Annotated in this window: 100 protein-coding genes (1 of these 100 running past the window's edge); 42 read left to right on the top strand and 58 right to left on the bottom strand. The window is 45.4% G+C overall.

Translation table 11 applies throughout. The features are described from left to right. From H7F15_RS05970 to H7F15_RS05955, 4 genes are all read left to right on the top strand, one after another. Positions 1 to 189, top strand: partial view of an ABC transporter ATP-binding protein gene (locus H7F15_RS05970; protein WP_221627006.1) — the final stretch only. Its footprint begins 735 nt before the window's first position; only the last 189 of its 924 coding nucleotides appear in the window; the start codon falls outside the window, past its left edge; it ends in the stop codon at positions 187 to 189. Beyond that, positions 186 to 3,776: a M1 family aminopeptidase gene (locus H7F15_RS05965; RefSeq protein ID WP_185196054.1), complete on the top strand. Its 3,591-nt coding sequence runs from the start codon at positions 186 to 188 to the stop codon at positions 3,774 to 3,776. Before H7F15_RS05970 ends, H7F15_RS05965 begins: the two co-directional genes overlap by 4 nt. A gap of 283 nt (positions 3,777 to 4,059) precedes the next feature. Further along, the gene (locus H7F15_RS05960) at positions 4,060 to 4,935 is read left to right on the top strand and encodes an ROK family protein (protein ID WP_185196053.1); all 876 of its coding nucleotides are present in this window, start codon (positions 4,060 to 4,062) and stop codon (positions 4,933 to 4,935) included. 74 nt (positions 4,936 to 5,009) lie between these two features. Then, positions 5,010 to 7,325: a GH92 family glycosyl hydrolase gene (locus H7F15_RS05955; protein WP_185196052.1), complete on the top strand. Its 2,316-nt coding sequence runs from the start codon at positions 5,010 to 5,012 to the stop codon at positions 7,323 to 7,325. A gap of 367 nt (positions 7,326 to 7,692) precedes the next feature. Here the strand turns inward: H7F15_RS05955 and H7F15_RS05950 are convergent, their stop codons facing one another. Genes H7F15_RS05950 through H7F15_RS05940 form a run of 3 tightly spaced genes read right to left on the bottom strand, consistent with a single transcriptional unit; the run spans position 7,693 to position 11,891 of the window. Further along, complete coding sequence (locus tag H7F15_RS05950) at positions 7,693 to 9,111, bottom strand: sugar MFS transporter (RefSeq protein ID WP_185196051.1); 1,419 nt, start codon at positions 9,109 to 9,111, stop codon at positions 7,693 to 7,695. Positions 9,112 to 9,115: 4 nt separating this feature from the next. Beyond that, positions 9,116 to 11,458, bottom strand: a complete 2,343-nt coding sequence (locus H7F15_RS05945; protein ID WP_185196050.1) for a GH92 family glycosyl hydrolase — start codon at positions 11,456 to 11,458, stop codon at positions 9,116 to 9,118. Between the two features lie 43 nt (positions 11,459 to 11,501). Next, positions 11,502 to 11,891 carry a VOC family protein gene (locus H7F15_RS05940; protein ID WP_185196049.1) on the bottom strand — a complete coding sequence of 130 codons (390 nt, stop codon included), beginning with the start codon at positions 11,889 to 11,891 and terminating at the stop codon, positions 11,502 to 11,504. Positions 11,892 to 12,330: 439 nt separating this feature from the next. On the opposite strand from H7F15_RS05940, the gene ggt reads away from it, so the two are divergent. Together ggt and H7F15_RS05930 are read left to right on the top strand one after the other, a co-directional pair. Further along, positions 12,331 to 14,052: a gamma-glutamyltransferase gene (gene ggt, locus H7F15_RS05935; protein WP_185196048.1), complete on the top strand. Its 1,722-nt coding sequence runs from the start codon at positions 12,331 to 12,333 to the stop codon at positions 14,050 to 14,052. Between the two features lie 407 nt (positions 14,053 to 14,459). After that, entirely contained in the window at positions 14,460 to 17,087 is a 2,628-nt protein-coding gene (locus tag H7F15_RS05930; RefSeq protein ID WP_185196047.1) for a PAS domain-containing protein, read from the top strand. A gap of 36 nt (positions 17,088 to 17,123) precedes the next feature. Here the strand turns inward: H7F15_RS05930 and H7F15_RS05925 are convergent, their stop codons facing one another. The 8 genes from H7F15_RS05925 to H7F15_RS05890 form a co-directional block, all read right to left on the bottom strand. Continuing rightward, positions 17,124 to 17,567 (bottom strand): response regulator, encoded by a 444-nt coding sequence (locus tag H7F15_RS05925; protein ID WP_185196046.1) that lies wholly within the window; start codon positions 17,565 to 17,567, stop codon positions 17,124 to 17,126. A gap of 95 nt (positions 17,568 to 17,662) precedes the next feature. Beyond that, positions 17,663 to 17,860 carry a hypothetical protein gene (locus H7F15_RS05920; RefSeq protein ID WP_185196045.1) on the bottom strand — a complete coding sequence of 66 codons (198 nt, stop codon included), beginning with the start codon at positions 17,858 to 17,860 and terminating at the stop codon, positions 17,663 to 17,665. A 526-nt stretch (positions 17,861 to 18,386) separates the two neighbouring features. Then, entirely contained in the window at positions 18,387 to 19,019 is a 633-nt protein-coding gene (locus tag H7F15_RS05915) for a response regulator transcription factor (RefSeq protein WP_185196044.1), read from the bottom strand. A 1,343-nt stretch (positions 19,020 to 20,362) separates the two neighbouring features. Next, the gene (locus H7F15_RS05910) at positions 20,363 to 21,442 is read right to left on the bottom strand and encodes an ATP-binding protein (protein ID WP_185196043.1); all 1,080 of its coding nucleotides are present in this window, start codon (positions 21,440 to 21,442) and stop codon (positions 20,363 to 20,365) included. Positions 21,443 to 21,817: 375 nt separating this feature from the next. Beyond that, positions 21,818 to 22,003, bottom strand: coding sequence for a hypothetical protein (locus tag H7F15_RS05905; RefSeq protein WP_185196042.1), 186 nt, complete (start codon positions 22,001 to 22,003; stop codon positions 21,818 to 21,820). 10 nt (positions 22,004 to 22,013) lie between these two features. After that, the gene (locus H7F15_RS05900) at positions 22,014 to 22,385 is read right to left on the bottom strand and encodes a hypothetical protein (protein WP_185196041.1); all 372 of its coding nucleotides are present in this window, start codon (positions 22,383 to 22,385) and stop codon (positions 22,014 to 22,016) included. Between the two features lie 217 nt (positions 22,386 to 22,602). Continuing rightward, positions 22,603 to 22,863 (bottom strand): hypothetical protein, encoded by a 261-nt coding sequence (locus tag H7F15_RS05895; protein ID WP_255481112.1) that lies wholly within the window; start codon positions 22,861 to 22,863, stop codon positions 22,603 to 22,605. A gap of 114 nt (positions 22,864 to 22,977) precedes the next feature. Further along, positions 22,978 to 23,169 (bottom strand): cold-shock protein, encoded by a 192-nt coding sequence (locus H7F15_RS05890; RefSeq protein ID WP_185196040.1) that lies wholly within the window; start codon positions 23,167 to 23,169, stop codon positions 22,978 to 22,980. 172 nt (positions 23,170 to 23,341) lie between these two features. Between H7F15_RS05890 and H7F15_RS05885 the strand changes: the two genes are divergently transcribed. Next, complete coding sequence (locus H7F15_RS05885; protein ID WP_185196039.1) at positions 23,342 to 24,904, top strand: radical SAM protein; 1,563 nt, start codon at positions 23,342 to 23,344, stop codon at positions 24,902 to 24,904. Between the two features lie 47 nt (positions 24,905 to 24,951). Here H7F15_RS05885 and H7F15_RS05880 read toward each other — a convergent pair whose 3' ends face one another. Then, on the bottom strand, positions 24,952 to 25,188 hold the full coding sequence (locus tag H7F15_RS05880) for a hypothetical protein (RefSeq protein ID WP_185196038.1): 237 nt from the start codon (positions 25,186 to 25,188) through the stop codon (positions 24,952 to 24,954). A gap of 731 nt (positions 25,189 to 25,919) precedes the next feature. On the opposite strand from H7F15_RS05880, the gene H7F15_RS05875 reads away from it, so the two are divergent. Both H7F15_RS05875 and H7F15_RS05870 read left to right on the top strand, forming a co-directional pair. Beyond that, a complete protein-coding gene (locus H7F15_RS05875) occupies positions 25,920 to 26,348 on the top strand; it encodes a hypothetical protein (RefSeq protein ID WP_185196037.1) in 429 nt (142 codons plus the stop codon). Between the two features lie 16 nt (positions 26,349 to 26,364). Beyond that, positions 26,365 to 26,730: a hypothetical protein gene (locus H7F15_RS05870; protein WP_185196036.1), complete on the top strand. Its 366-nt coding sequence runs from the start codon at positions 26,365 to 26,367 to the stop codon at positions 26,728 to 26,730. A 154-nt stretch (positions 26,731 to 26,884) separates the two neighbouring features. Here H7F15_RS05870 and H7F15_RS05865 read toward each other — a convergent pair whose 3' ends face one another. Both H7F15_RS05865 and H7F15_RS05860 read right to left on the bottom strand, forming a co-directional pair. Beyond that, positions 26,885 to 27,085: a hypothetical protein gene (locus H7F15_RS05865; RefSeq protein WP_185196035.1), complete on the bottom strand. Its 201-nt coding sequence runs from the start codon at positions 27,083 to 27,085 to the stop codon at positions 26,885 to 26,887. A 95-nt stretch (positions 27,086 to 27,180) separates the two neighbouring features. Next, the gene (locus H7F15_RS05860) at positions 27,181 to 27,417 is read right to left on the bottom strand and encodes a hypothetical protein (RefSeq protein ID WP_185196034.1); all 237 of its coding nucleotides are present in this window, start codon (positions 27,415 to 27,417) and stop codon (positions 27,181 to 27,183) included. Positions 27,418 to 27,982: 565 nt separating this feature from the next. On the opposite strand from H7F15_RS05860, the gene H7F15_RS05855 reads away from it, so the two are divergent. Together H7F15_RS05855 and H7F15_RS05850 are read left to right on the top strand one after the other, a co-directional pair. Further along, positions 27,983 to 28,324, top strand: coding sequence for a hypothetical protein (locus tag H7F15_RS05855; RefSeq protein WP_185196033.1), 342 nt, complete (start codon positions 27,983 to 27,985; stop codon positions 28,322 to 28,324). Between the two features lie 351 nt (positions 28,325 to 28,675). Beyond that, a complete protein-coding gene (locus H7F15_RS05850; protein WP_185196032.1) occupies positions 28,676 to 28,825 on the top strand; it encodes a hypothetical protein in 150 nt (49 codons plus the stop codon). A gap of 309 nt (positions 28,826 to 29,134) precedes the next feature. Here H7F15_RS05850 and H7F15_RS05845 read toward each other — a convergent pair whose 3' ends face one another. From H7F15_RS05845 to H7F15_RS05815, 7 genes are all read right to left on the bottom strand, one after another. Then, the gene (locus H7F15_RS05845) at positions 29,135 to 29,335 is read right to left on the bottom strand and encodes a hypothetical protein (RefSeq protein WP_185196031.1); all 201 of its coding nucleotides are present in this window, start codon (positions 29,333 to 29,335) and stop codon (positions 29,135 to 29,137) included. A gap of 94 nt (positions 29,336 to 29,429) precedes the next feature. Then, positions 29,430 to 29,840, bottom strand: a complete 411-nt coding sequence (locus tag H7F15_RS05840) for a hypothetical protein (protein WP_185196030.1) — start codon at positions 29,838 to 29,840, stop codon at positions 29,430 to 29,432. Between the two features lie 238 nt (positions 29,841 to 30,078). After that, positions 30,079 to 30,498 carry a hypothetical protein gene (locus tag H7F15_RS05835; RefSeq protein WP_185196029.1) on the bottom strand — a complete coding sequence of 140 codons (420 nt, stop codon included), beginning with the start codon at positions 30,496 to 30,498 and terminating at the stop codon, positions 30,079 to 30,081. Positions 30,499 to 31,335: 837 nt separating this feature from the next. Next, positions 31,336 to 32,043: a hypothetical protein gene (locus H7F15_RS05830; protein ID WP_185196028.1), complete on the bottom strand. Its 708-nt coding sequence runs from the start codon at positions 32,041 to 32,043 to the stop codon at positions 31,336 to 31,338. A 3-nt stretch (positions 32,044 to 32,046) separates the two neighbouring features. After that, entirely contained in the window at positions 32,047 to 33,840 is a 1,794-nt protein-coding gene (locus tag H7F15_RS05825) for a hypothetical protein (RefSeq protein WP_185196027.1), read from the bottom strand. Positions 33,841 to 34,481: 641 nt separating this feature from the next. Beyond that, positions 34,482 to 35,168, bottom strand: coding sequence for a DUF305 domain-containing protein (locus H7F15_RS05820; RefSeq protein ID WP_185196026.1), 687 nt, complete (start codon positions 35,166 to 35,168; stop codon positions 34,482 to 34,484). Positions 35,169 to 35,264: 96 nt separating this feature from the next. After that, positions 35,265 to 37,364, bottom strand: a complete 2,100-nt coding sequence (locus tag H7F15_RS05815; RefSeq protein ID WP_185196295.1) for a copper-translocating P-type ATPase — start codon at positions 37,362 to 37,364, stop codon at positions 35,265 to 35,267. A gap of 246 nt (positions 37,365 to 37,610) precedes the next feature. On the opposite strand from H7F15_RS05815, the gene H7F15_RS05810 reads away from it, so the two are divergent. Both H7F15_RS05810 and H7F15_RS05805 read left to right on the top strand, forming a co-directional pair. Then, on the top strand, positions 37,611 to 39,182 hold the full coding sequence (locus H7F15_RS05810) for a vitamin K epoxide reductase family protein (protein WP_185196025.1): 1,572 nt from the start codon (positions 37,611 to 37,613) through the stop codon (positions 39,180 to 39,182). Beyond that, positions 39,166 to 40,521 (top strand): amylo-alpha-1,6-glucosidase, encoded by a 1,356-nt coding sequence (locus H7F15_RS05805; RefSeq protein ID WP_255481109.1) that lies wholly within the window; start codon positions 39,166 to 39,168, stop codon positions 40,519 to 40,521. The genes H7F15_RS05810 and H7F15_RS05805 overlap by 17 nt, the downstream gene beginning before the upstream one ends. Here the strand turns inward: H7F15_RS05805 and H7F15_RS05800 are convergent. Then, on the bottom strand, positions 40,518 to 41,120 hold the full coding sequence (locus H7F15_RS05800) for an AraC family transcriptional regulator (RefSeq protein ID WP_185196024.1): 603 nt from the start codon (positions 41,118 to 41,120) through the stop codon (positions 40,518 to 40,520). The genes H7F15_RS05805 and H7F15_RS05800 overlap by 4 nt on opposite strands. Before the next feature lie 191 nt (positions 41,121 to 41,311). Here H7F15_RS05800 and H7F15_RS05795 point away from each other — a divergent pair, with 191 nt between their 5' ends. Together H7F15_RS05795 and H7F15_RS05790 are read left to right on the top strand one after the other, a co-directional pair. Beyond that, entirely contained in the window at positions 41,312 to 41,635 is a 324-nt protein-coding gene (locus H7F15_RS05795; protein ID WP_185196023.1) for a four-helix bundle copper-binding protein, read from the top strand. 189 nt (positions 41,636 to 41,824) lie between these two features. After that, complete coding sequence (locus tag H7F15_RS05790) at positions 41,825 to 42,454, top strand: DUF2911 domain-containing protein (protein WP_185196022.1); 630 nt, start codon at positions 41,825 to 41,827, stop codon at positions 42,452 to 42,454. A 430-nt stretch (positions 42,455 to 42,884) separates the two neighbouring features. Here the strand turns inward: H7F15_RS05790 and H7F15_RS05785 are convergent, their stop codons facing one another. The 3 genes from H7F15_RS05785 to H7F15_RS05775 form a co-directional block, all read right to left on the bottom strand. Then, positions 42,885 to 43,943 (bottom strand): c-type cytochrome, encoded by a 1,059-nt coding sequence (locus H7F15_RS05785; RefSeq protein ID WP_185196021.1) that lies wholly within the window; start codon positions 43,941 to 43,943, stop codon positions 42,885 to 42,887. Positions 43,944 to 44,104: 161 nt separating this feature from the next. Then, positions 44,105 to 45,757: a bifunctional UDP-sugar hydrolase/5'-nucleotidase gene (locus H7F15_RS05780; protein WP_185196020.1), complete on the bottom strand. Its 1,653-nt coding sequence runs from the start codon at positions 45,755 to 45,757 to the stop codon at positions 44,105 to 44,107. A 205-nt stretch (positions 45,758 to 45,962) separates the two neighbouring features. Continuing rightward, positions 45,963 to 46,349 (bottom strand): hypothetical protein, encoded by a 387-nt coding sequence (locus H7F15_RS05775; RefSeq protein ID WP_185196019.1) that lies wholly within the window; start codon positions 46,347 to 46,349, stop codon positions 45,963 to 45,965. Between the two features lie 154 nt (positions 46,350 to 46,503). On the opposite strand from H7F15_RS05775, the gene H7F15_RS05770 reads away from it, so the two are divergent. The 3 genes from H7F15_RS05770 to H7F15_RS05760 all read left to right on the top strand — a co-directional run bounded on the left by H7F15_RS05770 (position 46,504) and on the right by H7F15_RS05760 (position 49,629). Continuing rightward, a complete protein-coding gene (locus tag H7F15_RS05770) occupies positions 46,504 to 46,902 on the top strand; it encodes a rhodanese-like domain-containing protein (RefSeq protein ID WP_221627005.1) in 399 nt (132 codons plus the stop codon). 3 nt (positions 46,903 to 46,905) lie between these two features. Next, positions 46,906 to 47,844, top strand: coding sequence for a putative sulfate exporter family transporter (locus H7F15_RS05765; RefSeq protein WP_185196018.1), 939 nt, complete (start codon positions 46,906 to 46,908; stop codon positions 47,842 to 47,844). A 162-nt stretch (positions 47,845 to 48,006) separates the two neighbouring features. Beyond that, positions 48,007 to 49,629 carry a bifunctional UDP-sugar hydrolase/5'-nucleotidase gene (locus tag H7F15_RS05760; RefSeq protein WP_185196017.1) on the top strand — a complete coding sequence of 541 codons (1,623 nt, stop codon included), beginning with the start codon at positions 48,007 to 48,009 and terminating at the stop codon, positions 49,627 to 49,629. Between the two features lie 80 nt (positions 49,630 to 49,709). Here the strand turns inward: H7F15_RS05760 and H7F15_RS05755 are convergent, their stop codons facing one another. From H7F15_RS05755 to H7F15_RS05655, 21 genes are all read right to left on the bottom strand, one after another. Then, complete coding sequence (locus tag H7F15_RS05755; protein WP_185196016.1) at positions 49,710 to 50,633, bottom strand: sterol desaturase family protein; 924 nt, start codon at positions 50,631 to 50,633, stop codon at positions 49,710 to 49,712. 20 nt (positions 50,634 to 50,653) lie between these two features. Next, positions 50,654 to 51,100, bottom strand: coding sequence for a DsrE family protein (locus H7F15_RS05750; protein WP_185196015.1), 447 nt, complete (start codon positions 51,098 to 51,100; stop codon positions 50,654 to 50,656). Positions 51,101 to 51,224: 124 nt separating this feature from the next. Continuing rightward, positions 51,225 to 51,860 (bottom strand): TlpA disulfide reductase family protein, encoded by a 636-nt coding sequence (locus H7F15_RS05745; protein WP_185196014.1) that lies wholly within the window; start codon positions 51,858 to 51,860, stop codon positions 51,225 to 51,227. A 55-nt stretch (positions 51,861 to 51,915) separates the two neighbouring features. Beyond that, entirely contained in the window at positions 51,916 to 52,800 is an 885-nt protein-coding gene (locus H7F15_RS05740) for a DoxX family membrane protein (RefSeq protein WP_185196013.1), read from the bottom strand. 144 nt (positions 52,801 to 52,944) lie between these two features. After that, positions 52,945 to 53,307 carry a hypothetical protein gene (locus H7F15_RS05735; RefSeq protein WP_185196012.1) on the bottom strand — a complete coding sequence of 121 codons (363 nt, stop codon included), beginning with the start codon at positions 53,305 to 53,307 and terminating at the stop codon, positions 52,945 to 52,947. A gap of 82 nt (positions 53,308 to 53,389) precedes the next feature. Further along, entirely contained in the window at positions 53,390 to 54,655 is a 1,266-nt protein-coding gene (locus tag H7F15_RS05730; RefSeq protein WP_185196011.1) for an MFS transporter, read from the bottom strand. 75 nt (positions 54,656 to 54,730) lie between these two features. Beyond that, positions 54,731 to 55,144, bottom strand: coding sequence for a DUF6691 family protein (locus H7F15_RS05725; RefSeq protein WP_185196010.1), 414 nt, complete (start codon positions 55,142 to 55,144; stop codon positions 54,731 to 54,733). Between the two features lie 46 nt (positions 55,145 to 55,190). Beyond that, positions 55,191 to 55,748: a YeeE/YedE family protein gene (locus H7F15_RS05720; RefSeq protein ID WP_185196009.1), complete on the bottom strand. Its 558-nt coding sequence runs from the start codon at positions 55,746 to 55,748 to the stop codon at positions 55,191 to 55,193. 79 nt (positions 55,749 to 55,827) lie between these two features. Continuing rightward, positions 55,828 to 56,154 carry a rhodanese-like domain-containing protein gene (locus tag H7F15_RS05715; RefSeq protein WP_185196008.1) on the bottom strand — a complete coding sequence of 109 codons (327 nt, stop codon included), beginning with the start codon at positions 56,152 to 56,154 and terminating at the stop codon, positions 55,828 to 55,830. A 170-nt stretch (positions 56,155 to 56,324) separates the two neighbouring features. Next, positions 56,325 to 57,737, bottom strand: coding sequence for a rhodanese-like domain-containing protein (locus H7F15_RS05710; RefSeq protein WP_185196007.1), 1,413 nt, complete (start codon positions 57,735 to 57,737; stop codon positions 56,325 to 56,327). 125 nt (positions 57,738 to 57,862) lie between these two features. Further along, positions 57,863 to 58,726: a sulfite exporter TauE/SafE family protein gene (locus H7F15_RS05705; RefSeq protein WP_185196006.1), complete on the bottom strand. Its 864-nt coding sequence runs from the start codon at positions 58,724 to 58,726 to the stop codon at positions 57,863 to 57,865. Positions 58,727 to 58,881: 155 nt separating this feature from the next. Next, positions 58,882 to 59,529, bottom strand: a complete 648-nt coding sequence (locus H7F15_RS05700; RefSeq protein WP_185196005.1) for a Crp/Fnr family transcriptional regulator — start codon at positions 59,527 to 59,529, stop codon at positions 58,882 to 58,884. A gap of 21 nt (positions 59,530 to 59,550) precedes the next feature. Next, positions 59,551 to 59,790 carry a hypothetical protein gene (locus H7F15_RS05695; protein WP_185196004.1) on the bottom strand — a complete coding sequence of 80 codons (240 nt, stop codon included), beginning with the start codon at positions 59,788 to 59,790 and terminating at the stop codon, positions 59,551 to 59,553. Further along, positions 59,787 to 60,776, bottom strand: a complete 990-nt coding sequence (gene trxB, locus H7F15_RS05690; protein WP_185196003.1) for a thioredoxin-disulfide reductase — start codon at positions 60,774 to 60,776, stop codon at positions 59,787 to 59,789. The genes H7F15_RS05695 and trxB overlap by 4 nt, the downstream gene beginning before the upstream one ends. Positions 60,777 to 61,207: 431 nt before the next feature. Beyond that, the gene (locus tag H7F15_RS05685; RefSeq protein WP_185196002.1) at positions 61,208 to 61,519 is read right to left on the bottom strand and encodes a rhodanese-like domain-containing protein; all 312 of its coding nucleotides are present in this window, start codon (positions 61,517 to 61,519) and stop codon (positions 61,208 to 61,210) included. 56 nt (positions 61,520 to 61,575) lie between these two features. Continuing rightward, complete coding sequence (locus tag H7F15_RS05680) at positions 61,576 to 62,919, bottom strand: rhodanese-like domain-containing protein (protein ID WP_185196001.1); 1,344 nt, start codon at positions 62,917 to 62,919, stop codon at positions 61,576 to 61,578. A 143-nt stretch (positions 62,920 to 63,062) separates the two neighbouring features. Next, positions 63,063 to 64,460 (bottom strand): porin, encoded by a 1,398-nt coding sequence (locus tag H7F15_RS05675; RefSeq protein ID WP_185196000.1) that lies wholly within the window; start codon positions 64,458 to 64,460, stop codon positions 63,063 to 63,065. Positions 64,461 to 64,516: 56 nt separating this feature from the next. After that, positions 64,517 to 65,359: a universal stress protein gene (locus H7F15_RS05670; protein ID WP_185195999.1), complete on the bottom strand. Its 843-nt coding sequence runs from the start codon at positions 65,357 to 65,359 to the stop codon at positions 64,517 to 64,519. Between the two features lie 44 nt (positions 65,360 to 65,403). Then, positions 65,404 to 66,009 carry a class I SAM-dependent methyltransferase gene (locus H7F15_RS05665; protein ID WP_255481107.1) on the bottom strand — a complete coding sequence of 202 codons (606 nt, stop codon included), beginning with the start codon at positions 66,007 to 66,009 and terminating at the stop codon, positions 65,404 to 65,406. Between the two features lie 164 nt (positions 66,010 to 66,173). Then, positions 66,174 to 66,560, bottom strand: coding sequence for a DUF302 domain-containing protein (locus H7F15_RS05660; protein WP_185195997.1), 387 nt, complete (start codon positions 66,558 to 66,560; stop codon positions 66,174 to 66,176). A 41-nt stretch (positions 66,561 to 66,601) separates the two neighbouring features. Then, positions 66,602 to 66,796 carry a DUF2892 domain-containing protein gene (locus H7F15_RS05655; protein ID WP_185195996.1) on the bottom strand — a complete coding sequence of 65 codons (195 nt, stop codon included), beginning with the start codon at positions 66,794 to 66,796 and terminating at the stop codon, positions 66,602 to 66,604. A 215-nt stretch (positions 66,797 to 67,011) separates the two neighbouring features. Here H7F15_RS05655 and H7F15_RS05650 point away from each other — a divergent pair, with 215 nt between their 5' ends. Next, positions 67,012 to 67,482: a DUF2243 domain-containing protein gene (locus tag H7F15_RS05650; RefSeq protein WP_185195995.1), complete on the top strand. Its 471-nt coding sequence runs from the start codon at positions 67,012 to 67,014 to the stop codon at positions 67,480 to 67,482. Further along, positions 67,469 to 68,302: a cytochrome c oxidase assembly protein gene (locus H7F15_RS05645; protein WP_185195994.1), complete on the top strand. Its 834-nt coding sequence runs from the start codon at positions 67,469 to 67,471 to the stop codon at positions 68,300 to 68,302. The genes H7F15_RS05650 and H7F15_RS05645 overlap by 14 nt, the downstream gene beginning before the upstream one ends. A 53-nt stretch (positions 68,303 to 68,355) precedes the next feature. Here H7F15_RS05645 and H7F15_RS05640 read toward each other — a convergent pair whose 3' ends face one another. From H7F15_RS05640 to H7F15_RS05625, 4 genes are read right to left on the bottom strand one after another with little or no spacing between them, the layout of a single operon-like run. Then, positions 68,356 to 71,604: a type I restriction endonuclease subunit R gene (locus H7F15_RS05640; RefSeq protein WP_185195993.1), complete on the bottom strand. Its 3,249-nt coding sequence runs from the start codon at positions 71,602 to 71,604 to the stop codon at positions 68,356 to 68,358. Then, complete coding sequence (locus tag H7F15_RS05635) at positions 71,585 to 72,823, bottom strand: restriction endonuclease subunit S (protein WP_185195992.1); 1,239 nt, start codon at positions 72,821 to 72,823, stop codon at positions 71,585 to 71,587. Before H7F15_RS05635 ends, H7F15_RS05640 begins: the two co-directional genes overlap by 20 nt. A 5-nt stretch (positions 72,824 to 72,828) precedes the next feature. Continuing rightward, positions 72,829 to 75,453, bottom strand: a complete 2,625-nt coding sequence (locus H7F15_RS05630; protein ID WP_185195991.1) for a P-loop NTPase fold protein — start codon at positions 75,451 to 75,453, stop codon at positions 72,829 to 72,831. Between the two features lie 41 nt (positions 75,454 to 75,494). Then, positions 75,495 to 77,111: a class I SAM-dependent DNA methyltransferase gene (locus H7F15_RS05625; protein WP_185195990.1), complete on the bottom strand. Its 1,617-nt coding sequence runs from the start codon at positions 77,109 to 77,111 to the stop codon at positions 75,495 to 75,497. A 453-nt stretch (positions 77,112 to 77,564) separates the two neighbouring features. Here H7F15_RS05625 and H7F15_RS05620 point away from each other — a divergent pair, with 453 nt between their 5' ends. From H7F15_RS05620 to H7F15_RS05600, 5 genes are all read left to right on the top strand, one after another. Next, complete coding sequence (locus tag H7F15_RS05620; protein ID WP_185195989.1) at positions 77,565 to 78,137, top strand: helix-turn-helix transcriptional regulator; 573 nt, start codon at positions 77,565 to 77,567, stop codon at positions 78,135 to 78,137. An 83-nt stretch (positions 78,138 to 78,220) separates the two neighbouring features. Continuing rightward, positions 78,221 to 78,790: a hypothetical protein gene (locus H7F15_RS05615; protein ID WP_185195988.1), complete on the top strand. Its 570-nt coding sequence runs from the start codon at positions 78,221 to 78,223 to the stop codon at positions 78,788 to 78,790. Between the two features lie 186 nt (positions 78,791 to 78,976). Beyond that, complete coding sequence (locus H7F15_RS05610) at positions 78,977 to 79,954, top strand: hypothetical protein (protein WP_185195987.1); 978 nt, start codon at positions 78,977 to 78,979, stop codon at positions 79,952 to 79,954. A 126-nt stretch (positions 79,955 to 80,080) separates the two neighbouring features. Continuing rightward, positions 80,081 to 80,512, top strand: coding sequence for a hypothetical protein (locus tag H7F15_RS05605; RefSeq protein ID WP_185195986.1), 432 nt, complete (start codon positions 80,081 to 80,083; stop codon positions 80,510 to 80,512). Between the two features lie 12 nt (positions 80,513 to 80,524). Then, a complete protein-coding gene (locus H7F15_RS05600) occupies positions 80,525 to 82,339 on the top strand; it encodes a recombinase family protein (protein ID WP_185195985.1) in 1,815 nt (604 codons plus the stop codon). Positions 82,340 to 82,807: 468 nt separating this feature from the next. Here the strand turns inward: H7F15_RS05600 and H7F15_RS05595 are convergent, their stop codons facing one another. The 4 genes from H7F15_RS05595 to H7F15_RS05580 all read right to left on the bottom strand — a co-directional run bounded on the left by H7F15_RS05595 (position 82,808) and on the right by H7F15_RS05580 (position 87,419). Further along, positions 82,808 to 84,745 carry a DUF262 domain-containing protein gene (locus H7F15_RS05595; protein ID WP_185195984.1) on the bottom strand — a complete coding sequence of 646 codons (1,938 nt, stop codon included), beginning with the start codon at positions 84,743 to 84,745 and terminating at the stop codon, positions 82,808 to 82,810. After that, complete coding sequence (locus H7F15_RS05590) at positions 84,723 to 86,198, bottom strand: DUF262 domain-containing protein (RefSeq protein ID WP_185195983.1); 1,476 nt, start codon at positions 86,196 to 86,198, stop codon at positions 84,723 to 84,725. The genes H7F15_RS05595 and H7F15_RS05590 overlap by 23 nt, the downstream gene beginning before the upstream one ends. A gap of 54 nt (positions 86,199 to 86,252) precedes the next feature. Then, a complete protein-coding gene (locus tag H7F15_RS05585; RefSeq protein WP_185195982.1) occupies positions 86,253 to 86,831 on the bottom strand; it encodes a hypothetical protein in 579 nt (192 codons plus the stop codon). A 63-nt stretch (positions 86,832 to 86,894) separates the two neighbouring features. Further along, the gene (locus tag H7F15_RS05580) at positions 86,895 to 87,419 is read right to left on the bottom strand and encodes a hypothetical protein (RefSeq protein ID WP_185195981.1); all 525 of its coding nucleotides are present in this window, start codon (positions 87,417 to 87,419) and stop codon (positions 86,895 to 86,897) included. 256 nt (positions 87,420 to 87,675) lie between these two features. On the opposite strand from H7F15_RS05580, the gene H7F15_RS05575 reads away from it, so the two are divergent. The 7 genes from H7F15_RS05575 to brxL are packed head-to-tail and all read left to right on the top strand — an operon-like array spanning position 87,676 to position 100,937. Next, the gene (locus tag H7F15_RS05575) at positions 87,676 to 87,861 is read left to right on the top strand and encodes a helix-turn-helix domain-containing protein (RefSeq protein ID WP_185195980.1); all 186 of its coding nucleotides are present in this window, start codon (positions 87,676 to 87,678) and stop codon (positions 87,859 to 87,861) included. Then, positions 87,854 to 88,462 carry a DUF1819 family protein gene (locus H7F15_RS05570; RefSeq protein ID WP_185195979.1) on the top strand — a complete coding sequence of 203 codons (609 nt, stop codon included), beginning with the start codon at positions 87,854 to 87,856 and terminating at the stop codon, positions 88,460 to 88,462. The genes H7F15_RS05575 and H7F15_RS05570 overlap by 8 nt, the downstream gene beginning before the upstream one ends. A 1-nt stretch (position 88,463) precedes the next feature. Next, positions 88,464 to 89,048, top strand: coding sequence for a DUF1788 domain-containing protein (locus tag H7F15_RS05565; protein WP_185195978.1), 585 nt, complete (start codon positions 88,464 to 88,466; stop codon positions 89,046 to 89,048). Beyond that, positions 89,045 to 92,584, top strand: a complete 3,540-nt coding sequence (brxC, locus tag H7F15_RS05560) for a BREX system P-loop protein BrxC (RefSeq protein ID WP_185195977.1) — start codon at positions 89,045 to 89,047, stop codon at positions 92,582 to 92,584. Before H7F15_RS05565 ends, brxC begins: the two co-directional genes overlap by 4 nt. 3 nt (positions 92,585 to 92,587) lie before the next feature. After that, complete coding sequence (gene pglX, locus H7F15_RS05555; protein ID WP_185195976.1) at positions 92,588 to 96,415, top strand: BREX-1 system adenine-specific DNA-methyltransferase PglX; 3,828 nt, start codon at positions 92,588 to 92,590, stop codon at positions 96,413 to 96,415. Continuing rightward, the gene (gene pglZ, locus H7F15_RS05550) at positions 96,412 to 98,907 is read left to right on the top strand and encodes a BREX-1 system phosphatase PglZ type A (protein ID WP_185195975.1); all 2,496 of its coding nucleotides are present in this window, start codon (positions 96,412 to 96,414) and stop codon (positions 98,905 to 98,907) included. Before pglX ends, pglZ begins: the two co-directional genes overlap by 4 nt. A 2-nt stretch (positions 98,908 to 98,909) precedes the next feature. Further along, on the top strand, positions 98,910 to 100,937 hold the full coding sequence (gene brxL, locus H7F15_RS05545; RefSeq protein WP_185195974.1) for a BREX system Lon protease-like protein BrxL: 2,028 nt from the start codon (positions 98,910 to 98,912) through the stop codon (positions 100,935 to 100,937). A 73-nt stretch (positions 100,938 to 101,010) separates the two neighbouring features. Here brxL and H7F15_RS05540 read toward each other — a convergent pair whose 3' ends face one another. Then, positions 101,011 to 101,985, bottom strand: a complete 975-nt coding sequence (locus tag H7F15_RS05540) for a nucleotidyl transferase AbiEii/AbiGii toxin family protein (protein ID WP_185195973.1) — start codon at positions 101,983 to 101,985, stop codon at positions 101,011 to 101,013. Then, positions 101,982 to 102,707: a DUF6088 family protein gene (locus tag H7F15_RS05535; protein ID WP_185195972.1), complete on the bottom strand. Its 726-nt coding sequence runs from the start codon at positions 102,705 to 102,707 to the stop codon at positions 101,982 to 101,984. Before H7F15_RS05535 ends, H7F15_RS05540 begins: the two co-directional genes overlap by 4 nt. 306 nt (positions 102,708 to 103,013) lie before the next feature. Here H7F15_RS05535 and H7F15_RS05530 point away from each other — a divergent pair, with 306 nt between their 5' ends. The 7 genes from H7F15_RS05530 (at position 103,014) to H7F15_RS05500 (ending at position 109,870) form a co-directional block, all read left to right on the top strand. Then, entirely contained in the window at positions 103,014 to 103,652 is a 639-nt protein-coding gene (locus tag H7F15_RS05530; protein WP_185195971.1) for a hypothetical protein, read from the top strand. A gap of 30 nt (positions 103,653 to 103,682) precedes the next feature. Beyond that, positions 103,683 to 104,738: an XRE family transcriptional regulator gene (locus H7F15_RS05525; protein WP_185195970.1), complete on the top strand. Its 1,056-nt coding sequence runs from the start codon at positions 103,683 to 103,685 to the stop codon at positions 104,736 to 104,738. 697 nt (positions 104,739 to 105,435) lie between these two features. Further along, entirely contained in the window at positions 105,436 to 105,609 is a 174-nt protein-coding gene (locus tag H7F15_RS05520) for a hypothetical protein (protein WP_185195969.1), read from the top strand. A 93-nt stretch (positions 105,610 to 105,702) separates the two neighbouring features. After that, the gene (locus tag H7F15_RS05515) at positions 105,703 to 106,275 is read left to right on the top strand and encodes a toll/interleukin-1 receptor domain-containing protein (protein ID WP_185195968.1); all 573 of its coding nucleotides are present in this window, start codon (positions 105,703 to 105,705) and stop codon (positions 106,273 to 106,275) included. Between the two features lie 7 nt (positions 106,276 to 106,282). Beyond that, a complete protein-coding gene (locus tag H7F15_RS05510) occupies positions 106,283 to 107,716 on the top strand; it encodes an SIR2 family protein (protein ID WP_185195967.1) in 1,434 nt (477 codons plus the stop codon). Positions 107,717 to 107,719: 3 nt separating this feature from the next. Further along, a complete protein-coding gene (locus H7F15_RS05505; protein ID WP_185195966.1) occupies positions 107,720 to 108,211 on the top strand; it encodes a TIR domain-containing protein in 492 nt (163 codons plus the stop codon). A gap of 435 nt (positions 108,212 to 108,646) precedes the next feature. Continuing rightward, on the top strand, positions 108,647 to 109,870 hold the full coding sequence (locus tag H7F15_RS05500; protein WP_185195965.1) for an IS256 family transposase: 1,224 nt from the start codon (positions 108,647 to 108,649) through the stop codon (positions 109,868 to 109,870). 153 nt (positions 109,871 to 110,023) lie between these two features. Here H7F15_RS05500 and H7F15_RS05495 read toward each other — a convergent pair whose 3' ends face one another. Beyond that, positions 110,024 to 110,419: a helix-turn-helix domain-containing protein gene (locus tag H7F15_RS05495; RefSeq protein ID WP_255481105.1), complete on the bottom strand. Its 396-nt coding sequence runs from the start codon at positions 110,417 to 110,419 to the stop codon at positions 110,024 to 110,026. Positions 110,420 to 110,474: 55 nt separating this feature from the next. Here H7F15_RS05495 and H7F15_RS05490 point away from each other — a divergent pair, with 55 nt between their 5' ends. Genes H7F15_RS05490 through H7F15_RS05480 form a run of 3 tightly spaced genes read left to right on the top strand, consistent with a single transcriptional unit; the run spans position 110,475 to position 113,060 of the window. After that, complete coding sequence (locus H7F15_RS05490) at positions 110,475 to 111,488, top strand: hypothetical protein (protein ID WP_185195963.1); 1,014 nt, start codon at positions 110,475 to 110,477, stop codon at positions 111,486 to 111,488. A gap of 18 nt (positions 111,489 to 111,506) precedes the next feature. Further along, on the top strand, positions 111,507 to 112,403 hold the full coding sequence (locus H7F15_RS05485; protein WP_185195962.1) for a HEPN domain-containing protein: 897 nt from the start codon (positions 111,507 to 111,509) through the stop codon (positions 112,401 to 112,403). A 48-nt stretch (positions 112,404 to 112,451) separates the two neighbouring features. After that, complete coding sequence (locus tag H7F15_RS05480; protein ID WP_185195961.1) at positions 112,452 to 113,060, top strand: hypothetical protein; 609 nt, start codon at positions 112,452 to 112,454, stop codon at positions 113,058 to 113,060. A gap of 467 nt (positions 113,061 to 113,527) precedes the next feature. Here H7F15_RS05480 and H7F15_RS05475 read toward each other — a convergent pair whose 3' ends face one another. Beyond that, positions 113,528 to 114,529, bottom strand: coding sequence for a transposase (locus H7F15_RS05475; protein ID WP_221627004.1), 1,002 nt, complete (start codon positions 114,527 to 114,529; stop codon positions 113,528 to 113,530). Between the last annotated feature and the right edge of the window lie 814 nt (positions 114,530 to 115,343).

Raw genomic sequence — 115,343 nt, 5'->3', positions numbered from 1 at the left:
ATAGAGCAGGAACATCGGGTTATTTCTGCCAAACAGCTTAGCGGGCGCAGCCTTGTGCATATTTATAGTTCGGAAGATCCGGGTAACGGATTTGAGCTGGTGGCACCTGATCTGGAAGATGTGTACTTCAGTACCATGACCGGAAATTATGTACAACCGCAGCAAGTAGAGGAGGCGATACAACTATGAAGTTCCGGAAGATTTTTCAATTGGAGTTCAATTACCAGTTTCGCAGCGTTCCTGCCTGGCTATACTTCATAGTGCAATCAGCACTTGCCTTTCTCTGGATGGTAGGTAATTACGTTCATGATGCGCGGGATGGTTATTTTTTGTTCAATGCGCCTATTGTGATTGGAGCCGTTACAGTTTTAGGCTGCGTGGCGTGGCTATTGATAGGAGCATCGGTGGCAGGCAGTGCTGCGGCGCGCGATACAGAGACAAGGATGTTCTCCCTTACTTATACAACCTCAGCCAGTAAAGCTGAATACCTGGGAGGCAGGTTCCTGGCAGCTTTTCTGATCAATTCTATCATCCTGTTTGGCATTCCGCTGGGTATTCTGATCAGTTTGTACTGTACGGGCGTTGAACCGGATATCATGGGTCCGTTTAGGTTATCTGCCTATCTGACCACTTTTTTCTATCTTATTCTGCCCAACACGCTTATTGTAACGGCCATCCAGTTCTCGCTGGCTGCGCTCACCAGGCGGGCAATGGCAAGTTACCTGGGTGGAGCTTTGCTCTTTGTAGCCGCGTTTATTCTGGGGCAGTTGTTGCAGGACAAAGGAGAATGGGGAAACTTAATAGATCCCGTAGGTTTCACACCTATCCAGAGCCAGCTGTCGAATGAGTGGAGCCCGCAGGAAAAGAACACGCGCCTGCTCGCACTGGAAGGCACGCTGCTTCTAAACCGCCTTTTGTGGCTTAGCGTCGCAACAGGTATGCTGATACTAACCTACTTTCGATTTCGGTTCACGTTACCGCAAGCAGGCCAGAAACAGAAGCAGTCTGTTCAACCAGAAACAACAGATGCAGGGCTGAAGTGGGGAGCTGAAGGAGCAGGAAATGCTTTGCCGCAGATCAAAGGGATATTTTGCTTTACTACACACTTACGCCAGTTGCGTTTCCTCACCTGGAAAAGCTTTTTACAAGCTGGCAAAAGTTTTACGGGCCTTCCGCTTTTGGCAGCCCTGGCCTTTGCTGCCTCCCTGACCCTGGAAGGAAATCTGAAGGCAAAGGGCGTTCCCGTACTTCCAAGAACCGACTTTATCCTCAATCTGCTGACGGCGCCCCTGACAGAAATTCATTTTTTCTACCTTATCATCACCTTGCTGACGATTTATTATGCCGGGGAGCTGGTGTGGCGGGAAAGGGAAACCGGCCTGAGTGAAATTACGCACACAACCCCGGTGCCGGAATGGGTACTTTTCCTGAGTAAGTTTTTGGCACTTAGCCTGCTGTTATTGGGATGGATGGCCTTCCTGATGCTGGCCGCAATATTTGCGCAGACAGGCAGAGGCGGCAGTCCTGAAATAGGTCTTTACCTCCAAGGATTCTTCGGGTTGCAGCTGATTGATTGCGTCCTGTTTGCGCTGCTGGCTCTTTTTGTGCACGTGCTTGTCAATCAGAAATTTGTGGCTCACTTAGTAGCGCTTCTGGTATATGGGTTCATCGTTTTTGCTCCCCATTTAGGCGTAGAGCACAAACTGCTAATTTATGGGGCCAGCCCACAATGGACGTATACTGACATGGCAGGTTACGGCGTTTCCCTGGCACCATGGGTATGGTTTAAACTATACTGGGTAGCCTGGGCGCTACTGGTAGCTGTGGCTGCAAAACTGCTCTGGGTACGAAGCCGGGAAGGAAGTATAAGAGCGCGATTCCAGCTGGCCCGTGGACGTTTTAGCCGTTCTACAGCCCTGGTAACCATGGCGTCGGCAGGTCTTGTTCTTACTTTGGGCAGTTTCATTTTCTATAATACCAATGTGCTCAATACCTATACCTCTTCCTCTGAAACTATAGAGCAACGTGCCGACTATGAAAAGCTATACCGACAGTATAAGAACCGGCCACAACCACTATTGACCAGTACCAAACTATATGTCGAGATTTATCCGGCGCAACGGAAGGTAGATATTAGCGGCACTTACTATCTGGTAAACAATACAGAATCAACTATAGACTCTATTCATCTGGGTACTGCCCCGGGCGTTCAGACCAGAAGGATTACGTTTGACAGGCCGGCAAAAAGGGTTTTAACCGATGAGAAATTAAGACATCATGTTTATACCCTGCACACACCGCTTCAGCCCGGAGACTCACTGCGACTCAGTTTTGAAGTACATTCTGAAGCGAAAGGTTTTACGAATGCCGGAGCAGAGGCCGCTGTGATGGCAAATAGTACCAACTTCCGGAATTACGAATGGCTGCCCGCCATTGGCTATCAGGATTACCGTGAGCTGGATGATGCTGGTTCCAGAGCGGAGTATGGTCTTTCGCCCCGACCTGTAACTTCTTCGCTCCATGATGAGAAGGCACGGCTAACTGCCCCTTTCGCGGAGCGGATCTCTTTTGAAGCTGTGGTAGGCACTGCTGCTGGCCAGACCGTGGTAGCGCCCGGAACTTTGCGCCGCACCTGGACCAAAGGCAACCGGAAATACTTCCATTATGTGACAGATGCTCCTATCCGGAATGAGTATAATTTATTCTCAGCTAACTATGCCGTGCATGAAGACCAATGGAAAGATGTAACTATACAAATTTACTATGACCCGGGGCAAACCCAGAACCTGGAACGGATGGCGCGCAGTGTAAAGGCATCCCTTGCCTATTATACACAGCAGTTTGGTCCGTACCCGCACCGGCAGATCAGGTTTGTGTCGTATCCCGGCTATGATTTTGGAAACCATGCGGCTCCTGTTAACATTACTGCTCAGGAAGGATTTTTCCTGTTAAACCCGATGAAGGACGAACGGGGCTTTGACCTGGTAACGGCAGTAGTAGCTCATGAAGTAGCACACCAGTGGTGGGGCAATCAGGTTGATCCGGCTTTAGTGGAAGGAGCAGGACTACTATCTGAAAGCCTGGCCTGGTATTCGGCGATGGGGGTATTGGAAGAAAGTTATGGTTCAGAACACCTTCAGAAATTGCTTCATTTTTTACGGGAAGAGTATGAAACCCCACGCACCTGGGCGTCGGTCCCTCTGCTTCAGGCCACTGACTGGTACCATATCTACCGGAAGGGCCCTTTTGCATTGTATGCTCTGAGCAATTACATAGGCAAGGAGCGTGTGAATGGAGCGCTTCGAAACTTACTTCAGAAGCATGCAGCAGGTAAGCCACCGTTCCCTACATCACTTGACCTGTACCAGGAGCTGAACGTAGCAACACCAGACTCACTCAAACCACTGTTGCACGACCTTTTTGCAGTTAACACGTTTTGGGAACTTAAGACAATGCAAACTATGGCTAAGCAGACCAAAACAGGAGACTGGCAGGTTACCCTAAATGTGCGGACCCGCAAGTTTAAAGTAGACAGTATTGGGGTTGAGACTGAGTTACCTTTAAATGATTGGATAGAAATTGGTGTATTCAGCGCTGCGAAAGAAGGGGAGGAATTAGGGAAACCTCTCTACCTGCAAAAGCATAAGATTCGCTCTACCGAACAAACTATAACATTACTGGTTCCTGAGAAACCTGTCAGTGCTGGCATTGATCCACGCTACCTCTTAGTAGATTGGGATGTAAAAGATAATGTGAAGGAAGTTATACATAAATAGTTTACAGCCTCCATTTAAACACCTAAGTATTAATATTTTGCTTTTCTGTTAGAATGCAGAAAAGACAATCGGAGGAGATAGATTATAAGAGCCGTTCCATCAGTTATGGAACGGCTTTTTAATAGTAGCAGGTCCAAGGACAGAAGTAATAAATCGCTCGCACAAAAAGCAGGTTGCTTTAAATACCTTCCTGTATCAAGCTGGTTAATTTAACCTGTATAAATTTTATTGCCAATGGTATAGAGGATGCCTATACTTACACTCCTATTTATGAATGACACTTATGAATCAATTTGTTCTCGGAGTTGACATTGGCGGCACACACATCACAGCTGCTATAGTTGATCTCGCCACCCGTAAAATCCTGCACGAAACGATGACCCGCCAGAAGGTGGATGCGAGTGGAACTATAGGAGATATTATGACCAGTTGGAGCAGTGCCATGCTCACTGCTATAGGGAAGCATAAGACTGAGATCACAAATATTGGTATTGCTATGCCGGGACCATTCGATTATGAAAATGGCATAGCCCTGATGCAGAACCAGGACAAGTACGACGCCCTTTATGGTATAAACGTGAAGGAACTGCTGGCAGAAGCTTTGCGGTTGGATAATGACAACATCAGATTTCAGAACGATGCGCCCTGCTTTCTTAAAGGGGAAGCCTTTGCCGGAGCTGCACAAGGATATAACAGGGCTGTAGGGTTAACACTGGGTACAGGTTTGGGATCAGCAGTTATAGTTAATGGCAAAGCCTGGGACGCGAACTTGTGGGATACACCTTTCCGTGATGGAATAGCCGAAGAACACTTAAGCTCCCGCTGGTTTGTGAAACGCTTTTATGAGCTGAGTGGTCGGAAAGCAGATAATGTGAAAACTATAGTTGAGCTACTACCAACAGAGCCAAAGGTACAGGAGTTGTTTACTGAATATGCCGATAACCTGGCTACTTTTTTAGGCGATTTTGTGAGGCAGGAACAGCCAGAGGTAATCATACTGGGTGGCAACATCGCAAAGGGTTTTAACTTATTTGGCGGTGGTTTACAGGAGGAATTACAAGCGCAACGAATAACCATCCCTATAAAAACAGCACAGTTAGGGGAAGAAGCTGCTTTGCTGGGTGCCGCCAGTTTGTGGCAGGAACCTACCGATCTATAGTTTATACTTTCCGGAAATAAGCCTACCTTTAAACATCACCTTAAACCATATTACCCGACCAAACAGTTAACCGAATGAAGAAACTTGTACTGTCTGTTCTGCTGCTTTCGCCGCTGCTAACTTTTGCCCAAACCAAACAGTCAACCAACCTGGTAAAGTATGTGAACCCGATGATCGGTACAGCCAAAATGGGGCACACGTACCCGGGAGCTACCGTACCCTTCGGCATGGTGCAACTCAGCCCCGACACCGATACGATTCCCTATGAAGTTAACGGCAAGTATAACAAGGACGTGTACAAGTACTGCGCCGGCTACCAGTATGATGATAAAACTATAGTTGGTTTCAGCCATACGCACTTCAGCGGAACCGGACACTCTGATCTTGGTGATTTTTTGATTGCGCCAACTACTGGCAAGCTGCAACTCAACCCTGGTACGGAAGACAAACCAGAAAGTGGATACCGTTCGGCTTTCTCGCATGCCAATGAAGTAGCAGAGCCTGCCTACTATAAAGTAAAACTCGACGATCATAACATCCTAGCAGAACTCACGGCCAGCAACCGTGTGGGCATGCACCAGTATACTTTCCCGAAATCCGACGAGGCGCACATTATCCTGGACCTGATGTCGGGCATTTATAACTATGATGGCAAGACCACCTGGACCTTTGTGCGCGTGGAGAACGATACCCTGATTACCGGCTACCGCCAGACCAATGGCTGGGCCCGCACCCGCACGGTATACTTTGCCATGGCCTTCAGCAAACCGTTTCACCAGTATGGCAACAAAGATTACTCGGAGGCACAGGTATACAAAGGCTTCTGGCGCAAGTTCGACCAGACCAAAAACTTCCCCGAGTTTGCCGGTAAAAAGCTGAGAGCCTATTTCGATTTTAAGACTGAAGAAGGAGAAAAGATCAAGATCAAATTTGCCTTGTCGCCGGTGAGTACCGAAGGAGCCCTGGCCAACATGCGCGCCGAAATTCCGCATTGGGATTTTGACAAAGTAAAGCGCGAAGGACAGGCCGCCTGGAACAAGGAGTTGAATAAAGTGGTTGTAGATGCCGGAAAAGATGACCTGGTGAACTTCTACACTGCCATGTACCATGCCTTTTTAGGACCGACTACCTACATGGATGTGGATGGTAAGTACAGAGGACTGGACATGAATGTGCACCAGGCCAAAGGCTTTACAAACTATAGCAGCTTTTCGCTTTGGGATACTTACCGCGCCCTGCACCCGTTGTTCACCATCCTTCAACCAGCCCGCAACAACGACATGGTAAAATCCATGCTGGCGCACTACGACCAGAGTGTACACAAAATGTTGCCGGTGTGGTCGCACCACGCCAACGAAAACTGGTGCATGATCGGTTACCATGCCGTGCCGGTAATTGCTGATATGGTGATGAAGGGAATGGCCAACTTTGATGCTAACCGCGCCCTGGATGCTTCTGTACAGACAGCCCGAACCCGCTACTATGATGGCCTTGGTTATTATATGGATATGGGCTATGTGCCTGAAGACAAGAATGGCTCATCGGTATCTAAAACGCTGGAGTATGCCTACGATGACTGGTGTATTGCGCAGATGGCGAAAAAACTGAATCGTCAGGATATTTATGAAGAGTTTAGCAAGCGTGCTTTGAACTATAAAAACGTGTACGATGCCAGATCCGGCTTTATGCGTCCGAAGTTGAGCGATGGTACCTGGAAGAAAGAATTCGACCCGTTGGATACGCACGGGCAGGGCTTTATTGAGGGCAACTCATGGAACTATAGTTTGTACGTACCACACGACCCAGCGCAGATGATCTCCATGATGGGTGGTAAGACGCGCTTTGCCCAGCACCTGGATTCACTCTTTACGATGGAGTTACCGGACAAATATTTCGAAAACACAGAAGACATTTCTCGTGAAGGTATTATCGGCAACTATGTGCATGGCAACGAACCATCGCACCACGTACCGTTCCTTTACAACTGGACCGATCAACCCTGGAAAACACAGGAGCGCACGCGCATGGTGCTCAAGGCGATGTATAAACCAACTGTAGACGGTTTGGGCGGCAACGACGACTTCGGGCAGATGAGCGCCTGGTACATCTTCAGCGCGTTGGGCTTTTACCCGGTTGCTCCCGGCTCCGACCAATACGCTATTACCAGCCCGGCTATAAAATCGGCAACTATAAACCTTGAGAACGGGAAGACCTTTACCATAGAAACCAAAAACCAGAAAGACAACAATGTGTATGTGCAGAAAATTGAGCTGAATGGCCAGCCAATCAACTGCACTTATTTAACCCACGGCGAGATTATGAAAGGCGGAAAGATCATTTTTCATATGGGCAGTAAACCCAATAAGAAGCTGTTTGCCTTAGCGCCGTAATAGCTGAAACTATAGTTTACAGTAAACAAGAAAGCCTTTCCATTTAGGAAAGGCTTTCTTGTTTTAGGAGTGTCATCGTCAAATGCGTTTTCTCTTCGAATTTTTACCCACCCTTAACCCCTCCAAGGAGGGGAATTTTATTTCTGCTAATTTAGGTGACTATGGCGCGAGCGTCTTCGCTCGTGTCGAGCTATAGTTGGGCGTCCCGCCCAGTGAATCACAGATCCATGAGTATAGTAAGTCACGGATTGCAGATCCGCGCCGGCAAATAAGTTAACTATAGAATTTTGGTTTAAACTATAACAGTAACATAAATTCCCCTCCCTGGAGAGGTTAGGGGTGGGTTGAACTATAGGACTAACTGTAATTAAGCCCCTCTCACCTTATACCCTGCAAAGCCATAGTAAACTATAAACGCATAGCAAAGCATTGGCACTATAAACGATAGCTGCAGATTGCCACTAAGGTCAGCAAATAAACCTTGCAATGGCGGTATAATGGCCCCGCCAACTATAGCCATCACCAACAGCGATGATCCCTGGCTAGTATTTCTTCCGAGGCCTTTAATTGCTAAATCAAAAATGGTTGGGAACATAACCGAATTGAACAGGCCAATGGCAATAATAGCCCACATCGCCAGGGAGCCTTCCGCAATTACTCCTACTAACAGAAGGCCTATAACGGCTATGGCAAAAAAGGCAACCGTTCTGTTCGGGATGAACCTTGCCAACAGCAACACAGTTAAGTTCAGCGCAATCAAACCGAGTATGATCAACGCCTGGTCTAGGTCATACAAGAAGTAAACTGTCAGGAAGGTAACAAGGGTGATGAAAGCAATAACAACAAACTTACCCAAACGCTTAAATGTACTCAGCGCAATTGCTCCAAAGAAACGACCGATCATGGCGCCTCCCCAGTAAAATGCCAGGTAATGCTTCGCTTCCGATTCAGTCAACCCCGTTATCTGTGGCAGTTTTATAAAATTGATGAGTGCACTGCCTATACTTACTTCGCCGCCGACATACATAAAAATACAAATGATGCCGAGCACTAAATGTGGGTGTTTAACGGCGCCTGCTCCAGTCTCTATCTTACCTGTACCTTCCAGGCGAGGTAGACGAGCTACTTTAATCAGGACAGCAATAAGCAGAAGCAGCGCAGCCAGCCCCAGGTACGGCATTTTTACAGAGTCTGCATTAACGATGTCGGCAGATGCCACCTGGTCAAAAATCAGGTAACCGCCGATGATGGGCGCAATGGTGGTGCCGAACGAGTTCACGGCCTGCGCCAGATTCATGCGGCTCGACGAGTTTTCAGGTGGACCAAGTATCGCTACATACGGGTTGGCTGTGATCTGCAGCACCGTAATGCCCGATGCCAGCACAAATAGCGCCATCAGGAAGAAACTATAACTGTGGAGTATGGCCGCCGGATAGAACAGTGTACAGCCCAGTGCTGCAATCAGCAAGCCAATGATGATACCGTTCTTATACCCAATCTTCAGGATAGGGTCTCCTTTGGTAGTAGACAGTAGAAAGTATAGAAACGAAACGATGAAGTATGCTCCGAAAAAGGCTGTCTGGATTAGCATTGCCTGCCACAGTTGCAGCGTAAATACCTGCTGCATTTTCGGGATCAGGATGTCGTTCATGCAGGTGATGAAGCCCCACATAAAAAACAGCAGGGTAACCACAATAAGCGGCGAAGTATAGTTTTTGAAATCCGGAGAAAGCGCTGCCGACTGTGAGGTAGTTTCTTCTGGAGCGGTTGGTGTTATAGTTGCCATCGGTTTAGTTTTGGGCGTTTACTACAGGTGTTGAGACAGCATTTTGATCATTGGAGAAAGAGTAAGGCACGGCATCTGCCTGTGTGCCACGGCTCATGTTGGGTTCAGCCCCCATCTTGATTTTAAGCTTGCCGCCCTTCATTATATCTTCATGAGAGATCCAGTTCTTCTCAAACTTCTTCCCGTTAAGGGTAGCTTTCTGTATGTACAGGTTTTCCTTGCTGTTGTCCGGCGCTTCGATCACAAACTCTTTCCCGTTCTCCAGTTTTATAGTTATTCTCTTAAACAGCGGAGCACCTATTACATATTGGTTTACGGCCGGAGTAACCGGATAGAAGCCCATGGCCGAGAAAATATACCAGGCTGAGGTCTGGCCGTTGTCTTCGTCGCCGCAGTAGCCATCCGGGGTAGGTAGGTACATACGGTTCATGGTTTCGCGTGCCCAGTACTGTGCTTTCCAGGGCTCTCCGGCATAGTTGTACAGGTAGATCATGTGCTGGATGGGCTGGTTGCCGTGCGCATACTGGCCCATGTTGGCGATCTGCATTTCTCGTATCTCATGGATCACACTGCCATAGTAACTCTCGTCATAGATAGGTGGTAGTGTGAACACTGAATCCAGCTTCGCTACGAAATTCTTTTTGCCACCCATCAGGTCAATCAGCCCCTGCACATCATGGAAAACCGACCAGCTATAATGCCAGCTGTTGCCCTCGGTAAAAGCATCGCCCCACTTAAACGGGTTGAAAGGTGATTGGAATGTACCATCCTGGTTCTTGCCCCGCATCAAGCCTGTGGCAGGGTCGAACAGATTTCTATAGTTCTGGCTGCGTTTGGCGTACAGATCAATTTCTGCCTGCGGCCGGTTCAGCGCTTTGGCCAGTTGGTAGATGGCAAAATCATCGTAGGCGTATTCCAACGTACGGGCAGCATTCTCGTTGATCTTAACATCGTAAGGCACATAGCCCAGCTTGTTATAGTATTCCACACCCGCACGACCAATGGCTGTAATAGGTCCTTCGTTGTTAGCGCCATGCAGCAAGGCCTCGTATAATATATTGATGTCGTAGCCACGTAGCCCTTTCATGTAAGCATCCGCTACCACAGAGGCAGAGTTATTACCAATCATAATATTCGCATAACCCGGGCTGGACCACTCAGGGAGCCAGCCACCTTCTTTGTAATCATTAACAAGGCCGGCCTGCATCTCTTTGTTTATGCTTGGGTAAGCCAGATTCAGGAAGGGATAAAGTGCCCGGAACGTATCCCAGAAGCCTGTACCGGCAAAGCGGTAGCCCGGGTATGTCTTACCGTCGTAAGGGCTGTAGTGTACAGGTTTATTATCAGCATCCAACTCATACATTTTGTGCGGGAAGAACAGCGTGCGGTACAGGCAACTATAGAAAGTACGCAGTTGCTCGTCGGTGCCGCCTTCTACGGTAATGCGGCTCATGGCCTGGTTCCAAAGCGCTTTGGCTTTCTGTTTGGTTGTTTCAAAATCGTCGTTGGCAAGCTCGCGTTTCAGGTTAAGTTCGGCCTGCTCCAGGCTGATAAAAGATGAGGCCACTCGCAGGTTCACTTTTTCGCCTCTGGCAGTTTTAAAACCAACTATAGCACCGGCATGGTTAGCCTTCATTTCATGTTTGCCTTTTACAAGTACTGAGTCCTGCCAGGCATAAGTTACCGTAAACGGCTTATCGCTGTAGATGACAAAGTGATTTTTGAAGTCTTTGGGGTTGCTGCGGGCATTTTTGGTAGTATAGCCTATAATCTTGTTTTCAGAAGGTATTACTTTGATGTAAGAGCCTTTGTCCAGTGCATCAATCACGATAAAAGAGCTATCCGATTTTGGATAGGTGAAGCGAAACTGTACAGCACGCTCGGTTGGAGTAAACTCAGTCGTTACGTCGTGGTCGGCCAGGTAAACACTATAGTAGTATGGCTTTGCAACTTCCGATTTATGGGAGAACCAACTGGCGCGGGCATCCTGGTCGAACCGTGCCTTACCGGTTACCGGCATAATTACAAACTGGCCGTAATCGTTCATCCAGGGCGATGGCTGGTGGGTTTGCTTAAAGCCCCTGATCTTGTCATCGTCGTAGGTGTAGGCCCAGCCGTTTCCCATCTTGCCGGTTTGGGCTGTCCACAGGTTCATGCCCCAAGGCACAGCCACAGCAGGGTAGGTGTTCCCATTCGACATGATTACCTTGGAATCAGTACCCATCAGCGGGTTTGCCAGTTCTTCGGGTTCAAATTTTGGCTTTTGCTTTTGTGCCAGTAGCGTTGTGGGCGCGGCAACTATAGCTGAAAGAATAAGGAAGGAAAAGGAGAGTATATGTTTCTTCATGCGGTGCTTGGTATTGTTTTAAGGCAGGTTTAAAGTATAGAGGTTAGCTTTCGTAAAATTCAATGGGCAGGTCGTCCGGGTCGCTGATAAAGGTGAAGCGCTTGCCGGTATGCTCATCTGTCCGGACAGGTTCAGGACTTATACCTTTAACCTGCAGTATTTCTATCGTTTCATCTAGGTCAGCAACTTCAAAAGCCAGGTGGCGCAGTCCGGTTGCTTCCGGTCTGGATGGCCTCTTGGGCGGATCAGGAAAGGAGAAAAGTTCCAGCAAATAACTTCCGTTCAAAGCCAGGTCCAGTTTGTAGGACTTTCTTTCCTTGCGATAAACTTCCTGCAACACCTCAAGCCCCAGCACATCGGTATAAAAAGCTTTTGACTTCTCGTAGTCTGAGCAGATCAGGGCAATGTGGTGTACGCGCTTCAGTTTGAGCATAAACTATAGTTAGCTAGGAGCCTGATTTCAGGTGAGTCAGCTACCAGAAAACTATAGCTACCCAATTGGCACCTAATATAGCAAAATCATAGTAAGTGTTCTCCGGTCTGTCTCATCATAATTTATTTTGAGTTTCATCACGTATAGTTGTTATCATTTTGAAATGACCTACTTTCAGAATAGGATTTATAATGGGAAGTTGTATAAACAAAACTTTACAGGCTACCTATAAAATGAGCGACCAGTAATAGCTTTCAGCCCAACTCACTTAGAGTAAACAAAAGACAACTACAGGTTATTTCTTGAAGATGTTAATGATACTGTTTTTGGAAGGTGGTGAACTAGTAACATTAACCCGGTATACTTTTGCTTGCGCGGTATATTTTATTCATTTTGTATATTAATTGCTTAAACCTCCTTTTCGTCATTCATGTATAGCATGCCATTTAAAACTACAGGTGTTAAATCCTGGCTGATCATCTCTGCTTTTGTAGCTATAGTTAGCAGTTGTGCCGTTCCAGCCAACACAACAGATCTATCTCAGAACCGGGGTACTATGGCCGATAAGGCGATGGTTGTGTCTGCGCATCCGGAAGCCTCTCGGATAGGATTGGAGATCATGAGAAAGGGAGGGAATGCCTTTGATGCAACTGTCGCCACGCAATTTGCCCTGGCTGTTGTTTACCCGGTGGCAGGTAATATTGGTGGAGGTGGTTTTACGGTGTATCGCACCTCAAATGGGGAGACCGGCACGTTAGATTACCGCGAAACAGCCCCTGCAGCAGCTTTTGCCACCATGTACCAGGATAGTGCTGCCAACGTAATTGCAGGGCTAAGTACCAACGGGCATTTAGCTGTAGGTATACCAGGCACTGTAGATGGCATGGTAAAGCTGCATCAGAAATTAGGGGTGCTGCCGTGGGCCGAGTTGGTGCAGCCGGCTATAGACCTTGCGCGAAATGGCGTTGTGTTAACCCAGAAAGAAGCAGAAGGCTTAAACAATGCACGGCAAGCTTTCCAGGAAATCAACAATCATACCCCTTACCTCACCCAAAAGCAAAACTGGCAGGCCGGAGACACAATTTTCCATGTAGAACTGGCGCTGACACTGGAGCGCATCCGGGATGAAGGCCGTGAGGGATTTTACGCTGGCAAAACAGCCGATCTGCTTGTTCAGGAAATGCAGCGGGGCAACGGCATCATCACAAAAGAGGATCTTGCCAACTATAGCTCTGTCTGGCGAAAGCCTTTGGAAGGCAACTATAGAGGCTATAAAGTCATTTCGATGGCGCCGCCCTCAAGCGGAGGTATTGCGCTCTTGCAACTACTGACCATGGTAGAACCCCACAATTTAAGTAAGTACAAATGGCAGAGTGCAGAAGCAGTACAACTTATAACAGAGGCTGAGCGCCGTGTATATGCTGATCGTGCTACCTACCTTGGAGACCCCGATTTTGTGACTGTGCCGGTACAGGAATTGCTCGATAAAGCTTACCTGGAAGAGAGACTGAGCACGTTTAGTATGGAGAAAGCTACGCCTTCTTCGGAAGTAAAAGCTGGCAACCTGACTTATATAGAATCTGAGCAGACAACACATTTCAGTATAATCGATCCTTCGGGAAACGCAGTTTCAACTACTACAACGTTGAATGGCAACTATGGCTCTAAAGTAGTTGTAAAAGGTGCCGGTTTCATACTGAACAATGAAATGGATGATTTCAGCGTGAAGCTAGGTGTGCCGAATATGTTCGGTTTAGTTGGTGGAGAGGCAAATGCCATTGCGCCTGGTAAGCGTATGTTAAGCTCTATGACACCAACTATCCTTGAGAAGGACGGAAAACTGTTCATGGTAGTGGGTACTCCGGGTGGTTCTACGATCATCACATCGGTTTTCCAGGCTATACTGAATGTGGTAGAGCACAACATGACCATGCAGCAGGCAGTTGCAGCTCCGCGCTTTCATCATCAGTGGTTGCCAGATGTAATACAGTACGAGCCAGATGCCATTAGCCCAACTATAAGAGCTATCCTGGAAAGCAAAGGCTACAAACTGGAGCAGCGCAAACCATACGGCAGAGTAGATGCTATTCTTGTATTACCAAACGGAAAACTGGAAGCAGGTGCCGACCCTCGCGGTGATGATGCGGCTGCAGGTTTTTAGAGCATATCGTATTTCAGTTCATCCTATTTAATGCTATTGGGTTTCAAACTATAGTTCTGTCCGTGTTGGATATTGAGGCGTAGTTACGGGGTGGTCTTTGCTGTAGGTAGCAGCACTGTGGTTTTCTCTGGAAAATGTCATGGTATAACTATCGCCAGACAAGTGGCAGCACTTCGTAAATCAATGACATTAATGAAGTACCAATCTTTGTGTTGATACCGTCATACCGGCTCATCTTAATCCGCTTCAGGCAATGATTGTAACAATAAACCAACAAAATTTGGTACATTTGATATTAGTTTATTGGTTTCGTACCCGATCTGAAGTAAGACTTGCATATTGAAAGCTTTCAAAAATGGTAGTTCCTAAAGACTTATTTAATATCATTTTTCTACCTGGCTTTCCATATGTTAAGAGAGAACTGCGCTTCAAATCCGATTAAAAGTAGTCCTGCTACCTCATTTTTTGCCAGGGTTTTTGAAGCCCAGACCAGCCTGTCGCTCCTGCTGGCTCCCGATCTCGAAGTTATAGGTGTGACCGACTCATTGCTACAGGAAACCTATACCAGACGGGAGAATGTAGTTGGGAAAAACGTTTTTGTCGCTTTCCCCGAGAACCCTGCCGCACCTGAAGCCTCGCCTATCAAGAACTTGAAAAAAGCCTTTGATATAGTATTTGAAACTGGTAAACCACATAAACTACCACAGCAGCGTTATGATATTCCTGATCCGGAATTGCCTGGGAGTTTTCTGGAAAGGTACTGGAGTACGCATACGGTTCCTATACTGGATGAGCAGGGAGTGATGATAAGTATACTGCACGAAACAACGAATATCACGGCAGAGGTTAAAGCTAAACATCAGTTAAACGAAAGTATAGAAAGAGAGCAGAAAGCGATAGCAGTAGCTGAACAGCAGCGTTTGCGCTTAAAACGGCTTTTCGATCATGCCCCGGCTGCCTTAGCAATTGTGGAGGGCCCCGATCTGGTTTACAAAGAAATTAATGAGACCTATCAGCAGTTATTTCCTGGACGCCAGCTGCTTGGGCTACCAATGTTTGAAGCATTACCTGAGTTAAGTACAAGACCCTCGGGTGAAGCGCTGAGAAATGTTTATAAAACCGGAGAGTCTTATAAAGGCAAAGAGTTTCTGCTGCCTTTTGCCCGGTATGCCGGCGCATCTGAAGAAGACATATACTGGAACTTTATAAACCAGGCTTTATACGATACAGAAGGAAATGTAAACGGCATTTTACTTTTTGCGCTGGATGTTACAGATTTTATATTAGCCCGCCAGAATGTAGAAGAAAAGAGCAGTGCCTTGCGAAAGCTGAACCTGGAGCTGGAAGAACGTGTAAATATCCGGTCGCGGGAACTGCAACAGGCAAAAGCGGAAGCCGACAAACACAGCCGAAGAATGTATGACCTGTTTATGCAGGCACCTGCTGCCATTTGCATTCTGAATGGACCGGACATGGTGTACGAATTGGTGAACCCCGTTTATGAGCAGCTTTTTACTGACCGGAAATTATTAGGTAAACCAATTTTAGAAGCCCTGCCCGAGATAAAAGAACATCGGGTTTACGAGACATTTAAAAGGGTTTATGAAACCGGAGAAACGCATAAAGAAGCCGAATTACTCATACCGTTTAAGCGTGCCGAAGACGGGGAGATGGAAGACAGGTATTTCAGGTTTATACAGCAAGCCCGTTACAATGAGCAGGAGCAGGTAGATGGCATTATAGTTTTTGCCCTGGAAGTAACTGAGCAGGTAAACGCACGCAAGGCGGTAGAGCTAAGCGAAGCGCAACTGCGTTTAGTAACAGATTCATTGCCCGTGCTTATCGGTTATTTAGATAAAGAAGAGAAATATCGTTTCACGAACAAGGCCTATGAGAGCTGGTTTCCCTTTAAGGCGGAGTCGTTATTGGGGCGCAAGGTTAGGGATGTAATAGGAGAGGATGCTTACCAGAATGTAAAAGTGTTTATAGAACAGGCGTTAGCTGGTGTGGCAGTGAGCTTTGAAGCACGCATGCCCTACCGTGACAACTTTGTTAAATACATCCAGACCAATTATGTGCCGGATGTGCAGGATGGAGAAGTGCAAGGGTTTTATACATTGGTAACAGACGTTACCGAACAGGTGCTTGCCCGCGAAGCATTGGAACAAAGTGAGCTGAAAGCCAAATCGATTGCTGAAATGCTGGCTGTTGCAAACGATGATCTGAAGCTTGCCAATGAAACGCTGGGTATTTATAACTCCGAACTGGAGAAGCGTGTAGAAGAACGGACATCGGCACTGAAAAATACGAACACACTCCTGCAGAAGCAGATCAAAGAGAATATCAAAGCTGAAGAATCACTATTTAAATCTCATGCACAACTACAGGCTTTAACCAAACACCTGCAGCAACTGCGCGAAGAAGAGCGTAAGTTTTTAGCCAGAGAACTGCACGATGAGTTAGGGCAGGCATTTACAGCGCTTAAAATAGATGTGGCACTATCGCTTAAGAAGCTGGATACAGGAACTATAGAACATAGCCACCTGCACCAGGAACTTAGCTCTATGCTGCGGACAATAAACAGATCTATCACTTCGGTGCGGGAAATCGTAAAGTCGCTGCGTCCTTCGGTACTCGATAATTTTGGATTGCTCTCTGAAGTTGAATCTCAGGCACAGGACCTTAAAAAACGAATTGGTGCAACTGTAGAAGTTATCACCGAACTGGAATACCTGGAGCTGACCCAGGAGGTTTCTATAGAAGTGTTTCGAATAATTCAGGAGATCATGACCAATATAGCACGCCACGCAGAAGCCTCGCACGTTTACATTAAAATTGCTGAAAAGCAGAATGCATTCCACTTTACTATTACAGATAATGGCAAGGGCATGCTTTTAAATGGCCAGCCAGAAGTCAGTACCTTCGGCCTGATCGGGATGCAGGAGCGAGCCGATCGCATTGGAGCCAAATTGAGTATCAGCTCAAAGATAAGGAGAGGCACTACAATTGAGCTGGAAGTTCCGTGCAAACTATAGTTCAGGTAGCGACATGTAAAGCTACCTGAACTATAGTTAAGCAATATACCTTTTTTGGATCAGCTCCAGCAAGGCAACAGGTGTGAGGGGTTTCGTTAAGATCTGCGTTATACCGGCATTCAATGCTTTACTGATATCACGGTGATAAAGTGAAGTGGTAAGTATAGCGACTGTTGTATGCTCATGGTGAAGCCCTTCCAGTTTTTTATAGGCTTCCAGAAAAGTAAATCCATCCATTACGGGCATATTGATGTCCAGCAGAATCAGGTCTGGTACACAATGCTCGTCGGCCTTTTCAAATTGGTCACTACATTCTTTTAACAAAGCCAAAGCAGTTTTCCCATCAGTGGCCACCAGCACTTGGTCCGGGTTTATTGTTTTAATGATGGTTCGCTTATTTAAAAAGTTGGTAGTTTCATCGTCATCTATAAGCAAAACAGTGCGGAATAGTTTGATCGGGTTTTGTGATGTATTTCTCAAACGGTGAAAATCTTTGATTTTGGTAATGCTGACTATTTGTAATCGGGTAAAATGTGCTTTAAAGTGTAATAGCTGAAATTGGCTGTTGTTGTATTTTAAGGCACATATTTTATAGTTCCGGTTGTATTTCCCTCTGAAGAATTGGTAAGCCATTTTTCGCAGTCTTCCATGTTCCTGAAACTATAGTAACTGATAACGCCTGTAAGCTCCTGCTCCAGCTTTTTTCCAATGCTATCACCAAAACTACCTTCCCTGGATACATGCAACAGATACTTAAGCCCCTTGTTTTTCATTTTCAGTATCCATACATGCGAGAACCAAACTATAGTATCTTCCCAAACCGAAATAATGCGGGTACAGTCCTGCAGAATAGTATGGTAAGGGTTCGTTTTTACAAAGTCTTCTGCCCATAAGGCAACTGCTTTTATCTGGTCTTTTGTAGTATAGCCATGCCACTCAATTACAATAACAGCATTGCCTGTTATGTAACTTACTTTGCAGAATATTCTACCAAATTCATTTCTGAATTCCTTTTCTGCAACAGACGGTTGATTTGCGTGTGCTATAAGATTACGTGTGTTAGAGCAATATCCGGATAAGTAATTTTCAAGGGTGATTTAGCTTTCATGTAAAGTTGTTAGGTGTATTTTTCCTAAGGGGGATTTGTACAAAGTTATTATCCGAAGAATAAACAACAGGTAACAGCATCTCGAAAGTGATGTCATATAATCATGAAAGCCTTGTCATATTTTACGACAAGGCTTTCGTTGTAAAACAGTAAGTACCCGAGGGTAGTTAGGACTGAAAATAGTGCTCTGATCACACCAGATTATTAGCTAAGCAATAGCGGATAAGGTCTGTTTTAGATGTAAACTTCATTTTCTCAAAAATACGGATCCGGTAGGTGTTTACGGTACTCTGTGTTAAGTGCAGCGAGTCGGCTATAGTTTTGGGCGCCACCCCTTCGCCAATTTTGCAAAGGATCTGAAACTCGCGATCGGAAAGTACCTCATGTGCTATTTGTGGAGAAGCTTTCGCTACAAGCGACTCGGCCAGCAGTTCGGCCAGCGATTCTGAAATATACTTACCACCACTCTGTATTTTATGTATAGCTGTAACCAGTTCTTCAGCAGCACTTTCCTTCGATAAGTAGCCTGATGCTCCTGCCTTTAAAGTGCGCAAAGCATACGTCTTCTCCGGATACATGCTCAGGATCAGCACTGGGATTTGCGGATACAGGTTCTTCAATTCAATTAATACATCAAGGCCACTTTTAACCGGCATATTTATATCCAGCACCACAAAGTTTGCCTGGCTGTCCTTAAGTTTTGGAATAACCTCTGTTCCATTAATTGCTTCGCCTACAACTTCTATGTCAGCTTCGTCCTTCAGCACTTTTTTCAATCCTTCCCTGATCAACACATAGTCATCAGCAATTAACAGTTTAATCATTCTCTTCGGTTTATGTTGATTGTAAGGTTGGCTATAGTTACAACTTATATTTTATGTATAAAAGTATTTTAGATAGCGCATACACTAAAGCTGATCTACTACTATAAATGTGATACCATTGGTCGCAAGTTAAGCAGCACTGCCGGTAAGCTACCTAACCTATAGGAAGTTTTTTGTTGAAACTGCATGTTGGACCCGCTATTCGCCCAAATTTTTCAGCATCATAGCAGAGGTTTACTACAAACTAAGTGAAAAAAGCAGGAGAGAAGAAAAAAGGATGCGAAACCAACGCACCGGGTTCATAAACGAAACTATACCCTTAGGCAAATGAAGAAAGGATCTCCTTGTTAAGTATAGCCTAGGATTTAAAGTTAAGTTGTTTGAAAACGATTATCCTCTTGGAAATTGTGGGGTTATTTTATCGAACGGTCAGGATAAATGGATTTTTCGCCCTTCTTGCTTCGTGCAACGGTTTTTAGTGGAAAAGAAAAAAGGGAAAAGCAATCAAAATCATCACTTTTCCCTTTCAGTAGACCAAAGGATGGAATTATCGAACTTTATCTACACGGATTTAGCAGTTTTACACGAGTATCTACTATTAGCATAGTTGAGTACTTATACTATTCGACATACCCCAAACACGAATCTAACTTTAATGCTCTTATTGTAATTAAAATGCAATCTATATAATTTATATGATGGTTTTCTTGTGATTTTAACCACATCTATATTTACAACTTCTTCACGCTCACCTCATATTTGGTATTTACATTACTACCTAACTAAGTATAAGTATTGCCTAAGCAATACATGGTAAATGTAAATTGCATGAGGATACCAATTGCAAGATGATGATGTTTAGAACAGCTTGTTGATCTAAATTATAGTCCTTGGTAGTGAATTAGGTATGAAAGTTATTCACAATAAATTCTTAGAACGTATACTTGTTAATGATTTTCATCTCTGCCCAGTTATGAAGTTAAATGCCTTCGAGATAAAAGCAATTACATAAAATATGATATGTTTTAATGATTATGAATTACCTCATTTCTTCTACTCTCGAGAAGGCTGTTTATAATGAAATTTCGCAAATGTTGTAAATAACATTTCTCGATGAATTTATAACTCGCTCCATTCACTTTTACGTCTTAAACTTCTATTCTTCAGAAGACTTTTATATGATGTACATTCAAGATAAATATAAAAGCTGCAAAAGCATCATTTAACATCTTTCAGCAAGTCAGCTTTCCAGTCAAACAATACAAAAGCACTAGTGAGAGACTAATGCTCCTAGAGGACTGTTAACAGGCAACGATAAGGCTATAGCTGCTTTATGTAACTTGCTACAGAGATTGGAAAAGTACTTTAAAGGTCGATCCTTCACCCACCTTGCTTTCCACTTTAATCTTGCCACCCATACTCTCCACCATGCTTTTAACGATAAACAGTCCAACGCCAGTGCCCTCTACCGTATCATGCAGTCTGCTGTAACGGTCAAACACCGATTCAAGTTTGTCTTCGGCTATCCCAATACCCTTGTCGCTTACAGTGAGTAGTATAGCATCCCCTGATCTTTCTGTCTGAATGTTTATCACAGGTTTACTGTCTGGTTTGCTGTACTTGATAGCATTACTGAGCAGGTTGTAGACAATGCTTCTCACATTCTTTCGGGAAAAGTTAACATCTGCTTCTTCAATGTGGGTGCTGATTTGAGCGTTTGTTTCTTCGATCTTATCTCTAAGGGCAAGCTTTGCATCTTCGATCACGTTTTCGAAGTTCACTCGTTCAGGCTCCCTTGCAAACGCTGAATCATTATCAATGTCAGCAAGTTCGTCTACGGTTTTGCGCAGGTTGTCCACAGACCGGCTGAGCATGTCTATGATTTGCTTGTATTCCTGTTCACTTTTCAGGGTTCCTTTCAATATTCTGATCAAGCCTTCCATATTGGAAAGTGGTCCTTTTATATCGTGTGAGATAGAGTGAATGATGTTCTCATAATCCCTGTGTAGTTTCTCGTACCCTTTCAATATATGGATGCGATCATTAATGTCGATGAAGGTAATGATAACGCCGTTTGTTCTGTTCTCTTTTTTTATAATGTAGGGCAGGATATTCATCTGATACCACTTTTTATCAGTGGTCTGGATCTCCTTCTCCAAACTCTGGCTGCTCTCAATTACTTCATGGATGTTGTCAATAATGGTCGGGAAGCGGATGTTGTTGGATACCTCGTCTATGTGCCTGCCCACATCGCTGGCTGAAAGTTTAAAGTGCGTCATGGCAGCAGGAGTAAACTTTCGTAGGATCATGTCGGCATCCACAAACAGCTGCGGTATGATGGTGTTGTTGAAGTAATTTTCCAGTTCGTCGTTCAACTCGATCAGCTTTTCAAGTTTGCTGTTCTTTTTAGGTGCTTCTGCCATTAGGAATTTCGTCTGGATGATGCTACTTATAGGTAGCCATTTTCTGTAAGTATTTATTCTATGACATACGTGTATGTACCAGTATCGGATAATTTGTAGTTTCTAGCCATAAAGCTTAGGTACATTGTAAGGTAAATAAGGATACTGATTATTTCTTAAAGCAGCAATAGGCAGAGTAATCATTAGTGGCTTTTAATAGCCTTTGACAACAGGGACCATTTGTTTACAGCACCTACTTTTGAAATAATAAAAAAACCGCTTACATGTCGAAATAAGCGGTTTTTGAAACTTTTGATTTAGACCAAAGGATGGAATTGCTGAACTATTTCCACAGGTACTGATAAATTTTAATAAACTCTATAGATGTCCAATAACTTAACTTTTTAAACTCCCACCCTTATATGGCAAAAGTTCACGCTCGTAATATACTTTGTCTTTTTCCTGGGGATTAGCCGGATCAGTACAATAATAAATACGGCTGGCATAGCGCCTTATAGTTAAACTACGAGACAGATTTGTTATAGCAACTACTGCTGAGCCTTCCGGATATAAATTTTCCATTTTAGTAGAATTAGTTATTATTTGATTTGTTTGTTGCCTTGGCTGCTTTTTTTGCCTGCTTATCGGCTTCAACACGGTTACGCTGGGCTTTTGCTTCCATCCTGGCGGCACGTTTAGCTTGTTTGGCAGCATAAGAAGCTTCTTTGTCTATGCGTTTTGCTTCTTTGGCATTTGCCTCCGCAACTCTGGCATCTGCCTTGGTGTCGCTTCTTAATGCCTTGGCTTCAGCTAAGCGGACCTGGTCAGCGACTGCTTTAGCTTTGACTATTTCCTTAGCCCTTTTTTCCTCGTCTTTGGTAGGTGCAGTCTGTGCAGAGGCTGTAGATGCTGCTAACAGAAATAATCCTGTGAACAGCGAAAGTAAAATGGTTCTGTAAATCATGTTTTGTAGGAAAAGGTATATTCTATTATCCTACTTAAGTATACGTATAGGCTAGATATTAAACCGTAAATAGCTGAATATAAATAGTTTAATTTATAATGGATGTCATGCAGCTCTCCTGAAGGCATAAAAATCGAACCCTTAGCAGCTGAAGATCAGTTGGCGCTACGCTGCCCTAGGCTTTTAATTACTACCTGTAATACTTTCTCTTACAAGGTCAGTAGTTGAAGCAGGGTAAAATAGATTTGTTTTTAGTACTGGAGCAAGACATTAGTACCGTTCCGGATCCATTTTTCGAAAATACATTATCGTTAAATTCACCAGCCACCAACACCGAGTTACTATCTATCACGGGTGTGCGGGTGCTCATAAAATCTGTAAGTCTGTCCTGGTTATTTGGTACCCAATCCAGTCCTTTTTTAAGAGCGATGCAAAGGTATTCGTGCGTGGTCGTGTCAACTAAATATTTACTATTCATCTTCTGTTTTTAAGGTTTATGATGGGTAATGTGCTGTTAAGGCAAACACAGTTGTAACAACAATAAAAAAGCCTTACCGGCAGGCAAGGCTTTTCAGAAATGTATAGTTTAAAACTAAGCGAGTTTTACGTTAACCGCGTTTAGTCCTTTACGTCCTTCCTGCAGGTCAAAGCTCACTTCGTCATTCTCTCTAATCTCATCAATAAGGCCTGAGGTATGTACAAAGTACTCCTGATCTGAATTTGTTTCTTTAATAAACCCGAACCCTTTCAGGTCATTGAAGAATTTTACTGTTCCGTTATTCATATTATGTTCTTTATTGTATACCTACTACATATCTGCAGGTATATACGTTCATTATTTTATACAATATACAATAAAAATTCTACAATGCGTTTTTGTTGTCCGTATTACTATTTATTTCGTTATATAATTATATAAAGGATTAAATGAGTAATTCTTATTTTAGTTTGTCCCCATGAAAGTACTGAAAATAGGTATTATAGATCTGGTGAGTAAGGGCCCTACCAGTACTTTATGGGCTAGGGTAATGCACGCTAACTTGGCAAGCATTATGCCGCAGGTAGTTGCAACTTGGTGTGAACAGGAAGGTCATGAGATAAAGCTAATCTGCTATACCGGGCTGGAGAATCTTCAAAAGGAGCTACCTAAAGGTGTCGACCTGGTATTTATCTGCTCCTTTACCCAGTCAGCTTTGCTGGCTTATGCTTTAAGCAATTATTTTCGAAGTACAGGTGCAGTTACCGTATTAGGTGGGCCGCATGCCCGCTGTTACCCAGATGATGCTGTTAAGTACTTTGATTATGTTTTGGGCTTTACCCATCAATCCACCATCAGAGAGGTGCTCGAGAATTGCGTGCCGCAGCGGCCGGAAGGAATACAGCTGTCAGCAGCGCGGCAACCGGCACACTTACCTGGAGTAAAAGAGCGCTGGAAGTTTATGGAGCCTACGCTAAAGAAGGCCCCTTTTCTGAAAATGGTGCCCATGATCGGGAGCGTTGGCTGTCCATATACCTGTTCCTTTTGCATAGATGCGACAGTGGCTTACCAACCCATGAATTTTGATGTTATAAAAGAAGACCTGCAGTTCCTGCTGACAAAGTTCAAGAGACCTACTGTAGGCTGGCATGACCCTAACTTTGGCGTACGCTTCGAAGCCAACATGGAAGCGATCTCTTCTGCTGCTCCATTAAAGAGCTTCCGATTTTTTGCAGAAAGCAGCCTTTCTATCTTGACAGAAGAACACCTGAAGGTGTTGCAGCAAAACGGCTTTGATGCTCTGTTGCCCGGTATAGAATCGTGGTATGAGTTAGGTAACAAGTCAAGAACATCCCGCTCGGTAGGAGAAGAAAAGGTAGTACGCATTTCAGAACACATTAATGTGATGTTCCGTTACGTGCCTTACGTGCAGACAAACTTTGTGTTAGGGCTAGATAGCGATGAGGGAGAAGAACCCTTTGAGCTTACAAAGCGCTTTGTGGATCTCTCGCCGGCCGCTTTCCCGGGGTATTCCTTATTAAGTGCCTTTGGACAGGCGGCTCCTCTGAACCTGGAATACCAGCGTGCAGGAAGGATACTACCCTTTCCATTTCATTTTCTAAATAATCACCTGGCCATGAATATTAAACCCAAGAACTATGAGTGGGTGGACTTCTATGACAAGGTAATTAACCTGACAGACTTTACGTTCTCTAAAAAAGCGATTTATCGCCGTTTCATGGCCTCGTCCAGTCGGTCAGCAAAGTGGATGAATTTTATGCGCGCTGTCTCCTCGGAAGGGTACGGCCGCCTACGCTTTTTCAGGCAGGTGCGCAAAAATTTGGTAGAAGATACAGGGTTCAGGAAATATTTTGAAGGAGAAACTCAGCAATTGCCTCTATTCTACAGAAACATCATCCGAAATGATCTGGGATATTGGTGGCAATGGCTGCCAGAAGGGGCAATAGAACATGACCCAAATGCATACTTACATAAGCAAGTTCAACAGCAACCTATAGTTGGGCCAGGAGCTGAAGGATAGTATAACTGAGCTAAAGGATAGTATAACTATAGCAGGCTTGGGCCAGCTTATTGTTTGAGATCTATAACATACTGTTCCAATGCCAGTGGGTGCTTGGTTTGCATAATAGAAATAACAGCCCCCATCAGCTCACTATCTTTTACGTTAGTTGAATTTAATCCCATTAAGCAACCAAAGCTTTTCTTGTCTTTCAACCGGATGAAGGACCTGAGTTGATGATAAAAAGACAAAGCAGCTACAGCTTCCATTTTAATATTAAGAATGTTATAAATTGTTGTCTTCATAGTGTTCAAGTAAAGTATAGAGTTGCGCATGGGTGTTGATTAATAATGGTTTAACTCTTGACTTGTATGACAGTATTACATTTGATTAAGTTCTAAATGTATAATAATATATTAATTTAATTCTACATAGTAATATCTTTTCCACGTGCGCTGATCACAGTTTATGTGCTTTATATGATAAGATACAATAAAAGCCCGAACGAATGTCCGGGCTTCCTTTTTTCACAGCTTTACTATTGGGAAATAATAAGTTTGGAAAGGAACAGAAATGGCCTTCCATGTTGTGCTGGCATCGCATTAACATTACTATATTGTATTAGGTGTTTGGCGTAATGTGAACATTGCTAATTGGCAGCAGAGCTACTATAGCCGTGATTATTTGATTATTATTCTATTTAGTTACATTTCAACTGTTGAAGCAGGTTTTAGCTGGCTATTATCAAACGCCCTAACTCCTGTGTTATCTTTCTTATTAGTATACGTGTGCCGTTGCAGATAAGCCGGATATATTTTTAACTTAAATAACGTAATGATTTAATAAGGCCACTCGTGCCTGCGGGAGCATCTTTCAGCTACATCTGTTGTTAAAGTTTAATTTGAAGATGAGATAATTTAGATATACTCACTGTGTTATAAACTATTCCTCACTCTATAGCTGTTGTATTAATACACCTTTCCTTATGGGCTAATTTCTTTAATTGTTACATCCACCCGCTTTCTACACTCTTACTATGAAAACTAACTACCTTACAAGCAACGACTATAGTATTTACCTGCAAGGGCTTCTCAAAAGAGCACCAACTGTGATAGAACTGCATGCTTTTGAAGAAAATCAGGACTTGTTACTGATAACAAAAATGGTCGATGAGAATGATGCCTGTCACCTTACATTTACTAAAAGCACAAGCGTTAAACTCTTACCTACTAGATTAGTACGAGGTAGTACTATTCAGTTACACAGCCAGCAGGATGGGCACAGGTTTTATACTGTGCTTCTGGATGAGCCTGATTTTGAAGATACCCGCTATCTGATGTTAGATGCTGCTGTAGAAACCATTAGTTTGGACGATACTATAATAACACTTATAAGAGACGTACAGTTGATGACTGTGGAAGAATTTGTCCTGCGTTATAGTCCTGTATTATGTAACTTAAATTAACCAGTAACTTAATTTTTTGAAAACGATGACACAGGAACAATTCTATTTTTGCCTTGATCAGATTCTAGAACTTCGTAGTAGGATAAAGGATACTTACACTGTCCGTAGAAAAGCACAAGTTATAGAAGCTACTCTGGCAGAGGAGGAGCAGGTAAGTTTTGATGCTTTAAAGCAATTTAAAGAAAATAAAGAAAGCGCTGACAAGAACACTTTAGAGTCGCTGTCACTTCTAAAAAAGTTGGCAGTCCAGGAAGCCAGTATCAGAGCTTATGTACCAGTCTCTCTATACGGTAAAACTATAAAAGCGACCTACCAGAACCTGCCTGTCATTTATGTAACAATTGATATTCAAAGTATAGCTATAGAAAAAGGGACATTGTAAAGTAACTAACCCGGTAAGTAAAGTGATTACTTGCAGTTATTTATTTTGATCACCGTAGTCACCACTATTATAGCTACTTCAAAAGCCTGCTAAAAGCGTAATCTTTAAAATAAATCGCTATCTTATTAACCTGGATGTGGTGCCTGGCTTGGATTTACCAGAGCCCATCAATAAAGCCTGAAAGTTTGGTTGAATAGCCTCCTTTGGTAAGACATAGCATCTCACCGGTAATATCATTTCTTACCCAAATAATCGCATTTTCTTTTTCTCCATTCAGCATTGTATACTCATCCCAATAGGCATTTGCTGCAAGGGCTACTTTTTGCTTGAGTGTATTTAGTTTTTCGTTATTCATTGCTTAAATTTTAAGTTATTTTATGCAGATATAAAGGCATTTACATCTACCTGTTATAGTTATAAATAAGTTATTTTAGGAATAGGCAAGTTAAATCATATTTCCTGAGCTAAACGTTTACCTTCCTGTATGCCTTTATCTGTAATAGTATAGGTACAAGGAGTTACTCCATCGAGTTGATGCACATAACCACTTTCAATTAATTCATCTATCAATAATTGTAAGTGGCTTGTATTAGGCATTAACCCTAAATTTTCTTTCTTTGATAAATCACCTATTACAAGTGTTTCATGTTTAATGAGGGTATTTAAGACGATCGAACGATTAAGCATGATTTCTGGATTAAAATTAGTGTAAGACGAAACTGGTTCAGGACAAACGACTAAAATGAAGGGCTTTTTTAAAGTGTTACTTGCTAACGAGCAGAAACTAACTATCCTAATTATGTATACGCTTATAATAGAAATTAAATAATTTTCTTTCGCAGTTGATAAAAGTTTAGCTTACGAAGTAATCAATTGGATCACGTATCCTAAAACTTATAAGTAGTAGACTTAGGGAAGTTTACTCCATCATTACAAACCTATTTTAAGTAAAAATTAGGCGCTCGTGTTGGCTCTGTAGATAAATACCAGCAAAGAGTGGTGCGGGTACACCTTATAGATTTCCATTTAAAGCAAGGTTAAAAATGGCTGACAATGCAAATGAATCCAAACAACTCACTCTTTACTGTTAGAGCTGCTCTGCATTATAGGCAGGGGCGTGGGCTCCGGCATATCTCGTCCTTAAAGCTATTAGCAAGTGTGATTACTACGCATCAACTATAGGTATAAGACGCCGTATATTTAGTAATATTACATTACTGAGGGGAGGATTACATTACTGAGGGGAGGCAAGGTGCAGTTTAACATAGATAAGTTTTTTGACAGACTTCAGGGACAGTCACTTTCTAGACAGGCAGCCTGTCTGGCCGTTGCTGAAGAAATTGAAGATGCTGAAAAACAAAAGCTTGCTTTTGTAGATCAAGCAAGTGAGAACCCTGCGTTTTATAAATTTATTTGCAGCCAGATTAATAGCTACATTCTGTATCTGAATGTACTGTATAACAGAATCACTACAGACGAACATAAGAAGCTTACTAAGCAGGCATTTGACGCTGATAAAGCTTCAGTTTATCATACTATGAAGCTGTTAATACACATAGATCAATATGAAAGCAGGATAAAGAGCGGACGCTAAAATAGGATTGAAGTAGTAGGAAGGCTCTGTAGCATGTTCAGTAAAAAGGAAGAATAGCTTGTTGAGTTCCTGGAATATAACCAGGAAAAATCAACAACTTTAATCGCATTTAGGATACATGGTTTATAAGATAAACAACAGAGCAGCAGTTTTGTGTGTTTAACTAGTAAATAAGAGCAACAAATCGCAAAGTTTTATTTTAAAATTTGAGTGGGTTTGATGCTTAGTTCCATCTATAAGCCTTACCTATATATAATACATGTAAATAATGCTTAACTGGGTAAATATATCCAGAGTAATTTAGTGCCGACCAGGCCCTATAGTAAGTCTGAGCTGTGTGTGCTGTATAATGTGAGTGAGCGCGTGCTGAATGCCTGGTTAGAAAATATAGGGCACTTGGGTGCTTACAAAGACAGACTGTTTACCCTGCACCAGATGTACCTGATCTTCGATCACCTGGGCTGGCCGGAGGAGAAGCCAGGGAAGCAGGACAGGGTATAAGCAACTTGGTAGAAGGCGTAGTTATAACAATTTCACTACTGGTGTAAGTACTCTTGTCCCTAGACATACTCGTCTATAAAGGATTATGTAAGGAGGAAATGAAGAGGTATTCCGCCTCTGTAATTTCAGAGACAGAATCATCGCAAATTCTATAGGAAGTATCAATTGTTCTAGAATCGGTTATCACCACTGCTTCGCCAATACTTCGGGCCCGGATAGCTAGCCAAATAAAATTGGGACTATGATCAAGTTGCAGTTTTGCTTTATAATGTCTCATGTTGGCTATATAATAGCTATCACAAACAGGTTCTAAAGAGAAAATCTCTCCTGCCGGAGTTCGTTCAGTCTATGCTGGATAGCTGACTCGAGTTTTCTGTAATGCTCTATTCTGCCTGACAATGGTTGCTTTTCAATAAGATGCCGGATATAAAAGCTTGCTTCAACAGCATGCTGCCGGTCAAGAGTAGGAATATCAAGTCCATCCAGCACAAATTCCAGAATAGTTGTCATAGCTAATCTTCGATTAAATTATGTGCCGAGGATATATTGGTTTACTCTGGAAGTATAGGCAAGGTTGGGATAAGTAGGAATTAAAAACTTAAACTTACTTCAACACAAGCCAATACATTGCTTCTTCCATTGTGGGGAAAGTGCGAAGCAGGTACGGTAGGGGAATGGTGGTAGTGATATCCTTTATAGTGCCTTCGGCTCGTTTCTCCAGATCAGGGTTTGGAGCCTGTATACGGGCTAATTTCTGCAGGCGCGTCATTGCTAATTTGCTGGCCAGGTAGACAGAGATCTTTCTGCTTTCTTCGGCACTGACAGAGATAACAGTACGTCTGGAGTCAAGCAACAAGTACTTCACATCATAAGCAATAACGTTGTCTACCATAATGTCAATGCTGTAATTTACTTCATCCACTATATACCCGTGCAGGTCCGGGTAATCGACGCATAATATATCTGTGGCCGGATCGTAATTTAGTTTTATCAGGCTATTCTCGAAAAGAAGCATGTAACTGAGGTGAGAATTTTTTGCCCAAAGTTAAGATAGAATGGAATAAGAACAAACAAAGACCACTAAGGTTACTCCTGGTACTGACCAGACTGGCCAGCCAGGAACCTTAGCGGGTAAAGAATCATCAACTATGCTACGATGAGATGTCAAATAAGAACTTCCGGCTGGTATTTCGGGAAATTCATATAGATATACTCTAGGAAGATATATCCTAGGAGCACTACCTAAAATATCTTTAGCTTAATACTCCTGATTTAGTTTGAGTAAGCCAATCTACGCCATCCGGATAGCTGTGGAAATACTGATATTCAAACGTGATGGCATCGCAAGCTTCGTTCAGTATGTTTTGAACAGCCATAGCGTTAAATATATCCATAGATACTACAATGAATAGTTTTTCAATGCCTGTTTTACTTAAACGCGGGATTAACTCTTTCTTAGTCCAGGCTTGGTCTGCCATCACTAGGGGCCCCATAAACCGATTATCAGTCAGGACGTACTTTACATTTTGTTCCTGGGCGAGTTGTAGCACCATTTCAAGGCCTGCCCGGTAATCTTCACTCGGAACAAAGCCGTGCCACTCTAGCACCACCATATGCTTACTAGGAGCCTGATAGATCTTTAAATATCTGTTTTCAAAAAAGGTAGAAAGCATGGTATCATAAAAAGGTTAATAAGCCTTAAAAGGTATTAGGATTAAAAATAGTTAAACTTGCCTTGTTTCAAAATAAAGATTTTTCATTGTGTGTAGGTAAACAGTAGCGCTTTGTTCATGGTTCGCAAGTTGCTATCTAAAAATGATGATCTTTATCACTTTAATTTTAACTGTAAAGATTTAATTAGTACACGTTAAATATCGAAAGGCGGGTTGGCATGCCTTTTTATTGTATACACTACCGCTATACATAATTACCGTCTACACACGCAATGCGCGCTAAAAAGCATGAAGCCAATTATTAAATGGTCACAGGGGCTATACATGTGGAGTGTAAGGCACACAATCTGTAAGTAAAAGAGAAAAGCAACCCCAAAAGAAGTAGAGCCTCTAGTAATAGGGTACTTCTACCTGCTCAACTTAACTTCATAACAGAAAGCAGGCAGTCGCAAAAAGCTACATTTATGATATAATACAAATCGGGTAGGAACTAAAACGAGGGGAGAAAAAGCGGATAACAATTTAGAAAATCTTTTTTGTTACTTTCCTGTTACTCTGGAAATAAAAACCCGCTTATTTCATTAAATAAGCGGGTTTTGCTGGGTTATCGTGTAGACCAAAGGATAGAATTATCGAACCTTATCCACAGAGATATAGAGTTATTAATGCGTTACTTAGTTATAGACTAAAACTGTTTTTGTTTGTCAAATTAACGATTAGCATGTGTAAAGTAATTAATTTAATTAATTGTATAAGTTAAGTGCTTACTAGAATCTTATGAGCACTTTTGTATCTGCTTATCTTATTATGACAGTTCATTATCTTGGCATAACATAATTATTTCCCAATGTTAAACCCAAGAGAAATGTTCAGGCGAAGGCCACTCCAGTCAGGGGCAACTTCCTGATTATTGCTAGTTAATATCATATCTTTATTGCCTTCCCAATAAAACGAATTACTATCATTGTAGAGATAACCTAATGTTACTTTAGGTTCTATTCGATTAAAAGCCCGGGCTATGCCAATATATGGTTTCAATCCATACCCATATGCCTTAAAATCATCCTTAGCACTATCCTGGTAGTCTTCAATTTGGATATTTGACTCAAGGGTAAGGTCGCTGAAAATAAAGCTACTTTCTAAGCCAAGAATAAACTTTAGATCACCAGTTCCAAAGTCTCTACTAAGGAATGCCCCAACAGATTTGTATTTTACTAGCTGATCGGAAGTGAATTTACCTGAATAGTCTTCATAGGCCACACGACCACCTGAAGATCCAGTTTCAAAAAAAAGGCTAAAACGATTTTGCTCAGTCAAGTGGTACGAAACCACTAAGCCATAGTTAAAATACGCAGGAAACTCATCAGTAACTTTATACTGTACACCCGTGCTATGGCCCATTTCAGCTTGCAATTGTTTCATTTGGGACATATTGTATGTACCTAAACCAAAGCGAGGTTCAATTGTAAAACGACCTTGACCATTAGCATGTAAAGCTATGATCAGAAATATAGCTATGTTAAAAAAAGTAAGTCTGTGTTTCACTAGTTAAAATGTTAGAGGCAAATAATAGTTGTTGGTATAAAGTCTGTTCTTGAAAAAAAATACAGGATGCACAACCCTTATCTTTTTTAAGAGCACGTTCCTATTAATATCATAGATATATAAGTATTCAGAATCTGAGGCAGTAACATAACCTGTTGCTGGATCTATTCGGGAAAAGTAAACGCCAGCATCCATTGTAAAGCTTTTAACTACTGCACCAGTCGTAGTGCTATAAAATGGCAAAGTTTGATTTCCATAGAGTGTATAAAGTGGTTCTGTAGGGTGATAAATGAGCTCTGAGTAGGTTACGTTAGGGGTATATGTCTTAACCCATTCTTCAGAAGAATCTTTTTGGTACAAATAATTTGGAGATGTAATCATTTGACCATCTGGACTAATTGAGTTGTAGGCAGGTAAGGTTGAGTTTGTATTTGTTAGCTCAAGAGTGCCAGTGTTCATATCAAAGACATGGGACACATTCGTACCACTTCGCCTGATATAGTTAATAAGAAGCCTATTGGTATTAGTTGCAGTTAAATACACATAATCATAGGATTGCTTTGGTATTAACTCATTTAAGTTGAAGGTATTGATAACTGAAAGCGATTGAGGGTCTAGTTGAAGTATTTGATTTGGCCAAACAGAAACATACAGGTATTTACCATTGTTTGAGATCGTAAATGAGCCAATATTATAACTTGCCGAGCTTATTACTTGCATCGTTGTAGCGTCAATATTCTTAATACTAGCGCCTTTATGATGATAGAAGAGATTCGTTGCAGGTGTAAATGCAGTAAACTCAAGTGGACCAAATGAATTTTCACTGCCAAATCCAGGTATGACAGAACTATGCCAGACAGAAAACATATTTGCGTTTTCTGTATTTTCAGGTGTTGTGTTTAAATAAAAGTTAAAGCTTGTTCCAAAAGGTAGATCTTTAAAAGTTATAATGCTGTCGTTTACATTAGTAGTTTCGAATTTCCTGTGAATGTCGTGTGCTGACAACTCAATTCGACGCTTGCCAAAATTATTATAAAATTTATTCGTACTTATGGTCAAGACTAAATCATTCGTATTTTCATATTTATAACTTTTAAGCTTAGGGGTGGGTGCTGTAAATGGTACGCGATTGCCATATGTAATATTCCCCGATACGTCTTCAGCACCAAGCATATAACTTACAGATCCACCTATATATTCCGTGTCATAGCCAAGGGTGTCATTCGGGCCATAGCTAACTCGTCTTACTTCGTCCCCATAATCTGCGTAGCGGTATAAATGTATCTTTTTTAAATAACGACGCTGATATTTATCCCATGTTATTTTAAGTGTGCCATCCTCTGCATACACTTTTGCAATATTAATAGCAGCAGGAGGAGCATTATCAATTACCATGACCCAAGTTCTGTAGGCTTCCAGCCTTTCTGCGCCGGTTTTATCGGCTAAACTACCTGTGCCAGATCCAGTTTGTACAAGCAACTTTAGTTCATGAATCCCATCTGTAAGATGCTTAGTGTCAAAAGAAATTGATCCGCTTTTTTCAAAGTTTTGTAATACAGTCTGGCCATCGAATTGCATCCGGTATTCATAAAGATGCTTACCCACCGTATTAATAGTAAAATTATAAGAAACACTTCCACGAGCATAAAGGGTGTCACCTGATTCATCAAGGTTAAGAGTTATTGCAGTGTTAGGTGTAGGACTGACCTCTTCATAATGACTTCCCGATGGGGAATAATCGCAAGAAATCAAAAGTAAGCTGCAGATAGTGAAAAGGAAGAAGTAAAAATGTTTCATGTAGTATGGTAAATTGGAAGCGTGTACTATATTGTAGGTTATAAATATATATATAAGATATTAATTTAGAGGATATATTCCTTATATATTCTTTTAAGGTAAGTTTTGAATACACTTGCCTTAGCACAAATTAAAGATAGGAGCAATTAGGGGAGTGATACCTGAGCAAAGATCATCTATTTATGTGCTTCGCTGCTGTGCAAATTAAATGTAAAGCTGTAGCTATTGTAGTATTTGTGTTCACGAGTTGCTTTCTAGTTATGACACAGAAATAGCTCATACCTAGCTCAAGGAAGATAGCTGGTGAAGGAGCCTATCAAATCTTGAATTAGAAGTACAGTGCTACTTTTAAAAATATGAATGTTATAGAAAAGTCAGGAAGTAACAAGGGTGAAAATCTTTTTTGTTACTTTTCTGTTACTCTGGAAACAAAAAACCCGCTTATTTGCTGAAATAAGCGGGTTTTGATGGATTGTCGTGTAGACCAAAGGATGGAATTATCGAACCATTTCCGCAGGGATTTTGAAGTTTTAAAGGAGTTCTTTGAGCTATGTTCACCTTAAGAATTCATTACTCTAATGCTTTTTATGCAACAGACTTTTGTTGTGTGACAAACAAATTGCTAGTAGTTTTAATAGCTGTTATTTATTCTGCTGTTGCCAGGTTTCCAGCTCATTTATTTCCTTTGTCTGCTGGTCAATGGTTTTCTGGGCCAGTTGTTTCATTTCCTGGGTCTTTCCTGTTTTCAGGAATTCTTTAGCTATTTCGTTACCCATCTGGTGGTGGTGGACCATCATGGCGGCGAAGTTCTGGTCAGTATTCATGCCGCTCATGTCCTGCTGGTGCATCTGCTGCATCATGCGGTTCATCGGGTGCATCATACGCATAGTTGTAGCTGTATCCGCTTTGGTTGGTGTGTGCTTGCTGGTAAAAGTCTGTAGCTGTTGTATCTCTTCCTGATTAGACTGTTTTACCCGTTGTGCTATTTCTTTGAGTTTACTGTCAGTGCCGTTCGCAATTTCTTCGTCGGCCATACGTATGCCGCCTTGGTGGTGGCGGGCCATCAACAGGGCGAAATCATAGTCTGGGTCGCCGGTCATCTGTGCGCGCATGCTTCGCATTTCCTGCATGTTCTGATGCATATGGCCCATCATGCCACCTATCTGCCCACCAGTCATCATGGCTGTATCCTGTTCCTGGCCTTCAGTAGCCATATCGGTTGTGCCTTCGGTGGTGGCGGTAGTGCTTTCGTTGCCACAGGCTGTTAATGTCAGTGTTGTTGCTGCAAAGAAAGCAAAGTGCTGTAAGTTTGTTTTCACATTTTTCATAGTTTGTTGTGAGTTGGTTAGTGCCTAAATGTAGTATACGCTTATAGTTTTAACCTGATGAAATTAACAGATTAACTGTTGTAACTACTTAGTAAATTACCTGATCTCTCTTCGCAAAAGCTGTGCGTTAATGGCCACGATTACCGTGCTCAGGCTCATCAGTGCTGCTCCCACTGCAGGTGATACCATAATGCCCTGGTTGTAGAGCACCCCCGCCGCCAGTGGCAGCGCCACCACGTTGTAACCGGTGGCCCAAATCAGGTTCTGGATCATTTTGCGATAGGTAGCTTTTCCAAAAAGTATGAGCGAGGCAATGTCCTGCGGGTTGCTGTTCACAAGTATAATGTCGGCTGTCTCGGCGGCTACGTCGGTGCCGGAGCCAACGGCTATGCCAACATCGGCCTGCGCTAGGGCAGGAGCGTCGTTCACGCCGTCGCCAGTCATGGCTACGAACTCTCCTTTGTGCTGCAGCTCTTTTACCTTCTCCTGCTTCTGGTGCGGCAGCACATTGGCCAGGTAACCGTCCATCTGTAGCTTGTCACTCACGCTTTTGGCCACGCGCTCGTTGTCGCCGGTCAGCAGCAGGTTCTTAATGCCGTTCTCCTTCAGCACCTTTATGGCCTCAGCCGACTCTTCGCGTATCTGGTCGCGCATGGTGATATAGCCAATCGGTTCTCCATCCACCAAAGTATAAACCACTGTTTCCACGCCCTCTTCGGCCTCGCTTGCTGGTACCTGTATGTTGAACTCCTTGATGTAGTTCGGCCCCACTACCTTCACATCTCGGCCTTCTACTTTGCCTTCCAGCCCTTTGCCCGGCAGGTAGTTGAAAGATTGGGAGGGAGGCACCGTTATACCTTCTTCCTTTGCACGGCGAAGTATACTTTGGGAGATAAAATGCTCCGAGTTCTGCTCCAGACCCGCCGCCAGTCGCAGCATTTCGCGCCCGTCCATTGCCGTATTAAATGTCACGACAGAGGCAATTTCGTGGGAGCCTTGGGTAAGGGTGCCGGTCTTGTCGAAGATGATGGTGGTGATCTTTCGGGAGTTCTCGAAGGCGGTGCGGTTACGAATAAGCAGGCCATTGTTGGCAGACACGGCCGTGGAGATGGCCACCACCAGCGGCACGGCCAAACCCAGCGCATGTGGGCAGGAGATGACCATCACCGTCACCATCCGCTCCAGGGCAAAAGCGAATTCCTGCCCAAGTATAAGCCAAACAGCCAGCGTACCAAATCCGGCAATAAGCGCAATATAGGTAAGCCATTTGGCGGCACGGTCGGCTAGCCGTTGCGTTTCTGATTTGGTTTTCTGCGCCTCCTGCACCAGCGTGATCACTTTGTTCAGGTAGCTTTCCTTGCCGGTAAACTCTACCCGCACCCGTAGCGCCCCATTGCCGTTTATGGAGCCGCCGATTACTTTCTCGCCGCTGGTCTTCTTTACCGGCTTGCTCTCACCGGTCAGCATACTCTCGTTCAGGTGGCTTTCGCCGTCCTCCACCACGCCGTCTGCCGGTACTTTCTCGCCGGGCTTCACCAGTATAAGGTCGCCTTTCTGTAGGTCTTCAATCCGCACTTTCACTGTTTCCCCGTCCCGTATAAGCATAGCTTCGGCGGGCATCATACTTACCAGCAGCTCCAGCGCCTTGGAGGCACCGAGCACCGAGCGCATCTCTATCCAGTGCCCCAGCAGCATGATCACGATCAGCGTAGCCAGCTCCCAGAAAAAGTCCATGCCCTCAAGTCCGAACACAACGGCGGTGCTGTAAAGGTAAGCTACCGTAATGGCGACTCCGATCAGCGTCATCATGCCCGGTGCGCCTTTCTTCACCTCCTCGGCCAGTCCCGTCAGGAAAGGCCAGCCTCCGTAGAAGTAGATGATGGAGGAAAGTATGAACGCGATGTACATGGCGTAGGGCACGTCCAGCGAAAAGCCCAGGATGTGCTGCACCATCGGGCTCAGAAGTATAACAGGTACAGCCAGCACCAGCGACACCCAAAAACGCTTTTTGAAGTCTTCGATCATCATGCGGTGGTGGTCGTGGCCGTGCTCGCCGTGCGGTGGGTGGCCGGTGGTGTCATCATGCACGGCGTGCTCGTGGCCGTGCAACGTTTTCTCCTCCAGCCGTTCGGTTATTTGGTCCTTCTGCTCCCTTGCCTGCTCTTTAGGGTTATGCCCGTAATGGTCGTGTTTCATGATCTTAATTACAGCCGTTATGGCTGAGTCCAAAGTATTTATACTTGGTGCAGGAGCGTGCGTTGCACGAATAAAGTATTATATAAATACTTTCCTTCATTTTATAAAACCAATGCCGCCAGGTGCGGGTAAAATTAAGGATGAAGCAACTTTTAGTTCAATGGGAATCAATTGTAAAGCTTGATGACTAATGAGCTAAAGCAGGAAAGGGGAGGCAGTTGAAAGTATAAAGTACAAATCTGAGCCATGGATAACGACCACCATAAACAAACAGAAGACAACGTCCACCAGCAGGGCGGCGACATGGGCATGCGCGGTGTAACCCGGCCAATGGCTGAGAAGCAAATGCGTGAGCATAACAAGAAAATGCACGAAGGTGGGGATGATGATAAAGACAAGGGGCACGAAATGAAGATGGACCCCGAGATGCGCCAAAAGATGCTGCACATGCACCACATGCAAACGCTGTGGGTGTACTGGATGATCATCATACTTGGTGCCTGGGTATTGGTTTCTCCTTTCACCTTCGACTACAGCATCGGCACGGTAAATCCTTCCGGGGGCAGGGCAGTGTGGCTGGACATGGACCAGCGCATCGCTTTTATGAAGTGGAGCGACATCATCAGCGGTGCTCTGCTGATCTTCTTCGGCTGGCGCGGCCTTACGCCTAATCGCCCCGTCAGTCTCTGGGTTTGCTGCTTTGTGGGTATCTGGCTCACCATGGCCCCTATACTTTTCTGGTCGCCTTCGGCGGTGGCCTACCTTAACGATACCTTGGTAGGCGCCCTCATCATTGCCCTGACCATACTTATACCGGGCATGCCGAACATGATCATGTATATGAAAATGGGGCCAAAGGTGCCGCCGGGCTGGAGCTACAACCCCAGCTCCTGGCCGCAGCGCTGGATTATGATGGTGTTGGGGTTCTTCGGATGGATCGTGTCGCGCTACCTGGCCGCTTTCCAGCTGGGCTACATTGATTCGGTGTGGGATCCCTTCTTCGGGGGCCAGAGCCAGCAGGTGCTCAACTCCAGCATGTCGCACTCTTTGCCTATCTCCGATGCGGGTCTTGGAGCCATTGCTTATACCTTTGAGTTCCTGATGGGCTGGATGGGCAGTCCCGCCCGCTGGCGCACCATGCCCTGGATGGTGGCCGTGTTCGGCATACTGGTTATCCCGCTGGGGCTGGTGCACATTTTCCTGGTAATCTCGCAGCCGGTGATGGTAGGTGCCTGGTGTACCTTCTGTTTGCTGGCCGCTGCCATCATGCTCCCCATGATCCCGCTGGAGGCGGATGAGGTGATTGCCATGGGCCAGTTCATGAAAAAGAAAGTACAGCAAGGCGAAAGTTTCTGGAAGACGTTTTGGAAAGGCGGCACTATAGAAGGCAGCGAGAAAGAGGAGCACGCACCGGAGCTGATGAAATTCCCGCAGGAGCCGGGCAAAGTATATGCGGCATCTATCTGGGGCATGAGCTTCCCATGGTCGCTGTCGCTGGCAACTTTGCTGGGCGCTGCTATGGTGTTTGTGCCCACGCTGTTCGGGGTTTCTATTCATGATCCGGTAGCAGATGTGCTGCATTTGTCGGGCTCTTTGGTAGTTGTGGTATCGGTTATCTGCATGGGAGAGCCATTGCGTATCGGGCGTTACCTGAACATACCGCTGGGACTGCTGGTGGCGGCAGCACCCTGGTTTATGGGAGGGCCAACCATGCTGAATATCACGGCACTTATACTTGGTTTGGCGTTGGCGGCCCTGGCTATACCGCTGGGTCCTGTTAAACAACGCTATGCCGGCTGGGATGACTACATCAAATAAAACGATGCAACAGCAGGGGCAGCAGGTGCTGCCGGATGAGGAGCTGGTAAAGCGCGTGCGTGACCTGCTGCACCGCAACATGGTCAGCGGGGAGCGGGCAGGGTTCAACTATCACTTCACCAAACCGTCGCCGGGCACTTACCCCTTCCAGTTTTTCTGGGACACCTGTTTCCATGTGTTCACGCTGGTGGCGCTGGGCGAGGTGGACATGGCCAAGAAGCACATGCGCAGCCTGTTCGAGATGCAGCGGCCCGACGGCTTTGTGGGGCACATGAGTTACTGGAAACGCCTGTGGCCGGGCCGCGTAACTGACCTGCTGCAGCTGCGGCCCGAGGATGTGGTGAAGCTCTACAAACCGCACATGTCGGCGCTGGTGCAGCCCCCGCTCGCTGCGCAGGCGGTGCTGCGCGTTTACCAGGCCGATAAGGATACTGCGATTGTGAAAGAGATGATGCCCCGGCTGAAGAAGTACTACCGCTGGTTGGCTGAAAACCGCGACTTTGAAGGGGAGGGGCTGCTGTCCATCATCTCGCCTTTTGAGTCGGGTATGGACTGGAAGGCCAGCTACGACCCGGTGGTTGGCTACGATAAAGGCAAGGCCGGCCCGCTGCTGTTCTGGAAAGTGATACAAGTGGACGCCTTCAATTTCTTTAAGAATTATAACCTGCCCGAGATCTACAGGAGCAATAAATTTATCGTGAAGGATGTTGCCTTCAACACCATCTACGCGCAGAATCTAAATGCTCTTGCAAAATTGTGCGCCATACTTGGTGATGAAGACGAAACGCATTTTCAGGAGCAGGCAAGTATAACGGGGCAAGCCATTTTGCGACACATGTATGATGAAGAGGACGCAGCCTTTTACGACCTGCACGGCCATCATTACAAGAAGCTGAAGATCCGGACAGGTACCATCTTTTTTCCGGTGGTGCTCAGGAGCGTGCCCAGGGAAGTATGCCAGCGGGTGCTGGAGCGGCATCTGCTGCATAAAGACGGATTTCATGTGCCCTTTCCGGTGCCCTCGCTTGCCGTGGATGAGGCTGCCTTTAACCCCGACGAATCGCTTTACCTCTGGCGTGGGCCTACCTGGGTGGTATTTAACTGGTTTCTGCAGGAGCTCCTGCTGGACAGGGGATTTACGGCGGAGGCGGATAACCTACTGCAAAGTATAAAGCAGCTCATAACCAAGAGCGGATTTCGGGAGTACTATAACCCTTTTACCGGTGCGGGGCATGGGGCCGAGGACTTTACCTGGTCCGGCCTGGTGGTGGATATGATCAAGCGGCAGCGGGAGCCTGAAGCTTATCTTTTGTTTATACTTTTAAGTATGGCTTCTTAAGCTCCAAGCTCTATCACGTCAGTAAGCGGTACCCTGAGGTGAATTTCCTGGTTGCGGTACTGCAATGGTGTATAGCCGGTTACCTCTTTAAACTGGGCGGAGAAATGCTGTATACTTTTGTACCCTAACAGGCTGGCCACCTCGCTTACGTTCTGCTCCTTGTACTCCAGCAACTCCTTTGCACGCTCTATCTTCTGGAGTATCACGTATCTGCTCAGGGGTAATTCTTCCAGCTCTTTGAAGGTGGTGCTAAGGGTGCCATAGTCTTTGTGTAACTCGTCGGCCAGGTAAGTAGAGATAGTGGTTTGCAGTTGGGGAAGCTTGTTCTGATGGATGAGATCGAGAATCAGCAGTTTTATCTGCTCTACTAACGTTGCTCTTTTGTCTTGCAGCAGTTCGAAACCAAAGGCTTCCAGGGCGGCTGTTATACTTTTAAAAGTCTCCACGTCTGGCACACAGACTATTGCACATCCCAGTTCCACCTCAATAACCTTCACTCCGATCCTTACCAGTTCGTCCTGCACAACCTTTATGCACCTGGGGCACACCATGTTTTTTATATGCAACTCCTGCACCTGTTCACAGTCCTTTTTATCCATTGTTCATGCGTATGATTGTTCTGCAAAGGGTTACCCTCTATACGGCACAGCCTGGGTAAAGTATAAAACAGTGGGTAGTCAGCCGTTTGATCGCCTTGAGATTATCTATAAAAATTATCCAGAAATCTGTAAAACCGGGTCTGTCGGGAGCAGGTATACTTGGGAATCTATTATCAAAAAATATAAAAACTATGAACGCAACGATGAATAAAGAACTGCTTTCTGTGCTGGCCGAATGTGCCGCCGCCTGTAACTACTGTGCTGTGTCTTGCCTGAAAGAGGATGACGTGAAGATGATGGAGCGCTGCATCCGTCTGGACCTGGACTGTGCCGCGATCTGCGAAATGGCACAGGATTACGTAGCCCGCGACTCCACTTTTACAAGGGAAGTGCTGGATATGTGTGCCAGAGTTTGCCGTGCGTGCGGCGAGGAGTGCGCCAAGCACAAGCATGACCATTGCCAGATGTGCGCCGAAGCTTGCCGCCGTTGCGAGCAGGCCTGCCAGCAGGCATAAAACACATCATCTGAAAGTATAGAGTACAGGCTAACAAATTTCTGTACGCGCTGATGTAAAGAACCTGACCAAATTTGCTTTTGGCCAGGTTCTTTGTTTTTCATTGGCAAAGCACGGAGTGAAAGGTATATTTTGTAGTTTTAGAAATAAAAATCCTATTATCTATCACTATATCACACGCTTTTGAACATGAATGTACGTTTTAGTAAGATTGCTGCCGTCGTTATACTTGGTGCCGGCCTTACTTTTTGTAGTCAGCCAGAGCAGGAGCAGGAAACACCTGTGGAGGAGATTAACCATGCCGGCAACAACATGCAAACCAGCGAAGGAGCTACCAATATTGGCGTACAAGCAGAACCGGACACGCTGAAAGGAAGCCTGAAATCAGAGGCACACGGCATGATAGGCAACGCGCACCTGACGATTAACTATCACTCTCCAGCCGTACGTGGCCGTAACATCTGGGGTGGCCTGGTGGCTTATGACCAGGTATGGGTAACAGGGGCACACTCTGCCACCAGCCTCACAACAGATAAAGACATTACCATTGGAGGGCAAAATTTAGCTGCCGGCAAGTATGCTTTGTTCACCATCCCAGGTAAAGAGGAGTGGACGATCATCATCAACAAGAACTGGGAGCAGCATTTGGCCGATGACTATGCCGAGGCAGAGGATATACTGCGCATCAAAGTAAAACCGGAAACAACAGAGCAGCACCAGGAGCGCCTGCGTTACGAGATTGTATCTGGAAGTAATAATAATGGTACTATGGTTATCAGCTGGGACAAATTGAAAGTTTCAATTTCTGTTGCTGTATAGAAAAGATGTTATGTAAGCTGACATTAAGTATCTATTAGCATTTATAAAAGTTTAAGCACTACCTGATACGGGATGCTCTCTTGTGCACATTAATTTTTATATGCAGATAATTTTTAGCCTTCACAACGTTAATCTTTTCATATGCTGCTATGCTTTTTAGAATAGGTAATTTTGTGTGTTTGCTATGGAGTAAATTGCTGATTCTACCAGTGAATTAGTTGAGAACAGTACTTCTGAAAGGTAAAGTGCTTTAATGATGGGAATGCATTTCTATTTGTATAATCTTTAACTATAAATACATAGGTGTTACAAAACTTTAGGTATTAAATAAAAAATGTCTTCTGTGTTAGAGATGATTTAATATCTGCTAAAACAGAAGACTTTACAAACTCTTCATTTTCAGCAATATGCATAGAAGCCTAAGTTAGCATTACTTTGATCTGCTTTTAACTTCTATGATTGCCTTAAATGGTCCGTATTTATGTTGATGCTCCGAAAAGTTATCAGTAAAAGGCCCAAAAGGATGGTCAAAAGGCTTCTTTGATATATCAGGCCAATCATTGCTGATGTCTTTAGTCGGTCTTGGCTTTGAGTTTACAAAGGCAGCTATATCCCAGGCTTCTTCATCAGATAACTGTGGCTTATCATACGTTGCCCCTAAAGGCATATTAGCCTTCACATATTTTGCAAAATTAGAAATGCGGTATAAACCAGCACCATCGTTGTAGCTATTTCCGCCCCATAGTGGTGGGTAAACATACACGGCACTTCCTTCTGGTTTCATGCCTTCGCCTTCTGTACCGTGGCATACCTGGCATTTCTGTATGTATATTGCCTTGCCTAATTCCGGACTGGCTGCACGGTCTAACATTTCAATATTAATCAAACCAGAGCCTTTCACTTTATCTCCCTTTTTCACATCTTTTCCAACCCATTGGATGTAAGCAACCATTGCCTGCATTTCTTTAGAGTCTTTATCAGGTGCGGTTCCGTTCAAACTACGTTCAAAGCAGTCAGTTACACGCTTCGTTACATCTTCTTCCATTCCGGATCTTGCCCTAACTTTAGGATAGGTAGACGCTACTAACGCATAGTTATTACCAAAGGGCTTTGTTCCTGCATCCAGGTGGCAGTTCTGGCAGTTCATTCCGTTCGATATATGTAGTACACTACCTTCAGGACCAAGATATTGCGCCGTATTTTTTACCAGCTCGTGCCCATATTTTATCTGATCACCTTCGGGTGTGGCAGGTAGTGATGCCAGATCAGGGGCTTTCCACATCTCATCTTCTACTATAGTTTCAGGAACTTCATCTGATGCACTGTCTTGAAACATATGGCTCAAATCCGGTAAAAACGTATGAGTCGGTGAAACTCGGAAAATCACTACGATAAACAGAAGTAGAATTGTAGTAAGGGCACTTAAGCCTATTAAGTTTGAAAACTTAATTAGCAGACTGCCAAAGTCTTGTTCCTGATTATTTTTCATAATGGTAGTATAAAGTGAATAGAAGTACAAGCTAGCTTATACCTATTAAAGTGTATGTGACTTTTGTCACATGATGTGTTTCATAAAAAAAATTGTCTGTTGATCATAAAAAAAGCAGGAAGTTTATACTTCCTGCTTTTAGAAACACAAACACTAAACTATTATCTGAAAGTATAATCCACGTTTGGTAGCTGAGAAAGTACCGGCGATTCCAGGTCCAGCACTTTGGCTCTTCCGTCTATTTTTGGAGATACTGTGCCCTTCTTTTTCAGGTACTCTTCCATCACATCGTGCACTGTATAGTCCAGTACTTTCGGGTCTTTGGCGTTCGGCATGCGGCACAGCACATGGTCTGGTTCACCGGTTCTGCGGCAGGCAGCCATGGTGTATTCCTTCTTTAGGTCAAGAGGCTTACTACCAACCGTGATCGACTGCACACGTTCCCCTTTAGGGGCATTGGCTTTGAAGGTTAACTCCATTCCGGAAAAACGGATTACCCAACCCCCAAAACGCTCTAATGGCTTCTCTGCAAATACGTTATGCAGTTCCTGTTCCATCCAGTCCTTTATCTGCTGGCCGGTAGCCTTGCCTGTTTTCACGTTCTCGTTCACGGGCAGCATGTTCCAGATGTCGCTGTAGGTGATGGGCGCTTTACCCGAAGCGTCCGGTACAATCGGAGTTCCGAAACGGAATCCATTTGAAATAGCAATGTCTGCACCTGTCTTCCAGCGAACCGCGTCGGTAATCATGTTATCCAAAGCATTTTCCACCACCAGGTAGCGGTACAAGGGCTCTGTGGTATAGCCCAGCACGCGACTCATCTGCGCTTTATAGGGCGCCAGCTGTTCATCTACTATTTTCTGCACTACTGGGTCTGCCGGATATTTCTTTGGGTCTACATCAATCAGTTCATAGTTCTGGTTTACTATTTTACCGTCTTTCACCTGCAGGTCCAGGCGACCAACAAAAGAACCAAATCCGCCAGGTTCTACTACCTGTGCATACTTGCGCTTCAGCGGCTTTCGGATTCGCTCGTGTGTATCGTTGCCCAGTACAAAGTCCACGCCTTCAATCTCAGGCTGATCAGCCAGGTATATCTGTTTGGAAATTCCCAGGTGCGTTACCAGGAACAGGATGTCCACACCTTTTTCTTCTTTCAGCTCTTTAATCAGGGGTTGCAGGTTATCTTCCAGACCTTTAAAGATAAGTCCTTTGCTGAATACCGGGTTTTGGCGTACCGGTACTTCCGGGTCGTTGTAGGAGATAAAACCCAGCTTTACACCTTTCATTTCTTTGATGATGTACGGTGGGTAAAGCATGGCTGAAGTAGACTCATCATAGATGTTGGCGCATACTACCGGCTTGCCATAGGATTCCAGTATACTTCGCATTTTCTGGCTGCCGAAAATTACTTCCCAATTACCCGGAATAAGGAAATCATAGTCCATTGCTTTGATAACTGGGGCAATGGCATCTCCTTCCGACATGGCGGCAACGGCGCTTCCCTGTATCAGGTCGCCGCCGTCAACGATAACGGTACCTCCCGGATTTTCTGCCTTTACCTGCTTAAAGAGTGTCTGTATGTGGGCCATACCGCCACGCTCTTTAAATACAAACTTGCCATTCTCTACAAACATCTCCTGGTGGGGCATCAGCTGCCCATGGATGTCGGCTGTCTGTAAGATGGTAATGGTTTCAACACCATCGTTGCTGGCTGTGGTTTCAACCTTTCCTGTGGTCTGGCAGGAGCTAAATGCAGCAAGTCCAATGACAGGCAGGGTAGAAAGTATAAATCTTTTGAAGTTAAGCTTCATATTACTTTAGTAAAATAGGTGTAAGGGATAAGCCTAAACAGAATAGGTTTATCTATACTCTGGTAAATGGATTTTTAATAGGCACACCGTGGCTTCAAGCTCATAATTTGAAAGGATGTTCTAAAAGGAGCAGGAAGGGTGCAGTTAGACGTAGCAAACCCAAGAATATACTTTACCTGTGTTTGCCACTAAATAGGGAAAGTGACTAGCTAAGCCGGGGCGGGTCAGGCTCTAAGAATTTGCTAAGAGAGTAGTAACTCATTTGATTGTGACCGGATTTTTGGTCTTCCAGATTCAGTGGCACAAACACGAATTCATCAGTGGGTGCCGTGCTTATCAGTTTTACAGAACAATGTATCTCAACAGCTCCATCTTGCTGGCCGTTTTCTGTATCTGGCACTTTGTTTAGCAGCTGATTTTGAAATGTGGCTTTATGAACTGATGCCACTAACTGCTTTTGGACTTCTTTCCTCAGACAAACCTTTTTGATAGAGACACCCGCACGTTCTCCTGGCACGAAGCTGATGATGGTCAGCACCCCAAGATGTAGGATTAACATCAAAATGGCCCATATGTGCAGGTAGTGTTTCAAGTAGTGGTTTTATAGTTTATAACGACGTTCTGCTGTGATATTTTACAAAACAAGTGAAACGACTTTTGGCTAACAGTGACTTTTGTCACATAGGTTCAGGCCGCAATGTTTGAACTTGCAAACTATAGAATTATTAAAAGTTTAAAATTGAACTATGGATATGAACTATGTAGTAAAACTAATTGCCTTTATGCTTCTTTTTGGATTTAGCAGTTGCCAGCAAGAAGCAGGCAGTACAAAAGTAAATTTAAATGCAACTGAAGTAAAGCAATTAATTGAATCTAGTCAAGAAGTGGTGGTGCTGGATGTACGCACACCGTATGAATTTCAGGAAGGCCACCTGGAAGGCGCTGTTAATATAGACTATACTTCACCGGATTTTGAAAAGGAAATAGCTAAACTGGATACAGCCGCCACCTACCTGTTGTACTGTAAATCCGGGAATAGAAGTAGTAAAGCAACAACAGTAATGAAAAACAACAACTTCAATAACATCTACAACGCAACTGTAGGATTTGATGCGCTCAAATCGGCAGGGATAGAAACAAAATAAACTGTGGAGATTTTAAGCAAAAGATATGTTCAACTGGGCTTTTTCTGGCTCATATTGATACTTATTGTATTAACAGACCTTATTGGTGCGCCGCTTGCTTTATTCTCTGGTATAGTATTAGGACTGATTTTTGGTAACCCTTATCCGGCAAAACTGAGCAAGGTTACTAAGTACGCATTGCAGGCTTCTGTAGTAGGGTTGGGCTTCGGCATTAACCTGTACCAAGTAGCTGAAACCGGCTTTACAGGCTTCTTCTATACGGCCATTTCGCTTATTGCCACTATGGTGGTCGGTTTACTATTGGCGAAACTGTTAGGCGTTGAGAAAAAGCTGAATCACCTTATTTCTGCCGGTACGGCTATTTGTGGGGGAAGTGCCATTGCCGCCGTTGCCCCGGCTATCAAAGCATCAGAAAAGGAGATTTCCGTAGCGCTGGGTGTGGTGTTCATCTTGAATGCGCTAGCCTTGTTTGTTTTCCCGTTCATCGGCAATCAGCTACAACTATCGCAAGAGCAATTTGGTGTTTGGGCCGCTATTGCCATACATGATACCAGTTCTGTAGTAGGGGCTGCCACGGAGTTTGGAGAAAAGGCACTCGAGATTGCCACTACGCTTAAACTCACGCGGGCGCTGTGGATACTCCCGATGGTATTGATTACGGGCTTTCTTTTTAAGTCGGAAGGCAAGGCAAGCTTCCCGAAGTTCATACTTTTCTTCTTGGTAGCATCTCTATTCAGCACGTTTCTAAGTGGCCTGAGCGAAGTGTATGGCTGGCTGACCATGCTGGCCAGAAAAGGTTTGGTTATCAGTTTATTTTTAACTGGTGCAGGCATCAGCATGTCGCTGCTCAGAACCATTAGTATCAGGCCATTCCTACAAGGAGTGGTGCTTTGGCTGGTTGTGGCTACAGGCTCTCTGCTGGCAGTTTACTATGTGGCTTAAAAGAGCAGTATGTTTTTGAAAAGAATGCCGACCACCGCGCCGACGCAGGTATAAAGGCTATCGAAGCTATAAAGCAATATCTGGGGAAGTATTCACCAGTCCGTGCAGACCTGCTGGGCACGTTCACGGCTGTATAAATCTCACCAATTAAACTTTAGTACGATGAAGATTAGTATGCATTTGGGAGTAACCTTTATGATGGCGCCGCTTATACTTGCGGGCGCCTGTACAAACTCAAACCCAGCAGCAACGGCTGCAAGTGAAATGGCAGTAAAAGAGCATAAATCAATCAGCATTTTGCATACCAATGACATGCACGGTTCTTATATGCCTTTCCTGACGACAACGGATAATGCGACAGCCCAAACTGGCGACGCTGGTCGCGATACACTTATAACATTCGATAAAACAGCCACGATAGGGGGCTTTGCTTACCTGGCTACCGCTATTAATAAGGTGCGAAATGAGAAGGGGGCAGATAAGGTGTTGCTGGTAGATGGCGGCGATACATTTAGTGACGACCAACTAGGCAACCTAACCAAAGGTGAAGCCATGATCCGTTTCATGAATGCGGTGAAATATGATTTGATGGCCCTCGGAAACCATGATTTCGATTATGGTTTGCAGCGCACGCGCGAGCTGGAGCAACTGGCAACCTTTCCGATGCGGGCAGCCAATATAACGGATGACAACACGCTGCAGCCTGTTTTCGGAGAGCCTTACATCATCAAGGAGAAGAATGGTGTGAAGGTGGCTATTCTGGCTCTTGGTTACCGCAATACACCTAAGACCGGTAATCCGGATAATGTGAAGGGACTTACCTTTAAAGTAGGGCAGGAAGTCGCGCAAACCTATGTACCTGAGCTCCGAAAAAAAGCCGATGTAGTGGTGGTGCTTTCACATGAAGGAACGGCTGTGGATTACAAAATGGCGCGTGAAGTAGCAGGTATAGACCTGATCATAGGAGCCCATAGCCACGACATACTGGAACCAAGAAAGAAGATAGGGCAGACCTATGTGGTACAGGCTATGTCAGATGCAGCGGTGTTAGGTGAAACAGAACTGGTACTAAGGAACCAAAAACTGATTGATGTGAAAACGCATCATCATTGGCTCTGGAACGAGCAGGTGCAGCCTGATGCAGCCATGCAGGAGCTGATTGACGAACAGCGCAGACCACACCTGGAAAAGCTACAGGAATATGTGGTGGAAAGCAAGGCAGTCATCGGCAGACAGTATAAATCTGAAAGTCCGTTTGATAAGCTGGTAGGTAATCTGCTAATAGAAAGCTTTCATGGAGACATAGCTGTTATGCCGGGAGTAGGATATGGTATCTCTTTAAAGCCTGGTCCTGTCACAAGTGAAGAAATATACAAGCTGTTGCCACACCCATCTAAAATCGTAACCTTGACCATGACAGGAAAGCAGTTGAAATCAACTCTGGAGCAGGCGGCAAAAAATTTAAAGCCGGATAACAAACTAGAAGCGGTAGGTGGTCTTATCCAGACAGCTGGAATCCGCTATGAAATGGATCTTACCAAGCCAGTCGGAGAACGAGTTAGCAACGTACAAATAAAAAGTCAGCCAGTAGAAGATACACAGAATTACCAGGTTGTCACCCACAACGGCTTACTAACCGGACTGCATAACTTCGATGAGATAGGCAAAGGGCGAAACATCAACAGAACAGCGCAACCATTAACCGAATTCCTCATTCAGAAGTTAAAGGAAATGAAGACAGTAGACATGCCAGCTAATATGGGCGAAGTGACCATCAAACGCTAAGTATAAACTACATATCAAACTAAAAGTCCTGTGGTAAATCTCTACTACGGGACTTTTAGTTTGCCTGAAAGCACAACCTCTTATACTTTTTCCAGGTGTTTTACTTCTTCTTGTGTTATACCTAACTCACCGTTTGAGCGATTGTTCAGGAATGGATGTAACTGTTGATTTACAAACGACTCCGGATATTGCTCTACATCATCGAACCCAAGTGCAATATCACGTCCATCTTCGGGCATATAAGCTGTACCAAACAGGTAATCCCAAACACTTAAGCTGATGCCATAGTTTGCGCCATAACGACGGGGCATATACCTGGCGTGGTGCCAGATGTGCATTTGCGGATTATTAAACAGGTAGCGCAACGGACCTAACGGAACGTTTATGTTGGAATGGTTGAAATGGCCAATAGAAGTCGCAAGAATGTGCACCAGAAAGAAGTCCTGAATACCAAAACCTATCATGGCCAGTGGGATGTACTCTATTGTTCTGTACACTATAGTTTCGCCCCAATGGAAGCGCAGGTGCGCCGCAAAGCCCATTTGTTGCACCGAATGGTGTACCTTGTGAAAGCGCCACAGAAATTCGGAGCGGTGCAGTAGCCGGTGTACGTTCCATTGTATAAAATCACGGACTATAAATAAAGTGAGCAGCTGCGCCCACACGGGCCACGACTGCACTTCAAAAGCTACCAGGTTGGTAATGCCAAACAAGGACAGGAAATCATTGAAAGCTTCTACACCAATGTTAGAAATGGCATTGAACCCGATAAGCGAAAACAAGAAGAAATTGAAGAACATGTAGAAGCCATCGAGCCAGAAATCCTTTCGGAGTATAGCCTGTTGGGCACGCCAGGGCTTAACTATTTCTAAAAGCCAGAAGAAAAGCGATAAGCCGATCAGCCAGTAGAAATAGTTACCCCAACCCGGATTAAGAACTTCACGGAAAAGGTAGTTCCCGTAATCCGTAAAAGACGAGACGAAAATCTGCCAGTATTTTGCCAATAGCTATACTTCTATAGTTTCTAAAACTTAATGTAACTCCAGCCTTCTTCCTGTTTAGTTACGATTTCACCTATGCCCATTGGCACGGTAGGTACATTCGGCAACAGCTGGCTCTTTTCTACTTTAGCTCTTTTCATCGTATTCTCGCAAGCAGCAAAAACTACCCCTTTGGCCTGTAGCTCTTTTATGGCGTTGGCCTGAGTTGATTTACCAGTAACCAACAGGTTAAGCGCTTTGCCGTGAACCACCACTTCTATTTGTGCATCAGGCCAGCCGCGTTTAATATTGTTGAGTTGTCTCATCAAGCCGGCATGCATGGTGGTGTCAGCTACCGATAGATCGTATACAATCTTGCGCTGCGATGTTTGTTCCGTTTTTTTAGCTTTTGACTTTGTTTGTGCCTGGGCCATAGGTAGGGGCGCTACCAGCGTAGCCACCAGCACCATCATGATCAGTTTCAATTTCATAATTTGCTTGTTTAAGTATATGATTAGACAATTTAACTAAGTTGGATGCGAAGCCCTTTTTGTTCAACTAATTGTAAGCCATATACATAGTTCACTTCTCGTAAACTATGTATATGGAAAGATATTACTTTTTCACCATCCCCTGCAGGAACGCTACTACTTCAGGGGTGTCATAATCAGCCATGCCTTCCTGCTTGGCCACGATCTTACCTTCCGGTGAAATGATGAAGGTAGTAGGTATGGCGTTAGAGTAGAACTCCTGCGGGAACTGGCTGGCCGGCATGTATACCGGGAATGTGTACTTTTTCTTATCGATAAACTTCTTCACCTTCTCCATGCCGCCTTCATCTACAGACAGCATCACAAAGGCAATTTTGTCTGAGCCTACCTTGTCGTAAAGCTTCTGAATGTTTGGCATTTCGGCAATGCAGGGCGGGCACCAGGTAGCCCAGATGTTTAGGAATATGACTTTTCCTTTCAGAATCTCAAAAGCTACTTGTTTGCCCTGCAGATCCACAATTTTGAAACCGGCTCCGGCCATTTCAGTATTCGCCACGGCAGCCGCATCTACTACTGCGGTAGCGTCCGGGTTCTGTAAGGTTTCCGGTACATCGGCATTTTTAATACCTGTGGCCAGCAATATACGCTGCACTTGGCCAATAGCTTCGGTATGCAACCCAGTGAAATATAAAATTCCGAAAACGGCGAGCATTACCGCCCAGCCCGGTATATCTTTTATTGAAAATTTCTTCTTATTCATGCTGTTAGTTTGTTAATGAAGCTAAATTAACCCAATCTTTTAAGGTGTTATGTGACTAAAGTTCCACAGTCGTATAGCCTTTTTGCTTAAGGTCAAACATATAAGTTAGGCCATTGGGTGTGATCTCTACACCATCTATAAGATCGGATAGGGCAATATTGAACTGCTTCAGCGACATGCCGCACAGTATGTAGGTAACCCCGGCGGCTCTGCCTTTGGCTATCTCTGCAGCCATCGCACCGTCTTTTTTAAAGGCTTCTACCGACTTTCCGCAGGCCATCACTACAAACGAATCACGGTTATACTTGCTGTCTTTGGTAATTGTCTCAGCGGTATTTACAGCAGCTTTTAAGTGATTTGGCTGGCTGATGAGTACTGCATACTTTGTACTGGCGGTAGTATGGGTCATACGCTGATTCATAGTATTTTGAGCATTTGTCGTGGCGCAGGAACCAAGCAATACCATCAGCCCAATAACTACTATAGGTACATAGCCCTTATTTCGTGCAGGCAAAGGAATAATTCTCTTTTTCTGTTCCAGAAACGAATCTATACTATGGTACACAGCGCCGTTTATGATAAAAAAGATGAGCAAACCTATCAGCGCCACATTCTTGAACAAAGGCCCATAGTCTCCGCTGCCTACCTGTACGGTCAGCGTAATCGGTATAAGGATAGCCAGTAATCCGGCAGAAGCCAGCTTAGTTTTAAAGCCTGCCAGCAGCATAAAGCCACCAATAAGCAAACCTGCTCCTGAAAGTAAGATAAGGGTTTCAGCTGATGCCATCCAGGTGGCCAAGTGAGCGAACGGCGCCTTTTCTAACCGGGCAGCTGCACCGGCAGTTTTTACAAAGTGGCTTGTACCAGCCATAATAAAGATAAGACTGCCCAGGCTACGCAGCACCAGGAATGATATTTTTTGTTTTGGAGTAGTTTCCATACGTTTAGATTTTTCTTAAAATAACTTATTAGATAAAGTATGAGCATACCTATAGCAATTCACCTATTGGGGAAGTAGCGGTATGGCAGCACCAACTATAACTATGAATTGACAAGCTGATGCATTTAACATATCTGGTGTATTTTAAGAAATTCGGGGCGGCTCAGGGTCGTACTCCAGCACAGGAGCAAGATGCTTCCGGATGTGCGGAATTGTAAATTTGTAGGGTGACACAAAAGAGATAAAAAGCTCTGAAGGCAGCTCGTTAACGATGGCGTATACCTGCTGGCTGCAATCAATAACTATACCTGCTGCGTTGCTTTGCTGACCGGAGTGCGCCTGGTGTTTCAGGCATTTTTTGGCACAAGGCTTTTTGCCAAAATGCCTGCTGTATGTACAACCTTTTTTCAGCGTCGATTGCTGTGCAAAGCTGCGCAAACTATCGTTCTTCGGCATCATGAAGAGCAGTAGCGTAAGGCTTACAAATAACAGCAGGTAGTATCTCATGTGTTTTTATGCGCTATAGTATCTTTTTAGTAATAATCTAGCCAGAAGCTATAGTTGATAAATCTTCCTTTAGAGTTTGCAGTTATGCAGCTTTAACATATTTAGTACTACATTCCTTACTATGCCACAGCAGCTTTTTGGTACAGCACATCCTGTATTCTGAGAGTAGTCCGGCACCCACAGTAAGTAGGGCAGTTCCAAGTATAACCGCTTGCAGTCCGAACAAATCACCAAATATACCAGCAGCAACCGCACCAGCCACGTAGCCAAAATCACGCCAAAACCGGAAGATGCCCAAGCTCTGCGGCCGTTGGCTTGGGTGCGTGTTCTCGGCCACCACCGATAAAAAGTTAGGGTATACCAAAGCCGTGCCTGCACCCAACAGAACGAGCGCAGCTACCAGAATAGGATAGGAGCCGGCAAATAAAAGTAGGCCTATTGCAACGCCCTGAATCATCATGCCCATACTCAACAATTGCTTTTTGCAAAGCACATCACCCAACTTTCCGGTTACCAACTGGCCCAATCCCCACACTACTGGGTAAATACCGGCCAGCAAGCCTGTTTCGGTCAGGGAATATCCTTTGGTACTTAACAGCACCGGTAATAGCCCCCAAAGGATACCATCGTTCAGGTTGTTGACAAAACCGTTCAGCGTAACAGAACCTAAGTTACCATGACGCCAGGTGGTGTCTTTCCAGATGTTGTGCAGCAGCGGGATGTTGGTCTGCTTTGTTTCCGTCTGTACATGGCTATGCGTATCAAGCACCAGGAACACCGTTAGTAGCAAACCTATGATGGAGAACGCAATTCCCGGAATAAAAGCATAAGTTACTTCGCCGGTTGTAGAAGCGATATACCCTGCCAGAAACGCTACCAACCCAACTGCCAGGTAACCGGCAAATTCATTAATGCCCATGGCCAAGCCACGGTTCTTTTCACCTACCAGGTCTATCTTCATCACCACGGTGGCAGACCACGACAGGCCCTGGTTGATACCCAGCAAGAGGTTGGCAAAGATCACCCACCACCAGGCATCGGCATATAGTAGCAGCCAGGGCACGGGCAGCGCAAACAGCCACCCAATTAACAGCAACTGCCTTCGTGTATACCTAGTGGCAAGTTTTCCCATTGCCAGGTTAGCCCCTGATTTAGCCAGACCAAACGCAACTATAAATGACAAAAGCGCAGTATGCCCGTTTATACTGAATACTGTTTCAGCAAACTCTGGTATCACAGAACGCTCCAGGCCCACCATCGCACCCACAAAGCCGTTTACCAGCACCAGTAGCCAGAACTGTGTAGCATTCTCACGTAAGCCAAGCTTTATTTCGGTTGGTTGTTTCACTGTTTGTAGTATGCGTAAAAGTCACCAGTATATAAACCGGCGACTTTCACTACAATTCACTTTTAGCCAATTATTTTAATGCGGTAATCTGTCTTTTATAGCGCCGTACAGGTACGTACCGGCTATGGCCCCAACTACTGCTATCAGGATAGACCAATACTGAAAACCGATGTTCACAAACATCGGTCCCGGACAAGCACCGGTCAGTGCCCAGCCTAACCCGAAAATAGTACCACCAATCAGGTAGCGCGGAACAGACATTTCCTTCGGTGTAAAGGTAATTGGGTTACCCTGGTAATCACGCAGTTTATACTTCTTGATCACATAGGTAATAATCACCCCCAACACCACGGCCGTGCCGATGATGCCATACATGTGGAATGATTGAAAACGGAACATCTCCTGGATACGGAACCACGATATGGCTTCCGACTTACTCATTACGATGCCGAACAAGATGCCGGCAATTATAAATTTTAACCCTCTCATGGTATATAACTCTTTGTTTTACAATGGCTGTTTAATAGGTGCTTCTTTAGAAAATGAGCGGTAACAAGATCCAGGTAGTGATCAGACCACCAATAAAGAAGCCGATTACAGCAATAAGTGACGGTAACTGCAGGTTAGATAACCCACTGATCGCGTGGCCTGAAGTGCAGCCCCCGGCATAACGGGCTCCGAACCCTATGGCAAATCCGCCTAGCAACAGAATCAGGAAACCTTTCAGCGTAAAAGCAGCCTCCAGGCTGAATATTTCTTCTGGCTGCAAGTCATCCGGAGCAGATATACCAAGTGCACTCAAATCTTGAATAGTAGCCTGCGAAATCTGCACCACCTCGCCAGTTGAAAGAAATTCTGATGCAATAAAGCCGCCTAATATGGCACCGACCAGGAACAATAGATTCCAGGTTTGGGAACGCCAGTCAAAGTCAAAGAACTTTACATTTTTGCCTGCACCACAGGCTGAGCAGATGGTACGCAGGTTGGCTGACACACCAAATGATTTTCCAAAGAACAGAAGCAGTACCATAACAAAGGCGATAACAATACCCGAAGTGTACCACGGCCATGGTTGGCTCAAAAATTCTAACATTACTTACTCGTTTAGTTTAGGTTTAGGAGATAGGGCAGGGATCTGTTTAAGGTTTCCCACCTTTTCATTTTATACGATTTTATCTTGGCCAGGCACCAATGCCACCTGCCAGATTATAGGCCTTAAAGCCTTCTTTACTCATGATGTCGCAGGCAGAGCCGCTACGGTTGCCGCTGCGGCAGAACACGAAGTACTCTTTGTTTTTGTCCATCGTTTTAAGCGCCTGTTGGAACTGTGACGATGTTACATCCAGATTCTTAGCGCCTTTAATAGAACCACCAGCAAACTCACCGGCTGTACGTACATCCAGTAGCTCCGCTTTCGCAGCATTCTGATACCTGGTTCTGAACGTGGTGCCGTCCAGGTTCTCGTAGTTCTTTGGTTTTGATCCGAATATGTTAAACATAGCTTTTCTTCTTAAATGGTTGTTGTGTTTTAATTACAATACAAAGGTCGGTATAATAGAAGCCTTTGTCTGTGACTTTGGTCACGCAGGGAAGAGACGTTCTCTAAAACTCAAAGGCTGGCGCAGCATCACACTACGCCAGCGCTTCAAGCGTCTTTAACTATAAGAAATTACTTCAGTGTGCTTGGGCAAACAAAAGCAGTTTTCGGTACGCTGGTCTCGGCAATAGCCTTAAAACCACCCGCCACGTTCACCACATTTTCAAAGCCCCTGGCTTTAAGTATAGATGCTGCGATCATAGAGCGGTAACCCCCGGCGCAATGCAGGTACATGGTTTCTTCTTTAGGCAGCTCGGCCAGGTGCTCATTCAGATAATCCAATGGAGCACTTTGTGCTGTCTCCACATGCTCTGCCTGGAACTCGCCTGGTTTGCGTACGTCTACTACTTTAATGGTATTATCCTGCTCAAAACGCTGTGCAAATGTCTCTGCTGATATAGAGTTAATAGCGTCTACATCTTTGCCAGCCTGTTTCCAGGCATCTATGCCACCCTTCAGGTACCCGATGGTATAATCGTAGCCTACGCGTGCTAAACGGGTTACTACCTCTTCTTCACGGCCTTCGTCTGTAACCAGCAATATCTGCTGCTTGATGTCTGGGATCAGCGTGCCTACCCATGGGGCGAAACCACCATCAATACCAATATTGATAGCATTCGGTATAAAACCAGTTGCAAATGTTTCCGGGCTTCGCGTATCCAGTACCAGGGCGCCGGTTTCGTTGGCTGCCGCTTCAAAAGCTTCCGGCGATAGGGCCTGTAAACCTTGCTCCAGTACGCTTTCAATGTTGTCGTAACCCTCCTTGTTCATCATTACGTTCAGCGGGAAATAGCTCGGCGGCGGTGTTAAGCCATCTGTTACTTCCTTGATGAACTCTTCTTTGGTCATGTCGGCACGAAGGGCGTAGTTTGTTTTTTTCTGATTACCCAATGTATCGCTTGTTTCCTTGCTCATATTCTTTCCGCAGGCAGAGCCAGCACCGTGTGCCGGGTATACAATCACGTCATCCGCCAACGTCATGATCTTATTGCGCAGCGAGTCGTACAGGTGACCAGCCAGCTGATCTTGTGTTAAGTCAGATTTTGCAGCAAGGTCCGGACGACCCACATCACCGATAAACAAGGTATCACCAGAGAAAAGCGCATAGTCTTTGCCATTCTCATCTATTAGTAAATACGTGGTAGATTCCATGGTATGGCCTGGGGTGTGAAGCACTTTTATAGTGACATCACCTACTTTCAGTTCTTCACCATCTTTCGCGATGTAGGCGTCATAAGTAGTCTGGGCATTTGGTCCGAAAACAATAGTAGCGCCTGATGCCTTCGCCAGATCCACGTGGCCTGAAACGAAGTCCGCATGGAAGTGTGTCTCCAATACATACTTGATCGTGGCGTTGTCTTTTTCTGCTTTCTCCAGGTATGGTTTTACTTCACGTAACGGGTCAATGATGGCGGCTTCGCCGTTGCTTTCAATGTAATAAGCGCCTTGTGCCAGGCAACCGGTATAGATCTGTTCTACTTTCATGGTAGCTGATTTTATAGTTTTTGTTTTTTTAGTTTCTCAATTTTAGTCACCCTTTTACCTTGGTGACATTACAAATTTCGGGATAAGAATAGCCAGAGTCTGTGACTTTGGTCACGCTGCCAGGCTTATGCGAAAAATATTTCTTTGATGATGATGTAAATGCCCATCACGAGTACAAACCAACCGAAGGAAGTCTTTAGCTTGTCGGCATGTATTTTTGTGGAAAGGAAGGATCCGATGAAGATACCGGCTATAGAAATGGCTGAGAAAATACCCAGGAACATCCAGTCAATCTCATAGTTGAACACATCACCTATAAATCCGAACAGCGATTTAACAGCGATGATGAGTAGCGATGTACCTACGGCCATTTTCATATCCAGCTTACTGAAGAGCACCAGCGCCGGAATGATCAGGAAGCCACCGCCTGCACCTACCAGACCAGTCAATGTACCTACTACCAGTCCTTCAGCCAGTATGCCGCCATAGTTAAACTTTGGCTTCGGGTGCGTTTCTTTTGGATCAGTGTGCTCCACATCCAGTTCGGTGTCAATGTTCTCATCTACTACATCAGCTGGTTCTGCCGGTGCATCTTTTTTCTTTTTGATCATAGAGATCGAAGCAAACACCATCAAGCCGGCAAACAAGAGCATCAGCAGCACGCCTTTCGTTATGGCCAGATCTCCTACTGTGAATAAATTTTCAGGAATGGCGGGCACCAGGTAGCGCCGCGTCAGGTATACAGCCACTATAGATGGCAAGCCAAACACAACAGCTGTTTTCAAGCTCACCAAGCCTTTCTGGTAAAATTTATATGACCCCACTAAACTGGTAAGCCCAACTATAAACAGGGAGTAAGCTGTTGAAATAACCGGGCTTAGGCCCAGCAAATAAACCAGCACCGGTACAGTAAGAATAGAGCCGCCACCCCCGATCAGGCCAAGTGATAAACCAATAAGCATAGCAGCGATGTATCCAAGTATTTCCATTTTATTAAAAGTTTTATCTTGATTTCTGGTACAAAGGTAGGGTGGAGCAGAAGGGAGTACAGTGACTGATGTCACAGAAGGGAAAATAACTTAAAAAGGCTAAAAATAAAGGCGACCTGATGATTTGTCAGGTCGCCTTTATCTTGTGTTTCTAGTTAAACTATATCCAGGTCATGTACTTCTATATAATTGCGATGAAGCGTGATAGCACCGGTTTGCTCTAACTTTTTCAGCAGCCTGGAGATTACTTCGCGGGAACTGCTGAGCTCGTTTGCAATCTGCTGATGCGATAATTTTACTTCATTTCCGCTTACTTTTACATGGCGTTTCAGGTAAAACAAAAGACGCTCATCCAAGGCTTTAAATGCTACGCTATCCAGTGTTTGCAAGAGTTCTTCAAAGCGTTGGCGGTACGAAGCAATTACAAAGTTGTGCCAGCTTTTATACTTGGCAAGCCATAGTTCTGACAGGTGCGACGGTATCAGGATAATCTCCGATTCATCCACTGCTTTTACCATGATCTGGCTCTGTTCATCACGTGCGGTACACATCATGGAAAGGGCGCAGGCATTCCCTGGTTCCAGGTAATACATTAAAAACTCATTACCATTTTCGTCTTCGCGATACACTTTCAGTAAGCCTTTAGAAAGCAGCACGGTTGATTTGATATATTGGCCTGTCCGTAAAGCTTCGTCACCTTCTTTCAGGTGTCTAATGGTGCTTTGGGCTAGTATCTCATCCAGCAATGGCTGCTCTAACTGTGAGAACTTCTGCAGTAACTCTTCTTTATTTTTACTTTCCATGTTTTATCCTTTACGTTTTCCCTATTCAATAGGTCCGGTGGTATCTTTTGTGTGTTGTTTTGGTTGTGGTACACTGCAGCCCGATGGGCCGCAACAGCCTGTATTTGTAACGACTTGCCCTAAAAGCAAAATGGCAAATGCACCAACCAGTACATCGCTTTTCGCGATAGCCTGTATCAGCAGGGCTACGCCAAGTACCAGACGAATCCAGCGGGCCAGGTGCCAGCCGGTTAGTAGTTGATACTTTAGAGTTTTTATCATGCTTTGTCAGTTAAGCTAAGTATTGTGTCCTGCTCTGGTTCTGTAGCATGCTCCGATTCCAGAGCTGCCAGGTAACGCTCGGCATCCAGCGCCGCCATACAACCTGAGCCAGCGGCAGTAACCGCCTGGCGGTACGTGAAATCCTGTACATCGCCACAGGCAAACACACCGTCTATATTTGTCTTTGATGTCCCTGGTATCGTTCGGATATAGCCATTCTCATCCAGGTTCAGGTAATCGGCAAATATGTCGGAGTTCGGTTTGTGGCCAATGGCGACAAAAAAACCTTTCACCGGTATCTCCCTCATTTCGTTAGTAACGGTGTTCTTTACCCTGATTCCTTCCACAGCCTGCTCGCCCAGAATCTCGTCTGTAACCGTATTCCACAGGATCTCTATGTTCTTCGTTCTTTTTACCCGGTCCTGCATGATCTGGGAGGCACGCATCTCATCGCGGCGCACAATCATATATACTTTGTTTGCCAGGTTGGCCAGGTAGGTAGCTTCTTCTGCGGCCGTATCACCGGCACCAACTATAGCTACATCCTGCCCACGGTAGAAGAAGCCGTCGCATACGGCACAGGCAGAAACGCCACTACCGTTCAGTCGTGCTTCCGACTCCAATCCAAGCCATTTAGCTGATGCCCCGGTAGAAATGATGACGGTATCTGCTTCAAGAACCTTCTGATCATCAATAGTTACTTTGTGTGGTTTAAATGAGAAATCAACAGCGGTAGCAATACCATAGCGCACATCGGTGCCAAAGCGCTCTGCCTGGTGTTTAAAATCTTCCATCATCTGCGGACCATTGATGCCATCCGGGTAACCTGGGTAGTTCTCTACATCGTTGGTAATGGTTAGCTGGCCACCTGGTTGAAGACCCTGATATAATACCGGATTAAGTCCGGCTCTGGATGCATATATCGCAGCTGTGTAGCCTGCTGGGCCAGAACCAATGATCAGAACTTTTACTTTTTCGGTTTCCATAAGAAATTTATTTATGTCATAAGACCGACACTTTCAGGTCTTAAGGGATTTTGACAAATGTAATGTATGATAACAGCTTAACTATAAGAGCTGTTAGAACTACACAAAGGAAATATTTTAAGGTATAGTTGTATGTGATTTTAGTCACAAACAAGTAAGGTAATACAATGTTAAAAGCTGCTGGCATCCTTGTAAAATAGCAACTGCCTGTACTATGTTGGTACAGGCAGTTGCTTATAGTTCTTTACTTCTTAGCTATAAATCTTCTGGAAAAGATAGCACCTGCTACTGTTCCGTAAATCGTGCTGTTAAGGGGGCTGGAAGTAATTAGGCAGCTACCGTTACAACCATAAAAGGCATAAATCATATAACCTAAAATACCCCCGATAGTCATGCTCAACACCAGCTTTGTTCCGGTACTAAGCGACAGATTATTCAGTTTCATAAGGCCAGTTACCGATGCCACCACTCAGGTTATATAGTTTTGTAAATCCTTGTCCCGCCATGTAGTTGCAGGCCTGGGCACTTCTATTGCCCGATCTGCAGTAAAGCACATAGGGTTTGTCTTTGTCCAAAGCATCTACCTTTTGCGGAAACTGGGCATCCATCAGGTCTATTACCTGTGCGCCTGGTATTTTACCCTGGCTAACTTCCATTGGGGTACGAACGTCCACCACAACGGCATCTGGCTGTTCTTCCTTTAGCTTTTTCAGCTCTTCTCCGGATATGTCTTTATAGTTCATGGTCGTTATAGTTAAGGTAAGCGGAGACCCGTATGCTCAAGGTCTCCTGTTTGTTTCTATTTATTTTTAAGTTCTGTAACTGCTTCACTCATGTCCAGCACCTTTATATTGGGTAGGGCTGACTCTACGATGCTGCTACCTGCTGCTGAGCGATAACCACCGGCGCAATGCACAACTACTGGTTTGTCAGTTGGAATCTCCTTCACGCGTTCGCGCAGTTCCGGCAGTGGAATGTTGATGGCCTTTTCAAAGAATTTACCCGACTTTACTTCTGAGGTGTTGCGGATGTCCACGATGGTATAGTCTTCTTTGTTGGCTTCAAAAGCTGATCTGTCAAAGCTATCGCTCGTTTCGCCGTCCTGCTTGTCGTATACAAAAGCCCCTTTTATCAGCAGCTCATACCCGATCTTGGAAGCCTTAGCGATCAGCTCATTTAGCTGTTCGTCGCTTTCACCTATTAGGTAATAACTTTCATTAGGGCCAACTATAGATCCCAGCCATGTTTCAAACTTACCGCCATTCTGTATGTTGATCGCACCTTTATAGTGACCTTGCTTGAACACCTTTTCTGAGCGAGCATCTACTATTACAGCGCCATCTTCCGGGGTATAGTTCTTCTCCAGTTTTGCCACACCTTCCACACTTGGTTTATAATCTGGCGCGCCCTGTTTGTTAAGGCCTACATCGTAGCCAAAGTATTTTGGTACAAAAGGTTGGTCTTCGGTCAGCACCTTTACAAACTCGTCTTCGCTCATCGGCTTCAGGGCGTAGTTACCCAGCTTCTCGTCGCCAATGGTGCTGCTGTTGGCATCGCTCAGGCCTTTACCGCACAGCGAGCCAGCACCGTGCGCCGGATACACTACCACATCGTCGGCCAGCTTCATCAGCTTTTCGCGTGTACTTTTATACATCTGGCGGGCCAGCTCTTCACGCTTAGCGGTTACGTTACCGGCACTCTCGCGCAAATCCGGACGACCTACATCACCTATAAACAAGGTATCTCCAGTGAACACGGCCTTGTCTTTTCCTTCATGCTCCAGCACAATGCTGATGCCGTCAGGGGAGTGGCCTGGTGTGTGCAGCGACTTCAGTTTAACTTCTCCTAATTGCAGCTCGGCACCCTCATCAAATGCCTGGTGCGGATAATCGGCACCGACCATACTATGCGTGTAAATAGTGGCGCCGGTTTTCTGGTGTATCTCCAAGTGCGAGCTTACAAAATCAGCATGTGGGTGCGTTTCAATTACACCTACAATTTTTGCGTCGTGTTCTTTGGCGTAATCATAGTATGGCTGCGGGTCGCGGGCCGGGTCAATCAGTATTACTTCCTTTGTGCTTTCGCTCAGGATAGCGTATGCATAGTGGGCTAAGCCCTTGTCTTCAAACTGTTTAATTTTCATAGATCTTTGCTGTTTTATAGTTGACCAAACTTTCTGATACAAAATTAAAGTATACGAAAGCCATGTTCAGTGATGTTTGTCACACAAAGAATAGCACTGTATTTACCAGATGTAATTATCAGATTTTGGCACACAGGCTGAGATCAAAAGTTTAACTGTGTTACAAAGTTCAGGTTATGGAAGTTGGTTTTATAATACATCGCTTCTAGCGGAAGGTCTGTATCCGGAGATGTTCTACCTACATAAAGCAACCGAAAGTTCAATCCTTTGAGCACTGGTTTGGCAGGGCTATAGTTAATGTCAGCTAGCCATCCAATGTATGGTACTGCTCCATACTTATTATGTGTATAGTTATCCACGCCAGGCAACCAGGTTTTGGAAGCAGCTGCCTCTATAGATAACCTATCTGACCAGCGTTTTTTTACTTTTGCCACAAGTAAGCCTGATTTACCTGTGCCTTCCATTCTGCCCCTGGAGAGAGTGGCGAAGAACTGCTCGCGGCCCCATTCACGCGGAAACAGGAAGCGCCCGTCCCCATCTATGTGCAGGTAATTAAGTGATGTGTTCCAACTTCCGGGCTCGTATGCTAACTGACCACCTACCAGCCATTGTTGCTGATCCGGGAAGTAGGCATGCGCTTCTTCCGGGTTGCCACCGTTGCCTGTCTGCACCTGGTACAGACCTTCTATACCTGCTTTTACTTGCGGTACAATTTCTATTGTTGTCCGGCCGTAGCTGGTGTTAGATATGTTCTCTATCCAGTAGTTCCATACTTCTGCGTTAATGCCATGATGGGATTGATCTGAGTTAAGCTGTAGACCCGTTACGGCAACGCCTTTGGTTTCAGTATGGTGGGCATAACCTGATCGATTGCCTTGCATATCATATCCAGAAGGGAAAGTACCGATGGACTCACCAGCTTTAAACCATTCTACGGTACTTCTGGGTGAGAAATGATCAAACCAGGCAAGTGTCAGTAGCGCTTTTTCCTGTACAGGAAACTGAAAACTGATACCCTGAAAAGAGTAAGGCTTCATGCGGGTATCCTGCGGGTTCATCAGGGGAGAAGTAAAGCTGAAACGCCCAGCTTTTGCGTGCAGCCAATCTGTTTTGTACTCCAGGTATAGTTCGTCCAGCCGGTCCAGGTCGGCTTTGTTTCCCGGGTCTTCTACATCAAAAAGCTCCAGTTCCAGCTTCGGGTGTTTACCTGTTAAAGGATCCTGGTGTGCCATGCCCGATGAGAACAGGTTGTAGGTAAACAACCCGGCAAAGCCAACTCTGAAACCATAGAAGGGAGCTGTCTTATAGGCTATTTCGGCACCGATGGCATTGGCATAGTTATCAGATAGTTCGCGGTGGCTCCAGGTAGCCATAAAATAATTGCGTACATGCCCGTGCACTGAGCCTTTTGTAAAAAGTTCTTGTACATTGTTTACCTGTACAGTATCTGGTTGATGGGCTTCGTGATGTTTTTGGGCAGAGGCCGTACCCCAGCCCATGCTGGCAGCAAGTATAGCCGCCAGTTTAAATGTATTACGCATGGTGTTTGGTGTAAAAACGATGTGCAGCCTGAGCCGCACACAGAGGAGAAAGGATATTAGTTAAGATGATAGGTTAGTAAAGGGCGGATGCAGTGGTTCACCAGTGTTTCGGCGATACTGCCATAGAACAGGTGGCTGATGCCTTTTCTGCCATGCGTACCGATCAGCACCAGGTCCATTTCAGATACTTCGTTAAAGCTGCGCACACCCGCCGGAACCTTATAGTTGTGGTGCAGGTGCAGTTCATAGTTTTGCAGGTTAAGCTGCTCCGCAAAATCCTCCATTTTCCCTTTCAGTTGGTGTAACCTGTTTTCATCTTCTTTATCTACGATCTGCAACAGGTGCAGCCTGGCATTAAAAAGTTGCTGCAGCATTTTTATAGTTGCCACACTTTGCTCTGGTTGCTTTTCTGCTTCAAAATCCGCCACCCATAGCAGGTTCTGGATAGGGGTAATGGCTGCATGCGTATGGATGGTGATGACCGGAATGTTGGTATAACGCACCACATGCTGCGCTTCAGAGCCAGACACTTTCTCCAGCCAGCCAGCAGCGCCGTCCGTACCCATGATCACCAGGTCAATGTTTTTGGTATTGGCATAGTCGGCGAGCACTGTAGTCAAACCACCAAATAGTACTTCGCTGGTAAAGCTAAAATCAACATGCTGTTTCAGCTCTGCGAATTTCTGATTAGCTAATTCCTGCTTTTGCTTTAGTTCACTTTTGTTTACTGTTTCCGATGCATCTACAGAACCCGCCCATTCAGCGGAGTTCACTTCTATTACATGCACCAGGTGCGTAGTAATGGGTGTCTTATCCATCAGGAAAGCCAGGAATTCTATTGCTCTGTAAGAAACCGGTGTAAAGTCAACCGGTACCATGATGTTTAATGTATCTTTCATTTGAGTATAGCTGTTAGCCTTTATGATCTAGTTTTTATGTTCTATTATTTACTATGCTTCTTTTGAGCTACCATCCTGGTTACATAGCCTGTTCCGCTATGATAAGTACCTTCATTTAGCTGTATTTCGGCTTCAACCAGTAGTTGAATCTCTAACTGGTTAAAGTCTGCTTCTAGCATGTCTGCAGTATAGAGCATGCTTTCATCTTTTGGCCCCCCAGAACTATAGCTTAATTGGTTTGGGTGGAAAGCCTCCATTATAACTGTGCCGCCTGGTTTTAGCCACTTAATCACTTTCTGATGTAGTAGCTGTCGCAGTTCAGGCGAGAAGTGAGCATAGATCAGTGCTACCGCATCCTGGCTTTCAGGCTCACATTCAAAGTGCATCGCATCTGCTACCTGGTAGTTTATAGTTATGCCGCGCTGTTCTGCCAGGGCTGTGGCCTTTTTAGAACCTGCTTCACTAAAATCAAACGCTGTAACCCGCCAGCCTTTCAGTGCCGCATACACGGCATTTCTGCCTTCACCTTCGGCAGGTAACAGTAGTGTTCCGGGCTGTAGGAGTTGAAGTTGTTCCCTGAAAAATTCGTTAGGTTCAGCACCGTATACCATTTGTTCCTGGCTGTAGCGTTCGTTCCAAAAGTCTTTCATAGTCATGCTTGTTAAGATGATTGATACAAAGATGGAGTGTAGGTTGCCCCGGTTCAGTGACATTGGTTACACAAGCCATTTATTTTCAAATAACAGTTGTCCTGAGAATAAAAAAGGCTGCACTTTTCAGCACAGCCTTCTTATAGTTATTATTGGTGTTGGCGCTAGAGTTTGTCTATCGCCGTTTTCAGTTTCTGGCTTACTTCTTCTGCCAGCGAAGAAAGGTTCGGGTTGTCTACGGCAGCCATCGTTTCCATGGGGTTTATGGCGGTCACTTCCACTTCACCGTTTTCATGTTCCTGCAGTAGCACATTGCAGGGCAGCATAACGCCAATGTTTGCTTCCTGCTGAATGGCCTGGTGCGCCAGTTTCGGGTTACAGGCGCCCAGTATTTTATAGTTTCTGAAATCTACATGCAGCTTCTCCTTAAACTTCTCTTTCAGGTCTATTTCACTGATCACGCCGAACCCTTCCTGCTGCAGGGCATCTTTCACTTTAGTTGTGGCTGCCTCAAAAGAGCCGCTTATCTTCTTGCTTAAGTGGTAACTCATAGCTTATAGTTAATGGTGGTATTCGATCGCTTTCTAGCGTGTTAAAGGGTGTTGATGTCGGCCACATTATAAGCAGAACAATGCCCTACAGAACTTGTAAGTGCAAACATGGTCGCTAATCCACCTAAGGCAATGGCTGCCGGCCCTTTAACTGTTTTGGTGACAATCAGGGCTACCGCGCCCGCTGCCAGTGCCGACCGTACAATGCGGTCTGTTGTTCCCATGTTCTTTGTCATAGCTTTCTGGTTAAGTGGTTATGATGATCTGATGATTGTTAATGGATTTAACGCAGGTGTTTTAAGAGTGTTTTAGACAAATGAAGCTCTTCCTGCTCCGATAAGTAGCTGCTTAATTAACTGGTAGCTTTCATTATAGTAACCTGAAAAGTAGGTGAACAATGCATTTAGCGGCTCGTAGTACAGTAACAAGTGTAGTTTACTAAACTATATATATGACCAAAGAACTAGTACAAAATGCCAGGAAGCGATCTATGTGGGCAGCTGCACTTATAGGGGCAGGAGTGATGGCAGCTATAGATGAGATCATTTTTCATCAGTTGCTGGCATGGCACCACTTTTACGACCGCTCTACTCTTAAGGTTGGGTTAATGGCTGATGGGTTGCTGCACTCAGCAGAGCTTATTGCTATTGTAGCCGGTTTCTTTATGTTGCTTGACCTTAGAAAAAGCAACACGCTGGATCCTGCAAGGGCCTGGCCTGGATTCTTTCTTGGATTGGGCGGGTTTCAGCTTTTCGATGGCGTGGTGGATCATAAGGTGTTGAGAACCCATCAGATAAGATATGTTGACAACCTGTTGCCCTACGACATTACCTGGAATGCAGCAGGTATACTGCTGTTGCTCATTGGCTTTTATTTACTGAAAAAGGGCACAAATAAAGAATCGCAGAATGCGGGCATCTGATGCTTTTACTATAGGTATGATGCAACATGCTTCCCACCATGCTAATGATCCGGGTTTCTCAGCGTTGATACCGCAGCTGTTGATTATAGTTATTTCCGTTTTATACTTGCTGGGATCGTTCAGTATCCGGGATTCGAAAGGAGGCTGGAAGAGTTGGAGAACGCTTAGTTTTATAACTGGCGCTTTGCTACTAAGTATAAGCATGTTGCCATCTGTGATGCAATGGGCGCACCAGAACCTTGTGGGGCACATGGTGCAACACCTGCTCATCGGTATGTATGGGCCTTTGTTTTTAGTGCTGGCTGCACCCATTACGCTAGCCCTGAAAGCATTGCCAGTAAATACAGCAAGGCGGATTACCACTATACTCAGAAGCAGGTTATTTTATGTTCTCAGCCACCCGGTAACTGCGCTGTTGCTAAACATGGGTGGCATGTACCTGTTATACTTAACACCCCTATATGATAAAAGTCTTACCACCCCTTTACTGCACTACTTTATACACTTCCATTTTCTGGCAGCAGGCTTTTTGTTTACCTGGTCCATGATAGGGCAGGAGCCTGTGGCGAAAAGACCTGCCTTTAGTATTCGGGTGTTTGTGCTGTTTATCAGCATTGCTGCCCATGCGTTCCTGAGTAAGTTTATGTACGCATACCTGTATCCGATCAATTCTCCGCATAGCGCTGACCAGATACGGGAAGCGGCAAAGCTCATGTATTACTGGGGTGATCTTTCGGAATTACTTTTAGTCATTGTGCTGTTTGGCATGTGGTACAAGAAACGTAGTGCTGCTGTACCTGCAGCGCCTATGTTGCCATAGGTATAGTTAGTGCGAGAGAAATCAAAGAGTAGAAATTTTGTTTTCAATGGCATTTATGCCACACTCATATCATACTCTTTGTACCTGGCCTCAGCCTGCTCCATGATCTCATCCAGAATCTCCTGCAGCTCGGCTTTTACTTTAAAGCGAAGTACTTGCTTTACGGCCAGTTGCAGCTGGGCTTTGGTGTCGTCTTTCTTGTACCAGTCGGGTTGGGAGGCGCTTTTCTTTACCTGGGCCAAAATCTTTTGTACCAGTTCTTTGATCAGGTCGAAGTCCTGTACGGCGTTGGGGTGCTTGGCCAGGATCTCATAGAAGGCTTCTTCCTCTTCGGTTAGTCCGAGCTGGTTACGGCGCTCGTCTTCTTCCTGCATGTGCTTAGCTACTTCGCGCAGCTTTTCCATGGCTACCAGGCTGTCGAAAAAATGGTTGTGGTAGTCGGCGATGATCTTTTCTACTTCCTCTTTCAGCTTTCTATACTTCACTAGGTTTTTGGCAGAGCGTACTTTGATCTCGTCGTTCATGATCTGGCGCAGCAGCTCCAGCTTCAGTTCGTTGCCGGTTTTCTGCTCTTTAGCCGTAGCCAGGAAATCGTCGTTGATGATGGAGATGTCGAAGCGCTCGATGCCGGCCATCTGGAATACGTCCACCACGTCTTCGCTTACGATGCTGCGGTGGATGAGGTCTTTTACCTGCGTGGCGGCTTTCTTAATGTTGCGGTCCGGATTCTTCGCCTTGCGGACCGCTGCGCCTACGTGCTGGAGGTATACGATGTCTGCCGCAAGTTCATTTATACTTTCGTGGCTTTTGATGATAGGAGCGAGGTGGCTGAGTTTTTTCTCGTTCAGCATAAAAGCCTTGCATAGCTCGTCGTCGGCTACCAGGTGGTTAACGGCATGCTGTACCAGTTTCAGTTTTTCGCCTTTGGATAAAGCGCTGAAGTATGGAATAGCCTCATGTAGAGACGCAATACTTTGCGTCTCAATCGTTCCCGAATGTCCCTTCCCGGATGGTGCAGGACTACCGTTGCCGAACTGATCTTTGCCTTCTGCTGCTTTCCCGGTTGATCTCTTCGTAGTAAATGTTCCTGGGTCTTCAGCGGCTATTGGAGACGCAAAGTATTTCGTCTCTACGTTATCCATAGCGCGGGAGCCATTGCTTTTACCATACTGTACCGTAACAGGACCGCCCGGCAGCATTTCCCTCAGCTGCGCAACCGTCTCCCTCGCCAGCTCAAACGCCTCTTCCACATCAAAGGCCACTTTGCCTTCGCCGCCTGCCGAAGTATACTTCTTCGTTGCATCTCTTAACCTGTCACCAATGCCGATGTAGTCCACTATCAGGCCGCTGGGCTTGTCGCGGAAAACGGTGGCGACGCGGTTGACGGCCTGTATCAGGTTGTGGCCGCTCATCACTTTATCGACATACAGGGTATGCATGGCGGGGTTGTCGAAGCCGGTGAGCCACATGTCGCGCACGATCACGAGTTTCAGCTCATCGTCCGGATTTTTGAAGCGGGCTTTTATGCCTTCCATCTGCTCTTTTGAGCGTACGTGCTCGTTCCACTCAATAGGGTCTTTGGCGATGTTGGTGGTCATGATCACGGCTACTTCGGGGCAACCGTCCAGCGCGGTGAGGGCGTCGTAGAGCTTCACGCAGTTGCGGCGGCTCATGCACACGATCATGGCTTTGCCTTCCAGATTCTTCGTGCGAGAAGTATAGTGCTGCAGGATGTCTCGGGCAATGGCGGCTACGCGCTCTTTGGCTCCGGCGGCGTCTTCCATGGCGGCCCACAGAATGCGGTTCTTCTCGTTTTCTTCCAAACCGCCGGTTATCTCTTCGGCTTCTTCTTCGAGCTGCTCATTGCCCAGGTGCAGCTTGGCCAGGCGCGGCTCGTAGTAGATCGGCACTACGGCTTTGTCTTCGGTGGCCTGGCGGATGTCGTAGGTATGGATGATGTCGCCGAACACGGCTACGGTATCGGCGTCTTTGCTGTCGACGGGGGTGCCGGTGAATCCGATGAAACTCGCCTGTGGCAGGGCGCGGCGCAGGTTGTTGGCAAAGCCCTGCACCAGGCCGTACTGCGTGCGGTGGCACTCGTCAGCAATCACGATGATATTGTCGCGGGTACTCAGCACGGGGTGCTCCAGCTCGCGACCGGTGGCGGTGTCTTTGAGGTTGAACTTCTGCACGGTGCTGAACACCACGCCGCCGCTATCGCCGCTGAGCAGGCTGCGCAGCTCGTCGGTGGTGTTGGCTATACTTACATCGCCTACCAGATCTTTTGCGGCCACGAAATCGTCGAAGAGCTGGCGGTTCAGGTCGAAGCGGTCTACCTGCACCACAATGGTCGGGTTCTTCAGCTCGGGCAGCTGGCGCAGGATGCCGGTGTAAATGGCCATGGTAATGCTTTTGCCGGAGCGGGTTGTGTGCCAGACCACGCCAATGCGGCCGTCGCCGTAGGGCTTTACCGACTGCAGGGTTTGCTGCAGGGCGTACTGTATGCCGAAGAACTGGTGGTACTTGGCGCCTTTCTTGATCAGCTGGCCCTTGTCGAGCTCGTGGAAGATGTAGTGGCGCACGTATTGCAAAAGGCGCTCGGGTACGAGCAGACCTTTGATAAGGGTTTCCAGCGCGAAGCCGTTGCCGACTACCTCGCGGCCGTCTATACTTTTCCAGGCGGCAAACCACTCCAGGCCGCTGTTGTACATGCCATGCAGGGTGGTCTGACCGTCGCTGACTACCGTGAGGGCGTTGTACTCGAAGAGCTGCGGAATCTGGTAGGTATAGTGCTGTACCTGGTTGTAGGCGGCTTCTACGGTGGCGTCCTGGCTGAAGAGGTTCTTGAATTCGAAGAGCACCAGCGGCAGGCCGTTCACGAAAATGATCAGGTCGGGGATGCGTTTGCTTTTGCCGATGATGGTGAACTGGTTGACCACCCAAAATTCGTTCTGGTGCACGTCCTCGTAGGCAATAGGGTAGAAGTGGCCGAAGTGCTGCTTGCCAAGGTCGTCTTTCCAGGTTTTGCTGATGCCTTTGCTGAGCTTGAGGTGGAAGGCGTGGTTGCGCTGGTGCAGGTCTGCGCCGCTGTTGTAGAGGAACTCCTGCTTCAGCTCGGCCAGCACTTTTGGCGGCACCTGCGGGTAGCGGCGCCGCAGAAAGGCCTCGAACACATCTTCGAGCACGGCTTTGCTCAGGTCGCGCTTTATCTCGGAGCCGTGTTGGTAGGTATAGGGCTCCTGTTCGCGCAGCCAGTCAATGGCAGCTGCCTCTATGTCGCTCTCAGCTAAATACTGGCTCATGCAGCTCTTCCGGTTTGATTTGCATTACATCAATTTCTCCCGACATGAGTTTGGGAAGGAGGGTGTCGCGGAGGGTGGTAAGCGTGGTTATCTCCTCCTTATTTTTGAAAATTTTCTGATAAGTAGGAGTAAGGGTATTCTCTATAAAATTGTGAAGAGAATCATCATTAGGTTTGTTGAAAGTCAAAATCTTAACCTGATCGAAAGTAATCTGTGGGAAAGTACCAGATCTTGCCTCAGCTTGATTCTGTAATTCCTTTAGTGTCTCATCGCGTGTCAGTAAAAAATAGAAGAAGAGTGAATCTAGATCAGCTTTGGCTCTTAACACCATTAGCTTAGTAGAAACTACATAATCACTCGCCTCAAAGTTTATATAAGCGAAGCGTTTATTTGCGGGTCTTATCTCGGTGAAAAGAATATCTTTCTTCTGTATGCTTTTCTTTGCCTGGCCTGGTAGTGTTCTTACATTACTATAGTTTCGATGTAGTACATCACCATTTAAAATATCTCCTGTATTAAGGAATATAATCTGTGGTTTAGGAAACTTATGAGTTATAGAAACTGAAGAAATAAAGTCTCCAAACTCACATTTTTCCCATCCCTCCGGCAGATTCTCTTCATCTATACCATCAACAAAATACTGCCGAAAGAGTGTTTGCGCCATTTGCTCCAGAGTTTGGTTCATGCGGCGGTTCAGCTCTATTTTGTCATCCAGCGCAGATAAGATTTCGGCTATGCGGCGTTGGGTGGGTAGATCGGGAAGTTCTATAGGTAAATTTGAAAGTATACCTGAGTTCAAATTTGGCATTGAAGTACCAACGGCATGACCATATAACCAGTCGCGAACTTCATCTATACCTAAGTAGAAGTATAAAAACTGTGGATCAACTTCATCTATACTTCTGAGCCGGGCTCGAAGACAACCCGTACCACAAAGCCAACCTTTTTCCTTTTCAGTAATGAGTGCTCTTCTATGAATTTCTCCCCTCCTGCTAAAAACTATATCTCCTGTAGCAACTAAATATTTGTTTAGCCTTTCAGCGTCTTCCGCTTTGATTCTTGCAATACCTGCTTCTTCGATTTTGTGGTCAACTATGTTCACAGGCATAATAGAAGGTATACCTGTTTCTACATAGTCAGAAGCATGCAACTGGCTTCCGAAGGGGCCAGTTTGCACATCTGCGAAGTCGCCTAGTTTATATGATTTCCAATTTGACATATAAATTATTTATACCTATCAGGATTCAAATGTTGAAAGTTAAATTCAACACTTATAAAGCGGTCTGGAACTACCTTTGATTTTTCATAGAATGTTACAAACTCTTTAAAACACATATCTTCTCTGTCTAGGTTAGAAGCAGAGTTTAAATAAATTTCGAATGTTTGAATGGTATTAAAAATCTCTTTAATCCAATCTCCATGAATATGGAATGAGTCAGTTTGAGGAGTACTATGCATTATAAATCCACTCAACTCACATGTCTTAAGATATATCTTGAAGTGGCGCTTAAACTGTTTTGTTGCTTCAGGGACGATAGTATATTTTGAACTCGCAGAAGGGTCAAGTTTAACGCAGTTTCTATACAACTCTCTAAATTCAACAGTTACAGCCTTATTCGCTTCGCGATACTTATTAAAGTAATCAAGGTTTATAGAAGTTAACTCATTATTTTTTAAAATAAAGTCATTAGCATCTGACATAGCAGTAACTACTATATTACTTTCAAAAGTATATGGTGGTGGTGCTGATAAGAAGAATTGTCTCACAAAATCTTCATATTCATCTCGTGAGTTGAAGATTTCTGTTGTTTCTAACTTATCTGAAGGATACCTAAGAGTCTTTATAATTTGCCAATAGTTTAAACCGTAGTACTGTCCATTTGAGTACCTATATTTCCCAATGTCAAGAGATACATTTAAATGGTTTTCATATTCAGTATATGTTGTGAAATCATTAATTTTTTCTAACCTATCAAGGAGTTCAGATAGCTTACCATCGTTAATCCAATCAAAAATTTGCTGCTTATAAACTTCATAGTTACCACGTCTTAGTTCTTCAAATTCACGTGTGGGGATATCTGAAGTTAGTCGCTGGAAGGAAAAGTATTTATAAAGATTCCCAGGATACCTGAATGACTTGTATTTTTCCTTATTTGACGCTGCTTCACTATAGTTTTTTTCACGAAGAAGTTCAACTACGATACTATAAACAAAATCCTTCTCAAATTCATCAGCTATTCTATTATCCAGGAAGCTTCTAAAAATTTCTGTTTCATCATCTGATTTTACTTCTTTTTTCGAATTTCCATAAGTGCCATCAGTATTTAATAATCTAAAGACATCACTAAAATTATCATCAAGGGATTTTTCACTTTCTTTTCTTAATCGAAGATACTTATCGTTATTACTTGTTTCTGTAATAAAGAAAATGTCCTTGTATTGATATAATTGTTCGTAAACTCTTTGATGTTTTATTTTTAATAACTGTAATAAATAGAAATCTTCGAAGTGTACTTCCTCTTCAGTTAGTGAAAATTCAAAAATAATTGAGTTAGCGAGTCTGATAACATCTCGCTTAGTTCTTACAATTTCATTTGTAAAGCTTCTTCCTGTGTTTGTTCTTGCTTCAACAGCACTATCTACTAGAGAAATATATTTTGCATCTATGTTTTCTTTAATGGCTGTTATAAGCATCTCACGATATATGCTATTATCATACTTAGGTAGAGTGAACTCGAATTGAAAAATCTTCTCTAAAAAGGACTTGTAGTTGTATGGATTGAAAAGCTTTATTGCTTCTTCTATATAGTTTCGATCATAAGAAACAACGTAAATAACGTTATTGAAACTGGCGGTATTCCTTACTATTCTTAGGACTTCTACAATTTCGTATTTATCAAGTCGATCTAAGTCATCTATAATAATTATAATTTGTTTTTTTAATCTTCCTATAGATTCATTTATCTCTTCATAGCTTTTGCTATTACCATTAAATAAGAAGTCTGATATACTGTTTAAACCTTTAGTTATACTGTTTTCATCAATGGATGTAAGAGATTTGGCATAATCTGAAATACTTTTTGATAGTCTTGGATCATACTTTGCCATGGCATCAATCAGTTGCTCGAAAAAATCTTCTATGATTTTAGTAGGGCTAGTACTGCTCCACGGATTGAAGTCGATAATTATTCTATTATGGGGATCTATATAGCACTTAATTAAATTGCTAAAAGATGTTTTACCAGAGCCCCATATTCCATTAATACCAATAGCTAATGCACCTGAGTCATCTAGTTTAGGCTTAGACTGTATTTTATAGGCTATTTTCTCAGCAAATTTTCTCCTACCTAGTTCATCTCTAACTATTTCAGCAATTGGCTTGTCAACTAAAAATGGATCCTTAAAATCTTTAGGTTCTTCTAATTTATTAAACCAACCTTTTATACTTAGAATGGAAATACAAGTGTAGAACAGTAGTATTAAATCACCATGTTTATGATAAGGTATAAAAGTAAGTGATACGAAATTATACTTATCACTAATGAACCTCCAATAAGAATAGATGAGTAGGGTAAGAGTGGATAAAGAGAAGATTTCTATAGATACTCTTTTATCCTTTATATAAGCGTATATAGTTAATATAATGGTGAAGTAAACTATCAGGATATGTAGCCAATCAAGTATCCAATGAGGTTTTACTTTACTAAACGTTGGTTCAACAAAAACTTCATCAAACTTATCCCATGCTAAGTCCCAGAACACTAAAAGCAGTACTAATGAAAGTATTGTAAATAATGCTTTCTTGGTAGTTATATAATCTAGAAAGTTTATTCTAATCTCAGAATCCATAAACTAAATCGAAGCAACAACAATAAATTAAGGCTCGAATCCTACAACCCAAACCCAATCCCCTCCAGATTCTCCCGGATCCGCTTCTCCAGCAGTGCACTTTCCTCAAACTGAGCGGCCAGTTCGGTAGTCAGCAGCTTCATCTTATCTTCAAACGGAACGCCGTCATCTTCCTCGGCTTCGGAGCCCACGTAGCGGCCCGGCGAGAGCACGTAATTGTTGGCGGCCACTTCGGCTAGGGTAGCGGCCTTGCAGAAGCCCTCGGTGTCGGAGTAGCTGCCGCCGATGTTGCGCCAGGTATGGTAGGTGTCGGCAATGCGGGCCACGTCGGCATCTTCGAACACGCGCAGGCGGCGGCTGGCCATGGTGCCCAGTTTGCGGGCATCAATAAAGAGGATCTCGTTTTTGCGTTCGAGGTGCTCACCGTCGCGGCCGTCGCGGTTCTTGCTTAGTATAAAGATGCAGGCCGGTATGCCGGTTGTCAGGAACAGCTTGTCGGGCATCTGCACAATGCAGTCCACCATACCTTGCTGTATCATGTGCTCGCGCACGTTCTTTTCGCCGGCGCTTCCGGTGGTCATGGCGCCGTTGGCCATCACCACGCCCGCCGTTCCACGCTCCGAGAGGTGGTGCCACAGCGTCTGGAACCACATGTAGTTGGCGTTGCCAGGCGTGGTAAAAGTATCTTTGGCCCCGAAGAGGCGCGGGTCGTTGTCGGGCAGCAGCTCAGGGTGCCAGTTACTGATGTTGAACGGCGGGTTCATGAGGGCGTAGTCGGCCTTCAGGTCGGGGAAGCGGTCCTGCAGCAGCGAGTCGCCCAGCTTCACGTCGAAGGATAAGTTGCGCAGCAGCAGGTTCATTTTGCAAAGGCGCAGCGTGCCTTCGTAGCGCTCCTGCCCGTAAATGGAGATGTCGTTTTTGTCGCCGCCGTGCGCCTGCAGAAACTTGAGGCTCTGCACAAACATACCACCCGAACCGCAGGCCAGGTCCATGATGCGGCCCTTGAGCGGCTCCAGCATTTCCACGAGCAAACGCACCACCGAGCCCGGTGTAAAAAATTGCCCCGCACCGGAGCCTTCGGCCATGGCAAACTTGCCGATGTAGTACTCATACACGCGGCCGTAGATGTCGGATTCGGGGTTGTTGATCTCAGAGAACTTCTCTTTGGAGAACAGGTTGATGAGCCCCGCCACCTGTGTAGGGGAGAGCTGGCTTTTCACGAAGATCGGCTCCAGTACGCCTTTGTAATCGGGATTGCGCTTGCTCAGGATCTCGTCGATCAGCACAAAGGCCTGGTCCACCTTCACCTTGATGTCATCCTGCTCGGCGTTCTCGCGCAGGTAGGCCCAGGTAGCCTCGCGTGGCAGGCGGTATACGTTCTTCACCTGGTACTCCAACTCGTCTTCCAGCACCTCGGTCTGCTGGTGCTGCTCTATGTTATAGTAGTCGCATTTCGGGTCTGCAAAAGACTGTTCAATCTCGTGCTTGCGTATCTCAAATCGCTCGGAAAGGTGCTTCAAAAACAGAAGCGAAAGCACGTAGTCTTTGTACTGGTTCTCGGCTACAGCGCCGCGCAGTTCGTTGGCGGCATTCCAGAGTTCGTTTTCAAAATCGATGTCCGCCTTGGCTTTGGCAGATGGGGTATTGGTAGTGCTCATGTAGGCTTGTACTCGGTGTTAAAACAAAGTACAAGGTAGGAAAAAGGATGGAGTAAGTATAGAATAATATAGAATTTTTGCGATGTTTTGAAGAAGGTATAGTTGGGGTGAAGTGTATTTGGTTGTGTGCTTTCTAGTTGGTGTGCTTATGCTTCGGTCGTGGTCTTTAGCTCTGTTTAGAAAAGTAAAAACTGGCTGTCAATAATAATGCTTTAGCTGAATTTTTGGGTAAACTTAAAATTGCTGTAACACATTGTAAGCAAGTCGTTTACATTTTGTATACAATTTGTAAACAAATTGTCTCGCGCATGAGACAAAGTGTATAGAAGCTGTCTCACGAATGATACAAATTGTCTCACATCTTTGCCACTTATTTTACTTGAATCACAACTTTTAAAAATAAAAGTTGTACAACTGTTGTGTAATATATTTTTATAGTTGTATGTTTACAGCATGGAAAACCTACATTTAAAAATTAAAGCACTCCGGAAAGAAGAGGGGCGCACACAGGAACAAGTCGCCACGGTACTGGGTATGACCAAGGGTAACCTAAGTCGGATGGAGAAAGGGGAAGTCGCTATTTCGCCGGAGCGACTTTCAGAACTGGCTGCCTACTTTGGGAAAAGTGTAGAAGAGCTGGCTGCTTACGAAACACTGGAAGAGAAGGTAACCAAAGAAGAGCGGCAGGATGCCTTATCGGAAATGCTGCGCCAGCGGGATGAGCGGATTCGCCGCATGCAACAGGCCGCCGAAAATTACCTCTATGGCTTGCTGGGGAATCACTTGATTGATGAAACGGCAGAGCGCCTGAAAGGGAAGAAAAATATAAAGCCAGCCGCTGAACGGGTTTGGGATACACCTGGGATAGAACATCTGCTGAACGGAGAGAACACATCTGAGAATTTCCCCATGCTCGAACCATTCCGGGTGTACCGCGAACTGAAAGCCAAAGAGAAGATGAAAGGCTTTATGGAAGCAGTGCGTGCTGAGCTGGGGCTCTCGCCTGACGATCCGGATCCAATGTAGTCTTGATACAAAAACTCTAATCAATAAGCATAACCTTCTATAATTTTTTAATCAATTTTTTAACCCTTTAACCCTTACAACTAATGCAAACAAACTTAAATGGACACCCGGACAAGTATGGTGTCACGGCAACCGTTCGTATCCCGGCGGATCTAAAGCGAGAGCTTTCAGATGAAGCCGCAGTGCGGGGCATTTCCTTTGCACAGTACGGAGCGAGTATCTTAATGGGCAGCCATAAGCGCGCAGCCGAGCAATCCACGCAGGTAGATCTGCTCTTGCGCGAACGCAGGCAACTACAAGAGCAAGCAGCAAAACAAAAGCAGCGGCTTGAAGCACAAATTCAGCACATCGCCAGGCTTGAACAAACGATCAAAAAGCTAAAGAGCCAGGCGCCAGTGCAGCGTGAAACAGACAAGCTGATCTTGTCGAAGCTGCAACAAAACCGGCACATACTCGAGCAGTTTCTTGCAGGTAGCACCACCGGCGTCACGATTAGTCAGGCTGCTCTAGGTAATGCCGGCTTTGACGTGCGGTATGCCACTACTACAGTGCAGTACCAGGGGAAGCAGTACATCTGTGTGTACGATGTATGCTATTGTCAGGAAGGTGACATGGTGTTTATTGACATCCTGGATCCAAGAACGCTATGTTAACAGGGGGCACACTCGTAGCCTGGCCGGAAGTGGATCTTTCGGCGCTACAACTAACCCAACCAACAGGTACTTCTAGAAACTGGATTCTGATTGGTTTCTTTATTCTGCTGTTAGCTCTGTTATGCTATTGGCTGTTGCAGGAGCGTACCGTCGTTCTTCAACCTATTTCTAATAACAGATTAGCAGATGATAAGCGATAGAATGATGGTTATAGAAGTTACGCCGCAAACACTAACATCAGCACCTGATGTTGCGCCTAAACAGGCAAAGTTTAATCTAAGCCTGGATGCACACGAAAAAGAGCAGGCAGAAGAACTATACTATAAGTTGCGTGAGCCGCTTTTTACTGTAGCCCAAGCGGGTGTAACGCAAGCAATGTATGCTGACTGGCTAAAGGCAGGTATAGTCGCTGAAGTACCAGTGGAAGCTGCAATGCCTTTTACCGAATACCTGTGGCTTCGGCTGGCCCGAGATTTACATAGTCAAGGTTTGCCGGTAGAGCGGATAAAAGTAATTCGTGATTATCTGTTCACTAGGTTTAAGATCAACGGCAAGGATTTATCTCCAGCTCTGCTTGATAAAGTACGCATAGAGCTATCGAAGCTCATGAAGCCAGCTGAAGTAACTGAACTTCTGGAACTGGTAAAGACCGGACAGCTGGATGAACTGCTGCATACCTTTGGTATAGGTTTTACGCAGCTCGAAGCCTTTATCTATGCCGCCCTGTACCGCAAGCAGGAAGTAGGCCTAATGCTTTTTTCAACTGGCGAACTAGCACCGTGGCTGGACGAGATGCAAGGTATGGGACCAGAAGGCAAGGTACTGCAAAACAGAACACATGTATATTTATCGATCACCCAGCACCTGACAGCCTATCTGCTGGACGACGACAAGATTCAGTACATACCGCGTCTGTCGCTGCTCAGTGAAGAAGAACTGCAGGTTATCCGAGCCATACGCAACAAAAGCTTAAAGCAGGTAACAGTCAGCTTTGATGAAAAGCGAAGTATGCTGCTTACTACTACCATGGATGGCCTGCTGGATGAGCGGACATCCACCAAAGTAAAAGATGCAGTTGGTCTGAAGAATTTCCAGAAGATCCAGCTGCAGCACCGCGGTGGCGACCAGCTCTACTTCAGTCGCGAGCAAAAACGCCGTGTTTAGTGCAGATTCGCTTACTTTTCCTGACGATGATCAGGCAAGAACCAAAGGTAGCGGTTGCCCCGCACCTATAGTATAGCCCGCCCGAGTACCGGTCGCCCCGGACTTGTGGCACTGGCAAACACAATAGTGAAAACCTTAACTAAAGCTCAACAAAAGAAAAACCAACAACAGAATAGTAAACAGCATCAAAAACTAAATCAAGTAAAGCCTAAAGGCAAAGCAAGTGCTAGTAAACCTGTAGAACTTGAAGAAGCTGAAGAGCTGAGCGCTTATGATAGCTATTACAAGCAGCTCGCAGAAGAAACAGAAACAATAGAGCGCCATGTGCGCGAGCTCCGGCAGACACCGGGGCTGGAACACTTAACCGAAGCAGAAGCGCAGGCACAGGTGGATTTTATGCTGCGCTATAGCGCCTGGGTGTTCAACCAACATCAGCAGGAACCGCAGATAGCTTTCACAACTGATGATGAAATAGAAGCTACATCAGCAAAAGTTTCTAAAGTACAAAAGTTAAAAGGCCAGAGTAACAAAAAAGTAACAAAGTTTCTTCCCCTTTAACCCAAGTAGAACATGAAAAAGCAAACCACCGCAGCTGTGCTACAGGTAGCCAAGGCTGCACCGAAAACGAAAAAAGCAGCTAACGCAACGAAGGCAGCTACTAAAGCAAAATCTACTACTAAAGTTGCTGCTAAGCCATCAGGGGTAGTAAAGAAACCTACTGCACTTCGGGCTACAACAGGGAAAGGGAGTGAACTAAGCATCTTTGCAAGGCCACTGCAGAAAGGTAATAAGAAAGCTACACCACGCGGTAAGGTAGCCATTATCTATACCCGCGTATCGACCAAAGAGCAGGCCGAGACCAATCAAAGCCTTTCGACGCAGCTAGAACGTTGTACGGCCTACGCTGAGCGCCATGGGTACCAGGTAGTGGGTAAGTTCGGTGGTACCTACGAAAGCGCGAAATCAGACGAACGCAAGGAATTCCAGAAAATGCTCGAGTTTGTAAAGAAAAGCAAACTGCGGGTAGGTTACATCATAGTGTATTCCCATGACCGCTTCTCACGTACCGGCTCTTCGGCTATTGGTATTGTGGATGAGTTAGGTCGTATGGGTATTTCTGTTGTAGCGGTAACGCAGCCTGTGGATACCCAAACGGCATCAGGTAAATTGCAGCAGGGTATACAGTTCCTGTTTTCTCAGTTTGATAACGACCTACGCCGGGAAAAATGCATGACGGGCATGGAAGCGCGCGTCAGACGTGGTTTGTGGGTAGGTAAGGTTCCGATGGGCTATGATAAAGTCATTGTGGGTAAAGATGTGGTTTTAAAACCTAATAAAACTGGTAAACTTATTCGCCTGGCGTTTCAGCTGAAAGCTGAGCAGGGATTAAGCAATACCGACATCATTAAGCGCCTGAAAGCGCAGGGATTGGTGTTATACAACCAAACCATCACAAAGCTGTTTAAAAACCCCTTCTACTGCGGTTTGATCTCTCATGGCTTACTGGAAGACGGCGAAGTGGTGGAAGGGCAGCACGAGCCGCTAATCACGCGCCAGATGTTTTTAAAGGTAAACGGCCTGCAGGCGCAGAACGCGCATGGCTATACGCAGGTGAAAGAAGATGAAGAATTGCCGCTGCGTCATCACATCAAGTGTGGTAGCTGCCGAAAGCCTTTAACAGGCTATGAGATGAAGAAAAAGCAGATTCACTACTACAAGTGTAATACCATCGGCTGCAAGCTGAACCGTAATGCTGGAAAGCTGCATAACCTATACGAAGGTTTTTTATCGGAACTCGAAGTTGATCCTAGGTATCTACCTAAGTTGGCTGAGATCATGGAAGAGACTTACTATAAGTTAACAGAAGAAAGCCGCAGCGAAGAGAAGCGTCTGCAGACCCAGCACACAGAACTTAAAAAGAGACTGGATGTGATTGAGCGCCGCTATGCTTTTGGCGAAATCGAGAAAGAAATGTTTGTCAGGTACAGTTCAGAACTGAAGACTGAGCTGTTGGAAATCGAGCGAAATCTGGAAAAGTGTGCGCCCGCCTTATCGAACCCCAAAGAGTTCATTAAAATGGGCTTAGAAAAAGCGGTAACTATCTCACAATCATGGAGTAAAGCAAATGTACAAGGCCGTAAACAACTGCAAGCGATGATGTTCCCGGAAGGTGTGTATTTTGACCGTGAAATGGAAGGTTATCGAACCCAGCGAGTAAATGGCTTTTTTGCCCTTTCCTGCCAGATACAGCAGTTTTTAGTGGAAAAAGAAAAAGGGAAAAGCGATCAAAATCATCACTTTTCCCTTTCAGTAGTCCGTAGGGGAATCGTAACTCCCGTAAAACATAGCTTATTATCAATTACTTATGGATGGTGTTTCTTTTGACTCACCGAATCACGCTCCACTCTTAAACTTTCAGTCTAACTGCAAATTCTATTGTAGAAAGTTAACGAAATATGCATTGTAAATCAAACTTTTACACTGTAAGCTATATAACTGTACAATTAATATTTGTTCTCTTTGAATGTTCTACAACAGGAAGATAGTTATAACCTTTTATAAACAACGGTTTGAAAAGGTTATAGGTACACAAAAGTGAGTAATCCTACTAGAATTGATCAAAAATCAAAAAGTTCTTACCCTAGTCGGATGTATTGAAGTACAGCTTCAGGGAAACAAAATGAGACAACAAAATTCTGTTGTGCTCTTCTTGGAGCAGTATTAGGATAGTTGTTACAATTTGGCCTACACCAAACTTATGTTTGAAGAAAGGACTAGGCCACACAGGGGAAACTTTGATTCTGTGGTAAAGTATTGACATTCTTGTTACTCAAGATTCGTACCATTCAAATACTACTGAAAGTAGAGTTTCATTTGTTCTCTATGCTCTTTCATCAGATCAAAGCTCCAAGTTTTATTTTCGAAAATTAAAGCAGATTTCAAAGACTCTAATCTGTTCTTTTCTAGAAAATCATTCCTCTTCGACCTGTAAGTCTTATTACTGTATTCTGAGTTCATGCTTGGAGACAAGAGAACCAGATTACCGAAATCATCTTGTTTCAGTTTTTTAACTTCTTCCGTATCATCTTGACTCCACACTGTGTTAGCGTCATACTCTTGTGGATGCTGGGGAGAAATATGTTCTATAGAGTTCTTGGCCGTCATACGGAAGTTCTTCCAATCACTGCCTTTACTTTCGTTCAATTCGTGCCATAAAATGAAGTCCAGCTTGTAGAAAATGTAACTCGGATACTTTGTGCCCTTTTTATCATCCAACCCTAGCGTCTTCAAATCAAAAGTGTAACCTTTCAGGCTACTGCCTATCAACCTCCAGCTAGAGGTTCTTAGATCCTGCCTCGGTGTGCAGAACATTACATTATCGAGCTGTTTCAAGTATCGATACAATTCCTCAGTATCATCTGTCTGTAAGAGCCTATGCAGAAAAGGTGTAAGCCAGTAATGGGTGGTAATCTGCTGAGAGTGGTAAAGCATGCTCTGCAATAAAGCAAAGCCTTCATTTGCTTCGGGCTCCCGCCTCTGCAGTGAGTCTTTGTTCAGGTAAAGTCTCTTTATAGCATGTATTTCAACGCCATCCTTTTCAATCCACTTGATAGCATGTTTATCAAACTTTACCCGGACATCCCAAAGTAGCTTTATAAAATCTTTCACGCCTTGTTCGTTTGTAAACAAAGCAAAGTGCTTATCAAATAGTTGAAGAAGCTGTTTTTCACTTACGCCTACAATGTCTTCATCTGCTTGGTTCTCATTTTTCTCAAAGAGATAGATACGGAGAGTGTGAAGTAGTAGCATAGGAAAAGAAATAATGCTTCTGACTTTCCCTGACTCATAGCCTTCCTCCTCCTGATCACCACCTTTACTCACAGCATACAATCCTTTCTGAAGTACCTCTAGAAGTGTAAGCTTTTCTTCCTTATCACCTGCTGCTTTTAAACGAGCGAGAATATCACTAGGTAGACTTACTACTTTTTCTGAGTCATCTGGACTGAAAGATAGATCTTTCCATTTCAAGCCAGCTACATCTTTAATATTCTTCTCTATGTAATTATCCATTATAGAACAAGCTTCCCATAGTTGGGCGTACTTGGTCTTCTCCAGATCGGGTATCTCTTTTAGAAGCCTTGCCTTTAGAATTTCATGCTGCTGTAGTTGTATGCCCCGGTTATTCATTACCTCAAACAGCTTGTTTTCGTCAGTGGTCGGAGGTATTTCAGTGAAAATTAGTTTAACATTACTGTAAATGAAGCTTGCAAATCCATCCACTATTTCACCTGATATTTTCTTATCGCTGAGAAATAGATTGATAGTGTTTAATGCATCCGAAATTGGCTTCAGTTCACTTATTGCCTCATGCGAGAGCGAACTTATAACTGCAGGATTGTCAAAATACTGATTAGCGTGGTCTCTAATAGAAAATGAGAGCCTTCCTTTCTTTTTGTGACCATCTGAGGCATAAATAAAAGGCTCTAAGTCGCTACTAAGCACATAGCCAATCAACCATAAAGTGGTAAACCGTTGCTGCCCATCAATTAAGTCATACAGTCCTTCCTGATTTCTGGCTACCATCACGCCACCTAAATAGTAGTACCGATCATTCTTCAGGTAGGCTTGATACAAGTCCTCGAGGAGAGTTTCTATTTGCTCTTTTCCCCAAACATACAGGCGTTGGTAAATAGGTATGTTGAAAAATTGATTATCCTTGGTGATTTTTTCTAGCGTGATCAGCTCTGATTTGATGTCCAGCCCATTATTATTTAGAATTGATGCGTTCATAAATCCATTTCTTTTTGTCCCTTAAACTTTCTTCTCGGCTCTGTTTGAAGTATGCATTAAACTGCCTCTTATAGGTTGCCTGTACTCCATTTCCAGAGTCAACACGCTCATTTATATATATACCCTCATCAGTAACTCCTTTAAGAAAGCTGAATATTTCCTCTGGTCTATAAGAGTTGTCAATTACATCCAGTAAATTGAAGTCTTTGTCCCTAAGAATTTTAATAGGTGTCTGTGCCACGATACTTTTCTGGTTGATTCTGTATGTGCCTATCAAGTAGTCAAGCCATAAACTGAACTCATAGATCTTATTTTCTTCAAACTTGTCATAGTACATTACTAGGCAAACTTCGAAGAGCATTCTAAGGTACTCAGAAACGTTGTTGTAAACTGACTTGTAAAACTTAACAGCCTTATAAAGTTCGGAAGCTTCATTTTTAACGTAGAAAACATGCTTATATAAAGCAGTATATTTTTCCGCATAAAGAAAGAAGCCAGTGCCTTTCTCAATAGGTTGGCGTAAGGAGAATGGATAGCTAACAGGTGTTGCTTGCAGAAAAATAGGGTAGGTCTGTAGGCTTATTCCATTAGTTGTGTCAAATGTCAAAGAAGCCGCAAGCTTGTTCTTACTGTTTGGATATAGAGCTACGCTGCCATCTTCACTTTTATCAATGACCTTCTTTTGGAATTCTTCCAAGATAAATTCCTTATTTTCATAAATAATGGTTTTACCTCGCCATCTTCTACCTCTCCAGATAATATGGTTAAATAAAACATGCAATAATTGATTCTGGTTGTTGCTATCCCACTTCTTAGCAAATACGCGCTGTTTATCCTCATGCCCCTTCAGTTCTCTTAGATGAAATGATTTAAGATAGTCGATAGCACTTAGCTTTACCCCTCTGTTATTCTGTGTATCAAAAAAGGTAAAAGCATCATCTTGAGAGGTTGTTACGATGATAGTTATAATCAAGTCATCAAATAGCCTTTTCTGATCAGTCAATCCATAGGAACTTAGCTTATCTCTCAAGAAGCTTTCATTGCGGATTATGTTCTCTTTTGATTTTGGGGAATTGAAAAGCAAATTAAGGTACTCACTTTGAGTTACTAGCGTACTACTCTTTTCATTAAGTACATAGTCTAAAATAAGCAGGGTGGTAATTCGCTGTTGCCCATCTATGATATCATACCTCTCTTCAGGCTTTCTGTGAAGTAGCAGGCTCCCCATGTAGTATTTTCCATGATTCTCCTTTTCATCATAAAAAGAACGCAAGTCTTTCAATAACTCTTCTACCTTTTCGGTACTCCACACATAGGGCCTTTGATAATCAGGAATCTCGATTGTGTAGCTTTCCTGGAAAGAGAGAAGAGCCTGTAAAGTACAGGCACCAACTGTTATAGTTGGTTCTACTTTAGGAGGTGGGAGGAGAGTAAGTAGTAAATCTATATTCACTCTATATTACTTTTTAATTATATCTGATACTTATAGTTGTAAAGCCCTTAGGTGTTACTCGACTAATAAGACCTCTGTCTTTTTCCCCTCACAGGCCTTCTTAATCGTATCCACAACCTGCTTATACTGTTCATCCCGAACAAACTCAAGATTAGTCGATGCCAACAGAAAAAAGCCCAGGTGGCGAAGCACCTCTGCTTTCATGATCCGCTGCTCAGGATCGTTATCATCCAAGATACCCTCCAGTAAGGCCAAGTTTGTTTTCCATATCCTCTCCTCCCGAGGTGAGTTCACTAAGGTTTTATCTCGGCGTACACGATCATTGAATCTCCACCAAAGCTCTCTCCTCAGGTATAGCTCATCTTCCGTATTGCGGCTAAGGTTCCTCCTTAGTGCTTTGTCGTAATCCGTTATGGACAGGAACCGCACTGAGGGAATTTCCTTTTCACCGGGAAGCAGAGGCATAGGAAAGTACTCGCCTACTTCTTCCGCTTCATCTATCCAGAACAATTCTTTACAGGCTGGGCACTTAGTGATCTGCGGGAGCTCCGGGAGCATCGGTGCTTCCATCTTTCCATCAGTATAGTAAGCAGCGCCAAAGGTATTGCCAGAGTAAAGGACCTGCTTTTTCATCTGGTTCCCACACTTGGGGCACCTGATAACAATGGGTAGGGAGGGCATCATAACATTCGTATTTTAACCTGGCAGCCAATACTGCTCCAGCTCCCAAAAACACTCCAAATCAAACCGCTGCCTGAGCGAATTGATTAACGTGAAATATTCCCCTTCATTGAGTTTAGTCCATCTCACCTGGGCGACCATTAAGTCTCTACATTCTTTCGAAAGGTTCTTTAAAAGAATAGCGTCGATCGGGGGATGAGCCATTTTGCTCAGGCTGCATATCGGGTCAGGAAGAACAAACTTTGTCTTTATATATATGGCCAGGATTTTTGCCACTCTTCCATAGGTGGCCTTGTGCGCGTTTGGCCCAAGCATGGCCTTGAGCTGCTCTGCCATGGCATTAACCGCCTCCTTGTGGAAGGAATCGAAAGTGGCTGGGCTGAGGGATCCGCACTCAGCTAACTGTTCCAACATCGCCGGCAAACCAGATTTTTCAATGGCTTTTTGAACGGACTCAGTACCGATAAAGTCTCTGCTCACCGCTCTGGCGGCAGTCCAGACAGCGAAGCGGTGCGTGTGGGTGGAAAAGGTATAAGACACTATTAATATATACTTAGCTAAAGAAGAAAAATTTCCTAAGAGAGACAGTTATGTTAATTGGGAGCGATACGGCAAACAAATGCTTCTCCTCAAAACCCAACCAATAATAAATTATGATTCAATGTATAAAATTAAAACATTATCATATTAGGTTTTTTATATGCTTTAAAAAAGTAAATTGTCGGAACATTAAAAATTTCCCATATTCTTTCACTACTTTTGATTCAGGAGCACTTTAATTTTTCTTAAAGGGATTATGCTGAAAGAGTTGATAAGAGCACGCGGGGTAAAGCAGAAGTGGCTTGCCTCCAAGATGGGAGTGTCTGAGGTAACGGTAAGTAACTGGTGCAGCGGCAAAACCGTGCCTAGCCCAGATCACCTGGAGAAACTGAGTGCCATTCTGGAAGTTGAAATAAGCGTGCTGAAGAATATAAATGGATAGGGAGAAGAAATACAGACTGTCTTTTACAGGGGCCTCCTTGATGCTGCCTGAAATGTCTGAGTTGGCTAAAGCCGGTTTAGAGCAGGAAATGGCAGGGATTGACAAGAGTTCTGTTGTGAAGGGGCAACGATCAAAAACCATCAGTACCCAGTTCAGAGAGATAAAACTCCGGATTGATACCCTGACAGGTGATCAGCTTGAAATTCTGGCCAACGGGGACATGGTGTCACAAAGGCAAATTGCCCTGCTTAGTATATGCAAAGCATACGCCTACATCAGAGACTTTGTGGTGGAGGTCGTTCGGGAGAAAGCCATCGTCTTTGATTACCAGCTCACAGAGGGGGAGTATGTTTCTTTTTTCAGAAGAAAGAGCCAGGCACATCCTGAACTGGAAAACCTGACAGAAAACACAGCCAAAAAGGTAAGGCAAGTCACCTTCAAGTTTTTGGAGCAAACCGGGCTTATTGACAATGTGAAGTCAAGGAAAATCATCCCACAGCTAGTGGACGAAAAAGTTGCACGGGCGGTGGTGGGAGATGACCCGGAGTGGCTGAAGATATATTTAATGCCGGACATGGAGGTGGCAAACAGAGCAAGTTAGCATGAACAGCGTAGCAGAAGGATTTGAGCATTTATACAAGGTAATATCCAGCAGCGACTTTCTGGAAATGAAGTCGCTTGGCGGTGAAATCCCCTTCTTTATTTCGCCCCATGAGGCGAAAGACCAGGTAGAAGTGGACAAAGCCATCAAAGGCCTCCGGAACAAGCTGAAGAACCACGGCATTCCTGTGCTGGAGATAAATCTCTACGACCTGGCCATGATGATCATCAACCGGGAGCTGGGGCAGGGGGAGATTTTCGAGCTGGAGAAGGAAATGGAAAAAGATGAGTTCAAAGAGGCGCTGCAGTCCATACTGGATATTAATGAAGTGCTGATGCCTGCCATCCGGCAGTTGATTGCCAGCAGCGGTGCCAAAGTATACTTCCTGACCGGCATAGGCTTGGTTTTCCCTTTTATCCGCTCACACAACATACTTAACAACCTGCAAAACGTGGCGAAAGATGCCCCTACGGTGGCCTTCTTCCCAGGGAAATACAATGGGTACTCTTTAGAGTTGTTCGGCCTGCTGAAAGATGACAACTACTACAGGGCTTTTAACATCGACAACTACAAACTTAAGGCATGAAACTGCAAGACATTTTTGAGAGAGACATCACCCGTACCATCGAAACCGTTATCAAGGCCGATGACCAGGAGCACGTCTTTCAGGAGGTAGAGGAGTATGTGGTGACAAATGAGGTCGCCCGCAAAATCCGTGACTTCTTCGCCGCCTACAACGATTACCAGGGGGCCAACGGCGTCTGGATCTCCGGCTTCTTCGGGTCGGGTAAGTCCCACCTGCTCAAAATTCTCTCTTATGTGATGGAGAACAGGGAGTTTGACGGCTTTAAGCTGGGGGAGGTGTTTGCCAACAAGATAGAGGATGACGAAATGCTGAAGGCGGACGTGATCCAGGCAACACGTATCCCTTCTGAGTCCATCCTGTTCAACATAGACCAGCAGGCCCAGATTACGAGCAAGCAGGAGGAAGACGCTATCCTGAACGTGTTTTACAAAGTGCTCAACGACCACCAAGGCTTTTTCGGGGGGCAACGGCACGTGGCGGATTTTGAAAGGTGGCTGACCTCAAAAGCAGTTTATGCAGATTTCACCAAGAAGTTCGAGGAAGAGGCCGGGGAGTCCTGGTTTACGGGCAGGAGAAAGTACTTCGACCCGAAGGTTAAGGAGGCCATCAACAGAGCGCTTACTTCGCTGCTTGGCCCTGCCCAAGAAGGATATCAGAACATTATCAAGACCTTGCGCGATGACAGCGTCATTTCCATCCTGGACTTTTGCGATAAGGTAAACGAATACATCAAAACAAAGCCAAAGGGCTTTAGGCTGAACTTTTTCGTGGATGAGGTGGGCCAGTATATCAGCGACAACACCAAGCTGATGCTCAATCTGCAGACGATAGCCGAGACACTGGCGACAAAGACAAAAGGCCAGGCCTGGGTGCTGGTAACCTCTCAGGAGGATATGGAGAAGGTGGTGGGCGATATGAACAAGTCCCAGCAAAACGACTTCTCCAGAATCCAAGCCAGGTTCAAGATCAAAGTGCCGCTTACCTCAGCCAATGTGGACGAGGTGATCGAGAAGCGTCTGCTCCAGAAAAAGGCGGAGCCAAAGGCGCTGCTGGCACATACCTGGCAAAAGCAGCACTCTAACCTTGAAACGCTGCTCTCCTTCTCAGAGGTGGGGGTGCAGTTTAAAGGCTACAGGGAAGAGAAGAACTTCGTCAACAAGTACCCCTTTGTGCCTTACCAGTTCGACCTGTTCCAGCAGTGTATTCGGGCGCTGTCTAACCATAACGCCTTTCAGGGGAAGCATGCGTCGGTAGGGGAGCGCTCTATGCTGGGCGTTTTCCAGGATGTGGTGCTGCGCATGGCCGATTGCGATACCGATGCACTTGTTACCTTTGATCTGCTCTATGAAGGTATCCGCTCCACCATCAGGGGCGAGATACAAACCTCTATTACCCTGGCAGAGAAAAACCTGGATGATGCCTTTGCCATCAAGGTGCTCAAGGCACTCTTCCTGGTAAAGTATTTCACCAACTTTAAAACCACCACCCGCAATATCTCGGTGCTGATGATCGACAATATCCACATCGATCTGAAGGCGCACGACAAAAAAGTGCTGGAGGCGCTAAACCTGTTGGAGGCGCAGACTTACGTGCAGCGAAACGGTGACCTGTACGAGTTCCTGACCGATGATGAGAAGGACATTGAGCAGGAGATTAAGGCTACGGACGTGGATGAGTCAAGCGTAACGCAGATGCTAAATGAGCTGATTTTTGATGAGGTCGTTCAGGACAACAAGATCAGGTATGCGGAGAACAAGCAGTATTATGAGTTTACCCACAAAATAGACGGTGTTATACTGGGCAGGGAGAAGGAGTTAGTGATAGACGTGATCACGCCTAACAATGACAACTACGAGAACCCTGACCTGCTGAGAGCGCAAACGCTGGGTTATAATACCCTGATGATGGCCGTGCTGCCTGCCGATGAGCGCCTGCTGAAGGATGTGCGGCTTTACCTGAAGACGGATAAGTACATCAAGCAAAGCCAGTCCACCAATAACAAAGAAAGTATAAAGCGCCTGCTCTACGATAAGGGAACACAAAACGGGGAGAGAAAACGCACGCTGAAACTACTCCTGCAGAAACTGCTGGGAGAGGCCGATATCCTTATGAACGGCAGCAAGCATGAGATCGGGAACACATCGGACGGCAGAACAAAGGTGATTAACGCTTTCCAGGACCTGGTAAAAATCGCTTACCCGAACCTGAAAATGCTCGGTTCAACAGCTTTCTCCGAGGATACTGTTAAGCAGACGATCAAGACTAAGATGAATGACCTGTTCGGCACTGATGACAACACCATCTCGGAGCCGGAGAACGAGGTACTCAACTATATCAACAGAAGAAAAAAACAGTCAGACCGCACCTCACTGACCGACATCCGGGATCAGTTTGTGAAGAAACCCTACGGCTGGTACCCGAATGCTATCTGGACTGTGGTGGCCAGGCTTTACAAGCGGGGGAAACTGGATGTTAGGCAAAACTCAAACCTGCTGGGCGATGAGGAGGTGCTTGCCTCGCTGCTGAATAACAGGCTGCAGCCTAACACCTTACTGGAGCCGCAGATCGACTTTGACCCCAAGCAGGTGAGAGCCCTGAAGGAAGTCTACAATGAATTGTTTGATGAGACTTGTGCGGCTACCGAAGCCAAGGATGTGGCCCTGGCTTTCAGAAACAAGTTGAACAATGAGCTGACTTTTGTGAGGGACCTGGTGGCGCAGCGCAACAGCTATCCTTTTACGGCCTCTTTAGAGACTTTGCGTGACACCCTGGATAAGTTAGCCAAAAAGGAGCTCAACTATTTCCTGCTCAACCTGAAGGACTTTGAAGATGAGCTGCTGGACACCAAGGAAGATCTGCTGGACCCGATCAAGCGCTTCTGGAACAGTGACCAAAAGAAGATCTATGATGAGATAAAGGTTTTCCTGAACGGCGATCAGTCCAACTTCGAGCATATCGAGGGGGACGAGCTGCAGACGCTGAGGACGGTTTACGCCGACAGAAAGCCTTATGTCGGTACAGGCATTCGCGATGCCAAGGCTGCGATGGAAGCCCTGAGCAAGAAAGTGCTCAGTAAGCTGGAGGAGGAGAAAGAGAAGGCAGTTGAAACGGTGGAACAGCACAAAGAGCAATTGTCTGCCAATGCTGACTTCCTGAAGCTCACTGAAAGACAGCAGGAGAGTATTCTAAAACCGCTGGATGAGGTGATATACAAGATCAAGGGCAACCGGTACATCTCCAACATCAGGCAGTACGCTTTAGGAACAAACGACCTGAAGGTGCGATTGCTTAACGAAATCCAGAACCTGCTGCCCAAACCAGCTCCGGTGCCGGTGCCAGGAGGTAATGGCCAGAGTGGCGGTGGCGCGGGCAATGATGTGCAGGATCGCCCGGTAGTGTATGTACGACGCGCCAATGTAGAGGTAAAATTCAAGAAAGGCACGCTGGAGACAGCGCAGGACGTGGACGATTACGTGAACACCATCCGTGAGGCTTACCTCAAACAAATACAGGAGAACAAGAGAATTACGCTATAGCAGATGAATACCAATAAGCTAAAGAGGTTTGCCCAGGAGGCGCGAAAGAAACTGATAGAGCAGGTAGGGGCCAAGCTGGAGTACGTGCTGCATACCGATACTGTAGAGCTTCGTGAAAAGGCATTGCAGGTAAAGGCGCTCAAGGATGAGCTTGCCAGAACTAGTAAAGAGCAGCTGATGGAGAAGGTAGCCTATACCTGGTTCAACCGCCTGATAGCGCTTCGCTTCATGGACGTGAATAACTACCAGCCGCTTGATATCCGGGTGATCTCCCCGAAGGAGGGCTATACCTTCCCGGAGTTGCTGGACGAGGCTAAGCAGGGGCACATAGCTGAAGACTTGAAAGTGAACGCTCAGCAGGTATACGACCTGTTAGACGGGCGTGTGCCGAGCGCTAACCCGCAGAACGAGGCTTATAAGGTGCTCCTGATCGCGGCCTGCAACCACCTGCACACGGTGCTGCCTTTCCTGTTTGAGCGCATAAACGACTACACCGAATTGCTCCTGCCCGACGACCTGACCAGCGAGTTCTCCATCGTGCACGACGTGCGCGAAGGTATGGCCGCTGAGGACTGCCAGCAGGTGGAGATTATTGGCTGGCTCTACCAGTTCTACATTTCCGAGAAAAAGGACGAGGTGTTTGCCTCCAAGGCCAAGGTGAAGAAAGAGGATATCCCAGCTGCCACGCAACTCTTTACGCCGCGCTGGATAATAGAGTACATGGTGCAGAACACCGTGGGCAAGCTATGGCTGCAGAACAGGCCCAACTCCCGGCTGCGCGAACACATGCCATACTTTATAGAATCGGCTTCGCTGCAGAGTGAGGATTACCTGAAGATAAGCTCTCCAGAGGAAATAACTTTACTGGACCAGGCCTGCGGATCGGGGCACATCCTGGTTTATGGCTTTGAGTTACTCACCAAAATCTACGAGGAGGAAGGTATCAACCCTAGTGAGATACCAAAGCTGATTATCCAGCACAACCTCTACGGCTTCGAGATAGACGAGCGGGCGGCGCAGCTGGCAGCCATGGCCCTGATGATGAAGGCCCGCAGTTACCAACGTCGCTTCTTCAAAAAAGGCGAAGTGCCACAGCCGCATATCCTGTGTTTTCAGGATATGAAGCTAAATGCTGAAAGTTTGGCATCTATCATGGATGCCTGTAATCTACCAGTTATTGCCCCTAGACTTGAAGACGTAAAGATAAAACTTGGAGAAACGCTCTTTTATCAGCTACTAGAAAAAGGAGGGGTTACAGTAGCTAAAAACGATTGGGCAAAGCTACCTGAAAAGAAAAAGCAAGAGCTTGAGAAGAACGATAAAGTACCCTTTCTATACTTACATGATCTTCGTGATATTACTAAGTTTAAGCTTGAACTAATACAGAAGCAGCTAACAGAGACTGGTATAGGTTATACAAGCACAGAGTTTAAACATGTAAAGCTAAACGACCTTGACATCTTAAACTTGTTTTCAAGCTCCTTTGCTTCCACATTATATCAGGATTTGCTAACACTACAGCAGGCGACCAATTTAGGCTCTCTTATACTTCCTAAAACTCCTTTAAAGGAAATTGAAGCTGCCCTAAAGGAAGTGCAGGAATTCCGGCACCAGGACGATGCTTTTTATCAATATCAGTTAGAGGAACTGAAGCAAGGGTTAGAGCACCTACAATTACTTGCCCGAAAGTACACTTGCGTAGTAGATAACCCGCCTTATATGGGTGGTGGCAACATGAATGCGCCGCTTGCTGATTTTGTGAAGCGGAATTATCCTGACAGCAAAGCTGATTTAATGGCTTGCTTTATGGAAAGTGGTTTGGCTATGCTGCAGCCTAAAGGCTTCTTAGGTATGATCAACCAGCATAGCTGGATGTTCTTAGGTAGCTATGAAAAGTTAAGGAAGAAGCTTATTAAGAACACATTTTTTGACACTTTACTTCATTTGGGGTCGAGGACTTTTCCTGAAATAGGAGGGGAAGTGGTTCAAAATGCCTCGTTTACTTTTTGGAAAGCCAAGAATGTTGATAATGGTAAATATATACGCTTGGTAAACTTTGAGAAGTCCGAGTTAAAACGTTTCAAAGTACTAGAGGCAATTAATAATAGAGGATGTGGTTGGTATTATAATGCACATCAGAGAGACTTTGAAAAGATACCTGGAAACCCTATTGGATATTGGCTAGGCAAGGGCTTTATACAGGTGTTTGCTCACAAAACAATTGGGAGCTTTTCTAAATCTGATGGACAAACTAAGTCTGGTAATAATGACAAGTATCTAAAATTATTTTGGGAAGTTAATAATTATGACTTTGGTATAGATAAAAAGTGGGTTAAACATCCTAAAGGAGGAAGCTTTAGAAGGTGGTATGGTAATCTTGAGACTGTGATTGACTGGAGCCAAGAAGCTAGGTTACATTACAGGAGGGATAAGGTTGCACGTATTCTACCAGATAATCTGTGGTGGAAAAAAGGAATATCATGGACTTTAATTACCACCGGAAAGCAAAGCTTTCGAGATTATAGTGATGATTCAATTTTTAACCTTGCTGCACCAACTATTTTTTTTGATAACGAGGATATAAGAATATATAGCCTTGGCTTACTTAATACAGTTCTTAGCGAATACTTGCTAAAGGTATTTAATCCAACACTAAATTGTAACATTGGAGAAGTTCAGGCTATACCTTTATTAGAATGCTCTGATAAAAATCTAATCAATTCCATAGTTTTAAATTCTATAGATTTAAGCAAAAAAGATTGGGATTCAAGAGAAACATCATGGGATTTCGTTGCAAATGAACTCCTGCGAATTAGAGGTATAAATACTCCCGACATTGATATAGAAGAATCTTATGATTTATACCAGCAATACTGGAGAAATAAGTTCTTCAAACTTCATAAAAATGAGGAAGAGCTAAACCGCCAGTTCATAGAAATTTATGGCCTTCAGGAAGAGCTAACTCCTGATGTCCCTTTAGAAGACATCACTATTATCCAAGAAGAAACCAGCATTGATAATGGTGAATTAATCTTCCACGCCGATGAAGTGATGGCTCAGTTCGTAAGCTACGCCGTGGGCTGTATGTTTGGCCGTTTTTCGCTGGACAAGCCGGGACTTATATTGGCCAACCAAGGCGAGACGCTGCAGGACTATCTACAAAAGGTTGCGAAGTCTGATCAGGAGATTTCCTTCCTGCCCGACGCCGACAACATCATCCCAATACTCGACGACGAGTGGTTCGAAGACGACATTGTGGGCCGCTTCCACGAGTTCCTGAAAGTGACGTTCGGCGAGGCCAACTTTGCTAAAAACCTGGCTTTTGTAGAGGAGTGCCTGGGCAAAGACATCCGCAAATACTTTGTAAAAGACTTCTACAACGATCATGTGCGCCGGTATAAGAAGCGTCCGATCTACTGGCAATTCTCCTCGCCTCAAGGGTCTTTCAACGTGCTGATTTACATGCACCGCTATACCCCGGACACGGTCAATAACATCCTCAATAAGTACCTGCGCGAGTACCAGGAGAAACTGCGCACCCGCCGCGAGCACCTGGATAGGGTAGAGGTGAGCGGTTCTGCCACCGAGAAAACGAAAGCTATCAAGGAGAGGGCCAGGATTGACCAGGTGCTGCTGGAGCTGCAGGAGTATGAGCGCGAGATTCTGTACCCGCTGGCCACCGAACGCCTCGCCATCGATCTGGATAACGGCGTGCTGGTGAACTATAACCTTTTTGGTAAGGCTGTAAAAGCCGTTCCCGGCCTTAACGATGCCAAGACCAAAAAGAAAGTGGCGGAGTTTGACTGGGTAAAAATACCGGAGGTAGTATGAGCCAGATAGAAGATTCGCTACGCAAGCTTTTCGAAAAGTACAGGATTATCTTCTGGCACGATGAAAAGGAGGAGCTAAAAGATAGGTTTGAAGAACTGGCTCTGCCTGGGGTGGAGCGCATTTATGTACAGAACAACGAGTTCTACATCAAGCACAAGATTGCCAGGGAAGATCCGGAAGGCCAGTATCTGATTTACCGCACCGGCAAGCGCCCAGCTTATGTAAATAACTGGCTGCAGGACCTGGAACTGGCGCACTACGAGTTCCATACCAATCAGGAGGCTACTTTCCTGCAGGAGCTTGGGCTTGATTACGGCTTTAAAGACCTGGTAACTGAGCACATCGAGTTCTTCAAGAGCAAAGACCGCAGGCAGAAGCTGAAAGCCCTGTTGGGCAAAGTAGATACGTTCAGGGACATCCGCTACAAAATGCTGGCTGTCCTGTTCAGTACCAACACCATCAGCCTGACCGCCTTTATACAGGCGCATGCCAGCGCCTTTAACGATGGCAACGAGCGTCCGGATCGGGAGCTGGAGCGCTATAACCTGAACACGTTCTACTGGGGCCTGATCAGCGACAGCTTTAAGTATTATGCCGAGTCGCCTGGTATCTATGATTTCCTGCTGGAGGTGTTTTCTAATGTGTTCTCGCTTACCAAAAGCTCCGGCCTCACCAAGGATGCCAGCCTGTTGCTGTCGGTATGGAAAGACACTATCTCCTACCAGGAAGCCTTTCAGCAACTATCCGCTAAAATAGCGGAAGACCTGAACGTGCAGCCCCTGTTGGAAGACGCCAACCTGGAGGATATCCTGGAGGATGACCTTTTCCGTCTGGTGGATTTCAAGATCATACACGACCTGATTCATCTAGTGGTTAGCGAAAGTATTGGCAATGACAAGGCCAGTCAGGTAATCAAGCACCGGGAGAACAAATACTGGTACCGGGAGTTCAAAGACTTTTATGCGGCCACCTCCCACGCCATGGAGATGATCTCGCTTGTCCGTAAGTATGCCAGCGTAGCCTTTTCAAGTATAGAGCAGGGAGCCAAGCGCTACAGTCAGGACTTGCACCTGGTGGATTACAACTACCGCAAGTTCATCTGGCATTACCGAAATAAGGGTCAGAACAAGGTACTGGAGCCGCTCTTTGAGAAAGTAGAGAAAGTATACTCCAACGACTGGCTGCTGCAGCTAAACAACAACTGGCAGTCTGTAGTGGACGCTGCTCCGGAATGGCCGCTGCTGCCACGCGTGTCTCAGTCCCGCTTTTATAAGGACCATGTGGAGCCAACCCTAAACAGAGGGCAGCGCCAATTTGTGATCATATCCGATGCGCTGCGCTATGAGTGCGCCTATGAGTACCTTCAGAAAGTGAACGCTGAGAACAGGTATGAAGGTGAGCTACAGTACATGCTGACGGCCATGCCTTCCTATACCCAGCTGGGTATGGCGGCACTGCTGCCCCACAAGTCGCTTTCTATAGTAGACGGCTCAGACAAGGTGTGTGTGGATGAGCTACCTTGCCAGGGACTGCAGGGAAGAAATAAAATATTGGCTGCGTTGGAAGGGTACAAGGCCGTTGGCATTCAGGCTGAAGAATTCATGAAGATGAATTCTTCTACTGAAGGCAGAGCCTTTGTGAAGCAGTACGATGTCATCTACATCTTCCATAACCAAATTGATAAGACCGGTGACGACAAGACGTCGGAGGACAAGGTGTTTGAAGCTGTTGAAAGGGAGCTGGTCTTCCTGATGGACGTCATCAAGCGCATCGCCAACATGAACGGCACCAATATGATCATCACCTCCGATCATGGCTTTATCTACCAGCACACAGCTCTGGAAGAGTCAGATTTTTCGGACGTGCAGGTAAACGGGGAAGTCTGGAAGGAGAACAGGCGCTTTATCCTGGGCAGGAACCTGAAAGGCGACGCCAGCACCAGACACTTTAAAGCGGGTGAACTGAATCTGGCAGGAGACTTCGACGTGCTGATACCAAAGTCCATCAACAGGCACCGGGTAAAAGGGGCTGGCTCCAGATTTGTGCACGGCGGTGCTTCTCTGCAGGAGGTAGTCATCCCGCTGGTGAAAGTCACCAAGAAGCGTCAGGATACCCTTAAGCAGGTAGACGTGGATGTGATTCAGCAATCTAACAAGATCACTACAAACATCCTCTCTGTGTCTTTCCTGCAAACAGAGGTGGCTACTGATTCTATCCAGCCAAGAACGATCCGGGCAGCCATCTTCTCGAACGACGGGGAGTTGCTGAGTGATCAGTTCAGCTATAACTTTGACATAGAGGAGGGCAGTGAGCGACAGCGCGAGGTAAAACACCGCTTCCAGCTGAGCAGCAAGGCCAGCGGCAAGTATAAGAACCAAACCGTGAAGCTGGTGCTGGAAGAGCCGGTAGAGGGGTCCTCTAAATGGAAGCTTTACAAGGAGTACATGTATACGCTAAACATCTCCTTCTCCAATGATTTTGATGATTTTTAAGAATGAGTACGATTGATCAGCTTCTAAATACGCATTTCTCGGGCAAGGTAGTGCGCAAGGACCTCACTAAACTGGTGAAGGGAAATGCCATTGTGCCTACCTATGTGCTGGAGTACCTGCTGGGGCAGTACTGCGCTACGGATGTGGAGGACACAATTGCAGAGGGCGTAGAGAACGTGAAGAACATCATCTCCAGGCACTTTGTGCACCGGGATGAGGCACAGATGATAAAATCTACCATCCGGGAAAAAGGCTCACACCGGATTATCGACAAGGTGTCGGTAAAGCTGAATGACCGAAAAGATGTGTATGAGGCTGCCTTTGCCAACCTGGGCCTGAATAAGGTGGTCATCAGTGATCTGGTTGTGAAAGACCACAAGAAGCTGCTCTCCAGCGGGGTGTGGTGCATTGTTACCATGGGCTATATGCCATCGGATGAGCGCGATGTGTCTCCCTGGATCATCGACAGCCTCAAACCTATACAGATAGCCAACATTGATGTAGCCGAGTACAAAGCCACTCGCAGGCATTTTTCAAAAGAGGAGTGGATCGATGCATTGATGCAGTCCATTGGCTTGAACCCGAAAGAGTTTTCTTTTAGGTCTAAACTCCTGCAGCTCTCTCGCCTTATACCTTTTGCTGAGAACAACTACAACCTGATTGAGCTGGGGCCGAAGGGTACAGGCAAGTCGCACATCTACTCGGAGATGTCACCGCACGGCATGCTTATCTCCGGAGGGGAAGTATCCAAAGCCAAGCTTTTCGTGAACAACACCACCGGTGACATTGGCCTGGTGGGCTATTGGGATGTAGTGGCTTATGACGAATTCGCGGGCAAGGACAAGCGGGCGGATCGTGGCCTGGTAGACATCCTGAAGAACTACATGGCCAACAAGTCCTTCTCCAGGGGTACACAGGTATATGGCGCTTCTGCTTCCATGGTATTTGTCGGTAACACGGATCACTCCGTGCCCTACATGCTAAAGCACTCCGACCTGTTCGAGGCCCTGCCAAGAGACTATTACGACACCGCCTTCCTGGACAGGATACACGCCTACCTGCCGGGCTGGGAAGTGCAGAAGCTCCGCAACGAGATGTTCACCTCTGACTATGGTTTTATTGTCGATTACCTGGCTGAGGTACTGAAAGAACTGCGCAAGGAGGATCACACGCATGCCTACACCGAATTTTTTGAGCTATCAGACAGTATAACTACCCGTGATAAAACGGCCATTTCCAAGACCTTCTCAGGACTGGTAAAAGTAATCTTCCCAGATGGTAGTTTCGGTAAAGAAGATGCCCAGGAGCTACTGGAATTTGCCATCGAATGCAGAAGGCGTGTGAAGGAGCAGCTTCATATCATGGATGAGACCTTTGAGAAGGTTGATTTCAGCTATACCGACAAAGCCACTGGCACTAAGAAGGAAGTACAGACGCTGGAAATTATCGAATATGGCGCTAAAGACAAGGCTCCGGAGCCAGCGTTTGAAGTAGCACCTGAAAGCGCTACAGTAGTCGCAACGAAACCAGAGGTTAAGGAGGCAGAACCGGAAGCAGGTCAAAAGATTATCCGAGACAATCAGACGGGTGTTTCCTATGAGAAACTGTTTGGCAGGCACCTGGCAGGAGCTACTGACATCAAGCTTATAGACCCTTATATCCGGTTGCCGTACCAGCTCCGGAATTTCATGGAATTTACCGCACTGGTTGCCAAAGTAAAGGAAGAGGGGCAGGAGGTAAAGCTGTACCTGGTCACCAGCAACAACGAAGATTATCTGGAGAATGCCAAGGAGGCATTCAAGGAGATCATTGATTCGCTGGAGCCGTCAGGTATCTTCTTTTCCTTTGAGTTTGATGAGAATATTCATGACCGTTCCATTGAGCTGAATAATGGCTGGAAAATCGTGTTAGGGAGGGGTCTGGATATTTTCCAGAAAACCAATGGCCGCTGCGATATAGCGGAGTATTGCCAGGAGAAGCGGCTATGCAAGGCCTGTGAGATTACTTATCTTTTTGACTCTAAAGTATGAGAAGCAATTAGTCCCACAACTTGTGGGACTAATTGCATTGAGCCAGCTCTACAAGATCTGACTTAGGGCTTTATTAACTTTCTCTGTTTCCAAAAGTCTTGAGGCGTGCAGCGACTGTTTCCAAGTCAGCAATTACTACCTCCGGGTCCGGAAGCGTGCCGTATACTAGGGAACGAAATTCCTGCTGGTATGCAGTCTCTAAAGAATTCCAAGCTCCTTTCACGTCGGCGAACAGAAGGCAGGCATCCAGCGGTTGCGTGGCCCAGTCGCCCTGAAACTCGCTGTTTCGGGCATCATCGGCCTGTACGTCCTTGATCATTTGAAAGAAGTCCTCGCTGTGCAGAAAGGTGGCCACTGCAGGTGTTTTTAGCATGGCGTGCAGGTCATATACGTGGCGGATCTTGCTACCTAATTCATCTACTGGGTTTTCGGCATAAGAAGCCCGCACCAGGGCTAGTACTTTCTCTGTGAAGGTGCGCTCCAGGCTCACCACATTCACCTCAAAAGGCTCTAGCCCGTACTGGCGGATCAGCTCCAACAAACCACGTTGAGCCATAAACTGGCTGATGTAGGTCTTGATTGGCATCAGCTGGTGCGGGTTGGGGCTGGCAAAGGAGTTTATCTCCACCAGAATCTTGTCGGTTGCCTGGCCATAATCTCCTGGAAGAGCAGCTTCGTAGTCGTGCAGCGTTTTGCGGAAGCGGGAGCCTTTACTGGTCCGGTACGGGTCATCTACCTCCACCATGTCCTTTGTGATCTCTTTTGAGATTTTGCGGATCAGCTGCATGACCTGGTTGTTAGTCATGCCCTCGTCGGCGTTGATGGCCAGGTCGATGTCCTCGGAAAAACGCTCAATCAGGTTGTAAGCTTTGGACAAGGAGGTGCCGCCCTTGAAAATGGCTTGCTCCACGTAGGGGGAGTGGGCCAGGCGGTAGAGCACCAGCGTCACCCAGTAGTCTTTCTCCACATACACATCCCTGATCTGCAGGGCCTCTGCCGTGGCCGTAATGGCATCCCGAAACACCTCCGGGTTTTGGTGCAGGTTCATATAATATTCCAGTACTTTCTGTTAGGCAGTATGCTCTCGCTAATGCCCAGTTTGTATTTTGTCAGCGGGTTCAATGATTGCCTTAGCCTGTCTGCCTCCTCTGTAAAGCCCAGACGTTCCAGCAGGGCTCCCAGCAGGGCACGGGTAGCGGGGTTATAGTCCAGCGCCAGCGCCATGAGCCGATCCATGTCGCGTTCGGCTAACTCTTTGATATACTTAAGCAGAATAAGGATCGTCTTTTCGCTGTTGCGGTCCGGGATCTTCTTGTAACCGCGCAGAGCGTCCAGGACTTGAAGCTTGTCAATGTCAGACTCCTTAAAGTTGGTAGGGCTCTGCACATAGCGGATTTTGGTTCTCCCTACATTCGCTACCCGGCGCTGCTTGCGTGTCATCAGCGTCACCTCCTGGGGAACCTGCGTGGTCAGACCCAGCTGGTTGTAAAGTCCCAAACCGCTCTCGTACCCTTTGACTTTGCCTTTGGAGGTGCTCAGGCTCTTGATAATCTCTTTTTCGGATGGTTTTACTTTCCCAAAAACAGTTTCCTTTGGCTTATAGTAGCGGCCTTTTGCCAGTCGGTTTATCACCCCTTGCTTGGCCAGGCGGCTGAGCGCCGCTGCCAGGGCCTCCAGCTGGCTATCATTTACCTGAAAATCAGCATAAGTCAACAGCTGACCGGGCTGGGCCTGCTCTACTCGTTCCCGGACTTGCTGCATGATGCTCATATTTTGCTCCCCTGTAGCGTAAAACTACCTTCAAAGATAAAATAGGCACTCTATTATGTCAAGTTTTTTTGTTATAAAACTTGACATTAACTCAATTAGTTTCAAAACAGGAGTCAGGACAGAAGAGTGAGATACATGAGCTATAAGAACACTAGCAACATCAATTTACAAATAGATAATACTTGATTAAAAAACCTTTATGACATGGTCGAAGCCTTGTATGAAAAAAAATGTCAAAAATTTTATTCGTGATTTTGCCTGTTATATTTTTAGTGATATATTTGAATCGAAATATATAGAATGCCCATGGAGACAACTCTACGCCCTACCATAACGCTATCTGACTTCCGTGACTTGGTTACGCCAGATGAACTGCAAGCTATTGTCAATGCTGTGGAAAGGGCCATCGCCATCACCCTGGAGGTAGAGGGTACAGACCTCTATATCCCGCACTTCCGTGCCATTTACTCCTCCTGTCTTTTTCCCCGCATTTGGGGTATGCTCGAGGAAAGATTCAGGATCGATGAGGACTGGGAGGTAAAGAAGACACTCATGACCTTTACTTTGATAAAGAAAGGCGTGTGCCAGTTCCACTTCTACAAAGGAAGGGCAAACGCCGCCTTCAAGGCTAACTCGAAGCGCCAGAAAGCGATTGTGCAGGGAGAGTTGTACGCGGACCTTGAAATGCTGCCGAGCGTCATTCTGCAGCACTTCTCTGACCGGGCCAACTCACATTTGGTGGGGTTTCACGCGCTTTTCTTCGTGAGGGGGCAGCTGATGGAAGAGTTCGACGTCCTGCGTCAGGCCTCTACCCACAATCTGGCGTTGGAGCTGGAGCAAGATATTTACCCAATTACAGATGAGGCAGACAGCTTGGTTATAAAGTTCCGACCTAAGAAAAAAGGGAACACCGGCAATGACTCAAAGCAACAACAGAAAGGATAATAGCATATGCAGACTCGGTTCAATTACCAAATGCTGGAATTAGCCAGGTCATCGCGCGGCATCACGCAGAAGGAGCTCGCGGCACTTATCAATAGGACACAGGCAGCGGTCTCTCAATGGGAGCACAATCTGCGCGAACCGAACGAGGAGGACATTGCCCTGCTCTCAGAGGCACTGGACTACCCTGTCAGCTTCTTTTACCAGGAAGACATCGACTCCTATCTGCCCCCAGTACAGGGGCACTACCGCAAGAAGGCGGCGCTCAAGGCGGTGCCGCGGACACAGCTGGAGTCGCACTTCCGGCTATTGGGAGGGTGGATCAGCAAATTGCAGGACGCCATTGAGCCGGAGGACGGCATCGCCGTTCCGGACTTTCTGGATGACTCGGTTACGGATACTGCGCCGCAGGACCTGGCGCGCAAGCTGAGAGCCAAGTGGCGCGTGCCGAACGGCCCAATCAGAAACCTGACCGCGCTACTCGAGAACCACAAGATCGTGGTGGCCAAGACGTGGATGGCTAATGAGAACGTGGATGGCTACAGCTTCTTTACGAGCCGGGGCCTGCCCGTTATTTACATCAACCGTGAGTACAGCCTTGACAGGATGCGCTTTAGTCTGGCTCATGAGCTGGGGCACTTGGTCATGCACACAGACTGTCTCCCGGGTGAGGAGCGCGAAATAGAGGCGAACCAGTTTGCGAGTGAGTTTTTGATGCCTGCACACGACATACACGACCAGCTGATCGGCCTTCGGTTGGAGAGCCTGATGGGGCTGAAAGCCCGTTGGGGCTGCTCCATGGCGGCCATTGTCATGCGTGCAAAGCACCTTGGCCTGCTCAACGAGGAGCGGCACAGGGGGTTGATGATCCAGCTGGCGCCTTACCGGAAGAAGGAGCCGGTTGACTTGGCAAGGCATGGCTTTACGGAAGCATCACAACTGCTGAGGGAGATGGTTCGCTGCCACCTGGAAGACTTGGAAATGTCTGCTACAGACATCAAGGAGATGCTGCACCTGAACGGGGGGGACTTCCGTCAGTTCATGGCTTCGCTGGGCTTTGCCAATGAGGGGATGTACGTGTCGCGCTGATTAGTTTAGAACCTTCAAGAGTGAGAGTATGACAAGGCTCTATTTTTGGCAGTTATTTCGGCGAGCTGTATGTCAAATTGCCGGTAATTGTCAATTGTAAATTAATATATAGCAATAATGGACGTAGATGGTACGCTTCTTGTTCATACTAAAAAATAAAACCAGCTAATCTATGCTGCAAACATACGATTGCTGGTTTTTACGGGTCAGAATCCGCCAAGATTCTGAAGTGAAGTTGACGCTTCGGTAATGGTACTGCAAAAGTAATGAAATTGTTACAACCTGCAAATCCACCTGAATTCTTCACTCGGCCTAGCCAGCCTACCCTCTCCGGCTACATTCACCTATCAGGACACGGTGCGCCTAAAAGCACCAAAGGTTGTTTGCCTGCACCTCAAAAGACAGGTAATGGATTTATAACGAATGTGCATGGATTAAATAGAAAGAGAGGAGAACATAACCATCAACAGGACACTTGTTGTCCAAAGTGTCGGCAATGAGAGACAGTTCAACAGGAGTTTAGTGGCAGCACTTTTTCCTAATAAATGACTTGTACTCTTTCTTGAAGAACATGGCACTCATTTCAGCGCATGCCGCCGTAGCAGTCGCCCGAGCATTCTGTGCCTAGGGGTTTAAGCATGCGCCCAGTCGGGCTACGTGTATACACCGCATATTTGAGATTTTAACCATACAATAGATGGCAACTAACAAACCGGCCGGGGACGGCCATAGAAACGGAGCCGTAAGAGGGCGCTCCCAAACTTATAACTCACAGAATGATCGTTGGGTGAAGCGTAACGCCAATACCGGGCGCTTCATGGACCAGAAATCTGATGACAAGCCTTTTAAAGGAGTGCGCAAGGAAAGATAATTTTTACAGCACCTCACCTGATGAAATATGCATATTGATGTTTACTAGGTGAGGTGCTAAAAGCTTTATAATAAAATTATTAAAAGACAATTCATGGCAATATTAAATACCACCAATATAATCAACTTTAAGAACAATATTCCTTTTATAACGCGCAATCGCTATATGGGCAGAAAGGATCGGTTGTTTGAAGCAAGGCAGCAAGGTGCTGTAACAGTATTCTTATCCCATAGTCATAGTGATGCATCCAGTAATAAAGATATATTTGAAGGAGCTATATCGCTTCTTTCTTCGCAAGGTGTAGAAGTATATGTTGATTGGCTAGATGAAAGTATGCCAAAAGTTACAAATGCGAGCACAGCATTGAAACTTAAGGAAAAAATAAACTCAAACAAAAAATTTGTACTGGTAGCATCACCCAATGCGATCACCTCAAACTGGGTTAACTGGGAACTCGGTTTAGGTGATGCTGCAAAGTATCAAAATCACATTGCACTCTTTCCTTTTGTTAGCGATTCTTCATCATGGAAAGATGCAGAATACTTGAATATATATCCTTATATAGAAAAAGCCAATCCGTATTTACCTGACACCATAAGAGACAATTATGTAGTTAGGTTCCCAAATGGCCAACTTCAAAAATTATCTTCTTGGCTAGCAAACTAACTATATCATGAAATCTGAACACGAATTGTTTGTTAAGGATTACCTTAAAAAGTTAAACAATGGCTCTGCTGCGATATTTGCAGGAGCAGGTCTCTCGGTTGGCGCTGGTTTCATTAACTGGAAGGAGCTTTTAAATGATATTGCAACTGAATTGAAACTGAACATCGAGTTAGAATACGATTTAATTTCACTTGCTCAGTATCATGTGAATGAGAAGCGAAACAGCAGCTTCTTAAATAAAAGGATAGTTGAAGAATTTGCAGAAAGAGCTGAACCTACTGAGAACCACAGGATTTTAGCCCGCTTACCAATCTCAACTTACTGGACAACAAATTATGATAACCTAATCGAACAGACGTTAAGGGACTATCAAAAAATTGTTGACACTAAGCATACACCATCTCAACTTACTACTCACAGGAATAGACGTGATGCTGTAGTTTATAAAATGCACGGAGATGTAGACCATGCTACTAATGCTGTCTTAACAAAAGATCATTACGAAAGATATTACAAAACTCATGCACCTTTCATTACTGCACTAAGTGCTGACTTAGTAACAAAAACTTTCCTATTTATTGGATTTAGTTTCTCTGATCCAAACATAAGTTATGTCCTTAGCAGACTTAAAGTTGGGCTTGATGATGAAACAGGGCATCATTATGCTTTTATAAAAAAAGTTGCTCGAGGAGATAAGGGAAGTGAATCAAAGGAAGACTTCTTGTACAATCAGCGTAAGCAGTACTTTATGCTCGAAGATCTAAAACGATATGGCATCAATGCAGTTGAAGTGGACAGTTACGATGAGATAACAGAAATATTAATAGCCATAGAAAGACGATACAAGCAACAAACAGTTTTTATCGCTGGTAGCGCTGAGGAGTATGGTGAATGGGGTAAAGACAAGGCATTAACGTTCATACACAGCTTAAGCAAATCATTAGTTGGAAAAAACTATAAAGTGGTAAACGGATTTGGTTGGGGTGTAGGAAGCGCAGTAATCAATGGTGCTCTAGAAATGATTTACGAAAAGCCTCTGATACATACGGAGGAGCAGCTACTAATTAGGCCTTTCCCTCAGGTAAAAACTGGTAAATATGAGCTGGGTAAACTCTGGCAACAATATAGAGAGAGGATGATAAGTTTTGCCGGAGTAGCACTTTTTGTATTTGGTAATAAAATGGAAAATGGGTCCATCATAGATGCCGGAGGAGTGAGAAAAGAGTTTGAAATAGCTCAAAAGCAAGGAGTTGTTTTGTTGCCTATTGGTGCTACTGGATATATGTCGAAAGCTTTATGGGAAGAAGTTATGCAGGATTTTGATACCTTTTATCCCAATCTGCCAGAAGTGCGGAAACTAGTAGAACAATTGGGAAACTCTGAACCAGAACAAATCATAAAAATTATTTTACAAATTCTATCAATAATTAATAAAAAGTAAGACATGGCAAGAAAAGTTTTTTTTAGCTTTCATTATAAGAATGACAATTGGCGAGTAAATCAAATTAGGAATAGCTGGGTATGCAGGCCAGAAGGAGAGGCTCAGCCTTTTCTAGATAAGGCTGAGTGGGAAAAAATCAAACAAAAAGGTAAGACTGCTATACAGAACTGGATTGATGACCAAATGAAAGGTTGTGGGGTTACTTGTGTACTAATTGGTGAAGAAACCGCACAAAGTGAATGGGTAGGTTATGAGATTAAGAAAAGCCACACTGATGGTAGAGGCCTTTTCGGAATTTACATAGATGGTATGTTGAACCAAAACCAGGTTAGAGGCACAAAAGGTACGAATCCATTTGATAACTGGTATATTGAAGAAAATGGTAAAAAGAAAAATCTTTCAGAGATATACCCTGTTTATCATTGGATTAACGATAATGGTCGTGAAAATATAGGTAAATGGATTGAGAAGGCAGCTAGAGCTGCCGGAAGATAATCTATATACAACAGTTGAGGAAGTGCTGTAAAGTGTTAAAGGCCCTCTACAGCAGCTCCTCTTTTTTTATACAAGAGTCAGTTTAATTTAGCAACTCTTAGCTTTTACATGATAGCTTAGTCGGAAACGACCAAGTTAGCGACCAAGATGAAGAAGAGCTGGTTAAGAGCGTGCAACCAAGAACTTATAAAAGTTCTATACTATGCGCTGAAACCAGCTAAATGAAAACTCATTCTGGAGGACGGACGAATCCTAGCCAACTACAGGGACAAAGTGAGTCGCTATAATGCTATTATTACTGGCGGGGGAGAAGGTCCATACATCCTAATGATGTGAATGCCTGAAATATTCTTGGGTATATAAACACTGAAGCCCGAGAGGCTGTAAAATAAACTGTGTCAAAGGATTAGAAGTATTACCTTTAACACAGTTGACATGGAAGAAAAAAACGAGCTGGATCTGGACAAGATCAAGCGCCAGTTTCTGGAAGAGTTTCGGAGCGGCAAACCCACCTTTGGCAAAGACGGTGCCTTAGGGCCTTTGTTAAAACACTTTTTAGAAGCCGCTTTGTCGGCGGAGATGGACTTGCACCTGACAGATGAGCAACGCAAGCAAGGTAACCGGCGCAACGGAAAGGTCAGCAAACAAGTGCGTACATCAGACGGAGTAATTGAAGTAGAATCATCCCGTGACCGCTCGGCTAGCTTTGAGCCGCAGATCATCCGCAAGCGTGAAACGGTGCTGGCAGAGAACCTGGAACCCCGCATCCTGAGCATGTACGGTCTGGGCATGAGCCTCAGGGACATCTCCGCTCATCTGAAAGAGATGTACGACATGGACATCTCCCATGACACACTGGCTGCCCTTACTGAAAAGATCGTGCCCCAGGTCAAGGAATGGCAGGCCCGGCCCTTGGACAGGCTCTACTGTATTGTCTGGCTTGATGCCATGCACTACAAGGTGCGGCAGGAAGGGCGCACCATTTCTAAAGCTGTCTACAACATACTGGGTATTGACCGCCACGGCCACAAAGAGCTGCTGGGCGTGTATGTCTCCGAAAGCGAAGGGGCTACCTTCTGGCTCTCGGTACTTACCGATCTGCAGCAGCGGGGCGTGGAAGATATGCTCATTGCCTGCATTGATAACCTCAAGGGCTTTGCCGAAGCCATCAGCAGTGTTTTCCCGCAGGCTGAAGTACAAAGCTGTATTGTTCACCAGATCCGCAATAGCATCAAGTATGTGGGCTCTAAGGACCAGAAGGAATTCATGCGGGACCTCAAGCCCGTGCACCGGGCAGAGACAAAAGAACTGGCCGAGCTCAGGCTGCTGGAGCTGGAAGAGAAGTGGGGCAAAAAGTACCCCAAGGTACTGGAAAGCTGGCAACGGAACTGGGATAAGCTGAGCACGTACTTCAAGTACACCGAGCCGATCCGTAAGCTGATCTATACCACCAATACTATTGAGGGTTTTCACCGCCAGGTCAGGAAGGTGACCAAGACCAAAGGAGCTTTCCCAACGGATATGGCCCTGCTAAAGCTGATGTACCTGTCTCATCAGAACATCAGCAAAAAATGGGTCATGCCGCTAAGTAACTGGAGCCAGACGGCCCAGCAACTATCCATCTGGTTCGGGGAGCGGATGCAGCTGGACTTGAAGTGAGACGCACTTCAAAAGTTTGGCCCTGTTGCTGTAAGGATTCACACCAGTACACCAACAGGGCCAGTAAACTAAAATAGGGAAATGACACAGTTTAAATTACACTCCCAAGCCCGACCTTTGGGGACACGGGCTTTATACATTGAAACAATGCTATTATTCCTTAATCATTTTCTTCAACAACTCCACCTTTTCCCTCTCACTCTGCAGTAAACGCTCATAAAGCTTCTTATTCTCTTCAATGACCTCCAATAACTTGTCGATTGGGTTAAATGTGATGGTACAGTTATTATTTACTGAACCTGCATTATCATGAAGTGTACTTGAAATAATAGTGATTACAGCCTCATCGCTATAATTTTTAATGGCTTCAGGAGTTACACCTAATATTTGAGCCACTTTAGCCAAAATATCTTCTTCTATCGTTTCGCTTGTCTCTATTCTTGATACAGTCTGCTGACTGACCCCCATTTCCTGTGCAAGCGTTTCCTGCTTGATGCCGCGCAGTTCGCGGATGCGGCTGATCTTTCTGCCAATATGTGCTGGTTTCATAGTCGTTTCCATTTATCAAATATAGCGTTTTCACGTGAGTAAGAAAAACACAAAGATGAGTAAAATACCCATGCTTTGGGTTCGGTACACCAAGGCAAAGCGCCAAATTCAGGTAAATCAACCAACTATTGCTATGTACGCTGTGAAAACACACATCCCGGACGAGATTGTTCACCTGACTGAAGAAGAGCGGCAGGAGCCGGTAACCGTTATTTTAGAGCTGTTCAGCATGAGCACCATTGATTACTGGCGAATTGATTTGTGGCAATACCTAAAAGCCGCCACTACCAAACTGGGCTGGCCCATGATGAGACAGCCAGGCGATGCTGTGTCCCTGCAGAAGATGCTGGAAAAACTGATGGAAAGCTGCTGGTTGATATTGCTTAAGAAAGAAGCTAGCGATGGGGAAGTGGAACTGCCGGTTTTTACGCCATATTCAAAGGAGTGGTGGGAAGAAGAAAGGCAAAAGCGACAGGAACATCGTACGAATCAGAAAATTTACGGCGGCAACATTCGCCTGCTCAGGAACCGGGAACTGGGCAACCCCTGCCTGGTTTTAAAGGCTTTCTTTGAAACGATGCCGCTTGCCCGGTGGAAGAACCTGCTCAGCGACTGGACGGAATACGCGCTGCGCCGAACAAGTATGCTTGAAGAAACCGAAAACTACGACCTGCTTGTGCACTATGAGCAACTGGTAAAACTGCTGGAAGTAGCCTGGATCATTAACTTCAGGTATCTGGGAAAAGCAAACATGATCACAGATGGAAAAGAGCAGGAAGCTGAAGCAGACACAACAACAGCTTTACCAAGTCTAATACCACCAAGCCCCACTCTGCAAAAAGACATTATATCCTTCCTGCAGGAAGTGCCGCCCGAGCGGCTGAGCGATAACCTGCTGCGGGTTTACATGGGGTACCTGAAATATAAAGGCAGGGATTCGCCAGATGATGACGATTCAACGCTGCATGATTTTGTGAAACTCTACAATTTACTTCGATCAGCAGAGCTTGATGCCGAGGGGATATTTGAGGAGATAAAAAGACTGGAGCAGGAGCAGGCTAAAAACTGAGCGCATACAATGGAGAATATGTTGAAACAATTACCCGCTGAAGATCAGGATGAGCTTCAGGGCATTGTTGCCAAACTGGTGCAGCAGTTCCAGCCTGAAAAGATCATCTGTTTTGGGTGTGTCTCATCTAAAAAAATAAGCCACAGCTGTTTTGCCGAAGCAACTGATGAAAGTTGCAACCACTTTTTCCTGCTGGTGGTAACCGCCGCCGGGAAGCGTATTGAGCATGATGTACAGAGCTATGCTACCAACCATTACACGAAGGGCAAAGTCACAGTACTGGCACATAGATATGAAACAATTGAGAAAGCGCTAAGCAGGCAAAGCCGGTTCTTTTGCAGGGTTTTCAGGGAAGGCACGCTGTTGTACGCTGCCAATGGGCTTACTGCAATGCCCACACTGCCGGAAGTTTGCCCCCGCAAAACAACTGAAAAGGCAAGAAACCATTTTCTTAACCGCTTCGACCTGGCGCAGGGATTCTTTTGCGCAGCAGAAAACGCTTTGGAAAGCGGTTACTTTAATTGTGCAGTGTTCTTAATGCACCAAGTGGTGGAGCAGTCGTGCAGGGCTTTGATACGCGTGCACATAGCCTACCGGTCGGACATACACCATCTGGGCAGGCTGCTGGATCTGTGTTGTTGTTTTTCTCCTGAACCGGCCCGTGTTTTTGCAGGCAATACAACGGAAGATACCCGGCTCTTTTCCATCCTTGCCAAGAGCTATTTAGAAGGACGCTACAAAGATGAATTTCAGGTTGACGAAGCAGATGCAAGGCTACTGTACCGGAAAGTGAAATACTTTATGGAGTTGACAAAGGACTTATGCTTTAAAAAGATTGAAGCGCTGGAAACAAAAGCGCTCCTTTCTGAAGCTCAAACTAAATTAGAAATTGAAGAGTTGATACACACTGTATGAAAGCAACAAAAAAGTACCCGTGGAAGAACGCTCCTGTACAGCTGTCAGATGAAGAAGTTGAGAATACAGGTAGTTACGCTCTTTTTTCTATCGCACAAATTGCCCGCCATCAGAAAGCAGCTGCTCCGGTACCTGATAGCCGGGATAAAGGATCAACATAAGTGGAAGTATAAAAAAGTGGTTGACCTGCTGTATACTTTCCAGGATGTGGAAAGGCTGATGGAGGCCCTTTGGCTGCTGCATAAATCAGGAGTAACCTATACGGAAGCGGATAGCGCTGGCAGGTACGGCCCACACGCACTTGATATACACTGGTCTGCTGCAGTGGAAAATGAACTGGCGTTTTCTGATTATGATGAAACGGATTTTTACACCAATAACCTGAGCCAGGCAGAAGAAAGGAATCCTTATCTCGTGATCAATGTGCTTTTCGAATCGCAGGACCTGGATGCTGTCAAGTCAAAGATATCCTTCTGGTGCCACACCGCCTTAACCAACCCCTGGGAGTACCAGGCAATGGACAAAGTAGAGATGGCAGACATTTACCAAAGGGTAAATAAAATAGTGGAAGCAGCCTTCGTGCTAAACGAGATACAACTTCTCAAAAATGGAAACAAGTCCAGTATACTTGGAACCCCGCTGCAAGTGAAAGTATAATCCGGAAACAGTCCCGGTAGAGCTGCACGGTCTATTTGTAAGGCAATTGCAGGAAGTTGTGGAGCGCAAATTGAAATGGACTAAATTATTTGAGCAGGAGAGATGCTCACACTTTATTGATTAGCTATCATAAAAGAAAAGTACAAAAGCAGTTAAATTGCACTTTGCCTCCAATGTGCCCTGCTTGCTCCGCTAGAATTTTCATTCAGCTTCTCTACACAGACATAGTCTGTCTGCTAATTTGCCGTATCATCGGTCTGGAAGAAACAGGAACTATTAAAGGAATCTGAAGGTGTAAAAGCGTGCCGGTTGGGGCACGAGTATTCTATGTCATAAGCAACAATTTTCTAAAGAATCTGCAGCTGATGGTTGTCTTTACCTTTGGCTATAAGTTGGGCAAAGCCATCCCGGGCGCTGCCAGAACCTGTTGGCAGCACTTGCCAAAGAACCGTTCTCAGCTTACCGGCTCAGGCCGCGTAGCGCATCAGCTCTACGTAAGCTGTTTTGCGGGCAGCCACGGCAAACACGCGGGCCACCAGCTTGTTGCGGACCATGTTGAGCACGCACATCTTGTTCTTGCCCTCAGCCAGTCTTTTCTGGTAGTAGGCACTGAGTTCAGGATCGCCACGCGAGGCTCCCAGGGCGGCCATGTGGAGCATCTTTTTGACCTGCTTGTTTGCCAGCGGGCTGACCTTGGTCTTCCCCCGTACGCTAGTGCCCGACTGCCACTCAAACGGGGCGATACCGGCATAGCAGGCAAACTTGCGCCAGGTGGCAAAGCGGGTGAAGTTGTGGGTGTAGGTGATCAAATACACGCCCACCAGGAAACCCACGCCCTTGATGCCGCTGATCAGCTCCAGCATCTGTTTCAGTTCCTGGTCATCTTCCACCACCTGCCGTATGGCCTGCTCCACCCGTTTTATCTGGGCATCCATGCAGCTGATCACGTTGGCGTAAGCATCCTGAAGGCCGTCCAGCTGGCAGGGCAACAGAAAGCGCCGCTGCTCCTTTTGCGTCACATAATAGCCCACCCGGTCCCGCACCAGCCGGTCCCGAAGCGCCAGCAGGGGCTGCAGCTGCAGGACAGCCTTGGCGGGCAGCCTGGTGGGTTGGAGCGTTTGGCGGTGCAGGTAAGTGTAATTAGCAATCCTTTGAGCGTCCACCCGGTCATTCTTGCCCCGGCAGATACCCATCGAACGCTTCAGTTCCAGGGCCGCCACCATCGCGAAAGTAATGTCCTTTTCCTCCAGGTACACCGACAGGGCCAAGGAGTAGAAGCCGGTGTGCTCAAAGCAGACCAGCACCCTGCTCAGGTCATCTGTTTCAAGAGACCTGCTCAGCCATCGGATCAGGGTGTCATAGCCAGAGCGGTTGTTGGACAACTGGCGGTGCAGGTTCAGGGAATGGATGAAAACATCAAGCGAAGTCTTGGAGACGTCGATGCCGACAAAGTACTTGTAGTGTTTCATAGCAAAAGTATTAAGGTGAAACATGGTTGCCCAACGGCTAAAACTCTTACAAGACCTGTCTGTCTAAAATTCTATCTGGCCACCGGCAACAGGACAGCAGGCGCGGGGACTAATACTGACCAAAGGCCCAAAGCCTGGCAAGATGTGAAGGTCACCCCGCGCCGCTGTTTTCCTTTACTCCACCTAACTTTTTAAGGACATAAAACTATGGAAACAGAGCTGAAACGATGGCCCTTAAACCTTACAGTGAAGGTAAGAGCAAGATGTATTTTTGTATACAAAAATGGTCCTTCCACACAGGTCAGGACCGGCTAGCGCCTGCCTCGGAACTCGGCGCTTTTTCTTTTCCATGACCACATTACATAAGGTCCATATTTCCTATTCTTAACTAGGTTCGCACCTTTACACGCTGCTAGAAATATGAATCAATCTTGCATGGAAACATTTATAAAATACAATCTTAGGGACTGCTAAACTTAGGAGTAGTGGGGCTTAAGCAACACGAAAGGAAGAAGAAATCCTGTTATAAAGTGCTTATTATTGGAAGACACCGCAACGCAAAAGTGCGGGGGCATTTATTCTGCTGCAAAGGTAGCCCTGGGCCCGGACACGGGTGCGCTGCGCCAAGGTCGTCCAAACAAAAGGGGTATCCCTGAAGGGAGCCCTCCGCATTTTCTTTGGCTCCACCTCCTATGTTGAATTCTTATGGGGGGAGAACAGCGCGTTCCAGTAAAAGGGTCTGATACCTACATAAGCCTATACGTTATTTCCCATGCTCCAGTCTTGCCAATCACTCTCCTATGAGCAGATAGCC

Source organism: Pontibacter sp. Tf4 (assembly GCF_014212495.1).
Lineage (GTDB): Bacteria > Bacteroidota > Bacteroidia > Cytophagales > Hymenobacteraceae > Pontibacter.
The sequence above is the reverse complement of the archived record's forward strand: the minus strand, read 5'-3'. Positions and strand labels throughout refer to the sequence as shown.

Coding starts and splice junctions, on each gene's coding strand:
- H7F15_RS05915 (WP_185196044.1), bottom strand. CDS start 19,019: ATGATTAAACTGTTAATTGCTGATGACTATGTGTTGATCAGGGAAGGA.
- H7F15_RS05665 (WP_255481107.1), bottom strand. CDS start 66,009: ATGAAAGACTTTTGGAACGAACGCTACAGCCAGGAACAAATGGTATAC.
- H7F15_RS05615 (WP_185195988.1), top strand. CDS start 78,221: ATGCAAACAAACTTAAATGGACACCCGGACAAGTATGGTGTCACGGCA.
- H7F15_RS05480 (WP_185195961.1), top strand. CDS start 112,452: ATGAAGAAGTTGAGAATACAGGTAGTTACGCTCTTTTTTCTATCGCAC.
- H7F15_RS05640 (WP_185195993.1), bottom strand. CDS start 71,604: ATGAGCCAGTATTTAGCTGAGAGCGACATAGAGGCAGCTGCCATTGAC.
- H7F15_RS05810 (WP_185196025.1), top strand. CDS start 37,611: ATGGATAACGACCACCATAAACAAACAGAAGACAACGTCCACCAGCAG.
- brxL (WP_185195974.1), top strand. CDS start 98,910: ATGAGTACGATTGATCAGCTTCTAAATACGCATTTCTCGGGCAAGGTA.
- H7F15_RS05800 (WP_185196024.1), bottom strand. CDS start 41,120: ATGGATAAAAAGGACTGTGAACAGGTGCAGGAGTTGCATATAAAAAAC.
- H7F15_RS05585 (WP_185195982.1), bottom strand. CDS start 86,831: ATGAAAAAGCAGGTCCTTTACTCTGGCAATACCTTTGGCGCTGCTTAC.
- H7F15_RS05475 (WP_221627004.1), bottom strand. CDS start 114,529: ATGAAACACTACAAGTACTTTGTCGGCATCGACGTCTCCAAGACTTCG.
- H7F15_RS05815 (WP_185196295.1), bottom strand. CDS start 37,364: ATGAAACACGACCATTACGGGCATAACCCTAAAGAGCAGGCAAGGGAG.
- H7F15_RS05515 (WP_185195968.1), top strand. CDS start 105,703: ATGGCAATATTAAATACCACCAATATAATCAACTTTAAGAACAATATT.
- H7F15_RS05745 (WP_185196014.1), bottom strand. CDS start 51,860: ATGAATAAGAAGAAATTTTCAATAAAAGATATACCGGGCTGGGCGGTA.
- H7F15_RS05630 (WP_185195991.1), bottom strand. CDS start 75,453: ATGGATTCTGAGATTAGAATAAACTTTCTAGATTATATAACTACCAAG.
- H7F15_RS05700 (WP_185196005.1), bottom strand. CDS start 59,529: ATGGAAAGTAAAAATAAAGAAGAGTTACTGCAGAAGTTCTCACAGTTA.
- H7F15_RS05910 (WP_185196043.1), bottom strand. CDS start 21,442: ATGGCAGAAGCACCTAAAAAGAACAGCAAACTTGAAAAGCTGATCGAG.
- pglZ (WP_185195975.1), top strand. CDS start 96,412: ATGAGCCAGATAGAAGATTCGCTACGCAAGCTTTTCGAAAAGTACAGG.
- H7F15_RS05670 (WP_185195999.1), bottom strand. CDS start 65,359: ATGAAAGATACATTAAACATCATGGTACCGGTTGACTTTACACCGGTT.
- H7F15_RS05655 (WP_185195996.1), bottom strand. CDS start 66,796: ATGACAAAGAACATGGGAACAACAGACCGCATTGTACGGTCGGCACTG.
- brxC (WP_185195977.1), top strand. CDS start 89,045: ATGAAACTGCAAGACATTTTTGAGAGAGACATCACCCGTACCATCGAA.
- H7F15_RS05535 (WP_185195972.1), bottom strand. CDS start 102,707: ATGAGCATCATGCAGCAAGTCCGGGAACGAGTAGAGCAGGCCCAGCCC.
- H7F15_RS05750 (WP_185196015.1), bottom strand. CDS start 51,100: ATGAAATTGAAACTGATCATGATGGTGCTGGTGGCTACGCTGGTAGCG.
- H7F15_RS05835 (WP_185196029.1), bottom strand. CDS start 30,498: ATGCTTTCTACCTTTTTTGAAAACAGATATTTAAAGATCTATCAGGCT.
- H7F15_RS05780 (WP_185196020.1), bottom strand. CDS start 45,757: ATGAAGCTTAACTTCAAAAGATTTATACTTTCTACCCTGCCTGTCATT.
- H7F15_RS05805 (WP_255481109.1), top strand. CDS start 39,166: ATGACTACATCAAATAAAACGATGCAACAGCAGGGGCAGCAGGTGCTG.
- H7F15_RS05565 (WP_185195978.1), top strand. CDS start 88,464: ATGAACAGCGTAGCAGAAGGATTTGAGCATTTATACAAGGTAATATCC.
- H7F15_RS05880 (WP_185196038.1), bottom strand. CDS start 25,188: ATGAAGACAACAATTTATAACATTCTTAATATTAAAATGGAAGCTGTA.
- H7F15_RS05495 (WP_255481105.1), bottom strand. CDS start 110,419: ATGAAACCAGCACATATTGGCAGAAAGATCAGCCGCATCCGCGAACTG.
- H7F15_RS05900 (WP_185196041.1), bottom strand. CDS start 22,385: ATGATTTACAGAACCATTTTACTTTCGCTGTTCACAGGATTATTTCTG.
- H7F15_RS05625 (WP_185195990.1), bottom strand. CDS start 77,111: ATGAGCACTACCAATACCCCATCTGCCAAAGCCAAGGCGGACATCGAT.
- H7F15_RS05530 (WP_185195971.1), top strand. CDS start 103,014: ATGGAGACAACTCTACGCCCTACCATAACGCTATCTGACTTCCGTGAC.
- H7F15_RS05895 (WP_255481112.1), bottom strand. CDS start 22,863: ATGAATAGTAAATATTTAGTTGACACGACCACGCACGAATACCTTTGC.
- H7F15_RS05865 (WP_185196035.1), bottom strand. CDS start 27,085: ATGAATAACGAAAAACTAAATACACTCAAGCAAAAAGTAGCCCTTGCA.
- H7F15_RS05500 (WP_185195965.1), top strand. CDS start 108,647: ATGGAAGAAAAAAACGAGCTGGATCTGGACAAGATCAAGCGCCAGTTT.
- H7F15_RS05890 (WP_185196040.1), bottom strand. CDS start 23,169: ATGAATAACGGAACAGTAAAATTCTTCAATGACCTGAAAGGGTTCGGG.
- H7F15_RS05570 (WP_185195979.1), top strand. CDS start 87,854: ATGGATAGGGAGAAGAAATACAGACTGTCTTTTACAGGGGCCTCCTTG.
- H7F15_RS05490 (WP_185195963.1), top strand. CDS start 110,475: ATGAGTAAAATACCCATGCTTTGGGTTCGGTACACCAAGGCAAAGCGC.
- H7F15_RS05600 (WP_185195985.1), top strand. CDS start 80,525: ATGAAAAAGCAAACCACCGCAGCTGTGCTACAGGTAGCCAAGGCTGCA.
- H7F15_RS05595 (WP_185195984.1), bottom strand. CDS start 84,745: ATGAACGCATCAATTCTAAATAATAATGGGCTGGACATCAAATCAGAG.
- H7F15_RS05905 (WP_185196042.1), bottom strand. CDS start 22,003: ATGGAAAATTTATATCCGGAAGGCTCAGCAGTAGTTGCTATAACAAAT.
- H7F15_RS05650 (WP_185195995.1), top strand. CDS start 67,012: ATGACCAAAGAACTAGTACAAAATGCCAGGAAGCGATCTATGTGGGCA.
- H7F15_RS05770 (WP_221627005.1), top strand. CDS start 46,504: ATGGATATGAACTATGTAGTAAAACTAATTGCCTTTATGCTTCTTTTT.
- H7F15_RS05635 (WP_185195992.1), bottom strand. CDS start 72,823: ATGTCAAATTGGAAATCATATAAACTAGGCGACTTCGCAGATGTGCAA.
- H7F15_RS05720 (WP_185196009.1), bottom strand. CDS start 55,748: ATGTTAGAATTTTTGAGCCAACCATGGCCGTGGTACACTTCGGGTATT.
- H7F15_RS05930 (WP_185196047.1), top strand. CDS start 14,460: ATGTTAAGAGAGAACTGCGCTTCAAATCCGATTAAAAGTAGTCCTGCT.
- H7F15_RS05610 (WP_185195987.1), top strand. CDS start 78,977: ATGATAAGCGATAGAATGATGGTTATAGAAGTTACGCCGCAAACACTA.
- H7F15_RS05710 (WP_185196007.1), bottom strand. CDS start 57,737: ATGAAAGTAGAACAGATCTATACCGGTTGCCTGGCACAAGGCGCTTAT.
- H7F15_RS05520 (WP_185195969.1), top strand. CDS start 105,436: ATGGCAACTAACAAACCGGCCGGGGACGGCCATAGAAACGGAGCCGTA.
- H7F15_RS05960 (WP_185196053.1), top strand. CDS start 4,060: ATGAATCAATTTGTTCTCGGAGTTGACATTGGCGGCACACACATCACA.
- H7F15_RS05820 (WP_185196026.1), bottom strand. CDS start 35,168: ATGAAAAATGTGAAAACAAACTTACAGCACTTTGCTTTCTTTGCAGCA.
- H7F15_RS05825 (WP_185196027.1), bottom strand. CDS start 33,840: ATGAAACATTTTTACTTCTTCCTTTTCACTATCTGCAGCTTACTTTTG.
- pglX (WP_185195976.1), top strand. CDS start 92,588: ATGAATACCAATAAGCTAAAGAGGTTTGCCCAGGAGGCGCGAAAGAAA.
- H7F15_RS05920 (WP_185196045.1), bottom strand. CDS start 17,860: ATGAAAAACAAGGGGCTTAAGTATCTGTTGCATGTATCCAGGGAAGGT.
- H7F15_RS05680 (WP_185196001.1), bottom strand. CDS start 62,919: ATGAAAATTAAACAGTTTGAAGACAAGGGCTTAGCCCACTATGCATAC.
- H7F15_RS05715 (WP_185196008.1), bottom strand. CDS start 56,154: ATGTTTAACATATTCGGATCAAAACCAAAGAACTACGAGAACCTGGAC.
- H7F15_RS05620 (WP_185195989.1), top strand. CDS start 77,565: ATGGAAAACCTACATTTAAAAATTAAAGCACTCCGGAAAGAAGAGGGG.
- H7F15_RS05505 (WP_185195966.1), top strand. CDS start 107,720: ATGGCAAGAAAAGTTTTTTTTAGCTTTCATTATAAGAATGACAATTGG.
- H7F15_RS05510 (WP_185195967.1), top strand. CDS start 106,283: ATGAAATCTGAACACGAATTGTTTGTTAAGGATTACCTTAAAAAGTTA.
- H7F15_RS05940 (WP_185196049.1), bottom strand. CDS start 11,891: ATGCTCAAACTGAAGCGCGTACACCACATTGCCCTGATCTGCTCAGAC.
- H7F15_RS05845 (WP_185196031.1), bottom strand. CDS start 29,335: ATGACAACTATTCTGGAATTTGTGCTGGATGGACTTGATATTCCTACT.
- H7F15_RS05525 (WP_185195970.1), top strand. CDS start 103,683: ATGCTGGAATTAGCCAGGTCATCGCGCGGCATCACGCAGAAGGAGCTC.
- H7F15_RS05735 (WP_185196012.1), bottom strand. CDS start 53,307: ATGAGATACTACCTGCTGTTATTTGTAAGCCTTACGCTACTGCTCTTC.
- H7F15_RS05860 (WP_185196034.1), bottom strand. CDS start 27,417: ATGCTTAATCGTTCGATCGTCTTAAATACCCTCATTAAACATGAAACA.
- H7F15_RS05950 (WP_185196051.1), bottom strand. CDS start 9,111: ATGGCAACTATAACACCAACCGCTCCAGAAGAAACTACCTCACAGTCG.
- H7F15_RS05785 (WP_185196021.1), bottom strand. CDS start 43,943: ATGAAAAATAATCAGGAACAAGACTTTGGCAGTCTGCTAATTAAGTTT.
- H7F15_RS05965 (WP_185196054.1), top strand. CDS start 186: ATGAAGTTCCGGAAGATTTTTCAATTGGAGTTCAATTACCAGTTTCGC.
- H7F15_RS05725 (WP_185196010.1), bottom strand. CDS start 55,144: ATGAGAGGGTTAAAATTTATAATTGCCGGCATCTTGTTCGGCATCGTA.
- H7F15_RS05695 (WP_185196004.1), bottom strand. CDS start 59,790: ATGATAAAAACTCTAAAGTATCAACTACTAACCGGCTGGCACCTGGCC.
- H7F15_RS05540 (WP_185195973.1), bottom strand. CDS start 101,985: ATGAACCTGCACCAAAACCCGGAGGTGTTTCGGGATGCCATTACGGCC.
- H7F15_RS05740 (WP_185196013.1), bottom strand. CDS start 52,800: ATGGAAACTACTCCAAAACAAAAAATATCATTCCTGGTGCTGCGTAGC.
- ggt (WP_185196048.1), top strand. CDS start 12,331: ATGCCATTTAAAACTACAGGTGTTAAATCCTGGCTGATCATCTCTGCT.
- H7F15_RS05575 (WP_185195980.1), top strand. CDS start 87,676: ATGCTGAAAGAGTTGATAAGAGCACGCGGGGTAAAGCAGAAGTGGCTT.
- H7F15_RS05795 (WP_185196023.1), top strand. CDS start 41,312: ATGAACGCAACGATGAATAAAGAACTGCTTTCTGTGCTGGCCGAATGT.
- H7F15_RS05885 (WP_185196039.1), top strand. CDS start 23,342: ATGAAAGTACTGAAAATAGGTATTATAGATCTGGTGAGTAAGGGCCCT.
- H7F15_RS05645 (WP_185195994.1), top strand. CDS start 67,469: ATGCGGGCATCTGATGCTTTTACTATAGGTATGATGCAACATGCTTCC.
- H7F15_RS05760 (WP_185196017.1), top strand. CDS start 48,007: ATGAAGATTAGTATGCATTTGGGAGTAACCTTTATGATGGCGCCGCTT.
- H7F15_RS05840 (WP_185196030.1), bottom strand. CDS start 29,840: ATGCTTCTTTTCGAGAATAGCCTGATAAAACTAAATTACGATCCGGCC.
- H7F15_RS05790 (WP_185196022.1), top strand. CDS start 41,825: ATGAATGTACGTTTTAGTAAGATTGCTGCCGTCGTTATACTTGGTGCC.
- H7F15_RS05675 (WP_185196000.1), bottom strand. CDS start 64,460: ATGCGTAATACATTTAAACTGGCGGCTATACTTGCTGCCAGCATGGGC.
- H7F15_RS05705 (WP_185196006.1), bottom strand. CDS start 58,726: ATGGAAATACTTGGATACATCGCTGCTATGCTTATTGGTTTATCACTT.
- H7F15_RS05485 (WP_185195962.1), top strand. CDS start 111,507: ATGTTGAAACAATTACCCGCTGAAGATCAGGATGAGCTTCAGGGCATT.
- H7F15_RS05685 (WP_185196002.1), bottom strand. CDS start 61,519: ATGAACTATAAAGACATATCCGGAGAAGAGCTGAAAAAGCTAAAGGAA.
- H7F15_RS05955 (WP_185196052.1), top strand. CDS start 5,010: ATGAAGAAACTTGTACTGTCTGTTCTGCTGCTTTCGCCGCTGCTAACT.
- H7F15_RS05660 (WP_185195997.1), bottom strand. CDS start 66,560: ATGAGTTACCACTTAAGCAAGAAGATAAGCGGCTCTTTTGAGGCAGCC.
- H7F15_RS05875 (WP_185196037.1), top strand. CDS start 25,920: ATGAAAACTAACTACCTTACAAGCAACGACTATAGTATTTACCTGCAA.
- trxB (WP_185196003.1), bottom strand. CDS start 60,776: ATGGAAACCGAAAAAGTAAAAGTTCTGATCATTGGTTCTGGCCCAGCA.
- H7F15_RS05945 (WP_185196050.1), bottom strand. CDS start 11,458: ATGAAGAAACATATACTCTCCTTTTCCTTCCTTATTCTTTCAGCTATA.